Annotated in this window: 91 protein-coding genes (2 of these 91 running past the window's edge); 53 read left to right on the top strand and 38 right to left on the bottom strand. The window is 69.5% G+C overall.

The genetic code is table 11. The features are described 5' to 3' along the window. From GF068_RS07235 to GF068_RS07225, 3 genes are all read left to right on the top strand, one after another. On the top strand, positions 1-610 hold the 3' end of the coding sequence (locus tag GF068_RS07235) for a MopE-related protein (protein WP_153818602.1). 935 nt of this gene lie to the left of the window's left edge; only the last 610 of its 1545 coding nucleotides appear in the window; its start codon lies off the left edge, out of view; it ends in the stop codon at positions 608-610. Positions 611-894: 284 nt separating this feature from the next. After that, on the top strand, positions 895-2700 hold the full coding sequence (locus tag GF068_RS07230; protein WP_153818601.1) for an HTH domain-containing protein: 1806 nt from the start codon (positions 895-897) through the stop codon (positions 2698-2700). Between the two features lie 174 nt (positions 2701-2874). Beyond that, positions 2875-3768, top strand: a complete 894-nt coding sequence (locus GF068_RS07225) for a LolA family protein (RefSeq protein WP_153818600.1) — start codon at positions 2875-2877, stop codon at positions 3766-3768. Here the strand turns inward: GF068_RS07225 and GF068_RS07220 are convergent, their stop codons facing one another. Genes GF068_RS07220 through GF068_RS07210 form a run of 3 tightly spaced genes read right to left on the bottom strand, consistent with a single transcriptional unit; the run spans position 3769 to position 6981 of the window. Further along, complete coding sequence (locus GF068_RS07220; RefSeq protein WP_338046264.1) at positions 3769-4521, bottom strand: glycerophosphodiester phosphodiesterase; 753 nt, start codon at positions 4519-4521, stop codon at positions 3769-3771. Next, positions 4518-5495 carry a hypothetical protein gene (locus GF068_RS07215; RefSeq protein WP_338046263.1) on the bottom strand — a complete coding sequence of 326 codons (978 nt, stop codon included), beginning with the start codon at positions 5493-5495 and terminating at the stop codon, positions 4518-4520. The genes GF068_RS07220 and GF068_RS07215 overlap by 4 nt, the downstream gene beginning before the upstream one ends. Positions 5496-5547: 52 nt before the next feature. Continuing rightward, positions 5548-6981, bottom strand: a complete 1434-nt coding sequence (locus GF068_RS07210) for a serine/threonine-protein kinase (RefSeq protein WP_153818599.1) — start codon at positions 6979-6981, stop codon at positions 5548-5550. 203 nt (positions 6982-7184) lie between these two features. Here GF068_RS07210 and GF068_RS07205 point away from each other — a divergent pair, with 203 nt between their 5' ends. After that, entirely contained in the window at positions 7185-7586 is a 402-nt protein-coding gene (locus GF068_RS07205; RefSeq protein WP_153818598.1) for a hypothetical protein, read from the top strand. Between the two features lie 90 nt (positions 7587-7676). Here the strand turns inward: GF068_RS07205 and GF068_RS07200 are convergent, their stop codons facing one another. Both GF068_RS07200 and GF068_RS07195 read right to left on the bottom strand, forming a co-directional pair. Continuing rightward, positions 7677-8126, bottom strand: coding sequence for a PaaI family thioesterase (locus tag GF068_RS07200; protein ID WP_153818597.1), 450 nt, complete (start codon positions 8124-8126; stop codon positions 7677-7679). 76 nt (positions 8127-8202) lie between these two features. After that, complete coding sequence (locus tag GF068_RS07195; RefSeq protein WP_240806722.1) at positions 8203-9024, bottom strand: homocysteine S-methyltransferase family protein; 822 nt, start codon at positions 9022-9024, stop codon at positions 8203-8205. 39 nt (positions 9025-9063) lie between these two features. Here GF068_RS07195 and GF068_RS07190 point away from each other — a divergent pair, with 39 nt between their 5' ends. Next, the gene (locus tag GF068_RS07190) at positions 9064-10980 is read left to right on the top strand and encodes a tetratricopeptide repeat protein (protein ID WP_153818595.1); all 1917 of its coding nucleotides are present in this window, start codon (positions 9064-9066) and stop codon (positions 10978-10980) included. Positions 10981-10988: 8 nt separating this feature from the next. Here GF068_RS07190 and GF068_RS07185 read toward each other — a convergent pair whose 3' ends face one another. After that, the gene (locus tag GF068_RS07185; protein ID WP_240806721.1) at positions 10989-12134 is read right to left on the bottom strand and encodes an ABC transporter substrate-binding protein; all 1146 of its coding nucleotides are present in this window, start codon (positions 12132-12134) and stop codon (positions 10989-10991) included. Positions 12135-12579: 445 nt separating this feature from the next. Continuing rightward, a complete protein-coding gene (locus GF068_RS07180) occupies positions 12580-13998 on the bottom strand; it encodes a hypothetical protein (protein ID WP_153818593.1) in 1419 nt (472 codons plus the stop codon). Positions 13999-14042: 44 nt separating this feature from the next. Here GF068_RS07180 and GF068_RS07175 point away from each other — a divergent pair, with 44 nt between their 5' ends. From GF068_RS07175 to GF068_RS46915, 5 genes are all read left to right on the top strand, one after another. Continuing rightward, on the top strand, positions 14043-15791 hold the full coding sequence (locus tag GF068_RS07175) for a hypothetical protein (RefSeq protein ID WP_153818592.1): 1749 nt from the start codon (positions 14043-14045) through the stop codon (positions 15789-15791). Positions 15792-15882: 91 nt separating this feature from the next. Next, positions 15883-17010 carry a monooxygenase gene (locus tag GF068_RS07170; protein ID WP_153818591.1) on the top strand — a complete coding sequence of 376 codons (1128 nt, stop codon included), beginning with the start codon at positions 15883-15885 and terminating at the stop codon, positions 17008-17010. A 41-nt stretch (positions 17011-17051) separates the two neighbouring features. Continuing rightward, complete coding sequence (locus tag GF068_RS43410; RefSeq protein WP_170319346.1) at positions 17052-17987, top strand: hypothetical protein; 936 nt, start codon at positions 17052-17054, stop codon at positions 17985-17987. Continuing rightward, on the top strand, positions 17984-18754 hold the full coding sequence (gene modA / locus GF068_RS07165; protein ID WP_170319345.1) for a molybdate ABC transporter substrate-binding protein: 771 nt from the start codon (positions 17984-17986) through the stop codon (positions 18752-18754). The genes GF068_RS43410 and modA overlap by 4 nt, the downstream gene beginning before the upstream one ends. A gap of 157 nt (positions 18755-18911) precedes the next feature. Then, positions 18912-19802: a CPBP family glutamic-type intramembrane protease gene (locus GF068_RS46915; RefSeq protein ID WP_153818589.1), complete on the top strand. Its 891-nt coding sequence runs from the start codon at positions 18912-18914 to the stop codon at positions 19800-19802. A gap of 16 nt (positions 19803-19818) precedes the next feature. On the opposite strand, the gene GF068_RS07155 is transcribed toward GF068_RS46915, so the two are convergent. Together GF068_RS07155 and GF068_RS07150 are read right to left on the bottom strand one after the other, a co-directional pair. Beyond that, positions 19819-20340 carry a cyclic nucleotide-binding domain-containing protein gene (locus GF068_RS07155; RefSeq protein WP_153818588.1) on the bottom strand — a complete coding sequence of 174 codons (522 nt, stop codon included), beginning with the start codon at positions 20338-20340 and terminating at the stop codon, positions 19819-19821. Between the two features lie 18 nt (positions 20341-20358). Then, positions 20359-21594: a M50 family metallopeptidase gene (locus tag GF068_RS07150; protein ID WP_153818587.1), complete on the bottom strand. Its 1236-nt coding sequence runs from the start codon at positions 21592-21594 to the stop codon at positions 20359-20361. A gap of 172 nt (positions 21595-21766) precedes the next feature. Between GF068_RS07150 and GF068_RS07145 the strand changes: the two genes are divergently transcribed. Both GF068_RS07145 and GF068_RS07140 read left to right on the top strand, forming a co-directional pair. Then, positions 21767-21985: a Franean1_4349 family RiPP gene (locus tag GF068_RS07145; RefSeq protein WP_153818586.1), complete on the top strand. Its 219-nt coding sequence runs from the start codon at positions 21767-21769 to the stop codon at positions 21983-21985. 58 nt (positions 21986-22043) lie between these two features. Then, positions 22044-23897 (top strand): prenyltransferase/squalene oxidase repeat-containing protein, encoded by a 1854-nt coding sequence (locus GF068_RS07140; protein WP_153818585.1) that lies wholly within the window; start codon positions 22044-22046, stop codon positions 23895-23897. Here the strand turns inward: GF068_RS07140 and GF068_RS07135 are convergent, their stop codons facing one another. Both GF068_RS07135 and GF068_RS46910 read right to left on the bottom strand, forming a co-directional pair. Beyond that, a complete protein-coding gene (locus tag GF068_RS07135; RefSeq protein WP_153818584.1) occupies positions 23898-24935 on the bottom strand; it encodes a hypothetical protein in 1038 nt (345 codons plus the stop codon). Beyond that, positions 24932-26323, bottom strand: a complete 1392-nt coding sequence (locus GF068_RS46910; protein WP_170319344.1) for an adenylate/guanylate cyclase domain-containing protein — start codon at positions 26321-26323, stop codon at positions 24932-24934. Before GF068_RS46910 ends, GF068_RS07135 begins: the two co-directional genes overlap by 4 nt. A 464-nt stretch (positions 26324-26787) precedes the next feature. Between GF068_RS46910 and GF068_RS07125 the strand changes: the two genes are divergently transcribed. The 3 genes from GF068_RS07125 to GF068_RS43400 are packed head-to-tail and all read left to right on the top strand — an operon-like array spanning position 26788 to position 30022. Next, positions 26788-27972, top strand: coding sequence for a GNAT family N-acetyltransferase (locus tag GF068_RS07125; protein ID WP_170319343.1), 1185 nt, complete (start codon positions 26788-26790; stop codon positions 27970-27972). 26 nt (positions 27973-27998) lie between these two features. Beyond that, entirely contained in the window at positions 27999-29243 is a 1245-nt protein-coding gene (locus GF068_RS43405; protein ID WP_170319342.1) for a carboxylate--amine ligase, read from the top strand. Further along, entirely contained in the window at positions 29240-30022 is a 783-nt protein-coding gene (locus tag GF068_RS43400; RefSeq protein WP_170319341.1) for a metallophosphoesterase family protein, read from the top strand. The genes GF068_RS43405 and GF068_RS43400 overlap by 4 nt, the downstream gene beginning before the upstream one ends. On the opposite strand, the gene GF068_RS07115 is transcribed toward GF068_RS43400, so the two are convergent. The 8 genes from GF068_RS07115 to GF068_RS07080 all read right to left on the bottom strand — a co-directional run bounded on the left by GF068_RS07115 (position 29975) and on the right by GF068_RS07080 (position 37566). Continuing rightward, the gene (locus tag GF068_RS07115) at positions 29975-31405 is read right to left on the bottom strand and encodes a VanW family protein (protein WP_153818581.1); all 1431 of its coding nucleotides are present in this window, start codon (positions 31403-31405) and stop codon (positions 29975-29977) included. The two genes, GF068_RS43400 and GF068_RS07115, sit on opposite strands and share 48 nt — an antisense overlap. A 69-nt stretch (positions 31406-31474) precedes the next feature. Further along, on the bottom strand, positions 31475-32368 hold the full coding sequence (locus tag GF068_RS07110; RefSeq protein WP_153818580.1) for an SH3 domain-containing protein: 894 nt from the start codon (positions 32366-32368) through the stop codon (positions 31475-31477). Between the two features lie 70 nt (positions 32369-32438). Then, complete coding sequence (phoU, locus tag GF068_RS07105) at positions 32439-33149, bottom strand: phosphate signaling complex protein PhoU (protein ID WP_153818579.1); 711 nt, start codon at positions 33147-33149, stop codon at positions 32439-32441. A 29-nt stretch (positions 33150-33178) separates the two neighbouring features. Continuing rightward, positions 33179-33964, bottom strand: a complete 786-nt coding sequence (locus tag GF068_RS07100) for an ATP-binding cassette domain-containing protein (RefSeq protein WP_153818578.1) — start codon at positions 33962-33964, stop codon at positions 33179-33181. A gap of 21 nt (positions 33965-33985) precedes the next feature. Beyond that, complete coding sequence (locus tag GF068_RS07095) at positions 33986-35191, bottom strand: ABC transporter permease subunit (protein WP_153818577.1); 1206 nt, start codon at positions 35189-35191, stop codon at positions 33986-33988. A 99-nt stretch (positions 35192-35290) separates the two neighbouring features. Continuing rightward, complete coding sequence (locus GF068_RS07090) at positions 35291-36172, bottom strand: hypothetical protein (protein WP_153818576.1); 882 nt, start codon at positions 36170-36172, stop codon at positions 35291-35293. A gap of 147 nt (positions 36173-36319) precedes the next feature. Continuing rightward, entirely contained in the window at positions 36320-36934 is a 615-nt protein-coding gene (locus tag GF068_RS07085) for a hypothetical protein (RefSeq protein WP_153818575.1), read from the bottom strand. Beyond that, positions 36898-37566, bottom strand: a complete 669-nt coding sequence (locus GF068_RS07080; protein WP_153818574.1) for a hypothetical protein — start codon at positions 37564-37566, stop codon at positions 36898-36900. Before GF068_RS07080 ends, GF068_RS07085 begins: the two co-directional genes overlap by 37 nt. Positions 37567-38495: 929 nt before the next feature. Between GF068_RS07080 and GF068_RS07075 the strand changes: the two genes are divergently transcribed. After that, positions 38496-38849 (top strand): hypothetical protein, encoded by a 354-nt coding sequence (locus GF068_RS07075; RefSeq protein WP_153818573.1) that lies wholly within the window; start codon positions 38496-38498, stop codon positions 38847-38849. 443 nt (positions 38850-39292) lie between these two features. Here the strand turns inward: GF068_RS07075 and GF068_RS07070 are convergent, their stop codons facing one another. Genes GF068_RS07070 through GF068_RS07060 form a run of 3 tightly spaced genes read right to left on the bottom strand, consistent with a single transcriptional unit; the run spans position 39293 to position 44064 of the window. Then, positions 39293-41473 (bottom strand): alkaline phosphatase D family protein, encoded by a 2181-nt coding sequence (locus GF068_RS07070; protein WP_153819113.1) that lies wholly within the window; start codon positions 41471-41473, stop codon positions 39293-39295. A 48-nt stretch (positions 41474-41521) separates the two neighbouring features. Further along, on the bottom strand, positions 41522-43354 hold the full coding sequence (locus GF068_RS07065; protein ID WP_240806720.1) for a HAMP domain-containing sensor histidine kinase: 1833 nt from the start codon (positions 43352-43354) through the stop codon (positions 41522-41524). Beyond that, positions 43351-44064 carry a response regulator gene (locus GF068_RS07060; RefSeq protein ID WP_153818572.1) on the bottom strand — a complete coding sequence of 238 codons (714 nt, stop codon included), beginning with the start codon at positions 44062-44064 and terminating at the stop codon, positions 43351-43353. The genes GF068_RS07065 and GF068_RS07060 overlap by 4 nt, the downstream gene beginning before the upstream one ends. Positions 44065-44231: 167 nt before the next feature. Here GF068_RS07060 and ndk point away from each other — a divergent pair, with 167 nt between their 5' ends. Genes ndk through dapE form a run of 4 tightly spaced genes read left to right on the top strand, consistent with a single transcriptional unit; the run spans position 44232 to position 47427 of the window. Then, positions 44232-44660, top strand: coding sequence for a nucleoside-diphosphate kinase (gene ndk / locus GF068_RS07055; protein ID WP_153818571.1), 429 nt, complete (start codon positions 44232-44234; stop codon positions 44658-44660). Beyond that, positions 44657-45496: a hypothetical protein gene (locus GF068_RS07050; protein WP_153818570.1), complete on the top strand. Its 840-nt coding sequence runs from the start codon at positions 44657-44659 to the stop codon at positions 45494-45496. Before ndk ends, GF068_RS07050 begins: the two co-directional genes overlap by 4 nt. A gap of 21 nt (positions 45497-45517) precedes the next feature. Next, entirely contained in the window at positions 45518-46348 is an 831-nt protein-coding gene (locus GF068_RS07045; protein WP_153818569.1) for a 2,3,4,5-tetrahydropyridine-2,6-dicarboxylate N-succinyltransferase, read from the top strand. Next, on the top strand, positions 46345-47427 hold the full coding sequence (dapE, locus tag GF068_RS07040) for a succinyl-diaminopimelate desuccinylase (protein ID WP_153818568.1): 1083 nt from the start codon (positions 46345-46347) through the stop codon (positions 47425-47427). The genes GF068_RS07045 and dapE overlap by 4 nt, the downstream gene beginning before the upstream one ends. On the opposite strand, the gene GF068_RS07035 is transcribed toward dapE, so the two are convergent. From GF068_RS07035 to GF068_RS07020, 4 genes are all read right to left on the bottom strand, one after another. Beyond that, positions 47424-48005 (bottom strand): adenine phosphoribosyltransferase, encoded by a 582-nt coding sequence (locus tag GF068_RS07035; protein ID WP_153818567.1) that lies wholly within the window; start codon positions 48003-48005, stop codon positions 47424-47426. The genes dapE and GF068_RS07035 overlap by 4 nt on opposite strands. 11 nt (positions 48006-48016) lie before the next feature. Next, on the bottom strand, positions 48017-48805 hold the full coding sequence (gene surE / locus GF068_RS07030) for a 5'/3'-nucleotidase SurE (RefSeq protein WP_338046262.1): 789 nt from the start codon (positions 48803-48805) through the stop codon (positions 48017-48019). A gap of 2 nt (positions 48806-48807) precedes the next feature. Further along, on the bottom strand, positions 48808-50424 hold the full coding sequence (locus tag GF068_RS07025) for an aldehyde dehydrogenase family protein (RefSeq protein WP_153818565.1): 1617 nt from the start codon (positions 50422-50424) through the stop codon (positions 48808-48810). A 98-nt stretch (positions 50425-50522) separates the two neighbouring features. Then, entirely contained in the window at positions 50523-52412 is a 1890-nt protein-coding gene (locus tag GF068_RS07020) for a hypothetical protein (RefSeq protein ID WP_153818564.1), read from the bottom strand. A 1385-nt stretch (positions 52413-53797) separates the two neighbouring features. On the opposite strand from GF068_RS07020, the gene GF068_RS07015 reads away from it, so the two are divergent. The 8 genes from GF068_RS07015 (at position 53798) to GF068_RS06985 (ending at position 63006) form a co-directional block, all read left to right on the top strand. Further along, positions 53798-53962: a hypothetical protein gene (locus tag GF068_RS07015; protein WP_153818563.1), complete on the top strand. Its 165-nt coding sequence runs from the start codon at positions 53798-53800 to the stop codon at positions 53960-53962. 596 nt (positions 53963-54558) lie between these two features. Next, a complete protein-coding gene (locus GF068_RS07010) occupies positions 54559-55512 on the top strand; it encodes a hypothetical protein (protein WP_153818562.1) in 954 nt (317 codons plus the stop codon). A 457-nt stretch (positions 55513-55969) separates the two neighbouring features. After that, positions 55970-56140, top strand: coding sequence for a hypothetical protein (locus tag GF068_RS46905; protein WP_170319340.1), 171 nt, complete (start codon positions 55970-55972; stop codon positions 56138-56140). Then, positions 56137-56514, top strand: a complete 378-nt coding sequence (gene tnpB, locus GF068_RS46135) for an IS66 family insertion sequence element accessory protein TnpB (protein ID WP_338046261.1) — start codon at positions 56137-56139, stop codon at positions 56512-56514. The genes GF068_RS46905 and tnpB overlap by 4 nt, the downstream gene beginning before the upstream one ends. 65 nt (positions 56515-56579) lie before the next feature. Next, positions 56580-58073, top strand: a complete 1494-nt coding sequence (gene tnpC, locus GF068_RS06995) for an IS66 family transposase (RefSeq protein ID WP_153818559.1) — start codon at positions 56580-56582, stop codon at positions 58071-58073. 1626 nt (positions 58074-59699) lie between these two features. After that, positions 59700-59831: a hypothetical protein gene (locus GF068_RS46130; protein ID WP_275939114.1), complete on the top strand. Its 132-nt coding sequence runs from the start codon at positions 59700-59702 to the stop codon at positions 59829-59831. Positions 59832-61770: 1939 nt separating this feature from the next. Next, complete coding sequence (locus GF068_RS06990) at positions 61771-62022, top strand: hypothetical protein (RefSeq protein ID WP_153818558.1); 252 nt, start codon at positions 61771-61773, stop codon at positions 62020-62022. A gap of 588 nt (positions 62023-62610) precedes the next feature. Next, on the top strand, positions 62611-63006 hold the full coding sequence (locus GF068_RS06985; RefSeq protein ID WP_153818557.1) for a hypothetical protein: 396 nt from the start codon (positions 62611-62613) through the stop codon (positions 63004-63006). A 906-nt stretch (positions 63007-63912) separates the two neighbouring features. Here the strand turns inward: GF068_RS06985 and GF068_RS06980 are convergent. Next, entirely contained in the window at positions 63913-64059 is a 147-nt protein-coding gene (locus GF068_RS06980) for a hypothetical protein (RefSeq protein WP_153818556.1), read from the bottom strand. 2285 nt (positions 64060-66344) lie between these two features. On the opposite strand from GF068_RS06980, the gene GF068_RS06975 reads away from it, so the two are divergent. The 3 genes from GF068_RS06975 (at position 66345) to GF068_RS06965 (ending at position 68143) form a co-directional block, all read left to right on the top strand. Beyond that, the gene (locus GF068_RS06975; protein WP_153818555.1) at positions 66345-66500 is read left to right on the top strand and encodes a hypothetical protein; all 156 of its coding nucleotides are present in this window, start codon (positions 66345-66347) and stop codon (positions 66498-66500) included. An 807-nt stretch (positions 66501-67307) separates the two neighbouring features. Beyond that, entirely contained in the window at positions 67308-67562 is a 255-nt protein-coding gene (locus GF068_RS06970; RefSeq protein ID WP_153818554.1) for a helix-turn-helix transcriptional regulator, read from the top strand. Further along, positions 67559-68143 carry a sigma-70 RNA polymerase sigma factor region 4 domain-containing protein gene (locus tag GF068_RS06965; protein ID WP_153818553.1) on the top strand — a complete coding sequence of 195 codons (585 nt, stop codon included), beginning with the start codon at positions 67559-67561 and terminating at the stop codon, positions 68141-68143. Before GF068_RS06970 ends, GF068_RS06965 begins: the two co-directional genes overlap by 4 nt. Before the next feature lie 359 nt (positions 68144-68502). Here GF068_RS06965 and GF068_RS06960 read toward each other — a convergent pair whose 3' ends face one another. The 3 genes from GF068_RS06960 to GF068_RS06950 form a co-directional block, all read right to left on the bottom strand. Next, positions 68503-68889, bottom strand: a complete 387-nt coding sequence (locus tag GF068_RS06960) for a hypothetical protein (protein WP_153818552.1) — start codon at positions 68887-68889, stop codon at positions 68503-68505. 275 nt (positions 68890-69164) lie between these two features. After that, positions 69165-70253, bottom strand: coding sequence for an IS1 family transposase (locus GF068_RS06955; RefSeq protein WP_153818551.1), 1089 nt, complete (start codon positions 70251-70253; stop codon positions 69165-69167). Positions 70254-73184: 2931 nt separating this feature from the next. After that, entirely contained in the window at positions 73185-73949 is a 765-nt protein-coding gene (locus GF068_RS06950; protein WP_153818550.1) for a hypothetical protein, read from the bottom strand. A gap of 3009 nt (positions 73950-76958) precedes the next feature. On the opposite strand from GF068_RS06950, the gene GF068_RS06945 reads away from it, so the two are divergent. The 12 genes from GF068_RS06945 to GF068_RS06890 all read left to right on the top strand — a co-directional run bounded on the left by GF068_RS06945 (position 76959) and on the right by GF068_RS06890 (position 90455). After that, complete coding sequence (locus tag GF068_RS06945) at positions 76959-78674, top strand: radical SAM protein (RefSeq protein WP_153818549.1); 1716 nt, start codon at positions 76959-76961, stop codon at positions 78672-78674. Next, a complete protein-coding gene (locus tag GF068_RS06940; protein WP_153818548.1) occupies positions 78671-78862 on the top strand; it encodes a hypothetical protein in 192 nt (63 codons plus the stop codon). Before GF068_RS06945 ends, GF068_RS06940 begins: the two co-directional genes overlap by 4 nt. A 2547-nt stretch (positions 78863-81409) precedes the next feature. Beyond that, complete coding sequence (locus GF068_RS06935) at positions 81410-81943, top strand: hypothetical protein (protein ID WP_153818547.1); 534 nt, start codon at positions 81410-81412, stop codon at positions 81941-81943. Positions 81944-82031: 88 nt separating this feature from the next. Next, a complete protein-coding gene (locus GF068_RS06930) occupies positions 82032-82697 on the top strand; it encodes a hypothetical protein (protein ID WP_153818546.1) in 666 nt (221 codons plus the stop codon). 411 nt (positions 82698-83108) lie between these two features. After that, positions 83109-83456: a hypothetical protein gene (locus tag GF068_RS06925; RefSeq protein WP_153818545.1), complete on the top strand. Its 348-nt coding sequence runs from the start codon at positions 83109-83111 to the stop codon at positions 83454-83456. 14 nt (positions 83457-83470) lie between these two features. After that, on the top strand, positions 83471-84157 hold the full coding sequence (locus tag GF068_RS06920; RefSeq protein WP_153818544.1) for a hypothetical protein: 687 nt from the start codon (positions 83471-83473) through the stop codon (positions 84155-84157). A gap of 68 nt (positions 84158-84225) precedes the next feature. Beyond that, positions 84226-85284: an RNA polymerase sigma factor gene (locus GF068_RS06915; protein WP_153818543.1), complete on the top strand. Its 1059-nt coding sequence runs from the start codon at positions 84226-84228 to the stop codon at positions 85282-85284. A gap of 183 nt (positions 85285-85467) precedes the next feature. Next, complete coding sequence (locus GF068_RS06910) at positions 85468-86694, top strand: tetratricopeptide repeat protein (protein WP_153818542.1); 1227 nt, start codon at positions 85468-85470, stop codon at positions 86692-86694. Positions 86695-87015: 321 nt separating this feature from the next. After that, positions 87016-87891, top strand: coding sequence for a hypothetical protein (locus GF068_RS06905; protein WP_153818541.1), 876 nt, complete (start codon positions 87016-87018; stop codon positions 87889-87891). 189 nt (positions 87892-88080) lie between these two features. Beyond that, positions 88081-88521: a hypothetical protein gene (locus tag GF068_RS06900; RefSeq protein WP_153818540.1), complete on the top strand. Its 441-nt coding sequence runs from the start codon at positions 88081-88083 to the stop codon at positions 88519-88521. Positions 88522-88526: 5 nt separating this feature from the next. After that, a complete protein-coding gene (locus GF068_RS06895; RefSeq protein ID WP_153818539.1) occupies positions 88527-88928 on the top strand; it encodes a helix-turn-helix domain-containing protein in 402 nt (133 codons plus the stop codon). A gap of 204 nt (positions 88929-89132) precedes the next feature. Then, on the top strand, positions 89133-90455 hold the full coding sequence (locus GF068_RS06890; protein ID WP_153818538.1) for a tyrosine-type recombinase/integrase: 1323 nt from the start codon (positions 89133-89135) through the stop codon (positions 90453-90455). A gap of 57 nt (positions 90456-90512) precedes the next feature. On the opposite strand, the gene GF068_RS06885 is transcribed toward GF068_RS06890, so the two are convergent. Together GF068_RS06885 and GF068_RS06880 are read right to left on the bottom strand one after the other, a co-directional pair. Next, on the bottom strand, positions 90513-92315 hold the full coding sequence (locus tag GF068_RS06885; RefSeq protein ID WP_153818537.1) for a c-type cytochrome: 1803 nt from the start codon (positions 92313-92315) through the stop codon (positions 90513-90515). Positions 92316-92541: 226 nt separating this feature from the next. After that, the gene (locus GF068_RS06880; RefSeq protein ID WP_170319339.1) at positions 92542-92997 is read right to left on the bottom strand and encodes a hypothetical protein; all 456 of its coding nucleotides are present in this window, start codon (positions 92995-92997) and stop codon (positions 92542-92544) included. Between the two features lie 839 nt (positions 92998-93836). Here GF068_RS06880 and GF068_RS06875 point away from each other — a divergent pair. The 4 genes from GF068_RS06875 (at position 93837) to GF068_RS06860 (ending at position 103140) form a co-directional block, all read left to right on the top strand. Beyond that, the gene (locus tag GF068_RS06875; protein WP_153818535.1) at positions 93837-95498 is read left to right on the top strand and encodes a hypothetical protein; all 1662 of its coding nucleotides are present in this window, start codon (positions 93837-93839) and stop codon (positions 95496-95498) included. 120 nt (positions 95499-95618) lie between these two features. Continuing rightward, positions 95619-97280 (top strand): TolC family protein, encoded by a 1662-nt coding sequence (locus GF068_RS06870; RefSeq protein ID WP_153818534.1) that lies wholly within the window; start codon positions 95619-95621, stop codon positions 97278-97280. A 123-nt stretch (positions 97281-97403) separates the two neighbouring features. After that, positions 97404-99698: a sodium/proton-translocating pyrophosphatase gene (locus GF068_RS06865; RefSeq protein WP_153818533.1), complete on the top strand. Its 2295-nt coding sequence runs from the start codon at positions 97404-97406 to the stop codon at positions 99696-99698. Positions 99699-99810: 112 nt separating this feature from the next. Then, positions 99811-103140: a DEAD/DEAH box helicase gene (locus tag GF068_RS06860; RefSeq protein ID WP_153818532.1), complete on the top strand. Its 3330-nt coding sequence runs from the start codon at positions 99811-99813 to the stop codon at positions 103138-103140. A 53-nt stretch (positions 103141-103193) separates the two neighbouring features. On the opposite strand, the gene GF068_RS06855 is transcribed toward GF068_RS06860, so the two are convergent. The 3 genes from GF068_RS06855 to GF068_RS06845 are packed head-to-tail and all read right to left on the bottom strand — an operon-like array spanning position 103194 to position 105050. Beyond that, positions 103194-103844 carry an ExbD/TolR family protein gene (locus tag GF068_RS06855; protein WP_153818531.1) on the bottom strand — a complete coding sequence of 217 codons (651 nt, stop codon included), beginning with the start codon at positions 103842-103844 and terminating at the stop codon, positions 103194-103196. Then, the gene (locus GF068_RS06850; protein ID WP_153818530.1) at positions 103841-104404 is read right to left on the bottom strand and encodes a biopolymer transporter ExbD; all 564 of its coding nucleotides are present in this window, start codon (positions 104402-104404) and stop codon (positions 103841-103843) included. Before GF068_RS06850 ends, GF068_RS06855 begins: the two co-directional genes overlap by 4 nt. 19 nt (positions 104405-104423) lie before the next feature. Next, positions 104424-105050: a MotA/TolQ/ExbB proton channel family protein gene (locus GF068_RS06845; protein WP_240806719.1), complete on the bottom strand. Its 627-nt coding sequence runs from the start codon at positions 105048-105050 to the stop codon at positions 104424-104426. 818 nt (positions 105051-105868) lie between these two features. Here GF068_RS06845 and GF068_RS06840 point away from each other — a divergent pair. From GF068_RS06840 to GF068_RS06825, 4 genes are all read left to right on the top strand, one after another. Continuing rightward, positions 105869-106531 (top strand): MotA/TolQ/ExbB proton channel family protein, encoded by a 663-nt coding sequence (locus GF068_RS06840; protein WP_153818528.1) that lies wholly within the window; start codon positions 105869-105871, stop codon positions 106529-106531. Between the two features lie 241 nt (positions 106532-106772). Then, positions 106773-107330 (top strand): biopolymer transporter ExbD, encoded by a 558-nt coding sequence (locus GF068_RS06835; RefSeq protein ID WP_153818527.1) that lies wholly within the window; start codon positions 106773-106775, stop codon positions 107328-107330. Between the two features lie 16 nt (positions 107331-107346). Continuing rightward, positions 107347-107937: an ExbD/TolR family protein gene (locus GF068_RS06830; protein WP_240806718.1), complete on the top strand. Its 591-nt coding sequence runs from the start codon at positions 107347-107349 to the stop codon at positions 107935-107937. A 132-nt stretch (positions 107938-108069) separates the two neighbouring features. Continuing rightward, entirely contained in the window at positions 108070-108978 is a 909-nt protein-coding gene (locus tag GF068_RS06825) for a hypothetical protein (RefSeq protein WP_240806717.1), read from the top strand. Positions 108979-108988: 10 nt separating this feature from the next. Here GF068_RS06825 and GF068_RS06820 read toward each other — a convergent pair whose 3' ends face one another. The 3 genes from GF068_RS06820 to GF068_RS06810 are packed head-to-tail and all read right to left on the bottom strand — an operon-like array spanning position 108989 to position 112241. Further along, entirely contained in the window at positions 108989-110248 is a 1260-nt protein-coding gene (locus GF068_RS06820) for a DUF4147 domain-containing protein (protein WP_153818525.1), read from the bottom strand. After that, the gene (locus GF068_RS06815) at positions 110245-110907 is read right to left on the bottom strand and encodes a hypothetical protein (RefSeq protein ID WP_153818524.1); all 663 of its coding nucleotides are present in this window, start codon (positions 110905-110907) and stop codon (positions 110245-110247) included. Before GF068_RS06815 ends, GF068_RS06820 begins: the two co-directional genes overlap by 4 nt. Beyond that, a complete protein-coding gene (locus tag GF068_RS06810; RefSeq protein ID WP_338046260.1) occupies positions 110904-112241 on the bottom strand; it encodes an HD domain-containing protein in 1338 nt (445 codons plus the stop codon). Before GF068_RS06810 ends, GF068_RS06815 begins: the two co-directional genes overlap by 4 nt. A 316-nt stretch (positions 112242-112557) precedes the next feature. Here GF068_RS06810 and GF068_RS06805 point away from each other — a divergent pair, with 316 nt between their 5' ends. Both GF068_RS06805 and GF068_RS06800 read left to right on the top strand, forming a co-directional pair. After that, entirely contained in the window at positions 112558-114765 is a 2208-nt protein-coding gene (locus tag GF068_RS06805; protein WP_240806716.1) for a hypothetical protein, read from the top strand. Positions 114766-114915: 150 nt separating this feature from the next. Next, a protein-coding gene (locus tag GF068_RS06800; protein ID WP_153818522.1) for a cation:proton antiporter crosses the window boundary here: on the top strand, positions 114916-115343 show its start. The gene runs 880 nt beyond the window's last position; only the first 428 of its 1308 coding nucleotides appear in the window; it begins with the start codon at positions 114916-114918; its stop codon lies off the right edge, out of view.

Raw genomic sequence — 115343 nt, 5'->3', positions numbered from 1 at the left:
CGGCACGCAGTCGCCGACGCCCCCCGGCTTCCCCACCAACAAATCGGGCTGCCCCGTCCCCTTCGCGTCCACCGCGTTCAACCCGGTCAACCTCAAGATCCAGGTGCGAACGCCGACGAACGCGAGCAGCTTCGCCTTTGATCACGCGTACTGGTCGTCCGAGTACCCGGAGTACGCTTGTTCTCCGTTCAACGACCTCTGGGTCGTCCTCTTGAAGACGGGCGCGTCGGGGATCGCGAACAACCGGAACGTGGTGTTCGACGGGCAGGGGACGCCGGGCTCGGTGAACCTGAATTTCTTCGATCGTTGCGTGGCGGGGCCGACGGGTTGCTTCGGCACGCCGGGCTTCAACTTCTGCTCGGGCGGCAAGGCCGAGCTCGCGGGCACGGGGTACGACGCCGTGGACATGCCGTGCAACAACACGGCGAGCTCGATCGGCGGGAGCACGGGCTGGCTCACGACGGAGGCGCCGATCGTGCCCGGCGAGATCGCGACGGTGGAGTTCATCGTCTGGGACTCGTCGGACGGCATCTTCGATTCGGCCTCGATCCTGGACTATTTCCGCTGGTCGCCGGGCAAGCTCGCGACCCCGACGACGTACAGGCCGTAGCAGCCGAGCGGCGCACGCTCGTTCGGTAGAAATCCGTTCTGGGTGTCGTGTGTGTGGTTTTCGTGTGTCGCGGGACGGTTCGTCGGGCTGCCGCGGTTGACTCGACGATCGTCCCGTGTTATGCGGCTGTTCAGTAGCGTGTCCGGCCGAGTGGGAGCGAATGTGCGCTTCCCGGTCGTGGCGGGCAGAGGCCCAGCGCGTGGCGTCGAACCAACGACGGCACGGGCGACGCGCACCAAGAGGAGCGCCCAAGTGAGGGGAGCGCCCGAAGGGCTGGACAAAAGATGACGTTTACCGATGCAGCGGCCGAGGTGCTTCGCCTCGTCGGCAGGCCGCTCCACTACAAAGAGATCACCGATATCGCGATAGAGAAGAACTTGCTCAGCCACGTCGGGAAGAGCCCCGAGGTCACGATGGGCGCCCGGCTCGCCGCGATGCTCAAGAAGGACTCGTCCGACACGGCGCTCATCCGCGTCAAGCCCGGCGTTTTTGCGCTGCGGGAGTGGGATGAGAAGACGCTCCGCGCGGGTCTCGATGGCAAGAAGGGCAGGCGCGGCGGCAAGCAAGAGGCCCCCGCCAAGGCCGCCCGGCACGAGGCCGAAGAGGTGATCGCCCCGGAGGTCGTCGAGGAAGAAGAAGCCGTCGCCGAGGAGGCCGAGGCGCCGGAGGTCGAGGCGGAAGCGGCGCCGGAAGAGTTCGCAGCCGCCCCCGCTCCCGCCCTCGAAGAGGCCGCCGCTGCCGAGGAAGAGGCCGACGAAGACGACGAGACGCTCGTGTCTCCGGCTCCTGCCGCGAAGTTGCCCCCGCCCATGCCCCGCCCGTCGGCGCCGACGTATACGCGCGCGGTGGAGGACGAGGAGATCGACGCGGGGCCCGCTGGCCCCGACGACGTGATGCGCGCGGAGGCCGCCGCCGGCGCCGCCGAGATGTTCGACGAGGAAGAGGACGACGATCAGCCGATCCTCGGCGGAGGCGACGAGCGCGCCGGTGGCGCGGGCGAGGCCGGCGGAGAAGGCCGTCGTCGCCGTCGTCGCCGTCGCCGCGGGCGCAGCACGAACGGCGAGGCTCAGGCCCTGCCCACGAGCGGCGGCGGCTTGCCGTCGTACACGGCGACGCCCGCTTTCGAGGTGCGCCGCGACGGCCGCGACCGCGACGTGGGGCGCGACCGCGACGTGGGGCGTGACCGCGACATGGGCCGCGATCGCGAGATTGTGCGCGACGTGGCTCCGACCGAGGCCGTCTACCGCGGGCCGCAGGTCATCGAGTTGACCCCGGGCGACGGTCATCCGGCCCTCGACGACCTCGCCGGCCGCGAGCTCGCCGACGCCGTGGCTGCGATCCTGTCGACGTTCGATCGCAACGCGGGCGCCGTGTCGCTGCGGCAAATCGCCGAGACGGCGCAGCGTCGCGGCCGGCTCTCGGGCGACGCGCAGCTCGTGCAGTCGCAGGTGGCCGCCGCTGTGCGCGCTGACAATGCTCGCCGCATCGCCGCGGGTCAGCGCCCGCGCTTCCGGTTTGCCGGTGGCCGCGTGGCCCTGACGGACTGGCTGCTCGGCGGAGACCTGGCGCGCCTCGAGCAGGAGGCCCTCGCCGCGGTGGAGCGCTACCGCGACGGCGCCCGCCGCGCCTTCGCGCGCAAGCTCGGCGAGCTGCCGGGTCACGCCTTCATCGAGGTCTGCGTGCTCGCCTTGGAGCGGATGGGCGTCGGCCAGCTCCGTGCTGTGCGTCGTGCCGGTGCGCCTGGCGGAGAGTCGCACTTCTCGGGTGTGCTCAAGATGGGCAACGACGAGATTCGCGTGGCGATCGTGATTCGCCGTGACGGCCGCGAGGTTGGTCGCGAGCGCGTGACGGAGCTGCGTGGCTCGCTCCACCACTACGGGCCGGCGACGGTCGGGTGGATCTTCACGGCTGGGCAGACGTTGTCCGGCGCGCGGGAAGAAGCGTCCGTTCCGGGCACCGCGCCGATCGCGCTGTACGATGGGCTCGCCGTGGCGCGGCTGTGCGAGGACAACGACGTGGCGGTGATCCGAGCGCGGCTTCCGATCGCGATCCCGGACGTCGACCTGCTCGACGCGCTGCGCGCCTCCTGAAACCCGTCTTCCGACTGGATGAACTGCGCATCGCGCAGTTCATCCACCCTCGGTCCAGGCCGTGCCTGGTCCGGGTCCAGGGGCGGACAGCCCCTGGTCGGGGTCCGGGGTGGAAACCCCGGCTGCCCTCCCCACGTTGACGACCTCGAACTTTCCTGCGACGGTCCAGCCCGCATGCGCGCTCCCGTCGCACGAATCTCCCTGCTCTCGACCCTCCTCTTTGCCGCGGCGTGTGGTGGCGCGAAGCCGCCGCCGTCGGTCTTTCCCACGGGAGACGACGCCCTCGCTCGGATGAAAGACACCTACGCCTGCGTCAATGGCGTGCAGGGTCAGGCCAAGATCGACCGCTTCGCCCCCGAGGGGCGCGTACGTGGCGAGGTGCACCTCTTCGCCGTGAACCCGGATCGTGTCCGCTTCGACGTGGTCAGCCCCTTCGGGGCCATGCTTTACACCCTCACGGCCGACGGTGAGCGCTTCCAGATGCTCGACGTCAAGGAGAAGCAGTTCCTCTTTGGCCCTGCGAGCCCTTGCAACCTCGCGCGCATGACCCGTGTCCCCATCCCTGGGCATGCGCTCGTCTCGCTTCTCCGCGGCGAGGCGCCCGTCCTGCTCCACAAGCCTGGCGATACGACGATCACCTGGGACAGCGAGAGCGGGTTTTACCGTGTCCTCGTGCCGAGCACGCGTGACGCGAGGCAGGAGATCCACCTCGGCGTTCGGCCCGAGGACTGGGACAAACCTTGGTCCCAGCAGCGCGTGCGTGTCCTCTCCGTGCTCGTCTCCCAGCGCGGCGCCGACCTCTACCAGGCCGAGCTTTCCAACCACGAGCCTGCTCGCACTGCGCCTCCGCGGGAAGATCCCGACGGCCTCGAGGAGCCCATCTTGCCCATCGGGGGCGCTTGTGATGCCGAGCTCCCGCGCTCCATCCGCATGCGCGTGCCACACACCGAAGAGGACGTGATCTTCCAGTACAAGGAAGCCAAGTGGAACCCGCCCCTCGTGCCCGGCGCCTTCGAGCAGACCGAGCCTGGCGGCGTCCGCAAGCTCTACGTCACCTGCGAGAAGTGACTACCCGAGCGCCGCTCGTACGAGCCCCGGCACGTCCGTGATGAGGCCGTCCACGCCGAGGGCCGCGAGATCCAGCGCCTCCCGCGTGTCGTTCACCGTCCACACGTTCACCACGAGCCCGCTCCTCGCCAGCCGTCGCACCGTGCTGCCCTGCGTGAGGATCCGCTCGACGTGCGCCGCTTGCCCGAGGCCGCGGGCGAGCTCGAGCGCGGCCGTCGACCAGCGCGTGCGATGTACCAGGAGCGCCCGCGGGATCCGCGGCGCGAGCGCGCCGAACGCCGCGACCATCCGCGGATCGAACGACGATACGATCACCGGCACGCGTGGATCAAACGCCTGGAGCTTCCGCGCCGTCGCGCGCACCACCGCCGCTCGATCCGGCACGTCGTGCTTCATCTCCACGTTGACCCGCAGCCCGCGCGCCTGTGCCAGCGCGAGCACCTCCGTCAGACGCGGCGCTCGCTCCCCGCTCCCCACGTCGATCCGCCGGATCTCCTCGTACGGTAGCTCCGCTGCGGCTCGTGTGTCCGCGCCGCCCGTCACGCGATCGAACGTCGGATCGTGCAGCACCACGAGCTCGCCGTCTCGGTCGACCCGCACGTCGAGCTCGATGCCCTCTGCGCCCTCCTCGGCTGCGAGTTCGAATGCGGCGAGCGTGTTCTCGGGCCGGGCTCCGCGCACGCCGCGGTGCCCGTACACGAAGGGCGGACGCCCCTCTGCGCGCCGGAACGCCGCGGCGCCCTGCCACCTCACGTATCGAGCTCCCGCGTGATCGAGAGCGCCACCGCGCGCGCCCGGGTGATCTCTGCGAGCGGGAACGACGCCGCCCCCACGACCGGGTGCCCGCCGCCGTCGTATCGCCGGCAGATCGCCGCGATGTCGTGGCGGCGCTCCTTGCCACACCAGGGGTTGTAACCCACCGAGATCTTGATGTGTTGCTTCTGGCGCGTGACCGTCACGGAGTACATCGCCTCGGGGAAGAGGGCGTACGTGACGAACTTTGCCGCCGCGTCGATCGGCGCGTCGCTGAGGTCCACGAGCACCACGTTGCCCATCCGCGTGCCGGCCTGCTTCACCCGCTTGATGAACGTCTCGCGCGCGGCGGCGAGTGGCCGGTAGAGCTCCGTGATGTCCGCCCCGCGCGCCACCTCGTCGAGTGGACGCTCGAGCAGCCGAGGGACCATGTCCTTCAGGAAGGGCCCGTCGCCGTGGTGCTCGACCACCGACGCGAGCTTGAGCACGGGCTCCTCGCGGTCGACGGCGGCCTCGGCCGTGGGGAAACGTGCCGCGTCGATCACGTCCGCCCAGGCGACGAGCGGCGCGAGCGCCTCGCTCTCGACGCCGAAGCGCGCGCTCGCCACGTCGGCGATGAGCTTCGTGCACGAGCCGTACGTGGGCTCGTAAAACACCTGGTGGGCCTTGTCGCTCGACGCGAGCGCCGCGCGTGCTTCCTCGGCCGAGCCGAACGCCGTCACGTGGTGATCGAAATACCAGGAGAGGCGCGTGCTCTTCGTGTAGCGGAAATCCAGGATCGCGTTCTCGTCCCCGTCGAGCCAGCCCTCCGGGATCGTCTGCATGCCGGGGCCGTAGCCGCACGACCGGTACCGGAACGAGAGCGGCTCGTGGGGGGCGAGGGTGCGCACGAGGTGCGTGAACACGGCGGCGCTCGCCATCCCGTCGAAGCAGTGACCGTGGGTGGCGACGACGATATCGCGGGGCTTGCTCACGCGGGACAGCGGTAGCACGCCGCGGCCCCGAACGTGCGGTTTTCATGACGATTTACGTGCCGAGCGTCCTCGGCGTCACGTCCTCGGCGTCGGGCCTCACCACCCAGAGCACCGCGCCGGGCCGGAGCCCCGCGGCCTCCAGGGACAAACGTTCTTCGCCCTCGCGGGGATCGTCCTCGATGAACCGCTTCGTCCGTGGCTCGAAGAGGGCCCATTCCTTGCCGTACGTCATCGGAGGCAGCTTCGCGCCGCCGCGGCGTAATGCCTTCCAGATACGCGCGATCAGGCTCGAGAGGTGCACGTGCACGTCGAGGGAGAACGTCCAGAGCTCGCTCTGCTCCCCCAGGAAGCGGCGCGGATCCACCGTGACGTGCCGGCTCCCCACCCGCGCGGGCAGCTTCGGCACCGCCGAGCGCTGGGCCGACCGTGGCCCCTCCGCGCCGACCCTCTCCGTGAACGAAGACGCGAGCGCCGTCGGTTCGTCTCCGCGGAGGGGCCGCTCGGACGGCGGGGGCACGAACGACCGCGGCGTGACCATCGACGACGGCGGGCTCGGCGGGAAGCTCGAGCCCAGGGCCGCGCGCGCCCTCTCCCCCGTCGCGAGCATCTCCTCGCGGATCGCCTCGCCCGCGGGGACGAACCTCGTGAGCTCCGCGAGCATATCCTCGGCGCTCGAGAAGCGGGATTCGAGGGGGATCACGAGCGCGCGCTCGACGATCGCCGCCACGTCCGCGGGCACCCACGGCGCGATTTCCACGAGTGGCCTCGCGGGCGTGACGCAGATGGCCACGAGGAGCTGCCCGATCGACGACAGGTGCTGATGCGGCGCCCGCCCGGCGAGGGCCGCATAAAGCACGCAGCCGAGCGACCAGAGATCCGTCCGATGATCCACGTCGCGGCTGTTTTGCACCTGCTCGGGCGACATGTAGAGCGGCGAGCCGAGCAGGTTGCCCGTGGCCGTGAGCGCCGTCGTCTGCGCGAGGCCGAGGGGCTCGTTGCGGATCTTCGCGATGCCGAAATCGAGGATCTTCACGGTCAACGCGCCGTCCGGGCCGCGGGCGAGGAAGAGGTTCGCCGGCTTGATGTCGCGGTGGACGATACCCGCCGCGTGGACCTCGGCGAGGCCTCGCAGGGCCTGGGCCGTGATGGCGAGGGCGCCGCGGAGCGAGAGCGCGCCGACGCGGTCGATGAGGCGCTGCAGGTCCTCGCCTTCGAGCAGCTCGGTGGTGATGTAGGGGTATCCCGACGGCGCGTCGGTCCCGGCGTCGAGCATCCGGACGATGTGGGGGCTCTGGATCCGCGAGACCCCCTGCGCCTCCCGGCGGAAGCGGCGCAGCCCCTCGCCCTCGGCCATGTGGTGATGGAGCACCTTCACGGCGACACGCGCCCCGGTCCCGGTGTGCGTCGCCTCGTAGACGGCGCCCATCCCCCCGCGCCCGAGCAGGGAAACGAGCTTGTACTTCTGGCCCAGGGTCTCGCCGATCAAGCGCGGCCAGGGTAAACCACCGCATGAAGCTTGGCAAATGTTCAGTGGTCCACGGATCCCTCAGGGGGGCCGCGGCGCGCTGTCGCTCCCCGGAGCGGCGACACGCTTCTCCTGCGAGGGTGCGCGAAATGCTCTTGATCTCGGCATCCTCCTCGCATGTCCCGGGCGGCGCGCCGCGGATCGGCGCGTTTGGAGGTGAGAGCATGCTCAGGAAATCAGGCGCCCTCGTCGTTTTTGGCCTCGCGCTCGGGCTGTGTGCGCCCTCGGTCTTCGCCCAGGAGCAGCAGCAGCACGCCGGCCAGCAGCAGCAGCAACACCAGGACAAGATGACGCCCAAGCCGCTCGACCTCGGCGGCCGGTCCATGGAGGAGCTGTTCAAGGAGGGGCAGGAGGTCGATGTCCCGCTCGCCAGCGTGCCCGGCTTGGCGCAGCAGACCCTTCAGCAATGGTCCAAGGGGGGCAAGCTCGAGAAAATCGAGAAGCACACCCTCAAGGACGGCCGCGTCTTCTATCAGGGCCACATCGACAAGGCAGGGCAGATGCTCGAGGTCATCGTGACCCCGGAGGGCCAGACCGTGCGCGCGGGCGAGGAGACCGCCGATTGACGAGCCGCGCCACGTGACACGTTCGTCCCACTCCCACCTCGATCGAGCCCCTGAAGCCAAACCAAAATGAGCTCCGCCGGCGGGGCTCCGTCATCGCCCTGCCGCCGCGTCGCCGCGCAGGACCATGCACGTGCTGGCCAGCCGGCATACCAGGGCCGTCTGCTCGTCGACGATGTCGCATTCGAGGTAACCGAGCGTTCGCGAGCGCTTCACCATTTTCGCCTCGGCGCGCAGGCGGGCCGTCCATACCGGCTTGAAATAGTTCGCCTTGAGCTCGATCGTGGTGAAGCTCTCGCCCGCGGCGAGCGTGCTCGCCATCGCGAACCCCATGGCGGCGTCGCCGAGGTCGACCAGCACGCCGCCGTGCATCGTGCCCATCGGGTTCGCGTGGCGGCTCGGATCGCCCACCAGCGTGAAGACCGCCGAGCCCTCGCCGACGTCGACGAGTTCGAAGCCGATCAGCTTGGCGATCGGCGGCGGCTCTCCGCCCTTCAGGAGCGAACGCATCTTCTTCATCCAGGGGGTCTCTTCGGTCGTCATGGTTCGTCTTTCTCCGAGGCTCTTTGCTTGGCCATGATGACAATCATGTCAAACGGATGAGCAGGAACCGGGCGGATCAGGGGCGGACCCCGCGCGCCCGCGCCGCGATCGCGCGGACGTGACGGGGCCCCGTCCCGCAGCAGCTCCCCACGATCGTGGCTCCCGCTCGGATCCACGCCTCCGCGAGGTCCGCGTAGACATCGGCCCCGCGCGTGGCGTCCCCCCAGCCAATACCCTCCTCCATCGCGCCGGCATTGGCGTACGCGCCGAACGGGATCCCCACCCGCGCGAGTTTTTCCACGTACGAAAGCGTCCGCGTCGCGGGCGTGCAATTGACGAGCACGGCGCTCGCGCCCCGCGCCGCGGCCTCCCGCGCGCCGGCCTCGACCTCCTCGGGCGTCAGCAAATTCGCCTCCGGCCCCGCGGTGAACGCCACCCATACGGGCAAACCCGTCCGGAGGCCCTCCTCCAGCGCCACGAGCGCCTCGCCGACGTGCGGGAACGCCTCGCAGAGGATCAGATCCACCCCCGCGTCCGCGAGCACCTCGCAGAGCTCGTGGTGCTCCGGGCGAGGGTTCGTCGGTGATCGCTCCGGCCTGTAACAATCCTCGAGCGGCGCCACGCTCCCCGCGACGTGATGCCCCCTCGGCGCGGCCTCCCGCGCGAGCGCGACCGCCCTCCGCGCGAGCACCTCCCAGCGATCGCCCGCGCTCCGCCGCTTCGTCCGAAACGTGTTCGCCGTGTGCACCGTCGCGCCCGCCGCCGCGTAGTCCCGGTGGATCGTCGAGACGACCTCGGGCGCGTGATCCAGCGCGTAGGCGCTCCAGAGCGGCGCGGGCGTCGGCACCCCACGCGCGTCGAGCTCGGTCCCCAGCGGGCCGTCGAGGATCGTCACCATGGCGGAGGACATCTCGCCTTAGAATGCGCCCACGTCACGATGAGCGCACCTGCCCCGAAGAACCTCCCCCGCCACGCGAGCCATCGCTACCACACGGTGCTCGTCGCCGTCGGCGCGTTCCTCTTCCTGATCGGCGCCGCCAGCCTCGCCCAGGTCTTCCTGCTCGGCGTGGAGAGCCCTTTCCTCCTGGGCATCGGCCCCGTCTTCGCCTGGCTCGGCGCGCTGCTCGGCGTCCTCGCGGGCGTGGGCCTTCGGATCGGCGCGCGTATCCCGATCGTCAACACCTCCTTCGACCTCATCAACCGCGGCCGCCTCGCCGAGGCCGAGGGTTACCTCGACATCGCCGAGCAGGGCCGGCCGCACCCGCTCGTCGTGAGTGTCGCCGCCGTGCAGCGGGGCCTCATCGCGATGCGCCGCGGCGACCTCCCGGCCGCGATCGCCCACATCGATCGCGCCATCGCGACCCCGCTCGGCCTCTTCTATCGTGCGCAGACCAGGATGCAGATCGTGAACGCGCGCGCCATCCGCGCGTTCCTGCGCGCGGCGAGCGGCGAGCGGGAGGGCGCGCGCGCCGACATCGAGGCCGTGCGCGAGAGCCCCGACGCCCTGCCGCAGTCCCTCGGGCGTATCGCCCTCGCCGAGAGCATCCTGCTCGAACGATCGGGTGATCGCGAGGCGCTCCGCGAGCACCTCGTCACGCACCACGAGTTGCTCTTCGACAGCACCGATCGCCGCGAGCGCGCGATCGTCCGCGCCTTCCAGCGGATGCTCGAGGCCACCGCCACGAGCGTGTATCGCAAGGGCGCGAAGCGCGACGAGGGCAGCGAAGAGCCGCCGCTCGCCGACTGGATCGCGGCCGTCGTCCCCGAGGCGGCGCCCTTCGTCGAGGCGAGCGGCGCGCGGCCCGACAGGACCGCCGAGCTGCCCGAGCCCGAGGCCACCGACGACGCGAAGAAGGCCGTCTCCGCCGCGCGCAAGGCGGCCGAGAAGGCCGCGCCCGTGAAACAAGCGCCCAAGCCCGGCCGGGTCGTCCTGCTCTGGGCCGTGCTCATCATCTTTTCCCTCGTCCTCTGGCAGGCGCTCGCGTCCGCGCCCGCCTCGGGCCGCGGCGCTCCTCCTTCGGGCCTCAGCGAAGCGGCGCCCACGCTCATGTCCGCGTTCCCGGCGCTCTTCCTCGTCGTCCTCGTTGGCCTCTTCGCGAGGAACCTCCTCGAGAACCGCCGCCACACGAAGGCGCTCCTGCGCGGGCTCAACCTCGTCGGCCAGGGCAAGTTCGACGAGGGCGCCGAGGTCCTCGAGGGCCTCACGAAGATCCGGCTCGACCTCAACGCGGCCCAGGCGCACCTCGCGCTCGCGACGCTCGCCGAGCAGAGGACCGACCTCACGAAGGCCCTCGAGCACTGCGATCGTGGCCTCGCGCGCCTCTCGAGGTACGCCATGCGTATCTCGGCCTCCGACATCCTCCTGCCGGACCTCGTCAGCGAGCGCGCCTTCTTGCTCGCGGCCATGGATCGCCACGCCGAGGCCTCTGCCGAGCTCGCCTCGCTCCCGCCGGCCTACCCTTACAAGAGCCGCGCCCTCTTCCGCGTCCGCTTGCTCTCGCTCGTGCGACAGGGCGACCTCCAGGGCGCCGCCGACCTCGTCGCGCGGGCTGGCCTCGACCTGCCGCTCTCCTCGCGCGACGAGATGCTCGTGGACACCGTGCGCGCCGCGACGAGCCCCGAGACCGCCGGCGCCGGGGAGATCCCGCGGCTCAAGCGCGAGCTCCGCACCTACGCGCCGCTGCGCCGCTGGATGGAGACCTTCGCGCCGGGCGCGCTCACCGCGCTCGAACGGACGAGCGAAGAGACACCCCTCGAAGCCGTGAAGGACGAAGACACACGCGCCGAAGAGGAGGCCCTCGCCGAGGAGGAGGCCGTGCGGGCCGGCGCGCGTGGAGTCGTGCTGGCGAGCTAGGGAAACCTCTACTTCGTGCTCACCGTATCGAAATACGTGAACTTCTTCCCCTTGATCTGCACGATCACGATCGGCTTGTCCGCGTTCCTGTCGGCGTTGATCGTGATCGCGCCCGTCGCGCCCTGGAAGTCCTTCGTCTCCGCGATCGCGTCGCGGATCGCCTCCGGCGTGTCGCCCTTCGCGCGGCCCATCGCGTCGAAGAGCAGCATCGCCGCGTCGTAGCCTTGCGCCGCGAGCGCGGACGGCTCGCGCTTGAACTTCTCCACGTACTTCTTCACGAACGCCTGCGAGAGCGGCGCGGGCATGTCCGGGGAGAAGTGGTTCGTGAAGTACGCGCCCTCCATCTCCTCGCCCGCGTCGTGCACGAGCGAGTCCGCGTGCCAGCCGTCGCCGCCGACGAACATGCTCCCGGCGAGGCCTGCGGCCTTTGCTTGCCGCGCGATCGGCACCATCGCGTTGTAGTAGACCGGCGCGTAGATCGCCTCGGGCTCGGCGCTCTTGATCTCGTTCAGGTACGTCGTGAAGTTCGTCTCGCTCTTGAGGAAGCTCTTCTCGGCGACGACGTTCAGGCCGAGCTTCTTCGCCTCGCTCTTGAACTCGTTCGCGAGGCCGGACGAGTAGAGGTCGTCCGAGGCGTAGAGCACGGCGACCTTGTTTTTTCCGAGCTTCTCCTTGATGAAGCGCGCGCCCATCTGGCCTTGCACGTCGTCGGTGAAGCAGACGCGGAAGACGAAGGGGCCGACCTTGGTCACGTCCGGGTTCGTCGACGAGGGCGTGATCATCGGGACCTTGTTCTTGTTCGCGACGATGCCGCCGGCCTTCGAGCGTGACGACGCGACCTCGCCGAGCAGCGCGACGACCTTGTCCCGGTTGATGAGCTGCAGGACCTTGTTCGTGGCCTCCTGCGGGTTCGACTTGTCGTCCTCGAAGATCACGCGGACCTTCTTGCCCTTCACGCCGCCCTTCGCGTTGATCTCCTCGACGGCGAGCTCGGTGCCTTCCTGCGTGTCCTTGCCGAACTGCGTCTCGGCGCCGGAGAGGCTGAGGTAAGCGCCCACCTTCCACTCGTTCGCGGCGGCCGGGCTCGCGCCGTCCTTCTTCCCGCACCCCGCGCCGAGCGCCGACAGCAAACAAAGGCCGGCCACGGTCCCCATCCAACGACGTCGTCCGAGCATTTTCCTTGGCTTCTCCTGTGGCCGAGCATGCCACAGCCCAGCCGACGCGGAAACTTTCGGCCCTCCCCGGCGAAGAGCGGGGAGAGGCTGGCGAAGAGCGGGGAGACCCTTGCGAAGAGCGGGGAGGGGCTGGTGAAGAGCGGGGAGGGACCCGTGAAGAGGGCGGAGGGACCCGTGAAGAGGGCGGAGGGACCCGTGAAGAGGGCGGAGGGACCCGTGAAGAGGGCGGAGGGACCCGTGAAGAGGGCGGAGGGACCCGTGAAGAGCGGGGAGGCACCCGTGAAGAGCGCGGAGGGACCCGTGAAGAGCGCGGAGGCACCCGTGAAGAGCGGGGAGGGACCCGTGAAGAGCGCGGAGGCACCCGTGAAGAGCGCGGAGGGACCCGTGAAGAGGGCGGAGGGACCCGTGAAGAGCGACCGTGCGGTCAGAGACACCGCCGGAACGGCATCCCGTCCACGTTCGGCGACACCCCTCCGGCCGCGGTGCACGTCGTTCCATTCGGGCAGACCCCGTCGGCCGTGCAATCGCGGCTGCATTTCCCCTCGAAGCAATAACCGAACACGCATTGCGTGTCGTTCGCGCAGGCCGCGCCCACCTCGCCCGCGCCCGTGGGCAAACAGAGCCCGGCGCGCGCGCCCTGGATGTTCCCGACGGCCGAACACGCGAAGCCGAAGGGACAGGCGCCCTGGTAGCGGCACGAATTCACGCACGCGTCACCCGCCTGGCCCTGGAACGTGACGGGCGAGCCGCAGTTCACCGCGGGCGGCGGCGGGATGGTGAACGCCTGGAAGTTCATGTGTTGCCCGTCATTGCACAGGTTGATGGTCTTGCCGAACGCATCACAATGCCACTCCGTGGGCGTGCTCCCGCCGGGCATTGGGCCGTAGATGTCGGGCGGCCGCGCGCACAGGCCGCTCGAGCAGGTCCAGGGCGCGAGGAGCGAGGCGCGCTGCGGGCAATCGGCGCTCGTCGTGCACGCGAGCGTGCAGGCCCCGACGAGCAGCGAATTCGTGTCACACGCGGCCGGCACGATACACGCCGACGTGTTGCCCGATTCGCAATACGCCTCGGCCTTCACGCAGACCTTCGTGGGCGGGCTGCCGACGGGCATGCATCCATACCCGTTCGGGCAATCCGAGCCCGTCGCGCAGGCCACCGTGCAATACCCCGGCCCTTCGAGGCAGCCGAAATTGCAGGCCGCCGCGTTCGCGCACGCCTTCCCGACGTCGCTCGTCGTGCAATATTTCTCGTCGCCCACCGCGCTGCAGCGCATCCCGCTCGGGCAGCCGCCGTCCGAGATGCAGGCGCGCGTGCAGCGCTGCGGCCCGTTTTTCCACATCGGCTCGCACGTGAGCCCCGCCCCGCATTCCCCGTCGGCCCCACAAAGATCGAGCTCGTCCTTCGTCCCGCCGCCGCCGCCCCCGGAGCCACTCGAGGCGCTGCTGCTGCTCGACGAGGCGCTGCTGCTGCTCGACGAGGCGCTCGCGCTCGACGAGCTGCTCGCGCTCGTGGCGCCGCCCATTCCTCCGGCGCCGCCCATTCCTCCGGCGCCGCCCACGCCGCCGGCGCCGCCCATGCCTCCGCCGCCGCCCATGCCGCCCTGGCCCTCGTCGGGCAAGCATTGCCCGGCATGACACCGGAATCCGGGCTGGCAGTCGCGCTCCGTGTCGGCGCACTCGCGCTTGCACTCGCCGTCGACACACGCGCCCTCGATGCAGTCGCTGTTGAGCTCGCACGGCGTCGCGCTCGCGCAGCCCGACTCGGTGGTCGCGAAGGCCAGGATCGAGCCGGCCAGCGTGAGGATGGATAACAAGGCATACGAGGTGGTGCGGGCTCGAGGCATGATGCGCGACGTTATCACCCCGCGCCCGTGCTACAAAGCACGGCATGCCGCACCTCCGAGGGTTCACCCGCGCCGCGTTCGCCGTGGCGATCACGCCCCTCGTGATCGCGGCCCCCGCGGCCGCCGGCTTCGAGGATCTCGCGGGCACGAAGCCCGGAGAGCTCGGCCAGGGCAGCCAGTTCGAGGGGGCCGACGGCTGCTCGTTATGCCACGGCGGCGGCCACGCGGGCGATCGCACCTACCTCCCGCACGACGGATGGGCCGGCACCATGATGGGCAACGCCGCGCGCGACCCCGTCTTTCGCGCCGCGCTGGCGATCGCGAACCAGGACGCGCCGGGCGTGGGCACGTTTTGCTTGCGTTGCCATTCTCCCATCGCATTCGTCCGCGGGCACGCGACGCCGCCCGACGGCAGCGCCTTCGACGCGATCGACATGCAAGGCGTCGGCTGCGACACCTGCCACCGCGCCGTCCCCTCGGGCCCGCCCGAGGCGCCGTATCACCTCGGCGACGCGCAGCTCGTCTACGACGACAACCTCGACAAACGGGGCCCGTACGCCGACAGCGTGGCGCACGTCCACGGCGCGGCAGAGGACGGGGCGCTCGCGAGCTCCTCGTTTTGCGGCCAATGCCACCAGGTGACGAACCCCGGCAGGCGCCTGCGTGACGCGAACGGCGTCGAGACCACGCTCGCCTTCCCGCTCGACACCACCTATGAAGAATGGGCGCAGAGCGCGTTCGCCCGGGCGGGCGGAGAGAGCTGCGTCGATTGCCATACCCGCCGCAAATCGGGCCCCGCCCCCATTGCGACCGTGCCCGGCGCGCCGCTGCGCCCGGACCCGCGTGATCACGTCTTCGCTGGCGGCAACCTCTTCGGCATCCGGGCCGTCATGGCCAAGGACCCGGCGCGCGCCGCGGCGTTCTCGGACGCCTTCGCGCTCGCCCTCGCGCGCACGGAGGAGACGCTCGCCGCCGCGGCGAAGGTCGAGATCGAGCGCGCGCCCGCGTCCGCCGCGCCCGGCGAGCCCTTCGAGATCACGGTGCGCGTGGAGAACCTGAGCGGCCACAAATTCCCGACGGGGTATGCCGAGGGGCGCCGCGCGTGGATCGCGCTCGCGCTCGTCGGGGAGGCGGGCGAGGAGACCTTTTTACTCGGCGGCTACGACGCGGCGAAAGGCGAGATCGAGGCGTCCCCGCCGACGCACGTGTATCGCGCGCAGCACGGCCGCTGGAATGGATCCGCGGCCGAGCCGGGGGAGGACCTCGCGCGGCACGACATGATCCTCTCGGATACACGTATCCCGCCGAAGGCTTTTGTCCCGACGCCCACGACCACGCCGACGGGCGAGATCGATTATGCCGACGGCGCGGGAGGTGTGCGCTCCTGGGACGAGGCGACGTTCGCGGTGACGGCGCCGGCCGGGGTGAAGGGCGAGCGGGTCGTCTCCGCGCGGGTGCTGTACCAGCCGATCACGCGAAAATACGTCGAACACCTGGCCGAGGCGAACGTCACGGATTCGAGCGGAGAGGAGCTGCTCGCCATCTACGAATCCGTCGGCGCGTCGCCGCCGTTCGTCGTGGCGAAGGCGGAGGTCGTGATCGATTTCGGCGGCGGCGGCGGGAGCGGCAGCGGCAGCAGCGGCGGCGGCGGCGGGAGCAGCGGCGGGAGCGGGGACGGATGTGGATGCCGTCTGCCCGGACAACCCGCGTCCTCGGGCCTCCCTCTGGCGCTCGGGCTCTCCTGGCTCCTCCTCCGGGGTCGTGGCCGAAGGAAAAGCCCGCGGCCCGTCTGAGACGTCTCCCATTTCAATCAACCGGGACGCACGGTCCATTTGTGCAAAAATCATTGGATCGTCGAGGGGAGCGGCGGGATCCTGCTCGGTCATGCGTACTCGAAATACGATTCCCCTCGCCGTCCTCGTCGTCCTCACGTCCGGATGCGGGCAAGACCTCGGGCAAGACCTCGGACGAGGGCTCGGGCAAGAGCTCGCCTGCGGCGCGGGCGAGGTCCCCTTCCGCGGCGCGTGTGTCGATCCTTTGCGCCGTTACGAGCCCGAAGCGCAGCTCGACCTCGACAATGTCGTCGCGTATGGCGAGCCGCCCGAGGCCCTGAGGCTCCCGCCTCCGCCGAAGAGCGGCTTCCGCATCGTCGCCCCGCCGCGCACGCTCGCGCCCGGCGAGGAGGTCTCCTTTTGCCTCTCGTGGCCCATCCCCGAGATCACGCACCGGGTCGTGCACGGAGGCCGCCTCTACACGACGCCGGGCCTGCACCATTCCAACATGGTCGCCAAGCCCATCGAGGCCGAGCTCGGCCCGAACCCGTACCCCGACTGCCACCCCGGCGCCGAGGATCCCTTCTCGAACATCGGCGCCGGCGTCCCGGACGTGCTCTTCGCCAATTCGACGCAGGTGGTCGGCGAGGAGACCATCCAGTTCCCCGAAGGAATGGGCTACGTGCTCGACACCTCGCGCGAGATCTCCACGAGTATCCATTTCCTGAACACGACGAGCGCGCCGCAACGCGTCGAGCTCGCCTACGATTTCTTCACGATGCCCGCCGCCGAGCTCACGGAGGAGGTCGCGCCGTTCGTCGCGCAGATCCGGCATTTCTCGGTCCCGCCACACACGACCGAGACCGTCGCCACGAGCTGCGCCGTCTTCGGCGGCCACATCGTCTCGCTCATGCCCCACACGCACGACCTCGCGCAGCGCTTCACGGTGGACCTCGTCTCGGCGGACGGAGAGGCGCGGCGCGTCTACGACGACGGCGCCTTCGACCTCGAGAGCGACATCCAGACCTACGATCCGCCCCTCGATCTCGAGGGCGTCTCGGCGATCCGCCACGCGTGCCTCTTCAACAACACCCGCGACGTCGAGGTCCACTACGGCATCGGGCTCAACGAAATGTGTGTCCTGTTCGGGTACATTTATCCGCCCGTGAAGCAGTTCGCCGGCGTCGTCCCCGAGGACGGCAAGCCCTGCTCGTCCTTGCAGCTCGGCCTCTTCCGTTGACCCCGGAGGGAAAACGCGTCCATCATCCACGCGGGACCGACATGAAACAAGCGACCGCGTGGTTCGTCCTCGCTTTGATCCTGGCTTATGGCTGCGTCGAGCCGCCTCAGGGCGGCCTCGTGCCGGCGCCCCCCGGCCAGGGGGGCTCGGCCGGGGAGGGCGGAGGGCCGCCGGATGATTATTTCACGGCGAAGGAGCTCTTCGACCTCAACGTCTACCCCGTCTTCGTCAGCAAATGCACGCCCTGCCACACGCAGGGCGCGAACGCCGCGCCGATCTGGCTCGGCGCGGAGGAGAGCTCGTCGTACGCGAAGATCGAAGGGTACCCGAAGCCCCTCATCGCCCACCCCGACAACAGCCTGCTCCGCCTGAAGGGCGAGCACACCGGGCCGGCCCTCGCGATCGAGGACGATTTCGTCGTCGCGGAATGGTTGATGAAGGAGGTCGACGAGCGCGGGCTCTTCGGCGACCCCACGTTCGAGCCGGACCCCGGCGCGGGCGGCGCGGGCGGAGAGGGCGGCGAAGGCGGCGCGGGCGGGGAGGGCGGCGGCCCCGTGAACGACACGACGTTGCTCCAGGCGCTCGAGGAGTTCGGCGCGTGTATGCAGTGGAAGGACTGGGAGTCGACCGGAATGGTCGACCTGCCCAACCAGCTCACCGCGGCCGGGGCCTGCAAGTCGTGCCATTTCGCGGGGATGGGCGGCAATTGGCTCTCGGGAGACCCGGTCGAGACGTTCGAGAAAAACCGGCTCTTTCCCTACGTCCTGAAAATTGCCGTCGGCACGGTGAACGAGGTCGGCGCGTTCTCGGATCTCGTGCCGGCGCGGCGCCACATCGACAAGGGGATCGAGAGCCAGATGTGCGACGCGGAGCCGTGCCATCCGGCGTTTTTGCTGTCGCCGGAGATGGAGACGGCGGTGGAGAATTTCTTCCTGATCTCGTACGCGCGGTGGAAGCAGGGGCTCTGCGAGCCTTGACCCGGAGGGCGCTCGTCCTCGTTTTCGTCGCGCTCGCCCTCGTGGGCTGCAAGCGAGAGCCCGCGGGCGAGGCCCCGGAGGTCACGGTCGCCGCGGCGACGAGCCTACGCAAGGTGTTTCCCGCCCTGATCGAGGGCTTCGGCGAGGCGCAGCCGGGCGCGCGTGTGCGCGCGACGTACGGGGCCTCGGGCGAGCTCGCGCGGCAGGTCGAGGGCGGGGCGGGGGTGGATCTCGTGGTCTTCGCGGCGAGAGATCCGATCGACCGGCTCGCGGCCGGCGGGCACGTGGAGCCAAACCGAGCGCGCGTCGTGGCGACGAACGAGCTCGTGCTCGTCGGGCCCAGGGGCGGCCCGAAGCTCACGTTCGCGACGCTCGCGACGGCGCTGCCGCCGGGCGAGGAGCTCGCGATCGGGGAGCCGGGCGCGGTGCCGGCAGGTCGGTACGCGCGCGAGGCGCTCTCGAGGCTCGGCGCGTGGGAGGCGCTCGAGGGGCGCGTGGTGCTCGGCGGCAACGTCGCGGCCGTGCTCGCCTACGTGGAGCGAGGCGAGGTCGCGGCGGCGATCGTTTATCGTACCGAGGTCCCCGGCGCGAAGGGGATCGAGGTGCTCGATGGCGCGACGGGAGAATGGGCGCCCCGGCCCGAGGTCTGGGCGGCCGTCACGACGAAGGCCCGCGCGCGGGCAGGCTCCGAGGCGCTGCTCGATTTCATCACGAGCCCCGCCGGGCAGCGGATCCTCGCCGCGTACGGGTTTGGCCCGATTCGCTAGGTCCTCCCGGGCCCCGCTCCGGGGTCCGGATGCGCCGGACAAACACGCGACGTCGGGGAGGTGTCGGGCCGCCGACGCTCGGGGCCACGAGGGAACGCCGCGCGGCGAGCGCCTTGTCCCTACCCGTGCGGCTCGTCCCCGTATAAGCTCGCCGTTGGTGCAGGAGGCGACGGACAAGGTACGACGCGCGCGCAGAGGGCTCGCGATCTTCATCGGCGTCGTGATCCTGGCGAGCGCGCCGTTCCACACGCAGATCGCGCTCTACGGCCTCGACGCGAGCTACTTCCTCCCATTGGTATGGGTCCCGTGCTTCGCCTCCGTCGTGGCGCGGCTCGCCCTGCGCGAGGGGTTTGGCGACGTATCGTTCCGGTTCGATCGTCGCGCCGCGTGGGCCATGGTCCCGGCGTTGATCTATCCGGTGGTGGTCGCGCTGCCGGCGTACGGGCTCGCGTGGGGCACGGGCATCGCCGCGTTCGAGCCTGCGTCCATGCACCCGCTCGGGTTTGCCATCCCCGGAAGCACGCCCGGCGAGCGTTTCCTCGCGGGTGGCATCATCGCGCTGACGGTCGGGCCGCTCGCGATGGCGGTGCTCGCGGTGGGCGAGGAGATCGGCTGGCGTGGTTATCTCTTGCCGCGCCTCATCGACGCGCGCATCCCGCACCCGGCGCTCGTGAGCGGGGTCGTGTGGGGCGGCTGGCACGCGCCGATGATCCTGAGCGGGCACTACAACCCGAGCCCGTCGCCGATGCTCTCGCTCCTGCTCTTCGTCGTGTGCTTGACCGGGCAGAGTTATTTCGCCGCGAGGCTCCGGCTCGACACGGGGAGCGTCTGGCCGCCCGTGGTGATGCACGGGGGGTGGAATGCCATCGCGGTCTCGTTTTTCGGCGCGTCGACCACGGGCAAACACGCGCCGCTCTGGGCGAGCGAAGGCGGCGTGCTGGTCGCGGGATCGACGGTGCTCATCACGTACGTCCTGCTCCGCTGGCGGCGCGGGCAGGAGAGCGCCCCGAGCAGCCGCTCGTCGGCCCTCGGGACCGTACGAACCTGAGCGTGCTCTCGGAAGATCAGCCCGTGTCGAGCGACGTCGCGTCGATGCCCCAGAGGATCGCGTCGATGAGCCGCTGGTTCGTGGTGCGCAGGCGCTTGGCGACCTCCTTGAGGAGGGCGAGCAGGAACTTCGAATAGACGCGCGGGTTCGCCTCGAGCTCGCGGTAGAGCGTGTCGCGATCGATCGTGTAGAAGAGGCACTGCGTCTCGGTCTGCACGTTCGCCGAGGCGGACTGATCGTCGATGACGTCGAGCTCGCCGAAGAAGTCGCCCGCGTGAAGGCGGCAGATGACGGTCTCGACGTCGCCCTTGAGCCTTCGTGAGACGACGACGCTGCCCTCGGCGATGATGTAGAGCACGTCGCCCGCGTCGCCCTCCCAGAGCACGACCTCCTGCGCGGGGAAGGGCAGGAGCTGCACGTGCGCGGCGAACTCCTCGATCTCGTCGGGCGACCAGGCGGCGAACAAACTGACGCGCCGGAGCATGCGGGCGCAGTCCTTGATCTGGTCGTTGCGGAGCGGTCGCGGCTTGAACTTCATCGGGTTCTGGCCTCGGGATCAGCGCATCAGGCGGAGCGTGGCGAGCGTGGCGAGCGTGGTCAAGACGACGGAGACACTGACGAACGAAGCGATTCCATACAGGAAGTAGGTGCGCTCGTCGCTCGTCAAGGGCCGCGTTTTTTTGCCACGCACGAGATCGCGGAGCGTGTCGCGCAGGACACGGCGGCTGTGCTCGCGCAGCGCGGGCATGCGGAGCCAGTCGCTCAGGATGTGGTAGCCGTCGGACTCGATGAAGAGGCACGGGTAGAGGCTGCCGAGCGCGAGCGCGAGGATCGTGATCGCGACGAACCAGAAGAACGACGAGGGGATGCCAGGAGGCAGGATCCACGCGAGGATCGCGCCCGCGCTGCCGAGGAGCAGCCCGGAGAGCGGACCCGCGAAGCTCACGGCCATGCGCGCCTTGCGGGTCGACATCCACATGTCCGTCACGTCGGCGTACACGCTCGGCATGAGCCGGTTCATGAACGTGAAGCCGAACGCCTTCACCTCGCGGCCGAAGTGCTTGCAGGCGAGCGCGTGCGAGAGCTCGTGCACGACGACGGTCATGACGTGCAAGAGCAAGAAGACGGGCACGAGCAGCGCGTGCCCCGCGTGCAGGACCTCGGCGCCCGAGCCGCGCCCCGCCTGCTGCACGATCGCCACGCCGCCGATGACGAGCAGGATCGCGTAACACGCGAACGCGGGACGCGTGAAGAGGACGCGCATCCGACCGTAAAGGACGCCGAGCTTTTGATCGACGTTCGGCAGCCGCAGGTCGACCCCGCGTAGCCTCGCGAGGTACTGCGAGCGCATTGAGACCGGCTCGTCCGCGAGCGAGCGCCGCACGAGATCGGTCTGCGGGATGACGATGAGCTTGTTCTCGCGGGCGCGCGCCAGAAACCGCTGGATCACCCGGAAGTCGAACGACCCGAACTTCAGGAAGTACGCCGTCGCGACGTCGCGCAGCGTGTGCAGGCCGTCCATCTTCTGCCAGAGGAAATACTCCTCCTCGTTCAGGAAGAGGTATTTGTCGGCCTCGAGCTGCCGGATCACGTAAAAGAGCTTGCGATCCTTGCGCGACTGGGCCTGGATCTCGTAGCTCTCCTCCGGGATGCGCCGCGGCTTCACGGTGAGCGCGACCTGGTTCGCGACATAACGGCGCGTGACGAATCCGCCGCTCGATCCAGGGAGATTCGGGCCGCCGGGCCGGGACCGGATCAGGAGCTCGAGCTCGGGCTTCGACTTTTCGCTCATGAGCTCCTGCACAACGGCCCGTCAGCGCCAGACTACCATGGTGGCCCTGGCGAGCAAAGAGCCGCACCTGTGGCTCCTTGACAACGAGGCTGATCCCGCTGTATCCGATGGTACATTCGATCTCCAGCGTCCAGCATTGGCTCGGGCCGCGGAGCATACGTGAGGTGTTGTCATGTCGAAGAAGAGCGTCGAAGAGCTCATTGGTCGCGCGCTGACGGACGTGGAGTTCCGAAAGAAGCTGCTCGCGGCACCCGAAGCCACGCTGACGGCCGAGGGATACGAGGCCGGGCCCGAGGTGATCGAGGCTATCAAGAGCGCCAATCCCGATGAGGTGAACGCGATGGCGCAAGGCCTCGAGAGCCAGATGGCCCAGCGCAAGGCCGCGAGCTGAACCCGCCCCGCGTGGACTGCGCGGGCAGCACGCCCGCGCAAACCCCGCTCGCTGAGTCGTGAACACGCTCCGCCCCGTCTGGGATGGTTTGCCCCGCGCCGAGGTGCGGCGAGCCCAAGCGTCTCTGCAAACGCTCGGGCTCGAAGAGGACGCGCTCCGCGGCGCGGCGAACCTCCTCGGGCGTCTCGCGGATGCTCGTCGCCCCGGCGCGCACGAGCCCATCGTTCGTACCTTCCTCCTGCTCGCCGCGGCCATCCACGCCGCCGCGCGTCTCCCCGCGCCTCTCGAGCCCATGCCGGCCGAGGACGAAGAGGCGCCGTTTTCCCCCGCAGCATGGCTCCTGCTCGCCTCGCGCGAGCGCGGCAGCCTCTCGATCGACCCCGAGGCGCGCGAGGCGATCGACGCGGTGATCGTCGCCGTCGGGGATGCGCTCGACGAGCTCGGTGAGGCGGCCACGATCCCCGCGTCGTCCCCGCTCGCGACGTACGGTTTGTCGCTCCTCCTGCCCGCCCTGGTCGGTCGTCCGGACGATCCCGGGCTCGCTCGGGCCGCAGATGCGCTCGGATGCCTCGTTCGCCTCGCGCTCGAAGCCCGCGCGTTCTCCGGCGTCGGCGCGAGCGCGCCGAGGCCCCAGCTCCTCGGCACGATCGCGCGCGGCGCGGGGCTCGGGCGCGAGCTCGATCTCGCGCTCGCCCACGCCGCCAAACCCGCGCCCGATCGGCTGCCGCTGCTCCGGCTCGTCGGAGATCCGAAGCTCTCCGCGCGCCTCGACGCGACGTGCGCAGGCTGGGCCAGCGAGGTGCACGAAGCCCTCGACGGAGAGGACACGCGCGAGCTCGTGGAGGCCACGACCACGCAGACCTCACGCGCCACGCGGTCCGCCCGCCTGTTCGGCTTCACGCCCCGAGGCCCCACGCCCGAGGAGGAGCTCGATCGGGCGATCGAGCTCGCCCGGCAGGGCCTCGCGGCCGACCCGGAGCTCCGCGAGTCGTGGGAGTTCCAGCGCTGGGGAGGGCCGTTCGACAAGGCGTACGTGGCCCGCCTGTTCCCGGTCGGGATCTGCTTGCTCCCGCTCGCCGGGGTCGGCGAGGACATCTCGCCGCGCGTCGAGGCGCTCGTCGCGCGGCGCTCGGTGGATGGATTCCGCTACTTCGAGGGCTTCGCGGGCATCCCGCCGGACGCGGACGATCTCGGCCTCGCGCTGCAGCTCCTCGCGCGCTCGGCAGGCCGCGCCGCGGCCGTCGAGGCGCTCGCCTGGCCGATCGAGGTGCTCGTGCGCAACACGGGCGAGGACGGGGCGATGGCCGTGTGGCTGGAGCAGCACCTCCGCGAGCCCACGCCGGACGGCGCGCCGCGATGGCTCGGATCGCGGTGCGTCGCGGTGGCGGCGAACGCCCTGATCGGGCTCGCAGAGGCGGGCGTCGTGCTGCCGGAGGGCTACTTCGATCGCACGCTCGGCTGGATCACGCGGGTCTGGGAGGCGGAGGGGGGGAGGGCCGTGCACTTCTACCCGACCCCGTTCGCGCGGTATCTGCTGGCGCGCCTCGCGGACGTGGCCGAACGTTTGCCCGGGGATCCGGCGCCGCGTGTTCGTCTGCGCGCGCTCGTGAGCGACATCGAGCAGCGGATCGTGAGCTCTCAGCGGGCCGACGGCAGCCTGGGAGGCGGCGTGATGGCGACGGCGTGTCACCTCGGCGTGCTCGCGTGTGGGCGCCTCGAGCCTTTTGATCCCTGGCCTGCCGTGACGTTCCTCGTGTCCCGGCAGGACTACGACGGGCTCTTCCCGCGGGAGCCGTTTTACCGCACGCCGGGGAAGGACTTCGCGTTCGCGGCGCACGGGGCGCGCTCGATCACGGCCGCGCTTTGCCTCGAGGCGTTCGTCCGGACGAGGGCGCGCCTCGCGCGGGGTTGATCAGCGGGAGCGCCCGCCGAGCGCGCGCTTCAAGGACATCGCGAGGATCTCGCGATCGAGCGCGCCGAGCCAGGCGAGGCGATCGGCGGTGTACGCCTCGAACCCGGGCAGCCCGAGAGCCCGGGCGCTCTCGGCGGCGCGGCCTTGCTCCGCGATCGCCCGCTCGAGGGTGCGGCGGAGGAGCATGCCTTCGTAGAGCGTCCCCCGGAGCCGCTCGGCGAGGGCCTCGTGCGCCTCGGCGCGCGCGTGTTCGTCGGAGAGGGCGGCGATGCGATCGAGGTCGGCGCGCGTGAGCCCCGCGGTGGCGAGCAGGTAGGTGCGGTGACCCGCGCGGAGATCACGCGGCCACCCGAGCACGTCGTTCGCGAGGCCGTAGGCGACGCCGAGGTGATCGATCAGGGTCGTGATCGAAGGTTCGAGGTGGAGCGCGTCCGCGAGGGCGGCCACGGCGAGCAGGGGCGCCCGCGCGAAGGCGACCTTGCCGGCGTGTTCTTCGAAGAGGGCCTCGGGGTAGGGATCGTCGCTGCGGACCACCCGTTGCTCGGCGAGCGTGAGGCGCGAGAAGGCCAAGAAGGCACGATCGAAGGCCTGGAAGAAGGCGGGCGCGCGGGGGCCGAGCGCCTCGGTGTAGGCGAGGACCATCCCGGCGACGCAGGCGTTGCCGAGGAGCAAGAGCTCGTGATCGGCGCGCGCAGGGTCGTCGAGCAGGTCGTCCTGGATGCGCACGTAGAAGTAGCCCTGCATCGTGCCCGCGAGGATCGGCGCGATCGAGGCCTGCGCCCGTGCAGGGAGCGCGCCCTCGGCGGTGAGGCGATCGGCGAGCCAGAGCGGCATGTAGAGCAGCGGCGGCGCGAGCGGGCCGGAGAAGTAGGCGCGGTGGGACGGCGTGCCCTCCCCGACGGAGCGGAGGAAACGCGCGCCGATCTCGTCGAGCGGGGCGGGGAGCGCCTCGAAGCGCCGCTCGCAGAGATCCCAGGCCGCGTCGATCATCGCCTGTTTCGCGAGGTAACTCGGGAAGGCGGCGTCGAGGAGGGTCACGGGTAGGTGGTCGAGGGCGGCAGGAGGGAGATCCGCGTCGGCTCGGGCACGACGTCGGAGGGCAGGACGGCGAAGACCTCGACGGGCTCGGGCTTGCCGCGGATGCGGAGCGGGCCGAGCTGGCGCGTCCGGAAGACGTTCTGGATGGCCTGGTGGACGGACGCGGAGACGAGGACCTGCGTGCGCGTCTCCTTGTTGAGCGCCTCGAGCCGCGCGGCGAGATTCACGGTGTCGCCGATGACGGTGTACTCGTGGCGCTGCGAGGAGCCGATGTTGCCGGCGACGACGGGGCCGGCGTTGATGCCGACGCCGATGTCGAGGCGGAGCATGCCTTTCGCCTCGAGCTCGCGGTTCATGACCTGCAGGGCGTCGAGCATCTCGAGCGCGGTGCGGACGGCGCTCTCCTCGGGGTGGTCGATCGGGTAGGGGACGCCGAAGAGGGCCATGAGGCCGTCGCCGAGGAACTTGTCGAGGGTGCCGCCGTTCTTGAAGACGATGTCGACCATCGTCGAGAAGTAGCGGTTCAGGAGCTCCACGATCTCCTCGGGCTGCATCATCGTGGAGAGCTGGGTGAAGTTGCGGATGTCGGCGAAGAGCACCGTGGCCGTCATCCGCTGTCCGCCGATGGCGAGGCTCTCGGGGTTGTTCAGCACGAGGTCGACGACGTCTTTCGAGAAGTACTTCGCGAGCCGGTCCTTGTCCTGCTCGACCCGCTCGCGCGCGAGCGAATCCGTCGCCGCCTGGAGGATGAGCTTGCGCGAGTTGCCTGCGATGACGGCCGCGAAGATCCCGTTCGTGGCGCTGAACAGGAGGGCCATGACGCACTCGTCCAGGTTCAGGCCCGGGCCGAGGTAGACGGCCTTGTCCACCCAGGTGACGTCGAGCTCGAGGCGCACGTAGACGAGCATCGCGGCGGCGTAGAGCACGCCGAGGAACGACGAGTAGAGGCCCGCGAAGACGCTGTAGCGCAGGCCCGCCATCACGTTGAAGGCGGCGAGGACGAGCCACCCCGTGGGCGCCCGGTAGACCTCGTAGACGCCGGAATGGTTCTGCAGGCTGCCGATCATGCCCAGGCAAACCGCCGAGATGTCGACGGTAATGCTGAGGTATGTGAGCCACTGGTAATAACGATCACGCCGCCTGAGCAGGAGCCAGACGATGACCGAGTAGACGAACCAGGCGCCCAATACGAGCCGGAAGGTGCGAAGCGCCTCGGGGGCCTGCGCGTCCGACGACACGAACATCATGCCCAGGGAGAATGCGGAGAAGACGGCCCTCACGTAGTTGACGAGCCGCTCGCCACGCATCTCCTGATTCTGGAGGATGATCCGGATGTCGTCGGGGAGCCGATCGCGCGAGAATATTCGCTTCTTCAGGTTGTCGAGCACGGCTCTCTCGGACCAGGTACGGGGGGGCTCGATGGGACAAGGAAGTGCCGCCCGCGTCAAGGGGCGAGTGCACGCGCCGCGACGCTTCGGGAAAACCCGAGAGCTCACGAGGAAGCCGCCCGCGCAGCCGCGGATGTGCTCACGGCGCACGGCAGCGTGCAGTTTGTCGGGCCCTCGTCGGCGAGGACGGACGGGCCGCTGCCGCGCCCAAAGACGGGCTTGCCCGGCGCTGGCCAGGCGCGGACGGAGGCGAGCGTCCCGCGAGCACCGCGGGCCGCCCACGACACGCGCGGGCGAGGCGGAGCGGGCGAGCGGCGTCGGTCCGGGCGGAAGGCGCGGTGGGGCGCAGTCCGTGCCTACACCCGGTCCGAGCGGCGCGCGTGGGGCGCGCGCGAGATCTCCATACGACGAAGCGCGCGGTTTTTCGGGGGATGCTCGAAATGGCCGCGCGGCCTGGGGGATCCATGGAACTCTGCTGCACCGTCGTCTCCGATATCGCCGACCTCGAGGCCATGCGGGGTGAATGGGAGGCGCTGCTCGAGCGCAGCGACGGCGACGAGCCCATGCTCTCGCCGCTCTGGATCCTCGCCTGGTGGCGCGTGTTCGGGGGGACGGACGGCCGGTGCCTCCGTGCATTACGGATCACCGGGGAGGGGCGGCTCGTGGGCCTCTTGCCGCTCGTGGCGAGGCGCGTCTGGCACCGCGGCGTTCCGTTCCGGCGGCTCGAGGTATTGCCCTCGGGCGAGGACGAGGCGGACGAGATCGTGTCCGAATACATCGGGCTCGTGGCCGAGCGGGGCGCGGAGGAGGTGGTCGCGGAGGCGGCCGCGCGGGCGCTCGAAGGGGGCCTCGCGGGGGCCTGGGACGAGGTCGTGCTGCCGGCGATGGATGGCAGCAAGCGCGCGCCGTTCGCGCTGGCGGACGCCCTCGGGCGGCGGGGATGGATGGTGACCCTGACGGAGCGCGGGCGGAGCCCGTACGTGACGCTCCCGCGGTCGTTCGAGGCATACCTCGCGGCGTTGCCTTCGTCGCGGCGGTATCTGGTGCGGCGCTCGATCCGGGATCTCGAGGGCTTCGCCCGGGGCGATCTCGTGTTTTCGGTCGCGCGGACGCCGGAGGAGCTCGCGTCGGCGCGCGACACGCTCGTTTCATTACACGAGGCGCGCTGGCAGAAGGACGAGCGGACGGGCGTGTTCGTGTCCTCGAAATTCAGGGCGTTCCACGACGCCGTGATGCCCGCGCTCCTCGAGCGTGGCGCGCTCGAGCTCTCGGTGCTGCGGGCGGGCGGCGAGCCCATCGCGGCCCTTTACAATCTCGTCTGGAACGACAAGGTTTATTTCTATCAGAGCGGCAGGCGGGCCGATTTGCCGGCGAAGCTCCGGCCGGGGATCGTCGCGCACGCGATGGCCATTCGAATGGCCATCGAGTCCGGCCGGCGCGAATACGATTTCCTGGGAGGGGACGTGCGTTACAAGCTGGATCTCGCGCTCGCTTCGCGGCCGATCGTGGAGATCCGCGCGGCGCGGCGGACGCTGCGGGAGACCTTGCGTGACCACGCCGAGCGGGCCGCGCGGGAAATCGCGCGCCTGCGCGGCGAGCCGGCCTCGCAGCGGCGGCCGGCGGAGGCGTTCGCCGAAGAAGAGCCTTGATCGACTGCACCAGGGGAGGGAGACCCATGCCCGAGGAATCACTCGTGCCGGCCGTCCTTTGTGGCGACCTGAACATGGTCCGGTGTTTCGCCGGGGACGCGCCGGCGCGGGCGGGTTTGTCCGTCCCGAAGATCCCGTTCGTCGTGGCCTCGACGCGGGCGGGCGATCCGACGTTCGGATCGCGGCACGTGGAGCGGACGGCCGTGATCTCGGATCCGGCGACGAACCCGGACCGGACGGCCGAGGATCTCGTGGTCCTGGCCGAGCGGACGGGCGGGCGGCCCGCGCTGTTTTACGGGACGGACGCCATGCTCCTCTGCGTGTCGCGCCACCGGGGCGTCCTCTCGCGGCATTACCGATTTCTCATGCCCCCGGCCGAGCGCATCGAGGAGCTCGTCGACAAGGCGCGGTTCGCCGCGCTCGCGCGCCGCCTCGGCCTGCCCGTGCCCGCGACGGTGACGAGCGAGGAGGCCGGCTCGCGGGCGGAGGTGCTCGCGCGTGTGCCCTTGCCTTGCGCGATCAAGCCCGTCAACCATACCGGCTTTCGCGCGTCCGCGGCGGTGAAGGAGGAGGGCGGTTTGCCCCGGAAGGCGCTCTTCGCGTGGACGCCGGAGGAGCTCGACAAACGCCTCGCGCAGATGCGCAGATCGGGGTGCGCGTTCGTGGTGCAGCGATACGTGCGCGGCGGCGACGACCATATCACGAGCTTCCACGCCTGGATGAATGGGCGCGGCGAGCCGGTCGCGTTTCACGTGGGCAAGAAGATACGGACGTACCCGTCGGGCTCGGGGGAGAGCACGTTCATCGAGATCGTCGCGGATCCCGAGGTGACGCGGGTGGGGCTCGAGGTCGTGCGGGCGCTCGGGCTCGTGGGTATGGTCAAGCTCGATTTCAAGCGCGACGCCGGCAGCGGCGAGCTCTTCCTCCTGGAGGCGAACCCGCGCTTCAACCTCTGGAACCGGCTCGGCGCGGCGTCGGGCTCGAACCTGCCGCTCGTCGCGTATGCCGAGCTCGCGGGGCTTTTGCCGCCGCGCACGGGGCCGGCGCGTCCGGGGCTCTGCTGGGCGTCGGTGGAGGGGGATCTGCGCGCGTTTTTCCTCGATTACGGGCCCTCCGGGGCGATCACGCTCCGCGATTTCGTGGCCTCGTACCGCAGGCCGAAGGTGTTCGACGTGTTCGCGTGGGACGACCCGTGGCCGCTGGTGCTCACGCTCGCGAGGCGCGTGGGGCAGCGGGCCTCGCGCGCCGTGGGCAAGGCAGGTCGGCCGTGAGATACGCCGTCGTGTCGGACGTGCATTCGAATGTCGAGGCCCTCTCCGCGGTGCTCGCGGCGATCGACGCGGAGAGGGTCGACGCGATCGTGTGCCTCGGCGACGTCGTGGGGTACGGGGCGAACCCGAACGAGTGCGCGCGTTTGCTCGCGGCGGCGGGGGCGAAATGCGTCGTGGGCAACCACGATCGCGCAGCGCTCGGGCTAAGGGACACGGCGCATTTCGGGCGGAAGGCGCGCGAGGCGATGCGATGGACGCGCCGCATGCTGAGCGACACGAGCCACGATTGGCTCGCGTCGTTGCCGCTCGTCCGGAAGGTCTCCTCCGAGGTCTTGCTCTTCCACGCGGCGCTGCACCCGACGCCGAACGACGAGCTGCACCTGTCGAGTTTGTCGCGGCTGGAGAAGAGCCTGCGCGCGCTGCGCGAGGGCGGGTATGGCGCGCGGATCGGCCTCTTCGGGCACACGCACCACGCGGGGGCGTGGCGGGCGCGGGGCGGCGCGTTCGGGCCGGCGCCGGGCGAGATCGTGAAGCTCGACGACGGGGCGCATTACCTCATCAACCCGGGCAGCGTGGGGCAATCACGCGACGGGGATCCGCGGGCGTCGTTCGCCGTGCTCGACATGGACGAGGGGATCGCGCGGTTCCGGCGCGTGCCGTACGACACGACGCTGGCGATGGCGAAGATCGCGGCGCTCGAGGCGAGAGGGCGGCGGGGGCTCTCGGCGTGGTTATCCGCTCGATTGCCGCTCGGCCTGTTCGCCGGGCAGCGGCGGTAGGGTCGCGGGATCGAGGCCGGGCGGGACGATCAGGATCTCGAACGTCGGCGGATAGACGTCGGTCTTCTCCTCGACCCGCGCGCGGCCGTCCTCGGACTTCATCACGCGGGTCTTGCGGATCTGGTAGCCCTTGATGCCCTTTTGCTTCAGGACCACGCGCCCCTCGGTCAAGGCCGGGTTCTCCTCGATCTTGCGCTTGTAGGGGGAGACGCCGATCGTCGAGCTCGACCATTCCACCGCGTCGGGCGCGCCGCTGCCGCGGATCTCGACCGTGAGCGTGCCTTTGTCCGTGACGGCGCGGACGACGACGGGGAACGAATACGGGTTCTTGAGCCTGAGGTCGACGTGTGGATACACGACCGTGGCGTCGAGGCCCATCGGGATGTAGCCGCTCGGCCGGGAATGGTTGCTCCGCTCGGCGATCTCGAATCCGCCGAGGTACGCCGCCGCGTGTAACGTGCTCGCGACCTGGCAGGTGCCGCCGCCGATGCCCTCGCGCATCTCGCCCTTCCAGATCTCCGGCGCCGTCGTGAATCCGTTATCCTTCGTGCGAGGGCCGACCTCGACGTTGAAACTCTTCATCTCGCCGGGGAGGAGCACGACGCCGTCGATCCCGGCCGCGGCGCGGGCCACGTTTTGCGCGCGGTTCGCCTGCCCGCCGAGGTATCCGAAGCGGGTCTCGTATTTCGTGACGACACGCGAGACGTCGATCGAGGCGACGACCTCGCTCGACGCGTCGGGCAGGATCTCGAAGGTCGGGACGGAGACGCGGGATTCGCCGCTCTGGGCGGCCCGCTCGATCGCCGAGGCCGCGGCATAAAGGTCGAGGTATTTCCCGGAGACGTGCGCCGTGGGTTTTCCGGTGGCGAAATCGAGGCGGGCGCCGCGGGGCGGGGTGTCGGTCTCGTCCTTGCGGCGCTCGAGCGCGGCGGCGAGGGGCTCGATCGGCAAGGTGACGAAGACGGGGACCGTGACGCCGCCGCCACGCGCGGAGAGGGCGTCGGCGAGGCGCGCCTCGAGGTCTCCCTCGCGGCCCACGGACGCGAGGCGCGTGGCGAGCCGCTGCTCGTCGACGGCCGCGCCGAGCTCGGCGAGCGACGTCTCGAGGGCCACGTCCTCGCCGATCGTGAGCGTGACGCGCCTCTCGAGCAGGGCGCGCGCGTGCCGCGCGGCGACCTCGCGTGGCGTCCCCGGGCCTGCCTCGACGCCGCCGATACGTACACCTCGCGCGACCGTGCCTTCGGCGGGCAGGAGGTGCTTGCAGGCGGCGGAGGCCGAGAGCGCGGCGGCGGCGACGACGACGGACGCGAGCGCGCCGCGGAGCAGGAAATGGCGGCGGGGGCGTCGCGTGGGGGACGAGGGGAGCGCGCTTGTGTTCGACATCGGCCCGAGAACGCCTCGGGGCCGAGCTTATCGTTCCGGGGGGCGTGATTTCCAGATCGGCGTGGAAAATCAGAGCCCGAGCGCGCCGCGGTAGACCCAGCCGGTCTTCGAGCCGGTCTCGATCTTGTACCACTCGTTGCGGCGGCCCACGATCTTGACCTTCGTCCCGCGCACGAGCCGCGCCACGACCGTGCCGTCCTTGGGCACCTTGCGCACGAGCGCCGTGTCCCAAGTCACGACGCCCGTGCCGCCGGCCTCAGCCTCGCTCGTGGTGCTGCCTGCGGCGTCCTCGCCCTCGCCGGAGCCTGCGGCGGCCTCCTCGGGCGCCTTTCCGGGCGGGTAAAACGTGAGGCCGTATTGCACCGTGTAATGGCGGTACTTGTTCGGGACCTCCTCGAGCGGCAGGTTCGCGAAGGCGCGTTTTCCGCACTGGAGGATGCCGGTGACGGTCGAGGTGGGGATCGTCGTCTTGTCTTTCCTGTTCTTGACGACGTGGACCTCTTTGTCCTTGAAATCGATCTCGATCGTGAGCGTGAGCTTGCCGGCGAGGCCGAGGGCGGAGGGGCACTCGGCGAGGCTCTGGAGCTTGGGGACCGCGACGGGGTCGAGCAGAAGGGCGCCACAATCGGAGACCTTCTTGTTTTTCTTGTCCCAGCAGCGGCTAATCTTGCCGGGGCCGACGACGACGGTCTGCTTGTTCGGCGGGGGCGCGGCGGCGGGCTCGGCCGTGGGGGCGGCCGTGGGCGCGGCGGGCGCGGCGGTGGGGGCGGCGGACGCCGTGGCTTCGGCCTGGGGCTTCAGGTCGCCGGGCACGTTGGGGCCGACGTTCACGCCCGCGAGCTTGGGCCAGGCGACGCCCAGCACGAAGCCGACCGCGGCGACGATCCCGACCCGGGACCACGCGGGCCGCTCGTCGGCCGGCGAGGGCCTCTCGATCGTGACGGGTCGCGCTGACTTCGCCATGGGCCGTGCCCTAGCACAAGTCCCCGGGCTCCCAGCAAGTTTTGAGGGAGGCACGGGGCCCGGAACGCCGTCAGCCGGACTTCACTTCCGCCCCGTCGTTCGGGGGCGGCGCGCCCGTCTCGTACCTTCGATTCCGGTGCCGGATGTCCTTGCCCGTGACCAGGAAAACCACCGTCTCGGCGATGTTCATCGCGTGATCGCCGATTCGTTCGAGGTACTTCGCGATCGATTGCACCCGCGTCGCCCGGTAAATGGTCGTCGGGTCGCTCGTCATCAGCTCGAGCAGGCGCTTCCAGATCTCGCTGTAGTGCTCGTCGATCGCCTCGTCGCGCCCGAGCAGCTCCATCGCGCCGTCGACGTCGCGCTCCACGAGGGCGTCGAGCGCCTCGCGCACCACGAGCGTCGCCTCGTCGGCGAGGGAGACGAGGTCGAAGGTCGCGGGCAGCGGCGGCTCTTCGTTCAGCTCGGCGACGCGGTCGCAGATGTTCACGCCGAGGTCGCCGATGCGCTCGAGGTCCGTGACGATCTTCAGCGCCTTCGTGACGAAGCGCAGGTCCGAGGCCACGGGCTGGCGCATCGCGAGGATGCGCATGCAGAGGTCGTCGATCTCGACCTCCAGCCGGTTGATGCGCCGGTCCATCTTCATCGTCGAGCGCGCGAGCGCCGTGTCCCGCGTGGCGAGCGCCTGCATCGCCTTGCCGATCATCTCCTCGACGAGGCTGCCCATGAGGAGCAGCCGATCGCGGAGCGTGCGCAGCTCGTTCTCGTAGACGCGGCTCATGGGCTGACTCTACGACACATCCTTGGAGCTCAACCGAATTTCCCGGACACGTAGTCCTCGGTCCGCCGCTCGCGTGGGTTCGTGAAGATGCGATCGGTGCGGTCGAACTCGACCAGCTCTCCCTCGTCGATGAACGCCGTGTAGTCACTCACCCGCGCGGCCTGCTTCATGTTGTGGGTCACGATGACGACGGCAAGGTGGTCCCGCAGCTCGTGGATCACGTCCTCGATGCGGCTCGTCGCGATGGGGTCGAGCGCGCTCGTCGGCTCGTCGAGCAAGAGGACCTCGGGCCCGAGCGCGAGCGCGCGCGCGATGCAGAGGCGCTGCTGCTGGCCCCGCGAGAGGCTCGTCCCGGGCCGGGCGAGGTCGCCCTTCACCTCGTCCCAGAGCGCCGCGCGCCGCAGCGAGCGCTCGACGAGCTCGTCCGCGCCCTCCACGGGCAGCCCGTTCAGGCGCAGGCCGGCGAGCACGTTGTCCCGCACCGACATGTGCGGGAACGGGTTCGGCTTCTTGAAGATCATGCCGACCCGGCGGCGGACCTCGGCCACGTTCGTGCCGGGCGCGTAGATGTTGGCGCCGTCGAGCAAGACGCGGCCCGAGACGCGGTGGCCCGGCGTGATCTCGTGCATGCGGTCGAGGCAGCGCAGCAGCGGGGATTTGCCGCAGCCGGAGGGGCCCATCAGCGCGGTCACGTTCCTGTCCGCGATCCGCAGCGTGATCCCGCGGATCACCTCCTCGCGGTCGGTCCACGCGTGCAGGTCCTCCGCTTTCATCTTCACGGGAGGCGCGGCGTCGTCTGCGTGGAGCGAGGTCATGGTCGTCCGTGGGGCCGGCGCTCAGGGCGCGCCGAGGAGCTGCCAGGGTAGCGCCGAGAGCGGCAGCGCGCCGATGAGCGCGAGCGGCGCGGTCTCGAAGGCCGCGCGGGCGAGCGAGCGGAGCGCGCCCCGCGAGATCGCCGGCATGGCCGCGGGTAACACGACCTCGCGCAGCGTGCGCAGGCGATCGGCGCCGAGCGCGAGGCAAGCGTCGCGCAGGGATCCGGGCACGGCGCGCAGGGCCTCGCGGAAGGTGGTGGTCATCCGCGGCAGGAGCAGGAGCGCGAGCATCGACGCGCCGGCGAGCGTGCTCTCGCCGAAGCCGAGCACGCGCACGAAGATCGAGAAGCCGAGCAGGCCGTAGACGATCGGCGGGGCCGCGGCGAGGCGCCGGGTGATGCCCTCGACGAGCGAGACGAGCCGGCCACGAGGCGCGTACTCTTCGAGCCACGCCGCGGCGCCGAGGGAGGCGGGCACGGCCATCAAGAGGGCGAGGGCGACGAGCGTCGCGGCGCCTTCGATGGTGGCGGCGAGGGAAGCGCGGGTGAGGTGGTTCGACGCGTCGATCGCCCAGACGTCCCAGCGCGCGGGGGGAGGCCCGCCCGTGACGATCGCGAGGATGGCGAGCTCGGCGATCGCGCGGGCGAGGGCGAGCGAGAGCGCGGCGCCGATGCCGCCGGACGCCGCGCGCAGGACGACGCGGGTGACGGTCGCGATCTTGCCGACGCCGAGCGCGTACGCGCCCTCGCGCAGGCTGGCGGGGACGGCGGAGATCGCGGCGGCGGAGCGCGCGGCGAAGAACGGCAAGATCATCAAGCCGAGGGCGACACCCGAGAGCAGCGGGCCCGGCGCGGCGAGCGCGGGTGAGAGCAGGGTGATCGCGAGGTATCCGAGCACGACCGTGGGCAGGCTCGCGAGGGCCTCGAGCGCCGGATCGAGGACACGGCGCACGCGCGGGCCTGCGAACTCGCTGCGGTAGACGGCGACGAGCAAGCCGAGCGGGAGCGCGACGAGCGTGGCGACGAGCGCCGCGACGAGCGCGCCCGCGAGCAGCGGCGGGAGCGCAACCGCGGCGGCGTGCGCGCCGGGCGTCTGGAGAAACGCGATTACCTCCACGACGAGCAGGCCGGTGATCGCCAGCGTGGCGAGGACCCGCGCGACGGCGCAGAGGAAGAGCAGCTTCGGGACGACGGCGTCCGCGAGCGTACGCGTGACGCGGGTACCCACGAGATCGTCGTACCCGTGCTGTGTGACAGGAGCGTGACAGAGGGGTGGAGCGGGGAGAAAAAAGAGCGGGCGGGTGTGGGATCGACGCGGACGGGTCGGTTACTTCCCTTCGATCTTCGCGCGGAGCGCGTCGGCCTTCGCTTGCGCCTCAGCCATCTGCTTTTCGAGCGCCGCGAGCTCCTCCTTGTCGGCGTTGGTCGCGGCTTCGGCGGCCTTCGCCTCCTCGGCTTCCAGGTCTGCGAGCAGCTTTTGCTTCGCCGCGAGCTCCTTCTGGAGCGCGACGATGCTCGCCTTCACCGAGGTGATCGTCACCTCCTCGTCGTCTTGTTCTGCGCGCGCCTCGCGGCGGAAGAACCTGTCGGCGAAGTTCGTGGGGAGGTGCGAATGCTCGTGCGGGAGCTTGGCGAGCGCGCCGTGGGTCTCTTTGCGGGTCCCGTTCAGCTTGTCGATGAACTTCTTTCGTTCGCCGAAATCGCGGAACTGATCACGCGCCTTCTCCGCGGCTGCTTTGGCGTTCACGGCGCCGTCGGCCCGCTCGAGGAGCTCGCCGAGCTCGGGCGCGAATGCCTTGAGCGCCGCGTGCTCGCTCGCGGCGAGGGAGGGCAGCCATTTCTTCATCGCTTCGAGCTGCCCTCCGAGGACGGGCCGCTTGAAGTCGCTCGGCGTCTTGTTTCCGAGGAAATGCTTGTAGAGCGCGTGATTGCGGTCGCCGTCGGTGATCGTCAGGATCGTGTTGACGATGGCGGTCACGAGGCTATCGAGCAGATCGTCGATGTGATCGATGAGCGCTTGCCCGTCGGTGATGGCGTCCCGGAGCAAAAGCTCCTTGTCGTGCACCGTGGTCCATTCGGCGCGCAGGGCGTCGAAGGCGGCGATGTGGGGCGTGCCGAGCGGGTGCGCCTTGACGCGGCTGCGCGTGTAGGTGATCTCGGGGAGCACCGAGCTGAGCGACGTGCGGGGCTGGAGGGTGCGTACGGCCATGAACCTGAAGAGCTCCTGTGGATGTGCGGCCCATCATTGGGCCGTCGACACTGGCGCACCTTACGGGTTTCCGTCACCGCCTGGCAAGCGGCTTCCGGTGGCCGAGCACGTTTCTGGTGAAGGTCACGGGCGCGTGGACCTCGGGGCTCACGCGGAGACGGGGGTCGACGTCGGGGGCGTGATGGTCGGGGAGCTCGGCGCGTCGCTCTCCGATGGCGCGCGCCTCTCCGAGCCGGGGGAGGGGAAGGGGATGACGTTTACTTCGAGCTCGTCGGCGTTCACGGTCTGCTCGGCGTGGCGTAATTGCCGCAGGAGGGCCGCGTTGACGTAGCTTTGCACGGTCATGAGCGCGCCGAGGGTGCCGCCGAGGCCGCGGTCCGGATGGTCGGGCAGGTTCGGGAAGCGGGAGAGGATGCTCTCCGCGCCCGCCTCCGCATAACGTTCGAGCTCGCTCTCGCGGTGCTCCACGGCCACGGCGATACGCGTGAGAGCGTCCGCGATTCGACGATGTCGGTGATCGAGCTCCGCGAAGAGCCGCGCCCGGTCCTCCTCGATGGCGACGAGCTGCGCGCGCGCCGTCTCATGGGCGCGTTGCTCTGCCAGGTAACGCGAGGCGAGCTCGCGCTCGCGGTCGAGGATGCGGGAGTTGTCGTCGAGGAGCGCGCGGATCTTTGCGTCCGCGCGCCGCTGTAAAAAGACCGGCACGGCGAGGGCCAAGCTGGCCATCACGAGCGCGAAGATCCACGTGAGAATCGATTCCATAAATCCCCTCCGAGAACAGCGATACAGGCCAGATGAAGGGCGACGAGCCCGCGCAGCACCCACAGGAGGTAACCCGCCCGGGCTTCGGCGGAAGCGAAGAAAGGGATCGCAGGGAAAGCACACATGGGGATCGCGACGATCGCGACCGAATGCCACGGGCGCGGCGGCTCACGAAGGCGCGCCCATGACGCGAAAGCAGCGAGCTCACCAGCAAGCGCGGCGAGGTGGAGCGCTCCGGCGTAGTGGAACCACGTGGCACCGCGGAGCGCAGGGTAGATCGCCGTCGGAAGCGCCCACGCGGCGAACCATGCGAGTGCCACGGGCCACGGCCGGGAGCCTTTGAAGGTCCATCGAACCCATGCGAGGATCCCGGCTGGCCATGCGAAGAAAAACGCCGAGTTCAGCGCCAGGAATGTGCGGTCTTTGAGACCAGACAGCGGCTCCGGGCCGGGAAGCGGGAGCGCGTCAAGAGTCCATTCGTACAGCCAGTCCAGCACCAACCAACCGCACCATACGCACGCGAGAACGAACGCAGCTTGACGGTCCGCGGAGCGTCGACGGGCGTAGGCGTAGGCCAGACATAGCAGACAAGCCGCGCCGTGCAGAACAAGCGCGACCTGATCGAGACTCATTCGCCGGACTGCGTCTTCCCGCCGTGGGGCGGGTGGCGAAGGTCGGTCGTCGTTCGGCCTCCGTGCGGCGGCGTCCACATATCCGCCGGCAACTTCTCCCGCGTTCGCAGCGCGGCCAGGTCGACGTCATGGGCCATAGGCAGCCCAGCAAAAGACGACGCGACGATTTGAAGGAGATCGAGCCCGGTGATCGGGGCCAGCCCGGCGCTCCTCCGCGCCTCGTTCTCGCGTTCAGCGAGGCGGTCGTAACATTCGAGGAGCTCGGTCGAGAGAGGAAAGGATTTGCCTGACATCATAGGCCCATACTACGCAAAGCGTAGCGAGACGTCTACGACGATACCACGAACCACACGCAAAAAGTCGAGGCCGACCCGAGCGTCTTCGTGCGGCTTGGGAAGGAGCGCACGCTCAGCATCGCGCCTCTGCGGACGACCCTACCGGAGACAAACCGAGGTGTCAAGCGCGGAGACAAACGTTCTGTTCCGGGACCAACCGGGGCAAAGGGCCGTCGTGCACGGCCTTGCACATGCGTCCCTCGCCGCCGGGCGGCCTCGAATCGCGCTGCACACGTCTGTGCTCGTCTTCAGCGCACATCTTCCTTCTTCTCAGGAGGTGGGCCGTAGTACCATGGGGGACAAGGAGCAACACCATGCGAGTGCTCGTCCGCCGTGTCTCTCTCGTCGCCGTGTTCTTTGCGCTTGGTACCCTCGGCGGATGTTCAGACTTCGACGACATGCCTCCGTGCGAACAGAAGGCGGTCGCTTGCCAGAACAGTTGCTTCAAGGCCGGGGCCGGCTCCGCGTGCATGAGTTGCTGCAACGACGCCCACGGCGCGTGCACGAGGGGCGAAACTCACAGCTTCTTCTGGTGTCCCGGGAAGGAATAGCAGGGGCAACCAACCACTCTACGTTTGAGGTCTGGAGGTTTTCATGAAGAAGCTGTTGCTCGCGCTCGTCGTGTTGGCCTCCCTCGGAAGCTCGCGCCCGGGCTGCGGCCCGTACAAGCCGGAGCGCGACCGAGATGAGAATGCGGAGAAGAAGCCGCACAAGGTTCCGGAGATCTGCAACAGATTGTCAATTGATTGCTATCGTAACTGCTTCCGGCGCGAGGCGAGCTATAGCTGCGCCCAATGCTGCGCCACGAATTTTACCCTCTGCGACTTCAACGAAAAATACGACTTCGCCCCCTGTGAGCTGATCGACCCGGCCCCGGCCTCGCCTGCCGACGCCGGCCCCAGCGACGCCGGCTCCGACGCTGCGCCCCCGTCCAATCCGACGAAGTGAGAGCACGCGGACCACGTCGCGCCGCATTTCCCCCGGTGATCGCTGAACACACGGCCTCGATCCTCGACGATTCGTGTTTCGCATTGGGAGAAGACCCCTCCCCGAACGCAGACCTCCGGCGCGAAGCCGCACACGGGCCGTCGCCTCTGCGCGAGGCGTGTCGAGCCGCGAGACAGGACGCTCACGCGCTCGACGGTGAATGTTCGGCCGGCTCGTCGCGCCGCGGGGGAGGGGGACGGCGCGCGTCGAGCCGCCAAACACGCGGCGTCGACCCTCGACGCGCCGTGCTCCGCCGCGTGACCAGGCCGCGCCCAGGCGAGGGGCACGGGGCAGGCGCCGCGATACGCGCCGTCGCTCCTCGACGGCGTGTGTCGAGCCGCCGAACACGCGACGTCGACGTCCGAGGGTGCGTGTTCGGCCCCCTCGACGCCACTCTCAGGCCTTCACGCCCACACGAGCATCTCCGGATCCCACCGCTTCCACGCCCCATCGATCTCCTTGAACAGCTCGCTCCCACCCGCGACCGTCTTGAAGCGCGTCGCCTGCATCTTGGCCATGAAATCGGCCGTCTTTCCCGCGTAACTCGTGGTCACCTCCGTGCCGGAGATCGAATACATCGTGACGACCATCTCCGCGCCGCTCACCTCGGCGATCGTGTAGCCGTGCGTGCTGCTCTCGGCGTGGGCGAGGTGGGGGTTTATCTTCGTCGTCGTATCGAGCAAGAGCTCGTCGATCTGCAACGCGAGGACGGCGGCGGCGGGGATCTGGCTCAGGACGGGGTCGGATTTCACCTGCGAGGCGAGCTCGTCGCGGAAGGGCGTCGAGGAGACGGCGCCGGTCATGAATTCGACGATCTTCTTCGTGGGATCCTGCGCGGCCCACGGCGTGCCGGCCATGAACGCGTGAAGGTCACCCGTCAATGCCACGACGTTGCCGAGGACGCCGATCTTCGCGAGCAGCTCGCTCCGTTTGTCGGGGAAACCGTCCCAGCCCTCGACGCCCATGTAGAAGCGGCGCTGCATATTGGCCGGGATGCCCGCGACCTGGCGCAGGTCGACCTGGACGGGCACGAGGTTGAACTCGTTCGCCCATATCTTCCACGTCTTCCCGGAGCCCGTGAGCGTCTCCAGGAACCACGCCTCCTGCGCGTCACCCATGACGTTTTGTGTCGCGCCATCGGCGGCGTAGCGGAGCGCGCTCATGACGTCGAACGCGTCCTTGTGCACGAAATACCGCGCGCCGATCTGGGCGTAGAAGCCCACCTTGTTGAGGTCGAAAGAGGAGATGCCCCGCGGACGGCCCGCGGGATCCACGGGCAGGAGGGGCGGCTCGGGCGGCGTCGGGCCGGCGTTGACCTGCGCGACGACGGCGTTGATGTAATCGACGCTCACGTTGCCCGTGATCCGCGCAGGGTCATACCCCGAGGCCGCCGCGACCTGCGAGAGCACGGCCTTGTATTGGCCGCCGGCGTGCGTGTCGATGTCGACGTACGGCGTGGCGACCGCGGGGCCGGGTAGGCCAAAGGGGGAGGCGGTGAGCGTGGCCTCGTCGAAGAGGACCGCGCCGGGGAAGGCGTCCTCGGGGATCAGGTGATCGGGCCGGTAGCTCCGGAGGTCCGTCACGACGAGGTGGACGTGCGATCCGTACGTGAAATCGCGATAGATGCGGATGTCGCCCGGGTAGGGGGCGGCGGGGTCGTACTGGAACGCGGGGTCGTCCGGGTCATCGACGGGCTGGTATTCGAACCACGCCTGGTTCGCGGCCTTGCGGCGCGAGACGTCGAGCTCGCTCGCGCGGCCGCTCAGGTAATTGCCGTTCGCGCCCCAGCAGTCGTTGGAGAACTCGTGATCGTCCCAGGTCGGGATCATCGGGACCTGCTCGTGAATGGCCTGGAGCGCCGGATCCGAGCGATACGTGCGGTAGAGATCGCGGTAATTGTCGAGCGATCGAGCCGCGTAGAACGCCTCGTCGCCATTCGCGGAGAGCGCGATCGCCGCGCCGGGATCACGGAAGACGACCTTGCGGGCGTCGTCCGGCGTCTGGAAGGAGGGGTCGCCCGTGGTCTCGTAGATGTAATCGCCGAGGTGCACCACGAAATCGATCTCCTCGGTCGCGAGCGCGAGGAACGTGTTGTAATAACGGCCGACGAAGTCCTGGCAGGTGACGAACGCGAAGCGCACCGGGACGTCGGCGTCCTCCGCGGGCGCCGTCTTCGTGCGGCCGACGCGAGATACGTAAGAAATGCCGTCGCGCTCGTAGATGAATCGATAGTGATACGTCGTGGCCGGCTCGCCGACGATACGCGCCTTGACGCAGTTGTCGTAGGCGGCGAGGGCGCGGAGCCGGATGGGCTCGCCCACGGGAAGCGTGAATGCAGCGTCGCGCGCGACCTCGAGCTCGACGTCGAGGTCCCAGCCCGCCTTTTCGGCGTCGGCGACGCGGGTCCAGACGACGACGCTCCCGGGGCGCGGATCACCCGATGCGACGGATTGCGGGAAATACGCTCTCCCGTCGACGAGCTCCCGAGGGCCCGGGGTGGTCGAGGTGTCGTCGCCGCATCCAGGTACGAAGGCGGCGCCGAGGGTGACGACGGTCGCGCGAAGGAAGCTTCTACGGCTCAGCATCATCGAAATGTGCCAGAGCCGGGGGCCGCCGCGAAAGCGAGAACGATTCTAGCCGCGGTCGCGCGAGGCTCTCTCGCCCGTGGGCGGGAGCCGCACCGTGAACGTCGAGCCTTTGCCGAGCGTGCTCTCGACGTCGATCGTGCCGTTCATGAGCTCCACGAGGTGCTTGACGATGCTGAGGCCGAGGCCCGTGCCGCCGAGGTCCCGCGAGCGGCCCGCGTCGACACGATAAAAGCGCTCGAAGATGCGGCCGAGGTGCTGCGGCGAGATGCCAGGGCCGTCGTCGATCACGCGGATCTCCACGCCGCCGCCGGCCCGCGCCTGCGCAGAGACCGTGACGTGCGCGCCCTCGCCGGCGTATTTCGTGGCGTTGTCGAGCAGGTTCATGAGGACCTGCTCCATGGCGCGGCGATCGACGCGCGCAGGCAGCGGGCCCTCGGCGCGCTCGATGCGGAGCTCGACCCTGCGGCGCTTCGCGGCCTCGTCGAGCAGGCGCGCGACATGGCCGACGACGGGGATCACGTCCTGCTCGACGAGGACCAGGCGGTAGTTCTTGCTCTCGATCTTCGAGAGATCGAGCAGGTCGTCGACGAGCTGCCGGAGGCGCTTGGCGTGACGATCGATGACGTCGACGAACTCGGCGGCCTCCTCGGGCTCGCCGAGCGCGCCGGCGAGCAGCGTCTCGGCCGCGGTGCTGATGGCCGTGACCGGGGTGCGGAGCTCGTGCGAGACGTTCGCCACGAAGTCGGTGCGGATCGTCTCGAGGCGCCGCAGATCCGTGACGTCGTGGAAGACGGCGATGAGGCCACGATCGTTCGCGCCGCGATCGCGGTCCTTTCGGCTCGGGAGCTTGGAGACACGCACGAGGAGCTTGCGCGGCATGAGGCCCGAGAGCTCGACCTCGCGCACGATGGCCTCGCTGCTCGTGTCCGCGCGATCGAGCGCCTCCTGGAGCGAGGCGTTGCGGATGACCTCGATGACGCTCTTGCCGAGCGAGCCTTCGCCGACGAGGGTCATGCCGCGCAGGGCGCGGTTCGCGAGGACGATACGCGCGTCGCCGTCGGTGACGAGCACGCCTTCGTTCATGCCGTCGAGGATCGAGGCGAGCAGGTCGCGCTCGTCGCGCAGCTCCTCGATGGCCGAGAGCAGCTCGCTCGAGAGGCGGTTCAGCGCGCGGCCGAGCTGCGCGGTCTCGTCGGTCCCCTGCGCGGGCGCGTGGACCGCGAGGTTGCCGCCGGCCATCGCGAGCGCGGCCTCGGTCAAGCTGCGGACGGGGCGCGTGAGCAGGTGCGTGCCAAACGCGGCCATCGCGACGGCGGCGGCGATCGCGACGGCGACACCCACGAGCAGGAAGAGGCGCGCGCGTCCGAGGGCGTCGTCGATGCCGGTGAGCGGCAAGGCGATACGCACGACGGCGACGCCGTGCTCCGGCGTCGCGTGGCGGCGCGCCGCGTAGATCATGCGCTGATCGAGGGTGTCGCTGTAGCGGGACGAGCTGCCCGCGCCGGTCGCGAGCGCGGCGATCACCTCTTCGCGGGATCCGTGGTTCTCGACGCGCGCGAGCTCCTCGGCCGCGAGCTCGGAGTCACCGAGGACCACGCCGCCCGGGGCGATGAGCGTGACGCGCCCGCCCGAGAGCGCGCCGAGCTCGTCCGCGAGCTCGTCGAGCGTGTCGCCCACGGCGCACGGCGAAGCCTCGCAGCGGCGGCGTACGATGTCCTCGGCGAGGCGGAGCTCGCCCGTGAGCTGCACCATCGTGCGCTCGATCATGAGCGCCTCGAGCGAGCGGGATCCGAGCCGCTCGATCGCGAAGCCCGCGATCAGCATGAGCACGACCGACGCGGCGATGAGCTTCGCGCGGATGCCGAGGCGGCCGATCATCCGTCCTGGGGCGGGGAGAGCTCGCCGGGCTCGGCGCGGAAGCGGTAGCCGACGCCGCGTACGGTCTCGATGTAGTCACCGGCGACGCCGAGCTTTTCGCGCACGCGTTTGACGTGGGTGTCGACGTTGCGGGTCGTGACGTCGACGTGCGAGCCCCAGACCTCGTCGAGCAGGACGTCGCGGGTCATGACGCGCCCGCGGCGGTCGAAGAGCACGACGAGCAGCTTGAACTCGAGCGCGGTGAAGGTGATCTCCTCGCCGTTCACCCAGGCGCGGTGCGCGGCGCGATCGACGCGCAGGACGCCGAAGTCGAGCTTCGCGCCTTCGGCGGGCGTGCCCTCGGTGCGGCGCAGGATCGCTCTCGCTCGCAGGATGAGCTCGCGCACGGAAAAGGGTTTGACCACGTAGTCGTCGGCGCCGAGCTCGAAGCCAACGACGCGATCCACCTCTTCGCCTCGGGCCGTGACCATGATGACGGGGATACTCGCCGTCTCCGGGTTCTGCTTGAGGCGCTTGCAGACCTCGGTGCCCGGCATGTCGGGCAGCATGAGGTCGAGGATGACGAGGTCGAACGGCTCTTCTTTCACCGCGCGGAGCGCGGTCTCGCCGTTCATCGCGGAGACGACGTCGAACCCCGCACTCTTGAAGTTGTAGGACAGGACGCGCTGGAGATCGCGCTCGTCCTCGACGATGAGAACGTTCGTCGGCATGCGTGGGCCCACCTCTAGCAGCCTTGTGTGACAGGCGCGTGGCGTGCGGTAAAGCACGGGGGCGAGCCGAGCCGTGTGTCGGTCTGCCTCCCTCGATCCGACAATCGCGAGGCGCGGCGCGAGCTTTCCTTGCGCGCACGCCCTCTTTCTTCTAGTAGGGGCGCCTCATGGCTCTGGAGCGCACCCTTTCCATCATCAAGCCCGACGCGGTCGAGAAGAACCACACGGGCGCGATCATCGCCCGCCTCGAGCAGGAGGGCTTCATCATCCGCGCGATGAAGCGGATTCACCTCACCCGCGCCGAGGCCGAAGGCTTCTACGCGGAGCACAAAGGCCGCGGCTTCTTCGACGAGCTCACGACGTTCATGTCGCGCAGCTCGATCGTCGTCATGGCCCTCGAGCGCGAGGACGCGATCGCCAAGTACCGCGAGGTCATCGGCGCGACGAACCCCGCGAACGCGGCCGAAGGCACGATCCGCAAGCTGTACGCCGCGAGCGTCGGCGAGAACGCGGTGCACGGCTCGGACAAGCCCGAGTCCGCGGCGCGCGAGATCGCCTATTTCTTCGCCGGGTACGAAGTCTCGCCCCGCGCGTGACCCCTCCGGTTTGCCCGGAGAGTCCGTTATCCATCGCGCGCGGCGCGGTCCGTGAGGGCCTCGCCGCGCTCGAAGGTTTCTCCGATCTGCTCGGATCCCGCCGCATCGGGCCTCGCGCCCTCGCCCAGGCGAAGGCCGAGATGGTCCCGGCGTGCGAGGCGCTGCGCGAGGCCTTCGCCGGCCTCGAACAAGCGTTCGTCGCGTCGCTCTCTGCCGACGAGGAGGCCCTGGATCAGGCCCGCGCCCTCGCCGCGCACGCAGGCGCGTGTGTCGCCGCCCTCGCCGCGGCGCTCGCCGACGGGGGGCCGCTCTCCGACGCGCGGCGACGCCTCGCGCTCGAGGCCGCCGTTCGCAAGCACGGCGCGGAGCTGCGGGACGCGTTCGCCCTCGGGGAGTTCTTCGCGGCCGCCGTCTCGCCCACGCCGACGGAGCTCGATCTCGTGGACGTCCTGGAGCAGCGGTTCGGCGGCAATCGCGCCGCCGAGGAGGGCGCGCTGCGGATCGTGGTGGAGGCGCCGCGGCCCTCGTGGCTCGTGGCCGATCGGCACGTGCTCGGGGGGCTCGTGGAGCTCGCCGCGCCGATCGCGTCGCGCCGCGGGGCCGTGGCGGCGCGGCTCGGCGTCGCGCGTTCGGCCGGGGGCGGTCTCGTGGTTCGGCTGAGCCCGTCTTCGCGGAACGGCGCGCCGGCGCGGCTCGTCCTGAACGTGACGGCGCGGGGCGAGGTGCCGAACGCCCTCGACATCGCGCGCGTGGCCGCGCGCCGCGCCAAGCTCGGCCTCGTGATCGACGCTGCCGCAGGGACGGTGACGATCGAGAGCGAGCGCGAGGTGAGCTGATTCCGTGCTATTTGGCCCGGAATGACGAACCTCGCCGACTCCCTCGCGCCGCTCGTCTCGGCCGCCTTCGCCGACCGCTCGTTGCTGAAAGATCCCGCGCACGAGCGCGCCGTCCTCGAGACGATCGACGCGCTCGATCGTGGCGCGCTTCGCGTCGCCGAGCCCGTCTCCGAGGGCAAGTGGGTGACACATGCGTGGGTGAAGCAGGCCATCCTGCTCTACTTCGCCGTCCAGAAGATGTCGGTCATGGAGGCGGGGCCGCTCGAGTTCCACGACAAGATCCCGCTCAAGCGTGGCCTCGAGGCCGCGGGCGTGCGGGTCGTGCCGCCGGGCGCGGTGCGGTACGGCGCGTTCCTCGAGCCGGGCGCGATCCTCATGCCGGGTTACGTGAACATCGGCGCGCGCGTGGGCGCAGGGACGATGGTCGATACGTGGGCGACCGTGGGATCGTGCGCGCAGATCGGCCGCGACTGCCACCTCGCGGGCGGCGTCGGGATCGGCGGCGTGCTCGAGCCGCCGAGCGCGCAGCCCGTCATCATCGAGGACGGCGTGTTCGTCGGCTCGCGCGTGATCGTGGTCGAGGGCGTGATCGTGGAGCGCGAGGCCGTGCTCGGCGCGGGCGTCGTGCTCACGGCGTCGACCGCGATCCTCGACGTCACCGGATCCGAGGTCGTCGAGCACCGCGGCCGCGTGCCCGCGCGCAGCGTCGTCATCCCGGGCATGCGGCCGAAGAGGTTCCCCGCGGGCGAGTTCGGCGTGCCTTGCGCGCTCATCATCGGCAAGAGAAGCGAGTCCACCGATCGCAAGGTCTCGCTCAACGCCGCGCTCCGGGACTTCGCGGTGCCGGTATGAGCGAGCTCGAAGCGCGGCTCGTCGAGACGCTCCTCTGGCTCTGCAACATCCCCTCGCCGACGGGCGAGGAGCGCTCGATCGCCGACGCGGTCCTGGAGCGCGTCTCCCGCGCGCCGCTCGCGGCGCCGCCGCGCCGGCATGGCGACTCCATCGTCGTGCCCGTCACGCGTGGCACGGGTGGCCCGCGTGTCGCGCTCGTGGGTCACCTCGACGTCGTGCGCACGACACACGAGGGGCCGCCACGCGTGGAGGGCGACAAGCTCTACGGCCCCGGCGCCTCCGACATGAAGTCGGGCCTCGCGCTCATGCTCGATCTGCTGGAGCACGGGGCGCGCGAGATCGCGGGCTGCGATCTCACGTTGATCTTCTACGCACGCGAGGAGGGGCCGTACGCGGACAACGAGCTCGGCCGGGTCCTCGCGGACGATCCCGAGGCGACGGCCGTGGACCTCGCCGTCTGCATGGAGCCCTCCGACAACAAGCTCAGCCTCGGCGCGTCGGGCTCGATCCACGCGCGGCTCACGTTCGAGGGGCGCACGGCGCACAGCGCGCGGCCGTGGCAAGGCGAAAACGCCATCCACAAGGCCGGGCCGTTCCTCGCGGAGCTCGGCGCGCGTGAGCCGCGCACCGTGGTCCTCGACGGGCTGACGTACCGCACGGTCACGTCCGTGACCCTCGCGGAGGGCGGCCGCGGGCGGAACGTCATCCCCGACGTGTTCACGCTCAACCTGAACCACCGCTTCTCGCCCGACACCTCGATCGCCGAGGCGCAAGGCGACATCGAGGCGCTCGTTGCCAACCGCGCGCGGATCGAGTGGACCGATCTCTCCCCGTCGGCGCCGCCGCACGCGTCGCACCCGCTCGTGGTCGCGCTGCGCGAGGCGGGCGTGGCCGGCGTGGAGGCGAAGCAGGCGTGGACCGATGTCGCGCGTTTCGCCGCGCTCTCCGTGCCCGCGGTGAACTGGGGCCCGGGGGTGAACGCGCAGGCGCATCAGCGGAACGAGTGGACGTCGATCGCGCTGCTCGTCGCGGGGCGCGCCATCCTCGGGCGGTTCTTCGAGGCGATCGGGCGGCGCTAGCCGCCGACGTGCACGAGCGAGTACACGGCCGGCCGTGTGCCGTCGTCGTCGCCGTCGAGCCGGGATCGCCCCGCGAGGAAGTCGAGCTCCACCACGAACGCGAAGGCCGCGACGACGCCGCCTTGCCTGCGCGCGAGCTCCGCGGCCGCGCTCGCCGTGCCGCCCGTGGCGAGCACGTCGTCGACGATGAGCACACGCGCGCCTCGTGGGATCGAGTCGACGTGCATCTCGAGCTCGGCCTCGCCGTACTCGAGCGCGTACGTCAGCCGATCCGTCTTCCACGGCAGCTTGCCGAGCTTGCGCACGGGCACGAAGCCCGCGTTGAGCCGCGTCGCCACCGCGCCGCCGAAGATGAACCCGCGCGACTCGATGCCCACCACGAGGTCGATTCGCTCGCCGACGAACCGCTCCGCGAGCAGATCGATCGTGATGTGCAGCGCGCGGGGATCCGCGAGCAGCGGCGTGATGTCCTTGAACAGGATGCCCGGCTTGGGGAAGTCCGGCACGTCGCGGAGCCGTGATTCGAGGTACACGAGCGCGTGCGCCCCGGGGAGCTTGTCGGGATCGAACGAGGTCATCGTGATGGAATCTAGCCTTCGCGTTCGCCCAAGGAAACGGCCGCGCACGCCGCCACGCAGAGGTCGCGGTGCTCGGGCGACGAGAGGTCGAGCGTGAGGGGTGTGACGCCGACGGCGCCCTCGTCGAAGGCCTCGGTGTCCGAGCCGTGCACGTGATCGTGCCGCACGCCGCCGCCGCCGATCCAGAGGTACTCCTGGCCGCGTGGATCTTCCCGGAAGATCACGCTCTCCGTGTAGAGGCGCGCGCCGATCTTCGTGGGCCGCACGGGCCAGGCGTCGCCCGGCGGGACGTTCACGTTGAAGAGCGGCGCGCGCGCCCCCGGCGAGCGCCGGAAGGCCTCGAGCGTCTCCATCGCGATACGCGCGCCGATCGCAGCCGCGGCGCGTCGATCGGCCTTCGCGTCGGCCGACACCGCGACCGCCGGCACCCCGCGCATCGCGCCCTCACGCGCGGCGGCGACCGTGCCCGAGTAGAACACGTCCACGCCGAGGTTCAGCCCGTGGTTCATCCCGGACACCACGAGGTCGGGCTTGCGCGGGAGGACCCGGCCGTTCGAGTGCATCGCGACGTAGACACAGTCGGCCGGCGTCCCGTCGATGGCGAACACGTCCTCGGAGACCGTTCGAAGCCGTAAGATCCGGTGCAGGCTGAGCGAGTGGCTCGTCGCGCTCTGGTTCACCTCGGGCGCGCACACGACCACGCGGCCGTACCGGGCGAGCTCCTGCGCGAGCGCGCGCAGGCCCTCGGAGGCGTATCCATCGTCGTTCGAGAGCAGGATGAGCGGGCGCGTGTCCTCCACGGTCAACCTCCGAGCAGGCGCTTCGGCAGCGCGGCGACGAGTTCGAAGACCGCGGCGATACGGCCGAACAGGCCCGCCCCGCCCCGGGCGCGCGCCATCGCGAAGGCGATCTTGCGGAGCACGGGCGTGTACGGGTACCACCAGAGCTCCCGCGCGGCGCGGCTCCGGTCCTCGAGCACGAACTGCGGACGCGTCAGCTCGGCGAGGGCGTGCGGGCTGTTCGTGATGCCGTAGCCGCTCTCGCCCGTGCCCGTCCAGGGCGCCGCGGCCACGGCCGCCGTGAACCCGTGGTTGTTGATCGTCACCACGCCCGTCTTGAGCCTACGCGCGAGCTCGTGCGCCGCGCCCACGCGCCGCGTCCACAGGCTCGTCGTCAGCCCGAACGTCGACGCGTTCACCCGCGTGATCGCGTCCTCCACCCCGTCCACGATCACGATCGGCAGGAGGGGCCCGAACGTCTCCTCGCGCAGGAGCGGCGTGTCCTCGTGATCGAGCTTCACGACCGTCGGCGCGAACGCGAGCGACCCTTCCTCGGGCGCGCCTCCCGCGAGCACCTCCGCGCCGCTCGCCACGGCCTCCGCGAGGTGACGCCGCACGATGTCGCATTGCCGCGAGGTCGTGAGCACGGCCGTGTCGCGGCCCGGCTCGAGCTTCTTCGTCAGCTCCACGATCTTCGGCACGAGCTTCTCGGCGATCGACCGATCCACGTACACGCGCTCGATCGACGCGCAGTTCTGCCCCGCGTTCGTGAACGCGCCCCACACGATGCCGTTCGCCGTGCGCTCGACGGGCGCGTCGGCCATCACGATGGCCGCGTCCTTGCCGCCGAGCTCGAGCGAGCACGGGATCAGCCGCTCGGCGCAGCGCACCGCCACGCGCCTGCCCGTCGCCACGCTGCCCGTGAAGACCACGACGTCTGCCTCGTCGACGATCGCCGCGCCCACATCGCCGCCGCCTTGCACGAGCGCGAGCAGCCCGTCCGGCAGGAGCCCTTCGAAGAGCGACGCCACGAGCGCGCCCGCCCGCGGCGTGACCTCGCTCGGCTTGAAGAGCACGGCGTTGCCGGCGAGCAGCGCCGGGACGATGGTCCGGAGCGGGATCGCCACGGGGTAGTTCCACGGCGTGATCAGCCCGACGAGCCCTCGCGGCGCCTTGTGGATCCGCCCGAGCTTGCCCGGGTAGGCGAGGGGATCGAGCTCGATCGTCGTGCCTTCGAGCAGCTCCTCGATCGAATCGGTCCAGTAGTCGACGAGGTCGGCGTTCGGCAGCACCTCGGCGAGCGCGGCCTCCTCGATGGGCTTGCCGCACTCGTGGTGCAGGAGGTCCGCGATCTCCTCGGCGCGCGCGAGCAGCCGCTGCTTCACGGGCGCGATCACGCTCGCCCGCTCCCGCGCCGTCTTCTTCGACCAGGCCTCCTGCGCCGCGCGCGCCTTGCGAGCGAGCTCGGGGATCTCGCTCGGCGGCGTCGCCGTCACGGGCGACAACGCGGACCCATCGAGCGGGCTTTGCGCGGGGAAGGGGCCGTCTTGCGCGGGCTCTGCGCTCGTCTCGTTCGTCTCGTTCGTCCCGGGGGCGGCCGCCTGCGCCTCCGACGGCTGCTCGTCTTGCTGCACGTCCATGCGGCGCGGAGCCTATCACGCGTGCCCCTGAAACGAAGAAGCCCCGAGGTGTGGACCTCGAGGCTTCTCCGCGTCACGCCGCGTCGCGCGGCGGGCCTTCAGGGCACGTTGATGGTCATGTCGTTTGCCTTCTGGCAGTTGATCATCCTCGACTCGCCCGGCGTGAGCCACTTGGCCTTCACCGGGTTCGTCTCGCCGGGCTCGGCGAGACGCAGGAACTTCGGACCACAATCGACCTCGACCGCCTCGCCCGTGCTCCCGACCAGCTTGCCGGTCAGGAAGACGAGCGCCTCCTTGTTCGAGGTCACGGTCAGGATGCCGCGCGTCGGCGGCAGCGTCGCCGGATCCTTCGCCGGCGGCGCCTCCGCGGTCGGCGCGGCGCTGGCCTCGGGCCCGGCCGACGCGCTGCCTGCAGGGGCGGCCGACGCGCTGCCCGGGGGCGCGGCCGCGGTGTCCGTCGCGGTCGGCGCGGCTGCTGCGGTGTCCGTGGGGGTCGGCGCGGCCTGGACCGTCTCCGTGGGCGTGGGCGTGGGCGGAGGCGTCACGGCGCCGCCCGGGTTTCCGGGCAACGTCGTGCCGGGCAAGCCGGGGATCCAGCCCTTCTGCATCGCCACGAACGCGCCCGCGCCGATGAGCAAGAGCGCCGCGGCCACGAGGAGCCAGCCCGGCAAGCCCTTCTTCGGCTCCGGCTTCGTCTCCTCGGGCTCGGGCACGGGCTTCGCCACGACCGGCTTCTTCTCCGGCTTGGCGATCGGCTTCGCCTCGTCCACCGGCTTCTTCGTCGGCAGCGGCGGCTTCGCGGTCGGCTTCTTCTCGGGCTCCGGCTTCGGCTCGAGCTCTGCGGCGCCGAGCTCGATGGAGGCCTCGGGCTCGGGCTCGGGCTTCTTCTCGGGCTCCGGCTTGCGCACGGACTCCGGCTTCTTCTCGGGCGCTGCGGCCTCGATCTCGATGGCGGCTTCGGGCTCGGGCTTCTTCTCGGCCTCGGGCTCGATCGTGATCTCGGGCTTCTTCTCGGGCGCTGCGGCCTCGATCTCGAGCTCGATGGCGGCTTCGGGCTCGGGCTTCGTCTCGAGGGTGGGCTTCTCGGGCTCCGGCTTGCGTACGGACTCCGGCTTCTTCTCGGGCTCGGCCGTCTTGGCGAGGGCAGCGGCGAGGGCGGCGCTCGGCTTGGAGGTCGAGGCGGGCTCGAAGAGCTTCGTCGGCTCGGCGTCGTCGATGTCGGCGTCGGCGTCGATCGCCGAGGGCAAACCCGTGCTCGTGGTCTCCGGCTTCTTCTCGGTGCCGAGGAGCGCCTCGACCTGCTCGGGCGCGAGTGCGTTCATCGGCGCGGTGATCGCGTCCGTGTCCTGGAGCGGCGCCGGGCGGGAATCGCCCACCTCTTCGCCGTCGCCCACGCCGGGGATCGTCCTCTTGAGCTCGTCGACCGGCTTCGCGGCGGGCTTCGTCACGATCGGCGTCGCGGTGAGCTTGGGCATCGCCGCCGCGGGTTTGGCGGCGGTCGCGGCCGGCGTCACCGCGGGCTTCGCGGCCGTGGTGACGGGCGTGATGGGCTTCGGGCCCGGGATGGCCGGTGGTTTGGCGGCGATGGGCGCGGGTTTGGCGGCCGTGGTGACGGGCGTGATGGGCTTCGGGCCCGGCACGACGGCCGGTTTCGCGGCCGTGGTGATGGGCTTGGCGGCTGCGGCCGGGGGCGTCTTCGGGGTGCCTTCCTTGAGCCCGGGCAGCGGGGCTGCGATGGCCACGGCCTTCGGGGGCGGCGCGTCCTTCGTGGGACCGTCGTCCCAGAGGTCTTCGCCGAGATCGGGCTTCTTCGTGACGATCGGCGTCGCGGCCTCGCTGATCGCGGGGATCGCGGGCCCGACCACGTCGTCCCCGGGCTTCGCGATGAGCGAACCGAGCCCGACACGCTCGGGCCTGGGCGCCGCAGCGTTCTTCTGGACCTTCTCGAGGAGCGCTTCGAGCGCCGCGATTCGTTGTTCGACGTTCACAGCCTCGGGAGGATACCCGACCGCGTGGCGGATGACGAGGATCCGACAGCTTGCGCAAGAAACTTGCGTTGGGGGGTCACCGCTTTGGCGGGCAAGGTCGTGGATGGTCTTGCCCTCTCCCGTTGGAAGAACTGCGCGATGCGCAGTTCTTCCACCCTCGGTCCAGGCCGTGCCTGGTCCGGGGGTGAAGGGGGGCGGAGGAACACCCTAGCAGGCGACCCCCGGATTTCCGCGGATTTTCAGGGGTCGCCCTTCGCCGGTCCCCCCTTCAAGCGCACCGAAACACCCCCTTTCGAGGGGGGTCTGAACGATTCCGGAACGATTCCGGAACGGATGAACGAACCCCCGGAACAACCTCGAACGTCGTCAGGATGGCACCCCATGCGAGGGTGCGCGGCGCTCGACGTGGGCCTCGTGCTCGCCGGACGCCGGCCCCAGCTCGTCGGCCTCGTGCATCGAGGGGCGCGGCGCTCGACGTCGGCCTCGTGCTCGTCGGCCTCGTGCATCCAGGCGGAGCGGCGCTCGACGTCGGCCTCGTGCTCGTCGGCCTTGGGCTCGACATGGGCCTCGTGCTCGTCGGCCTCGTGCATCGAGGGGCGCGGCATTCGACGCGGGCCTCGCGCTCGCCGGACGCCGGCCCCAGCTCGTCGGCCTCGTGCATCGAGGGGCGCGGCGCTCGACGTGGGCCTCGTGCTCGTCGGCCTTGGGCTCGACGTGGACCTCGTGCTCGTCGGCCTCGTGCATCGAGGGGGCGCGGCGCTCGACGTCGGCCTCGTGCTCGTCGGCCTCGTGCATCGAGGGGCGCGGCGCTCGATGTGGGCCTTGTGCTCGTCGGCCTCGTGCATCGAGGGGGCGCAGCGCTCGACGTCGGCCTCGTGCTCGTTGGACGCTGGCCCCAGCTCGCCGGCCTCGGGCTCGACGCGGGCCTCGTGCTCGTCGGCCTCGTGCATCGAGGAGCGCGGAGCTCGACGTGGGCCTTGTGCTCGTCGGCCTCGTGCATCGAGGCGGCGCGGCATTCGACGCGGGCCTCGCGCTCGCCGGACGCCGGCCCCAGCTCGTCGGCCTCGTGCATCGAGGGGCGCGGCGCTCGACGTGGGCCTCGTGCTCGTCGGCCTCGTGCATCGAGGGGCGCGGCGCTCGACGCGGGCCTCGTGCTCGTCGGACGCCGGCCCCAGCTCGTTGGCCTCGTGCATCGAGGGGCGCGGCGCTCGACGTGGGCCTCGTGCTCGTCGGCCTCGTGCATCGAGGGGCGCGGCGCTCGACGCGGGCCTCGTGCTCGTCGGCCTCGTGCATCGAGGCGGCGCGGCATTCGACGCGGGCCTCGCGCTCGCCGGACGCCGGCCCCAGCTCGTTGGCCTCGTGCATCGAGGGGCGCGGCGCTCGACGTGGGCCTCGTGCTCGTCGGCCTCGTGCATCGAGGCGGCGCGGCGCTCGACGCCGGCCTCGTGCTCGTCGCCCTGGACGCCGGCCCCAGCTCGTCGGCCTCGTGCATCGAGGCGGCGCGGCGAGCGGCGAGCGTCGGAATCTTCCCCGAGGTCTCGCGGCCGTGACCGCGCTCGACCGCGTACGTCTGCGGGCTCGACGTCGGGGGGCGGGTTTGGCGCGACCGACCCCGAGGCCATCGAGGGGCGGCGCTCGATGCCGGTCCCAGCTCGTCAGCCTCGTGTAGCGAGGGGGTGCGGCGAGCGGCGAGCGTCGAAATCTCCCCCGAGGTCTCGCGGCCGTGACCGCGCCCGACCGCGCACATTCGCGGGCCCGACGTGGGAGGCGGGCGCGTCGCCACCGACCCCGAGGCCATCGAGGGGCGGCGCTCGACGTGCGCCTCGTGCTCGCCGACCTCGGGCATCGAGGCGGCGCAGCGCTCGACCGCGAAGATTCGCAGGCCCGACGTGGGGGGCGGGGTCCCTGGGGGCATTGAGGCGGCGCGGCGAGGTCGGTCGCTATGGAGATCTTCCCGGAGGTCTCGGCGCCTCGACCGAGCACACCAGGGTTGATCACTGGCCTGCGGTAGCGCCGCATCGCACGACGTGGTACGAATTACTGTCGTCGGCTCTGGCTCGGCAAGCTGGCTCGTGCCGAACAAGTACTGCAGATAAGATGCAGTGCACGAGCAGTCGTCGCGATCTCTGCGAAGTACGATCCCAACATGAGCAAGCTACATCGGCAATCATCACCATGGCTGCCCGGCCCGCATATTGTACCCGAATTCCGCGTGGTTATCTCTGACAGCGGGCGCCGCGTGCGAATTCCGTTAGACGGGCCATGCGTGTGCGGATCTACTCGACGTCTTCGCTACTGCTGTGATTATGGTGAGAGCCCGGCACCACTTGCAGCTGCAAAGACAACCCCAAAGCTGCCGCAAACGGGGTACTCACACCCCAAATGCTATGCACTGGCGCTGGAGGATTGCGATCGGAAGATCAGTCGGGAGCACTATTTTTCCAAAGGACTTGTGAGAGCCTATGCGCTTTCTCGTTCGGCATCCGATACCATTCGAGTTATGCGGCCAAACAAGCCCGATATGGAACTACCATCCGAGCAGGCACTTCAGTCGAATATACTATGTCGTCGGCACAATTCTGCTCTCAGTGTTCTTGATGCCAGCGCGGAGCGCCTATTTCGTGCGATTCACGAAGGCACCAAGGTGGTCCCGGCATACAACTGTCGTGTCATTGCTGGCAAAAACCTGGAGCTTTGGATTCTTAAGGTTCTGTGCGGCTCCTTCGCTGCTGATGGCATAAAAGTTCCGGTTGATTGGCTTCGGCTGCTTTTTGGTTATACGGATCTTGCTGCACCCTCCGGACTTTATATGCAAGTCCCAGTCAACAAAACTATCGAATCGGCCTGGTCCGTCAGCCTTGGCGCATACCAAGACGATCGCGGCACGTCGGGAGCCGAAGTGTCACTTTGTGGGGTACGCTTCATTCTGGACCTTCGAGGGGAGCGGCGAGCGCACCGTAAAAGCGATATCGGTTCGATGAAATTGTATCGTCCCAGGGGCATCTGGTTTGATCATTCGGGGGCAACAACCTTCTATTTGTGGCTTGATTGGGGCGTCGCTCCTGCGGCTTACGAGTCTGTCGTGCTCGACGTCCTGTGATGCACGCTGATGACTGGACACTCGGGTAGGCCGACGCGCCCGGACCGCGCTCGACCGCGTAAATGCGCCTGCCTTGCATGGGGGCGGGTGCCTCGCGACCGACCCCGAGGCCATCGAGGGGCGCGGCGCTCGACGCCGGTCTCGTGCTCGTCGGCCTCGTGCATCGAGGGTAGGTCCTCGCCCACCCCCGTCCTGACGCCCCGTGTCCCTCGTGCCCAGGCTCCCCGCCGGAAGGAGCCTCAACATGGGTACGGAACAACAAGCGGCAGCCATTCGTGCGGAGGTCTCGCGCATCGAGGGCCGACGGGGTCGCGGCAAGGCATACCCCCTTTCGCTTCGACGGAAGGCGGTTTCGTATTACAGCGCGAGACGCGAGCAGGGCGCATCGCAGCGTGACATCGGTCTCGAACTCGGGATCTGCTTTCAAACATTGCATCGCTGGGCGACGCAGCTCGACGTGACGCGGCACGTCCCCACCCTGGCGCCCAGCTTCGAGCGGGTCGAGGTCATCGATTTGCCTGCATCTGCTCTCCAACGCGGCCCGCTCGTCGTCCGAGGGCCGGGTGGGCTCTTGATCGAGGGGCTCGATATGGATTCGCTCGTCGAGCTCGTCCGGAGGCTTTCGTGATCGGCTCGACCCGGCAGGTGCGCGTATACGCGTACCGAAAGCCCGCCGATATGAGGAAGTCGTTCAATACCCTGGCGGCGCTCGTCGTCGCGGGGCTCGGCCGCGACATCATGTCTGGCGACATCTTCCTCTTCGTCGGGCGCACGCGAAAGCTCGCCAAGATGATCTACTGGGACGGGACGGGGCTCTGCCTCTTCTCGAAGCGCCTCGCGAAGGGCTGCTTCGCGGCGCCTTGGGCGCAGCCTGGTGACCGCCCGCTCGTGCTCACCACCAGCGAGCTCGCGATTCTGCTCGAGGGGAGCGAGCTCGCGCTGCGCGTCCCCCTCTCGCCGCCGCCCTACGCCCCCACCGAGCGCGTCCTGCGCTGGGGCTGATAGCTTTTTTTGCACCGCATCGGTACATCCGCAGGGGCTGACGACATTATACAGTCGAGGCCCCCGTGAATTTCGAGACCGAGAACGACCCTGAAATCCTCCGGCAGGCAGCCCTGCTCCTGGAGCGCGAGAACCAGCGGCTCGCGAAGGAGATCATCAAGCTCACCGCGGAGCTCATCGCGCTGAAGGGCGGTGACTCCGAGCAGATGAAGCTGCGCATCGCGGCGCTCGAACAGCAGATCGCCCAGAAGAATCGCCTGCTCTTCGGCGAAAGGTCGGAGCGACGCGCGAATGGCGAAGGCGACGCACCGCCCGAACCGCCCGAGCCGCCGAAGCCGCCGAAGAAGGGCCACGGTCCGAAGGCGCAGCTTTCACTGCAAATCGAGGAGGTCGTCCACAAGCTGGACGACGCCGACAAGGTCTGCAAATCGTGCGGCGGAGCGCTCGTGGAGTGGGAGGGGCAATTCGAGACGTCGGAGGAGATCGACCCTGTGCCGCGCCGCTTCGTGTTGAAGAAGCACAAGCGACAGAAGTATCGCTGCGGCTGCGGCGGGTGCATCGAGACGGCGCCCGGCCCCGAGAAGCTCTTCGAGGGAGCACGTTACTCGATTGAATTCGCTGCCGAGGTGGGTGTGGACAAGTACGGCGAGCACGCTCCGTTGGAGCGCCAGGTGCGCAAGATGCGGCGCGAGGGTTTGCTCGTGGAATCGCAGACGCTGTGGGATCAGCTCGAGCGGGCCGCGAGGCTGCTCGCGCCGGGGTACGAAGCGCTTTTCCAATACGTGCTCAGCCGCGGCGTCATCGACGCGGACGAGACGCGGTGGCCGCTCCTCGGCAAGAATGAGCCTTCGCGCTGGCACGCGTGGTCCGTGGTGGCGCCCGACGCGGTGGCCTATCGGATTCTGGAGGGTCGCTCGAACGAGGACGGGAGGAAGGTGCTCGGCGGCTACAAGGGCGTCGTGATGTGCGACGGCTACGCCGTGTACAAATCGCTCTCGAAGACAGAGGGCTTCTCGCTCGCGCACTGCTGGGCACACACGAGGCGCGAATTCATCAAGAACGAGTCTTCATATCCCGCGGAGACGAAGCGAGTGCTCGACTTGATCCGCGGCCTGTATGCCGTCGAGGCGAAGTGCAGGCCCGGCCCCGAGGGAGATGCCGAGCGGCTCGCGCTACGACATGCGGAATCGAGGCCGCTGCTGCAACTCATACAGCATTGGGCGGAGACGACGCCGGTCGTGCCCAGGAGCAGCCTGGACGACGCGATCAAGTACATGGCCGGGCACTGGAGCGGACTCACGCGATTCCTTTCCGACCCGCGAATTCCCTTGGACAACAACCACACCGAGAGAGCCGAGCGCGGCGTCGTGGTCGGACGCAAGAATCACTATGGGTCTCGATCACGGCGAGGGACCGAGGTCGCGGCGCTCTTCTATTCTTTCGTGGAGAGCGCGAAGCTCTGCGGGCTCGATCCGAAGGTTTACCTGAGCACGGCCATCAGGTCGGCGGTGCGCGGTGAGCGAATTCCGCTACCGCACGAGATAGCTGCTCGGGGATAAATCCCGAGTCGACGTCGCGTCCCCCGACCCGATCGTCCGCGCTCCAGCACCGGCGCGAAGAGAGCGGGCGTGTATCCAAACAATGTGTGGTTCTGACGAACGTTGCCTCGTCCGAGCGGCTACGCGGACGTCTGCACGGCACTTGCTACCGAAGCCTGATGCCGCGCCGTGGCGGCCGAACGCGCGTGCTCGCGGCGCCTGCCACGGGGGCGGGTCGGCGTCGAGACGGTGGTGAGCGAGGTGTTACCATCGAGGGGGCGCGGCGAGCGGCGAGCGTCGAAATCTCCCCCGAGGTCTCGCGGCCATGACCGCGCTCGACGTCGAATTTTGGCCACCCCCGCATGCGGGGGGGGGCGAGCGGCCATAATTCGGCCAAAAAGCTTGTCGCGACACACACGCGCTCTTGCACGTGCGCGCCGCCCGTGGGCGGGTGCGTCGGGACATACCCCCGAGGACGCCGGCCCCAGCTCGCCGGCCTCGGGCATCGAGGCGGACGGCGCGACGCTCGACGCCGGCCTCGTGCTCGTCGCCCTGGACGCCGGCCCCAGCTCGTCGGCCTCGGGCTCGACGTGGGCCTCGTGCTCGTCGGCCTCGGGCATCGAGACGGCGCGCGTCGAAATCTCCCCCGAGGTCTCGCGGCCATGACCGCGCTCGACCGCGTAAATCCGCGGGCTCGACGCGGGGGGCGGGTGCGCCTCGTGCTCGTCGGCCTCGTGCATCGAGGGGACGCGGCGAGCGGCGCGCGTCGAAATCTCCCCCGAGGTCTCGCGGCCGTGACCGCGCTCGACCGCGTAAATCCGCGGGCCCGACGTGGGGGGCGGGTGCGCCGCGTGCTCGTCGGCCTCGTGCATCGAGGCGGCGCGGCGAGCGGCGAGCGGCGAAATCTCCCCCGAGGTCTCGCGGCCGTGACCGCGCTCGACCGCATAAATCCGTGGGCCCGACGTGGGGGGCGGGTGCGTCGCGACCGACCCCGAGGCCATCGAGGGGCGGCGCTCGACGCCGGCCTCGTGCTCGTCGCCCTGGACGCCGGCCCCAGCTCGTCGGCCTCGGGCTCGACGTGCGCCTCGTGCTCGTCGGCCTCGGGCATCGCGGCGGACGGCGCGGCGAGCGTCGAAAGCTCCCCCGAGGTCTCGCGGCCGTGACCGCGCTCGACCGCGTAAATCCGCGGGCCCGACGTGGGGGGCGGGTGCGCCGCGTGCTCGTCGGCCTCGTGCATCGAGGCGGCGCGGCGAGCGGCGAGCGTCGAAATCTCCCCCGAGGTCTCGCGGCCGTGACCGCGCTCGACCGCGTAGATCCGCGGGCTCGACGTGGGGGGCGGGTGCGTCGCGACCGACCCCGAGGCCATCGAGGGGCGGCGCTCGACGCCGGCCTCGTGCTCGTCGGCCTCGTGCATCGAGGCGGCGCGGCGAGCGGCGAGCGTCGAAATCTCCCCCGAGGTCTCGCGGCCGTGACCGCGCTCGACCGCGTAAATCCGCGGGCCCGACGTGGGGGGGCGGGTGCGCCTCGTGCTCGTCGGCCTCGGGCATCGAGGCGAGCGGCGAGCGGCGAGCGGCGAAATCTTCCCCGAGGTCTCGCGGCCATGACCGTGCTCGACCGCGTAAATGCGCGGGCTCGACGTGGGGGCGGGTGCGTCGCGACCGACCCCGAGGCCATCGAGGCGGCGCGGCGAGCTCGCCGGCCTTGGGCTCGTCGGCCGCGGGCATCGAGGCGGACGGCGCGACGAGCGGCGAAATCTTCCCCGAGGTCTCGCCGCCGTGACCGCGCTCGACCGTATAAATGCGCGGGCTCGACGCGGAGGGCGGGTGCATCGAGGGGCGCGGCGCTCGACGTGCGCCTCGGGCTCGTCGGCCTCGGGCATCGAGGCGGCGCGCGGCGAAATCTCCCTTGAGGTCTCGCGGCCGTGACCGCGCTCGACCGCGTAAATCCGCGGGCCCGACGTGGGGGCGGGTGCGTCCCGACCGACCTTGAGGCCATCGAGGGGCCCGGCGCTCGACGTGCGCCTCGTGCTCGCCGGACGCCGGCCCCAGCTCGTCGGCCTCGGGCGGGGATCTCGGACCAGAACACCGTCTCGGACACGACAACGTCCTCGACATTGAATCGCACCCACGCCACAAAATCGGCAACCGGGATACCATCCACATGCAATTTCAACCGAAGACTTACCAACGAACGCTCGTCATCCTGTGTCCTCGGCTGCTCCTAGCGTCGAGCTGTGCGGGCTCGTCGACAGGGGGGGCCGCAGACGGGGGCGGAGGAGCCGATGGGGGCACCAGCGCCCAAGGCGGCGCGGCTGGCTCTTGCAGCTATGCCTGGGGACCGGTGCCGGCGGAGTTCGACGCCTACAAGTCGGGAGCGCAGTCAGCGCCCTCGTGCGGCGTGCAGGCGTGGGACGCACTTCCGTGCGGCGCCTGCATCGGCGACGAGGTCTGCGTGGCGGGACACACGCGCGATTGTTGCGGGATGCCGCCGGCCCCCGGAGGTCCGACGTCGCCGCTCGACCAATGGCTGTGTAGCTGTGAAAGCGACGAATGGGCCTGCTGGGTGCTCTTTCCCGCCGCCAGCGCCTGTGACTGCTCATCGCCCGACGGGGGCTGAGCGACGCCAATTGATCCCCGACGCGTCGGATCGACGGCGCTCGACGCCGGCCTCGGACTCGTCGGCCTGGACGCCAGCCCCAGCTCGCTGGCCTCGTGCATCGAGGCGGCGCGGTGCTCGACGTCCGCCTCGTGCTCGTCGGCCCGTGCATCGAGGGGCACGCGCTCGACGCCAACCTCGTGCTCGTCGGCCTCGTGCATCGAGGCGGCGCGGCGCTCGACGCTTCCGCCAGACGTCGCATTCTGACCACCCCTCGTTTGACGGCGCGAAAATCTTCCCAGGGATTTCAAGCCTTTGACCGCGCTCGACGTCGAATTTTGGCCACCCCCGCATGCGGGGGGGTCGAGCGGCCATAATTCGGCCAAAAAGCTTGTCGCGACACACGCTTGCACGTGTGCTGTTCTGCGCCGGCATCGACTGCGGGCGGGTGCGTCGGGACGTACCCCCGAGGACGCCGGCCCCAGCTCGTCGGCCTCGGGCATCGAGGCGGCGCGGCGCTCGACGCCGGCCTCGTGCTCGTCGCCCTGGACGCCGGCCCCAGCTCGTCGGCCTCGGGCTCGACGTGCGCCTCGTGCTCGTCGGCCTCGTGCATCGAGGCGGCGCGGCGAGCGTCGAGCGTCGAAATCTCCCCCGAGGTCTCGCCGCCGTGACCGCGCTCGACCGCGCAAATCCGCGGGCTCGACGTGGGGGGCGGGTGCGTCGCGACCGACCCCGAGGCCATCGAGGGGCGGCGCTCGACGCCGGCCTCGTGCTCGTCGGCCTCGTGCATCGAGGCGGCGCGGCGAGCGTCGAGCGTCGAAATCTCCCCCCGAGGTCTCGCGGCCGTGACCGCGCTCGACCGCATAAATCCGCGGGCCCGACGTGGGGGGCGGGTGCGCCTCGTGCTCGTCGGCCTCGTGCATCGAAGCGGCGCTCGACGCCGGCCTCGTGCTCGTCGCCCTGGACGCCGGCCCCAGCTCGTCGGCCTCGGGCTCGACGTGCGCCTCGTGCTCGTCGGCCTCGTGCATCGCGGCGGACGGCGCGGCGAGCGGCGCGCGTCGAAATCTCCCCCGAGGTCTCGCGGCCGTGACCGCGCTCGACCGCGTAGATCCGCGGGCCCGACGTGGGGGGCGGGTGCGTCGCGACCGACCCCGGGGCCATCGAGGGGCGGCGCTCGACGCCGGCCTCGTGCTCGTCGGCCCCGTGCATCGAGGCGGCGCGGCGAGCGTCGCGCGTCGAACTCTCCCCCGAGGGCGCGAAGATCCGCGGGCTCGACGTGGGGGGCGGGTGCGCCTCGTGCTCGTCGGCCTCGGGCATCGAGGCGGCGCGGCGAGCGTCGCGCGTCGAAATCTCCCCCGAGGTCTCGCGGCCGTGACCGCGCTCGACGTGGAATTTCCGCCACCCCCGCATGCGGGGGGGTCGAGGTGGCGGAAACTAAGGATGCGCCGCGCGTGCGTTCGACGTACCGGACGCACGACGAGCGCGGCGAGCACGCTTCGATCGAGGGCACGCGGGGCGCGCGTTTACCCGTGAAATAGGCCTCCTCGTGAAGGGGTCCGTTTCCGCCGGCCGTCTGTCTGAGGGACGATTTCACCGGCCGGCGCTCGACGCTCGGACGCGCTACCCTCTTGAATTGCCGCTCCAATCGTACGCCGTACCTCGTGCTCGTCGCATGCACGGTGTCGACGTCGCGCCACGCGAGGCGGACGCGTCCATCGCTGCATGATGCCGGATGCTGCGGTCATTCGGCCATTTTGCGATCGGCTCCGACGCGGCACGCTCGACGCGCTCGACGGTCGCCAGCTCGTGGCGCTGGACGAGCTCGACACGCTCAACGGCGGGACGTGGGGGAGCCCGCGGAGCGCGGAGGGGTTGCATTTCCGCCGGCCCCCCTCGCGCCCAAATCTTCGGGTGCTTTCGACAGCTTGGACCGCGCTCGACATCGAGTTTCCGCCGCGCCCGGATGCAGGGTGGCGGAAACGCAGGCGGTCCGACGTGCACGCTCGACGTGGGCGGGCGAGGGTTTGCAGGGACGCCCCCGCCGGGCTCGACGCTCGACACGCCCGACGGCGCGGGCGAGCTTCGCGGCGAAATCTTCCCCGAGGCCGATGCGCCCGGACCGCGCTCGACCGCGTGTTTCGGCAGGCCCGCGGGCCTCACGCTCGACGCTCGCGACGTGGAAGGCCTGCTCGCGCTCGACGGCGGGGGCGAACTCCGCGACGAAATCTCCCCCGAGGCAGGCGCGCCCGGACCGCGCTCGACCGCGTGTTTTGGCAGGCCCCCGGGTCCTGCGCTCGATGCGCGCGCCCTCGATGGTCGTGCCATTTCCGTCGGCCCCCGATCCGAGGTCTCTAGGTGATTCTGCGGGCTTGCGGCCTGCTCGACATGGGTTTCCGCCGCGCTCACTTGGGGGTCGTGGCAGCAACGCCAGGCTCGCGGCGAGGGTTTGCACGGACGCACCCGCGAGGCTCAATGCGCTCGATGTCGAGCGACCGGACCGCGACGAACTGCGAGGCGCGTGGAAATCCTCGGGGATGCCGACGTGGCAGGACTGCGCTCGACCACGTATTTCGGCGGCCCCTCGCGCCTTGCGCTCGACGGCCGCGACGTGGAGGGCCTGCTCGCGCTCGGCTCTTGCGGCACGGGCCACGCGCTCGCCGAGTCCACCTCCGCTTCCCCTGCGAATGTTACCGCGCGAGAGGTGCAGCGGGGCGCCTCGCACGTCCTGACGGTCGCCGACGCCGATCTCGCCGTCGGCGATGAGCATAACGGCCACCCCGAGCCGCGTCGCGGCCTATCTCTCGAAATCTCTCCGGCAAGCTCTGATCGGGCAGCCCGCTCGTCCGCGCCGCTGCCGCGCTGGCGTCGCGGACGTCAGGGCGCTACTCTCCCTACGATCCCTTCGAGAGGAGTCCCTCGTGGCAGTCCCGGGTAAAGGAAGCCGGCGGATCCGCGTCGGAGAACGCGAGTATGCTTGGCGTATCCGGCGAAAACCGACATACAGCCAAGGAGCGTTTCAAACACCGATGCGCTTGGCCATCCAGGCGTGTGACGCCGGCGAAACAGGCGTCCTCCTGGTCAACCTCGTCGTCAGCCGTCCCGACAATTGGATCTCCCCGCATCAGACGTCTGTAACACCTGCGATCGTCAGGAATATCGTGATTCAGGCGTTAACCGCGGGTTGGGACCCTTCGAGTTCCGCCGGCTTTGCCCTCGATTACGCCATCATTCGCGACAAACCATAAAACGCGCCAGGAACACCGCCTCATTTCGTTAGCTCGGCCGCGCGCTCCGCGAGAATCTTCTCCGGATCGTTCGTGCTCGTCGCGCTCGGGCATCGAGGTGGCGCGGCGCTCGACGTGGGCGCCTTGTGCTCGCCGGACGACGGCCCCAGCTCGTCGGGCTCAGGCATCGAGGCGGCGCAGCGAGCGGCGCGCGTCGAAATCTCCCCCGAGGTATCGCGGCCATGACCGCGCTCGACGTCGAATTTTGGCCACCCCCGCATGCGGGGGGGGTCGAGCGGCCATAATTCGGCCAAAAAGCTTGTCGCGACACACGCACGCACGCGCGCTCTCTTGCTCGTGTGCATCGACCGCGGGCGGGTGCGTCGGGACGCACCCCCCGAGGACGCCCGCCCCAGCTCGCCGGCCTCGGGCATCGAGGGGCGCGACGCTCGACGCCGGCCTCGTGCTCGTCGCCCTGGACGCCGGCCCCAGCTCGTCGGCCTCGTGCTCGACGTGGGCCTCGTGCTCGCCGGCCCCAGCTCGTCGGCCTCGGGCTCGACGTGGGCCTCGTGCTCGTCGGCCTCGTGCATCGAGGCGACGCGGCGAGCGGCGAGCGTCGAGCGTCGAAATCTCCCCCGAGGTCTCGCGGCCATGACCGCGCTCGACCGCGTAGATCCGCGGGCTCGACGTGGGGGGCGGGTGCGTCGCGACCGACCCCGGGGCCATCGAGCGGCGCGGCGCTCGACGCCGGACTCGTGCTCGTCGCTCTGCTCGCCGGCCTCGTGCATCGAGGCGGACGGCGCGGCGAGCGGCGAAATCTTCCCCGAGGTCTCGCGGCCATGACCGCGCTCGACGTCGAATTTTGGCCACCCCCGCATGCGGGGGGGGTCGAGCGGCCATAATTCGGCCAAAAAGCTTGTCGCGACACACGCTTGCACGCGTGCTCTTGTGCGGGTGCATCGACCGCGGGCCGGTGCGTCGGGACGTACCCCCGAGGACGCCGGCCCCTGCTCGCCGGCCTCGGGCATCGAGGGGCGCGGCGCTCGACGCCGGCCTCGTGCTCGTCGCCCTGGACGCCGGCCCCAGCTCGTCGGCCTCGGGCTCGACGTGGGCCTCGTGCTCGCCGGCCTCGTGCATCGAGGTGGCGCGCGTCGAAATCTCCCCCGAGGTCTCGCGACCGTGACCGCGCTCGACCGCGTAGATCCGCGGGCTCGACGTGGGGGGCGGGTGCGTCGCGACCGACCCCGGGGCCATCGAGCGGCGCGGCGCTCGACGCCGGCCTCGTGCTCGTCGCCCTGGACGCCGGCCCCAGCTCGCCGGCCTCGGGCTCGACGTGGGCCTCGTGCTCGTCGGCCTCGTGCATCGAGGCGGCGCGCGTCGAAATCTCCCCCGAGGTCTCGCGGCCATGACCGCGCTCGACCGCGTAAATCCGCGGGCTCGACGTGGGGGGCGGGTGCGTCTCGTGCTCGTCGGCCTCGTGCATCGAGGAGGCGCGGCGAGCGTCGCGCGTCGAAATCTCCCCCGAGGTCTCGCGGCCATGACCGCGCTCGACCGCGTAAATCCGCGGGCTCGACGCGGGGGGCGGGTGCGCCTCGTGCTCGTCGGCCTCGTGCATCGAGGGGGCGCGGCGAGCGTCGCGCGTCGAAATCTCCCCCGAGGTCTCGCGGCCATGACCGCGCTCGACGTCGAATTTTGGCCACCCCCGCATGCGGGGGGGGTCGAGCGGCCATAATTCGGCCAGAAAGCTTGTCGAGACACACGCTTGCACGCGTGCTCTTGTGCGTGCGCGCCGACCGTGTGCGGGTGCGTCGGGACGTACCCCCCGAGGACGCCGACCCCAGCTCGTCGGCCTCGGGCTCGTCGCCCTGGACGCCGGCCCCAGCTCGTCGGCCTCGTGCATCGAGGGGGCGCGGCGAGCGTCGAGCGTCGAAATCTCCCCCGAGGTCTCGCGGCCATGACCGCGCTCGACCGCGTAAATCCGCGGGCTCGACGCGGGGGGCGGGTGCGCCTCGTGCTCGTCGGCCTCGTGCATCGAGGCGGCGCGGCGCGCGTCGAGCGTCGAAATCTCCCCCGAGGTCTCGCGGCCATGACCGCGCTCGACCGCGTAGATCCGCGGGCTCGACATGGGGGGCGGGTGCGTCCCGACCGACCCCGGGGCCATCGAGGGGCGCGGCGCTCGACGCCGATCTCGTGCTCGTCGGCCTCGTGCATCAAGGCGGCGAGCGGCGAGCGGCGAGCGTCGAAATCTCCCCCGAGGTCTCGCGGCCGTGACCGCGCTCGACCGCGTAGATCCGCGGGCTCGACGTGGGGGGCGGGTGCATCGAGGGCGCGGCGCTCGACGTGCGCCTCGTGCTCGTCGCCCTGCTCGCCGGCCTCGTGCATCGAGGCGGCGCGGCGAGCGGCGAGCGTCGAAATCTCCCCCGAGGTCTCGCGGCCGTGACCGCGCTCGACCGCGTAGATCCGCGGGCTCGACGTGGGGGGCGGGTGCGTCGCGACCGACCCCGGGGCCATCGAGGGCGCGGCGCTCGACGTGCGCCTCGTTCTCGCCGGCCCCAGCTCGTCGGCCTCGTGCATCGACGCGGCCGGCGCGGCGAGCGTCGAAATCTCCCCCGAGGTCTCGCGGCCGTGACCGCGCTCGACCGCGAAGATCCGCGGGCCCGACGTGGGGGGCGGGTGCGCCTCGTGCTCGCCGGCCTCGTGCATCGAGGCGGCGCGCGGCGAGCGGCGCGCGTCGAAATCTCCCCCGAGGTCTCGCGGCCATGACCGCGCTCGACCGCGAAGATCCGCGGGCCCGACGTGGGGGGCGGGTGCGCCTCGTGCTCGCCGGCCTCGTGCATCGAGGCGGCGCGCGGCGAGCGGCGCGCGTCGAAATCTCCCCCGAGGTCTCGCGGCCATGACCGCGCTCGACATCGAATTTCCGCCACCCCCGCATGCGGGGGGGTGCCGGTCAAGTTTGCCCCGAAGCGGTCAAGTTTGAGATTCTGACGTAGCAGGGGGAAGGACGGGAGCGTAGGGTCCGGGCAAACAGCGCGGCCCCGCAGACGGTACGAACGCCTACGGGGCCGCTAGGCACAGCCCCGAGACCCGAGGTCGTACCCATGCTTACTCTCGTTCGTCCTGCGCCCGCAGGGCAAGAAAGCCGCGGTCCATGCAAAAAGCGATACCGACCGCGCATCCCCCTCCTATCCCCTGACGAACGGGCGCGCGTCCGCGCCGCCCTCCGGAACCTCCGCGCCGCATACGGGGGATGGGATGTCCTCGCCGCGGTCATGGGCGTCGCACGCGGCACGGTCAAGGACGTCGCGATCGGCCGCGATAACGTGTCCCCCGGCATCGTGATCCGTGCCGCCCGTGCAGCGGGCCGGACCGTGGACGCCTTGCTCGCCCCGCTCGGCGCGGCTGACGTCTGCCCGCATTGCGGCGCCCGGAGGCCGTCATGAGCCTCCCCGACATTGACCCGCCGAGCGTTCCGGCCGTGCTCTCCGACGAGCAGAACGCCCGCGTCCGTGCCCGATTGGAGCGCTTTGCCCGGGGGACGAGCGTCCGCCTTGCCGCGCGAGCCCTCGGATACTCGCGCCGGTACATGCAAGCGGTCATCGCGGGCGAGATCCGCGCCTCGGTTCACTTTGCCGCGCAGGTCGCCCGCGTCACTCGCATTGACCTGGACGCTTTGATCGGGAGGCCGTCATGATGTACCGGCCTCACCCGGACGGCGGGGATCCCTATGTCGACGTGTCGGCCGAGGAGATCAACGCACGCCGTGCATTCATCCGCGAGGCCGCGCTCCGGTACGGTGTACGCATTGGCGATGCCGAGGACATCGTGCAGGACGTCATGATCGCGGCGTATGAGTCGGCCCGCGACTGCAAGATCCGCGGTTCCGCTCGCGTCCCGCCCGAGAAGACCTTGGAGGTCTTCCTCCGTGCGGTCACATGGTTCCGGGCATCGAACTATCGCAGGCGACACCGGAACCGGTACGAATACACCGGCGACGTTGACAAACTCGTCGGTAGCATTGACCCGCGCGAGGCGGCCGAAGCGCGGGATCTGCTCCGCGCCGTCGCTCGTATGCGACCGAAGGCCGCGAACGCCCTGCTCCTCGCCTTGCTCGGCTTCACGGTCGTTGAGGCCGCGAAGGAGAGCGGGCGCAACCCGTCCACGCATCACCGGCACGTCCAGGAGCTCCGCCGTCTCCTTCGGACGCTCGGCGCAGAGCCGGCTCCAAAGCAGGCGCCTCGCCCCGGTTGGAAGCAACGCAAGCGCGGTCGCTAGGCCCTCCCGCGGCGCTTCCTGCGCCCGTCCCGCCCCGATCCCTACCCGAGACATCCTGAGAGCCTACCGCGGTCGTAGAGGCCCGGGAAGGCCGCTCCTCGCAACAATCTTGACCGCGGACAAGGAGCGCCGGATCCTCGCAGCACACTATGACGATCGTGATCTGTGGAGTAGTCCCCGATGGCGTCGTGCTCGGTGCTGACAGTCGAATGTCAACGGAGAGCACCGACGGATCATGCACATTCACGAGCACAACAAAGGTTTTTGCGATTGGGTCCGATGAGCGCGTAGCGCTTGCTACTTGGGGGCTAGCCTCGTTTCATGACGGGCCTTCTTACGCACGAATCATCGCAAACTTTTCAGCGGAGGTCGATGCTGCGCAATACCGTAGCGTCCGCGACCTTGCTAGCGCTTGGGCGCGCACGTTTGACCTGCACTACGAACAGCGTGTTAGGCGAGGTATGCTCGCGCGAAGTGACTACGACGAAGATGCCCGCGAACTTCTGTCTAACAGGGTTTTCGTCGGATTCTACATCGGCGGTCAACTTGACGGCGATCCTGATCCGTGTGCGTACACGATTCTTTGCGGCGCGGACGAATGCAGCGGTCCGCTTGAGCCTTGCCAAATAGATGCATTCGGCGGCGCCTCCGGTTTCGTCGATCGCATCATAGGCATTGATCCGACGATAGCCGAGCGGCTTGAAGAAGAAGGCCTGTGCGAGGCGAGCGACGAACGAGTGAAGCACGCGGTATACGGCCGCCCGCTGCCATTCAAATGGCCTGTCGATCTCGATCGCGCATCGAGTATCGTTTCGCTGCTGCTTGACACAACGATCCGACTAGCCCATCTGTCCGATGTTTTCACAATCGGAGCGCCCACACAAATCGCCGTCGTAGCCCGCGGCGGAAAGGTTCGATGGGTGAGCAATGGATGTGCGGACGATGGGCGGGACCGCTAAAGCGTTTGCGGCAGAGTTGATTCTCATTCACAAGATTCGGACGGAAGGACGCTCTCAGCGCGTCACTTCTCCGGCGGCTTCCACCCGAACAGATCCATCTGAACCCATCGGCGCTTCGGAGCCGGGGCCGCCCTCACAGCAGGCGCCTCCGGAGGCCGGGGCGGCGTAGGCGCGCCCGCGCTCGCCCCTGCCTTGCCCGTGCTCGGGACGGCGCGGAGCCATCCGCGGCCCCCGGGCAGCTCCTTCGCCGTGCCGGTCTCGGGGAGGCGCAAGGGCCGCACCTTCGGCTTCTCCTGTACCGGCGCGCCTAGGGCCTCACGGAGCAGCTCGTCGACCGTCCAGACGTGATCGGTGAGACCTGCCTCCATGGCCGGGGTGACCCGGAGCGTCTCGTGTACCCGGCAGAAGTTGTAAAAGGCGACGTGCAGCGAGACAGCCGCCTTGTGATGCGGGAGGCTCTTGCTGTACCCATTGCATAGGCGCGTGAAGCGCCGGATATGCATACGAACCGTGAGGTTCGCGCGTTCAATGTGCGATGTTGAGGCCCTGTCGATGTCAGGAGCCCCGAACACGCCGCGCTTATGCATGACCGGGTCGCGCGGCGGTTCATAACGCACCGAGTCATCCTTGAACCTGCGCCCATTGAACTCCTTTAGGAGCACGACGTAGTCGACCGCCGCGCCGGCCTGCCCATCGATCGCGAAGCTCTCCCCGACCGCGGTAGGGTAGGCCGTGAAGCCATCCGAGGTGATCGCAGGCACGACCGCGAGACGTGACCGGAGATCGGCGACGAACGCCCGCGTGTTCTGCTCGTCCCGCTTCCCGACACGGTAGGCGATCAGGAGCTTCTGCGTCCTCGCCATTGCCAGGAAGGCGTACGCGTCTCCCCAATGCGGGGGATCGGCAGGCCCGACGCGCCGCTGCTTCTTCTGAATGAAGCTCCAAAGCTCGTCTAGCTCTACCTCCCTAATGCATAGGGAGTGAACGCGCCGATCGTGAATGCGGTCGCATCCCTCGCCGCTCTGTAGAAGGAGGGAGAGGATCGTCGGCTTCGACACGCCGGTCATCCGCGCCGTTGCATTGACGCTCGCCCCTTCGACTAGATGACACACGACCGCGACCCGCCGCTCCCAGGCGAGCACGTTTCCCATGGGCAGACCTTGCCTTCCCCGATCGGCCGACCCATGCTCCGCGCGCGTCGTGCGCTGCTACGGGTCTCCCGTCCGGCGTTCCGCAAGCTCTGCCGGTCGCGCTATCGGCCGGCAGAGCCCTTTCATCTGTTCAGGCAAGGACCCTACATGGGATCGCGGAAGACGAGGAGCGGAATCTGCTCCTGCAACGGACATTACTAGACCGACCCGTGAGGCGGTAGGGGAGGTCACGGAAGGGAGCGGGAAGGTTTGCCTAGACGAACCGGGGGTCGGTCAAATTTGACCGGCACCTGCGGGGGGGTCGAAGTGGCGGAAATGAAGGTTGCACCGTGCGTGCGCTCGACGTTTGCGCGCGTGGGTTTGCACGGACGCACCCCGGGCGGCGCGCTCGACGGCGCAGGGCGAGTCTCCGCGGCGAAATCTCCCCCGAGGCCGACGCGGCGGGACCGCGCTCGACCGCGTGTTTCGGCGACCCCTCGCGCCTCGCGCTCGACGGTCGCGATCAGGAAGGGCCACTCGCGCTCGACGGCGCGGGGCGAGCTCCGCGGCGAAATCTCCCCCGAGGCCGACGCGCCCGGACCGCGCTCGACCGCGTGTTTCTGTCGGCCCGCGGTGCTGGGCTCGATGCGCTCGTGGTCGAAGGTCGTGCCCATTTCCGCCGGCCCCCCCGATCCGAGGTCTCTTCGTGATTCTGTGGGCTTGCGGTCCGCTCGACACGGGTTTCCGCCGCGCTCGCTCGGGGGGTCGTGGCGGAAATGCCAGGGTCGCGGCGAGGGTTTGCACGGACGCACCCGCGAGGCTCGACGCGCTCAATGTCGAGCGGCCGGCCCGCGACGAGCTGCGGGACGGGGCGAAATCTCCCCCGAGGCCGGCGCGTCGGGACCGCGCTCGACCGTGTGTTTCTGCGGCCCCTCGCGCCTCGCGCTCGACGGTCGCGACGTGGAAGGCCTGCTCGCGCTCGACGGCGCGGGGCGAGCTCCGCGGCGAAATCTCCCCCGAGGCCGGCGCGTCGGGACCGCGCTCGACATCGAATTTCCGCCACCCCCGCATGCGGGGGGGTCGAAGTGGCGGAAACTAAGGATGCGCCGCGCGTGCGTTCGACGTACCGGACGCACGACGAGCGCGGCGGGCACGCTTCGGTCGAGGGCACGCGGGGCGCGCGTTTACCCGTGAAATAGGCCTCCCCGTGAAGGGGACCGTTTCCGCCGGCCGTCTGTCTGGGGGACGATTCCACCGGCCGGCGCTCGACGCTCGGGCGCGCTCCCCCTTGATTTGCCGCTCCAATCGCACCCCGTACCTCGTGCTCGTCGCCTGCGCCGTGTCGACGTCGCGCCACGCGAGGCGGACGCGTCCATCGCTGCATGATGCCGGATGCTGCGGTCATTCGGCCATTTCGCGATCGGCTCCGACTCGCCACGCTCGCCGCGCTCGACGGTCGCCAGCTCGCGGCGGTCGATGCGCCCGACACGCTTGACGTTGGGACGTGGGGGAGCCCTCGGGGCGCGGAGGGGTGGCATTTCCGCCGGCCCCCCTCCCGCCGAAATCTTCGCGTGCTTTCGATAGCTTGGACCGCGCTCGATGCCGCGTTTCCGCCGCGCTCGGATGTAGAGTGGCGGAAACGCAGGCGGCCCGACGCGCACGCTCGACGTGGACGGGCGAGGGTTTGCACGGACGCCCCCGCCGGGCTCGACGCTCGACACGCTCGATGGCGCGGGCGAGCCCCGCGGCGAAATCTCCCCCGAGGCGGACGCGCCCGGGCCGCGCTCGACCGCGTAAATCCGCGGGCTCGACGTGGGGGGCGGGTGCATCGAGAGGCGCGGCGCTCGACGCCGGCCTCGTGCTCGCCGGACACCGGTCCCAGCTCGTCGGCCTCGGGCTCGACGCCGGCCTCGTGCTTGTCGGCCTCGGGCATCGAGGCGGCGCGGCGAGCGGCGAGCGTCGAAATCTCTCCCGAGGTCTCGCGGCCGTGACCGCGCTCGACCGTGTAGATCCGCGGGCTCGACGTGGGGGGGCGGATGCGTCGCGACCGACACCGGGGCATCGAGGCGGCGCGGCGCTCGACGTCGGCCTCGTGCTCGTCGGCCTCGGGCATCGAGGCGGACGGCGCGGCGAGCGTCGAAATCTCCCCCGAGGCTGACGCGGCGGGACCGCGCGGTGCTGCGATGGCAGCCGAACGAGCCGTGGTGGCGGTTGCGCATTTCCGTTGAGGCCGTCCTTAGCGCCGTCGGTTCCTGACCTACTGCTCAATCGCAAAGGCACCAATACGGAACAATGCCCTCTTCTCGTCCGCCCCAGCCGACGATACACGCATCCGCCCAATACGGCCGTACGTTGTAACCAGCGCGAAATCCCTCTCCATGAGCGTTTGCGGAGCACACGTAGAACTTTTCCCCGTTCACGTAAGTGCCCGAGGAGATTGCAGAGAGCCCTGCGTCATTGCAGGTATTATCGCAGGAGGGGACGCTCGCCCTTATCCATTCGAGGGCGTGGGCAGCGCTCGCTCCGGCGATCATGGCAGCGAGAACCAAGGAAACGATTGCAGTTTTGACCATGAGATTCCTCCCTTCACGATGTTCATGCGGCTGAACTCAAACGCGTCGATATAGACCCATAGAGCCGTCGGCTCACTCGTGCCAAGAGGCGGCCGGTTGATGGCGTCGATCACAATGCAGATGTCGATGCGTCGAATGCGATACCGGGGCGCTCGCCGCCCCCTCGTGCTCGGGGCAGGGGGTGCGTCCGGACTGACCCCTGCGAGAGACATGGAGGCGGGCGGTGCTCGTAGCCCCTTCGTGGGGTCGTCGCTCCTGTCCATGGCACCCGCGATGCAAGGCATCACCCTGGCAGTGGTGAGCACGTTCCGCATGGTCGCCCTTCCTCAGCATCCCGGCAGCTGATTGGCGATTTGTATTGCCATCCACCAACGCCCGATCAATACACGGCCTTCTTCAGAGATCCTGGAATGCGACGATTTTCCGAAAGTCGGGCCTGGACATGGCCCGGTAGAAACTCGATCGGAATGAGCGGACGGACGGCAAGTAGCCTCACGAATTCCTGATTTTCTGCCTGCACAGTAAAGGTGAAGTTCGTGAGGAGGCCTGTGGCCTGCCCCTCTTGGTCCATCTCAATGGTATACTCGTACGGGGCACCACCACCAGGCACCTGCGGCGGTTTCGGCAGGTCCGCTTTGAAATCGAGCCTCGCCCCCTTCTCTGTCGTGTAGTTGAAGAACAGCGAAGTCAACTGGGACTGGCTCTCGATACCCCAGGCATCCACGCGCTTTCCGGGTTTATCGATCGTCTTCCGTACGACCATGACCTTGCCGCCGAAGGCCGTGAACGTGAGTGCGGCAAGGACGGGAAAGTATAGCACCCCTTGACGTATGCCCCAGCCGCCGATTGAATCGACGGAGTTCGGCGCAGCGGCATACGATGCGCTCATGGTGCCCTCGGGATAGCTTTCAAGAATGTCCTTCGTGGCGTCCGTAGAATGACGCGGCGGTAAGTCGAAGCTCTCGCCTTCGATGCCATAGATTCCTTCCACGATGGTAGGCTTCTGGTAGCTGACTGTGACAGAGCGATTGGTCGTGTTGCAGATGTACAACTTTCTTTCCTTGTCTTCGGGAACGTATTCGACAAGGTCGACGGGGCCCGAGTTACCGGTTTGGTCGCCTTCCTGCCCAAGCTGCTTGATCACCTGGGGGAGGAGCTCACCTGCTATCCTTGCGACCGGGACGGCGACCGAGAGAAGACCTCCGAGAATACCCATTGCACCCCTCCTGGCAAACCACGAATCAGGCGAGCTGCCGTGTGCTGCTCGCCTTGTCTTCCTATGAGACATCCCGTTTTGACGTCAACCTGATTACGTGAGCGGCCCACGCCGCTAGGCCACTGAGGTGGCCCGGACCTCCGCTCGACCCCGACGATGCGGGTTGCCGAACGGATACCCCCTTCGAGCATGGCATTATGGCCGTCCCTGGTTTACCAGAGAAAAAATCTTTCAAGAGCGTTGAGGCCATGACCGCGCTCGACATCGAATTTCCGCCACCCCCGCATGCGGGGGGGTCGAGGTGGCGGAAACTAAGGATGCGCCGCGCGTGCGTTCGGCGTACCGGACGCACGACGAGCGCGGCGGGCACGCTTCGGTCGAGGGCACGCGGGGCGCGCGTTTACCCGTGAAATAGGCCTCCCCGTGAAGGGGACCGTTTCCGCCGGCCGTCTGTCTGGGGGACGATTCCACCGGCCGGCGCTCGACGCTCGGGCGCGCTCCCCCTTGATTTGCCGCTCCAATCGCACCCCGTACCTCGTGCTCGTCGCCTGCGCCGTGTCGACGTCGCGCCACGCGAGGCGGACGCGTCCATCGCTGCATGATGCCGGATGCTGCGGTCATTCGGCCATTTCGCGATCGGCTCCGACTCGCCACGCTCGCCGCGCTCGACGGTCGCCAGCTCGCGGCGGTCGATGCGCCCGACACGCTTGACGTTGGGACGTGGGGGAGCCCTCGGGGCGCGGAGGGGTGGCATTTCCGCCGGCCCCCCTCCCGCCGAAATCTTCGCGTGCTTTCGATAGCTTGGACCGCGCTCGATGCCGCGTTTCCGCCGCGCTCGGATGTAGAGTGGCGGAAACGCAGGCGGCCCGACGCGCACGCTCGACGTGGACGGGCGAGGGTTTGCACGGACGCCCCCGCCGGGCTCGACGCTCGACACGCTCGATGGCGCGGGCGAGCCCCGCGGCGAAATCTCCCCCGAGGCGGACGCGCCCGGGCCGCGCTCGACCGCGTGTTTCTGCGACCCCTCGCGCCTCGCGCTCGACGGTCGCGACGTGGAAGGCCTGCTCGCGCTCGACGGCGCGGGGCGAGGTCCGCGGCGAAATCTCCCCCGAGGCCTACGCGCCCGGACCGCGCTCGACATCGAATTTCCGCCACCCCCGCATGCGGGGGGGTCGAAGTGGCGGAAACTAAGGATGCGCCGTGCGTGCGTTCGACGCACCGGACGCACGACGAGCGCGGCGAGCACGCTGCGATCGAGGGCACGCGGGGCGCGTGTTTACCCGTGAGTTGGGCTTCCCCGTGAAGGGGACCGTTTCCGCCGGCCGTCTGTCGGGGCCACGGTTCCATCGTCCGGCGCTCGACGGCAGTGCACGCTACGCCCTTGAAATACCGCTCCAATCGTACGCCGTACCTCGTGCTCGTCGCATGCGCCGTGTCGACGTCGCGCCACGCGAGGCGGACGCGTCTATCGCTGCATGAAGCAGGATGTTGCGGTCATTCGGCCATATTGCGATCGGCTCCGACGCGGCACGCTCGATGCGCTCGACGGTCGCCAGTTCGCGGCGCTCGATGCGCCCGACACGCTCGACGTTGGGACGCAGGGGAGCCCTCGGGGCGCGGAGGGGTGGCATTTCCGCCGCCCCCTCCCGCCGAAAATCTTCGCGTGCTTTCGATAGGTTGGACCGAGCCCGATGCCGCGTTTCCGCCGCGCTCGGATGTAGGGTGGCGGAAACGCAGGCGGCCCGACGCGCACGCTCGACGTGGACGCGCGACGGTTTGCACAGACGCACCCGCCGGGCTCGACGCTCGACACGCTCGACGGCGCGGGCGAGCTCCGCGGCGAAATCGCCCCCGAGGCCGGCGCGCCCGGACCGCGCTCGACCGCGTGTTTCTGCGGCCCCTCGCGCCTCGCGCTCGACGGCCACGACGTGGAAGGTCTGCTCGCGCTCGACGCCGCGGGGGGCGGCGAGCGGCGAAATCTCCCCCGAGGCCGACGCGCCCGGACCGCGCTCGACCGCGTGTTTCTGCGGCCCCTCGCGCCTCGCGCTCGACGGCCACGACGTGGAAGGCCTGCTCGCGCTCGACGCCGCGGGGGGCGGCGAGCGGCGAAATCTCCCCCGAGGCCGACGCGCCCGGACCGCGCTCGACCGCGTGTTTCTGCGGTCCAGCGCGCCTCGCGCTCGACGGTCGCGACGTGGAAGGCCTGCTCGCGCTCGACGGGCGCGGGCGATCTCCGCGGCGAAATCTTCCCCGAGGCCGGGGCGTCCGGACCGCGCTCGACCGCGTGTTTCTGCGGCCCCTCGCGCCTCGCGCTCGACGGCCACGACGTGGAAGGCCTGCTCGCGCTCGACGCCGCGGGGGGCGGCGAGCGGCGAAATCTCCCCCGAGGCCGACGCGCCCGGACCGCGCTCGACCGCGTGTTTCTGCGGTCCAGCGCGCCTCGCGCTCGACGGTCGCGACGTGGAAGGCCTGCTCGCGCTCGACGGGCGCGGGCGATCTCCGCGGCGAAATCTTCCCCGAGGCCGGGGCGTCCGGACCGCGCTCGACGCTGCATTTCGGCTGCCTCTCGCGTCCTGCGCTTGACGGCGCACACCGTGAAGGGCGCCTCGCGCCGACGCCGCGAGCGGCGGGGCGACGAAATCTTGCCCGAGGGCGGCGCGGCGGGACTGCAGACGAGCGGCTATTTCGCGGACTGTCAGCGGCAAGGCCGCGAGGTGGCGGAATGAAGAGTGCCGCTCGACGGGCTCGACACCCCTAAGGCCGAGCGCGCGGGCCAGGCGCTGCTCTGCCTCGGGGGTCGACGGCGACGACTCCGTCGCGTTGCGTTTCGGAGACCGCGCAGCATCGATATATGCGGCGGCGTGAATTTGCCTTGACGCTCATGTGGAGGCGTGATTGAGTTGGTGGATGCTTGATCCACGGAGCACCCCGCTGGACGTGGTCGACGAGCTCCTCACGAAGACCGTTGAGCGTTTCGGTGTTTCGTTTTGCGTCGTTGGAAGTATGGCTGCCGCGCTGTCGGGGCTTCCCGTGACGCCGCGTGACATCGACCTTTACCTCCCGAATACCATTGATGTTCGCGATTTTTCGAACGATGTTCTCGAACCACTCGGCTATAGCGAGCTGTCCGACGAGGTGTGGCGTCGCGAGGGCCAGTCACTCGCGTTGAGCTCCCCCGTTCTCGCGAAGCAGCGCAATCCTATCTTCGGTCATTTCGAGGCAGAGCTGGGCTGGCACTTCTCTGACGTGCACTGGCGGACTGTGGAGCTTCCTTCCGGGCATAGGACGCAGGTGCCGGGCCCCTGCCTGTCCATGTTGCTCAAACTCAAGTCGATCGGAGATAAGATCTGGCTCGTCGCGAACCTCGACTCTGCACCCGATTTGCAGTCCTTCTGGCGTGAGATGCTGACCCGGGACATTGGGCTCCTCGAGCTGGAACTCATGCATGCCCGCGAGGCCTACCAGGTGGAGCCCGTTGTTGCTTTGCTGCGCGAAAGGGAGCGTCCGGCAGAGGTGGCGCTCGCGCTCCGACGAGCGGGGAGGTTCGCTCGCGAGGTGCTTTGCGAAAGCGATGCACGCACGGTCCTCGATGACTGGCTGCGGTTGCTGCACTTCTTCACGGTTTTATGGGATCTGCCGCAGAATAACGAGGACATGCCCAACGGTTATGCGGAGCGCCTGGAGCTCGTGCGAGCGCGGGGCGACGTGCAGCTCCTCGTAGATCGCCAGAGCGGCGTGGTCATCGAACGAACGGATGGCCCGCGGGGGGACGTCCCCGCGGCGCCGACTTTTCTCCATGTGCAGCTCAACGCGAGCTGCAACATGAAATGTGCCCATTGTCCTTATCCGATGACCGGGGAGTCGCTCGATCTCGACGTGTTACAAGCGAGGCTCTCCGAGGCAGCGCAGGTCGGCATCGTCCAGGTGAACTTCGGCGAGGGGGCCGAAGCGCTGCTCTACGACAGGCTTTCGTCGGCGTTACGGATGACGCGTGCTCACGGAATGATCCCCAACCTGTCGACGAACCTGTCCCTCGAGCCATCCGATGAGCTGTGGAGCACTATCCTGGAGTGCTGTGGCGCGGTCGCCGTTTCAATCGATGAGTACCACTTCAAGTCACTCGCTCGAGACGGCATACCTTCGGCCATTGCCCGACGCATCAAACGCCTGGTCACGGGCGGAGTATCGGTCACCATCAATACGGTTTACGAGACCGGGAAGCTTGAGGACATCGCGCACATCGTGGATCAGGTGGCCGATCTCGGCGCCGCCACATTGTGCTTGATTCGCAGGATGCATGATGACGGACCGATGTATCGTCCCACCCCCATCGGCGATCTCCGCGTGCTTCATGGAATGATCTCGCGTGCGGTGAAGCGGCAGCTGGTCGTGACCTTCCATGCCACCGACCCAATCGCATGGATTCTCCCGCTCGGAGACCGCCGTGGCCCTCTTGCGGAGCCGTACTGGGCGGAGGCTCGCGATACCATTTTCCTCGATCCCCTCGGTGGTCTTCGCCCATCGGCATTGTCGCAAGCCGAAGAGCGAATCTTGGGCTCGATTCCCCAGGCTTGGTGCAGCCCTGTTTTTTACGAATTCAGGGCTCGCACCCGTACGTCGATCAACCGTTTCTTGAGTGGAGGTCCCCCATGAGCGATCGCATCGTCAGTTCTGGTTTCACCCACGCTTCGTGCAAACTCGCCCTTCGAGCTGCAATTCAGGTGCTGGAGCAGCGTCTGAAGGACGATGACGCGGATCAGATGACGGCGAAGGAGATCAAGCTGCTCCAGGAGGTAGTTGACAAGGTGAAGTCGGAAAAGCAAGCCAAGCCGGCCATGTGATTTCGCGCAAGGTGGCCGGCGCCAGCTCGTCGGCCGCCCGCGGCGTCGAGTGCGGCCCCACCTTGCCGGGGTCGCACTCGACGTCGAAGATGCTTCGGGTCGATAGGGGCCGGTGCGTCGTGATACCCCCCTTCGTGCTCGTCGCTCGCGAGCTGGGCCTCACGCTCGGCCCGTCGAGCGGCCGGACCTCGTGCTCGCCGCCCTCGACTTGACGCGTGCCCCCAGCTCGCCGGCCGGTCGAGCGGGCGAATCTTCCCGAGGGGCCCGCGCCGTGGATTGCGCTCAACGGCGAAAACGTGGCAGCCGGACATGAGGGGCGTGTGTCGTGACCGACCCCGACGAGCATCGAGGCCCACGGCATCGAGGCGGGCGGCGCTCGCCGCGCCCTCGTGCTCGCGGGCCCGCAGCTCCGGCCCTCGGCCGGACCGGTGTCGAGCGGCGGAAATCTTCCCGAAAGCTCGCTGCCCTCGACCGCGCTCGACATCGAATTTCCGCCACCCCCGCATGCGGGGGGGGGCGAAGTGGCGGAAACTAAGGATGCGCCGCGCGTGCGTTCGACGTACCGGACGCACGACGAGCGCGGCGAGCACGCTTCGATCGAGGGCACGCGGGGCGCGCGTTTACCCGTGAATTGGGCTTCCCCGTGAAGGGGTCCGTTTCCGCCGGCCGTCTGTCGGGGCCACGATTCCACCGGCCCGCGCTCGACGCTCGGGCGCGCTCCCCCCTTGAATTGCCGCTCCAATCGCACCCCGTACCTCGTGCTCGTCGCCTGCGCCGTGTCGACGTCGCGCCACGCGAGGCGGACGCGTCCATCGCAGCATGATGCCGGATGCGGCGGTCATTTGGCCATTTTGCGATCGGCTCCGACTCGCCACGCTCGCCGCGCTCGACGGTCGCCAGCTCGCGGCGCTCGATGCGCCCGACACGCTCGACGTTGGGACGCGGGGGAGCCCTCGGGGCGCGGAGGGGTTGCATTTCCGCCGGCCCCCCTCGTGTCCAAATCTTCGCGTGCTTTCGATAGCTTGGACCGCGCTCGATGCCGCATTTCCGCCGCGCCCGGATGTAGGGTGGCGGAAACGCAGGCGGCCCGACGTGCACGCTCGACGTGGACGGGCGAGGGTTTGCACGGACGCACCCGCCGGGCTCGACGCTCGACACGCTCGACGGCGCGGGCGAGCTCCGCGGTGAAATCGCCCCCGAGGCCGACGCGCCCGGACTGCGCTCGACCGCGTGTTTCTGCGGCCCATCGCGCCTCGCGCTCGACGGCCACGACGTGGAAGGCTTGCTCGCGCTCGACGCCGGGGCGATCTCCGCGGCGAAACCTTCCCCGAGGCCGACGCGGCGGGACCGCGCTCGACCGCGTGTTTCTGCGGCCCCTGGCGCCTCGCGCTCGACGGTCGCGACGTGGCAGGCCTGCTCGCGCTCGACGGCGGGGGCGATCTCCGCGGCGAAATCTTCCCCGAGGCCGACGCCCCCGGACCGCGCTCGACCGCGTGTTTCGGCGCCCCGTCGCGCCTCGCGCTCGATGCTCGCGACGCGGAAGGCCTGCTCGCGCTCGACGCCGCGGGGCGATCTTCGCCGCGAAATCTCCCCCGAGGCCGGCGCGCCCAGACCGCGCTCGACAACGAATTTCCGCCACCCCCGCATGCGGGGGGGTCGAGGTGGCGGAAACTAAGGATGCGCCGCGCGTGCGTTGGACGTACCGGACGCACGACGAGCGCGGCGAGCATGCTTCGGTCGAGGGCACGCGGGGCGCGCGTTTACCCGTGAAATAAGCCTCCCCGTGAAGGGGACCGTTTCCGCCGGCCGCCTGTCTGGGGGACGATTCCACCGGCCGGCGCTCGACGCTCGGGCGCGCTCCCCCCTTGAATTGCCGCTCCAATCGCGCCCCGTACCTCGTGCTCGTCGCCTGCGCCGTGTCGACGTCGCGCCACGCGAGGCGGACGCGTCCATCGCAGCATGATGCCGGATGCTGCGGTCATTTGGCCATTTCGCGATCGACTCCGACGCGGCACGCTCGCCGCTCTCGACGGTCGCCAGCTCGCGGCGCTCGATGCGCCCGACACGCTCGACGTTGGGACGTAGGGGAGCCCTCGGGGCGCGGAGGGGCGGCATTTCCGCCGGCCCCCCTCCTGCCGAAATCTTCGCGTGCTTTCGATAGCTTGGACCGCGCTCGATGCCGCGTTTCCGCCGCGCTCGGATGTAGGGTGGCGGAAACGCAGGCGGCCCGACGCGCACGCTCGACGTGGACGCGCGAGGGTTTGCACAAACGCACCCGCCGGGCTCGACGCTCGACACGCTCGACGGCGCGAGCGAGCTCCGCGGCGAAATCTCCCCCGAGGCGGACGCGGCGGGACCGCGCTCGACCGCGTGTTTCGGCGGCCTCTCGCACCTAGCGCTCGACGGTCGCGACGTGGAAGGCTTGCTCGCGCTCGACGGCGCGGGGCGATCTGCGCTGCGAAATCTCCCCCGGGGCCGGCGCGGCGGGACCGCGCTCGACCGCGTGTTTCTGCGGCCCCTCGCGCCTCGCGCTCGACGGTCGCGATCATGAAGGGCTGCTCGCGCTCGACGGCGCGGAGGGCGGCGAGCGGCGAAATCTTCCCCGAGGCCGGCGCGGCGGGACCGCGCTCGACCGCATGTTTCGGCGGGCCCGCGGGCCTCGCGCTCGACGGTCGCGATCATGAAGGGCCGCTCGCGCTCGACGCCGCGGGGGCGGCGAGCGGCGAAATCTTCCCCGAGGCCGACGCGGCGGGACCGCGCTCGACCGCGTGTTTCTGCGGCCCCTCGCGCCTCGCGCTCGACGCCCGCGACGCGGAAGGCCTGCTCGCGCTCGACGGGCGCGGGCGATCTCCGCGGCGAAATCTTCCCCGAGGCCGGGGCGTCCGGACCGCGCTCGACCGCGTGTTTCTGCGGTCCCGCGCCTTGCGCTCGACGGTCGCGATCATGAAGGGCCGCTCGCGCTCGACGGCGCGGAGGGCGGCGAGCGGCGAAATCTTCCCCGAGGCCGGCACGGCGGGACCGCGCTCGACCGAAATTTTTTCCTCACCGCTCCGCGTCCTCGAGCTCGCCAGCCACGGATAAAGACCACGGGCCGCAGCAATGCAGCCACAAACGGACCATAGTCGTCCCATTTCGGCCCATGGGTGGAGCAGTCCGCGCAAAGAGGCCTATGCTGATCGTCACCTGCACCCCCGTCCCTGGTTTCAAAGTGTACCGCTGCGGTTTTCGTGAGGAAATCCGCGACGGTCGCACCGTTCGTGTCGGCCTTTCCTGGCCTGCTGGCGAAACGCGCCTTCCGGACGATGCCCTTACCCCCGAGCAAATCGACGCCCTGAAGCGTGATCCGGGCAAGCGGATCTCGTTGACTCACGTTCCCGACGCGCTGCCTGTTGACCGTCCGCCGGTGCGTACGGTCGAGCCGACCCCGCTCGACGCGTCCAGCTCCCCGCCAAGCGCCGCGCTGGCCCCTCCGCGCCCCACGGTCGAGCCGACGCCGCCCGACGACGCGTCCAGCGCCCTGCCAAGCGCCACGCCGGCCCCTCCGCGCCCCGCGGTCGAGGCGACGCCGCTTGACGCGTCCAGCCGTCCGCCAAGCGCCGCGCCGGCCCCTCCGCGCCCCGCGGTCGAGGCGACGCAGCTCGACGCGTCCAGCCCCCCGCCAAGCGCCGCGCCGGGCCATTCGCGCCCCACGGTCGAGCCGACGCCGCTCGACGCGTCCAGCCCCCCGCCAAGCGCCACGCCGGGCCATTCGCGCCCCACGGTCGCGCCCACCGCGCGCCGCGATCGGCGACCGACTGCGCCGCGTGCCACGGCGCGCGGTCCGCCCGCCTCGTGAGGTTCCGCGCCCCGACCGATTCGACGGCGTGCCATCGGCGCGCCGTAACGGGAGAGGTGCGTCCTCACGTTCGCAATTGCGTCTGATCTTTCAGGTAGGACAGTATCCCACAAATCGACGCTCCCCTCGCTAACCATGCCGCCCCGACCGAGCTTGTAGCGAGTGGAGACAGCAAACCTCGCCGCTCACGGCGCGCGCGCATGAAAGCTCGCCGCGAGGGGGACGTTTGCCGTCTCTCCCATCCCGGCCGAACGGTGGTCCTCCTGGGCGAAAAGGCGCCTCGTTCGGCTCGGGTGGGTTTTGTCGCCGGCCCGAGGTGGTTGCGCCGCAAATGGTCACACCTCTGCTTGCGCGCGGGGGTGCGGCGCCACCACCGCGGGCCGGCGACATCACACGACCGATGGAGGGAGCATGGATGCCGCGCTCGATGACGATCAAGAGGACGTCCCGACGCCGCGTATGTGGCCGCAGACGACCCCGGAGGCCGAAGGGGATCCCGCGAGCGTTCCCGCCGTGCTGACGGACGAGCAGCGCGATCGGACGCTCGCTTATCTGGACGCCTATCTCCGCCAGCACACGCCGAAAGAGGCGGCCGATGCGCTCGGCTTCCCGACGAACTACATCGAGGGCGCCTGCCACCGGAGGATCAAGCCGTCCGTCGAGTTCGCCGCACGCGTGGCCCAATGCAGCGGCGTCGATCTCGCGGCGATCCTCGTGGGCGGTGCGGCCATCCCGTCGGCCGAGACTCGAAGCGAATAGGCAGGTTCGCGATCATGGCATGCCGGTTTGTGCATTGCAGCGACGGTCGCATTTACCTGCCGCATGTCCCTGGCAAAAGAGAAAGGCGTTTCTTCCACGGCGTCGAGCTACATTGGGAAGAGCTGGCGCGGTTGTCTTCGCCTACGATCTTGCGGCTCTTGGTGTGGGGCCTGCTGGCCTTCGGCCACGACGGGATCATCTACATCTGGGAAACCGAGGTGCACGGCACCGAAGGGCGCAGATACTTTCTGGGGTACGAGGCGACGCCCGAGGAGGCCGCTGAGCATAAGCGGGACGCGGCCGAAGCTGGCTTCTCTTACGAGCGATTCACCTTGGGCCGACGACATCCCGCCAGCCTGCAAACCACGAACGGCGCGGAACGCGAACCCTCCTCCCGAAGGGACACGAAAGGCGGGCGCATGGGTCGGTATCTCTCGCATTGGGAACGCTCCCGCCTTTGGGAAATCGTCTACAAGCTTCTCTGCGATCATCACGGCGACGCAGCCGCGCTCGCCACGGTCCTGGGAATCCCGGAGGCCGAACTACGCGTCTTCCTCTTCCACTACCCGGGGAAGCGCACCCGATGGGCGCTGGTCGTTCGCGTCGCCCGTGCTCTCGACGTTCACCCGCGAGCCCTGCTCCGTCGGAGCACCGACCCTCGTCGGTGTCCGCTGTGCCGCACGTTGACGCGCCGCGCCTGACGCAAGGGGCACTCCTGTAGGCGCCCAAACGCGCGCACCCGTGCGCACCTGATCGCTCGATCAGGCATTTGAAAGAATCAACCATCCGCACAAAAAAATCGACAGGTCTGTCGTTACCTTCGCCCCCCTTGTGGACTTGTAGAAGCGTGACCAGTCTCGCGCACGTCTACACCGGTTCCCCGTCCAGCTCCCCTCCACGCCTCGCCGCGCTCGCCGCGCTCCGTCCTGTCATCTTCGCATGGACGGGCCGCTGGGTGAGTTCCCTCGCCGATCGCGACGATATCACGCAGGACGTCCTATGTAGGGCCGCGACATCCCGCACGGGCGCGGACATCCCGGACGACGAGCTGCGCCCGTGGTTGTTCGTCATCACGATGCGGATGGCCTGCAAGTACCGGCGTGACAAGCAGCGCTGCGCGTCGGCCGGGGAGGTCTCCCCCGATGAGATCGTGTCCCCTAACGTCTCGCCCGAGGTCGAGGTCGAGCGCGCGGAGTTCCTTCGGTTCCTCCGGGACGAGCTCGCCAAATTGACGCCGCGGCAACGCGCCGTTTTCATCGGGTACGAGATCGAAGAAAAGACATTCGAGACCATCGCTCGATCGCTTGGCATTTCGACGGCATCCGCGAAAAATGCCGCCTTCCAGGCGCGGATGCGGCTCTACGTGGCGCTGTGCGAGCGCGAACGCGACAGGCGCGGCATCCTTCCGCTCCTGCTTTTCTTCCTGTCTGGCCGTTGGTGGCGCGGCTCGCCGGGCGGGGAATCGCCCGAGGGGGCGTCCGCGCCGCCTGGACGTCGCCGGTCTCGACGGTGGGCGGACATGCTCGGGCCCCTATGGCCACCCTTGGTGGGCGTGCTCGTCGGGGGAGCGGCCGTTGCGGCGTGGCTCCTCCCGTCAGAAGATGCGCCGCGCGTTCGTCACCTTCACCTCGCGCCCTACGTGCTGGTCATCTTCGACCACGTACAAGAGCGCGTCGCCTCCATCGAACCACCTCCGCCGGTTGTCGCTCCGTCCGCAGCGCCCGCTTCATCCCCCCGCGCGACTGGCGTCCCGAAGATTCCTCCCACGACCAGACGCAAGCTCGATGTCGTCCTCCGGCAAAACACCCACGACCCAAAGGACGATTGATTCTGCGCGGTTTGCGGGCGTTTTGTTCCGGCGTTCGTACCTTACAAACCCCCTTGCCCGTGGCACGAGGTTTGTCTAGAATCCGATTCCATGGCGTCAGTACGTCTCGCGGCTGTGGTTCTCGCCTGTAGCTTCGGGCTCGCACGCTCCGCGCATGCGCAAGATGCGGCCCCGGGGGCGACCGTGGATCCCGAGACGATCAGGGCCGCCGCGGAGGAGGCACGCTTCAGGGAGCATGTACGCCGCGGGGACCGCGCGAAAGCCACGGGTAGACTCGCCGACGCGCTGGACGCCTATTCGGACGCGCTCGCGATCCGGCCGGACCCTCTCATCGCCGGACGTCTCGGCGTGGTGCTCGTCGCGCTCAATAGTCCAGCGGAAGCGGCGGATCTGCTTCATGACGCAGTCAATCGCGATTGGAAGGCGGACGCCGTCGAGCGGGGGCAATTCTCCGACGCTTACAGCGTCGCGAGGGCGGCCGTCTGCATGATCGACGTTCAGATATCCCACATACCCGAAACGACGACGCTCGACGGGAAGCGGATCAACGGAAGGCGCCGATCGGCATTCTTCACGTTCGTAATGCCAGGCGAGCACGAGATACGCGCGACCCTCACGGGGTATCGGGACGGGCGCGCGGTGTTCACGGCGTGCAAGGGCGGGAGCATGGACGTCCCTGTCACCCTGACGCCGCTCCCCTCGGATCCTCCCATCGAGCCCACCCCAGCACCCAAGCCTCCCCCGGAGCCAGCGGGGATCCCGCGGCCCCCCGGTTTTCCCGAGGTGCGCACGGCGCCGTTTGGGGATCGGCGTCTCGGCATTGCTGGGGCGGTGGCGGTCGTGGACGGGAGGCCACTGCCAAAGCAGGAGGATCCGTATGCGTACGACGATTCTCCGGAGGGTGGCGGGAAGAAATCGGGGGTGAGGGGTTCGATCGGCGCGGGGCCGGTGATGGTGCTGGGGGTGGCGTCGTGGGTTCCTGCTGTGGGCGCGGTGCTCTCTGGACGCATTCGACTACACAGCTACTTCTCGGTTGATGTCCAGGCGCGTAGCGCTTGGTCGACAGCAAACATCGGCGGAGAGCCGATCCATGCAATGACCGCTGGTGCATTGGCTGGGCTATGCGGCCATTGGCGATGGGCCTGGGCATGCGCCGCCGGGCACATTGGGGTTATGGCGATTGAGTCTCAGCGCGACCCATTCCGCGAAGCGTCCCAAGTATTATTCCGTCCAGGCGTTGGCGGACTCGTCGGAATCGACATTCCTCTTCTTGGTCCGCTAGCCTTGCGGGTAGCGGGCGATGGGTTTGCGTTGTCAAAGGCTACTCGGATCATCGTTGGGCAAAAGGTACTTGTGGAGCAACCTGCGGTGATGCTGGCGGGGGCCGTCTCGGCTGTGTGGAATCTGTAGAATAGGGGCCATGTCATGCGCTGGAACGCAAGTCTGTTCTTGATGACGTCTATATCGTTGGCGCTCGCCGCTGGGGCGATCTTTGTCGAGGGATGCGCCGTGACAGATAATGTATTCGTGGAATGTATTCCGGATCCACTGTTTCCTACCAAAGCGTGCCCGGACGCTGGTCCAGACGTTGACGCTGGCCCGGATGCCGATCCACAAGCGGCATGCAAAGCGAATGGCGGCGAATGCGTCAAGATCCCCGACGACTCTGAGACCCCAGCAGCATTCTGGAGCCTGGTCCCGTGGGCCACGTGGATCGGACCGGCCGAAGACATGCCAACGGGGTGCCCCTTCCTTGGGGGCGAGCAATTCAAGCTCTACGCCGGCCTCACGGCGCCCCCCATGGAGTGCGACCCCTGCGAATGCAAGGACGCGACGGGGCAATGCAGCGGCGTCCCGGGGGAGATCACGATCGGGGCTGGTATGTGCGGCGCGGTGGGGGTGCCGTCGCTCCCTTTTGACGGCGCGGGGGGGTGGGATGGGACCTGCACGGATGCGAACGCGCTACCCGCTGGGGCGGAGTGTCCCCCGGGGAGCGGCGTCCCGTGTGCACAGTCGATCGCGTTCTCGGCGCTTCCGCCTCCGGTCAACGAGAAGTGCGACGTCAAGCCGTCGCCCATCATCAAGGCGGGCGGATCGAGGATCTGGCAATGGGAGACTGGCGCGCTCGCCTGTCGGTCGAGCCTCGACACGTCGCTTTGTGGCTCGGGGGATCAGCTCTGCGTCCCCAAGGTGCTCTACCCCTACCGTCAATGCATCTGGCAGAAAGGGAAGCATACGAAATGTCCCAAGCCCTACAATTGGGAGCTTCCCCGGACCATGTACCCGTTTCAGCCCAAGGAATCGCGCGATTGCACGGCATGCACGTGCGGCGCACCGCAGGGTGGATACTGCGCTGCGACGCTGCGCCTATTCGATGATGCGTCGTGTTCCTCGCAATTCCTGGAACAGCCCATTTATTCGGTCATGGGTGACTGCAACCCGATCATTCCCCTTGGCCGCGCCGTCGGGGCAAAGGCCGTCACGGATCACGCCTACATCGCGGGCACGTGCGAGGCCGGCGGGGGGGAGCCCATCGGCGAGGCGGTCGAGGATGACGAGAACGCCGTGACCATTTGTTGTCGAGAATCGTACATCTTCGACGAGTGACCGCTCGTAAGCGCTTGACTTCGCTGGGGCTTGCCAACAGACGAGCACGATAGGACAATTGATGTCCTATCGTCACCACACTGGAATCGTGCAGGGACCCCCAGATAGGACGTTTAACGTCCTACGCATGTCGTGTTTCTGCCCTGTTTTCCCTTGCCCCGACGCCCGACCGTTCGGGACGATGGGCGCATGGCTCCGCGGTCCCTGCAATCGAATTGGGGCGTAACGGTAGAGGCCCGGTTTGGGCTGCGTCCCCGCCACCCTTCCGCGCACGACGACGACAACGAAACCCCCGAGGAAGACGGCGGGGAAGAAAGCACCCGACAGAAGCAACCGGCCGTCATGCGGTTGGACGCGGCCGCGCTGGTCCTGGGAATCTCGACGGATGACCCGACGTGGCGGCGCCGCGTAACGCGCCGCATTCGCGCCGCCGAGCGTGCGATCGGACGGGAGATCCTGATCCCCCAAGTCGGGCGGACAGGTTGCTTGGTCCGAACCGACGGTTTGCTTGAACTCGCGCCATTCACGGCTGCGGTCATTCACCGTCAAGAGAAGCTGGAAGCGAGGGTGGACGCCCTGGAACGGCAGGTAGCCGAACTCCGACGCGAGCCCACGGGCGCGACGAGGTAGCGCCTATGGCCTCCCACGAATTGCCCCCCGAGGTGATCACGGCGCTCGCCACGTTGCTCCGCTATGCCGGGAGCATCATGCGTGAGGCCAACGAGGCGAGCCCCAGCGGCAACGGCGGGGGCTTCTACGACGCGAAAACGGCGCCCATGGGTCCCACGGCATTTCTACGGCTCGCGCGGGAAGGGGCATTCAAGGCGACCAAGGTCGGGCGCAAGGTGCTGGCTCGTAAAGACGAGGTCGACGCCTGGATCGAATCTCGCGCGACCATCGCGCCGCATCGCTCGACGCGCGAGGCGGCTGCTTCGGACGGGTATGGAGACGCGCTCGCATTACACGAGGCGATCCGGGCCGCCGGTCACCATGTTCCGCTGCGCCGCTCGCGACGCGCGGGAAAGGCGCGCCGATGAGGCGCCCGGCCCCTTCCTTGACGTGGGGGCGTTCCTCTGGTAGGGGGTGTGACAAGGCGGGCCCCCATGCATGGAGCAAACATGCACGGGAGCCCTGAGCCAAACCCCGACAACAGCGAGGTTTGACCTATGAATAGGGTAGCATCCGTCTATTTTGCGTCCAACTTCTGCGCGCCCCAGGCGCCCTGGATCGGAGGGTGATCCATGGGACGAGCGCGCAAGGGCACGTGGAAGCGATCGGGCGATCACTTCCTGGTCTACGTCACCCTTCCACAGTCGGCCGTGCCGGGTGTGAAGGAACGGCGCCTGCCTGGGATCGTGGTCCCGAAGGGGATCAACGGTCGGGCCCCCACCGACGCCGACCTTGACAAACTGGCCAAGCTCTACACCGACCGTCCAGACCTCGCGCTGGCTCGCTTGGCGGAAGAGGGACGCTTGCCTGGCTGGGTGCCGATCGAGCTTGTGCCCCGCGATGCCCTGCTCCGCGGAGCGACGGCGAACCCCAGCGCGGCGAGCGCGGCCGGCTCGCTTCTCGAAACGGTCGCGAGCTACGCCGATCGCTGGCTCGCGTGGCGCGACAAGCAAGGGAACGGATCGATCTCCTGCTACACGTCGGGCCTGAAGGTGCACGCGCTCCGCGTGAAGGTGGACGACGGGACGATCGGAGAGAAGCCGATCGCCGCGCTCACGCGTGATGACGTCAAGCGCGTCGCCGCCTACTTCCGGAACGAAGCAGCGGCCGATCGGCTCGCGGCGAACACCGCGTCTCGCTACTTCTCCTACTTCCGCACGATGCTCGCCACGGCATCGGACGCGGATGGAGACCCGGATCTCTACGTTCGGCCGGACAATCCCGCGCTAGGCGTGAAGGGTCCCCCCACGCCGAAGAAGCAGACGCGCGCTTGCTTCTACCCCGAGGAGTTCCTCCGGTTCGTGGCGTGCGAGGCGATCTCCATCCGCACGCGTCGTCTCGTCGCGCTCGCGGTGTACCTCATGTGCAGGTTGAGCGAGCTCGCCCGTCTGCGATGCGAGGACATCGATCTCGCACACGAGCGGATCACGATCTCTCGCTCGTACGATCGGAAGCGCAAGCGAGAGAAGGCCCCCAAGAACGGGCGCGGGCGATCGTTCACGCTCGAAACAAACGTGCTCCCGCTCTTGCAGGTGATGATCGACGATGCGGGAGGGCGTGGCCTCATCTGTCCGATCAACGTCTACAAGGTGTCGGACGCGTTCAGTAAGTACCTCGACCGCGCGGGGCTGACGCGCCCGGACCTACGCCAGCGAACGAGGATGCACATCCCGTTGACCATGCACGGCTTGCGAGCGACGGGCGCGACGTGGGCGGCGCGGTCGGGACGTTACGGGGCGATCGAGCTGCGCCGGATCCTCGGGCACCAGAAGCAGGAGACGACGGACGTCTACTTCGATGAGGCCCAGCTCATGGGGCGGAACGTGGGCGAGGTGTTCCCCCCGCTGCCCGCTTCACTCCTGAATCGTTCCGGAAAGCGTGCGAACGGGGGGTAACGTCGCGGATTTGTTGGGGAGCGATTCCTGGGGCGGACAGCCCCCCTTCCTCTCCTCTCACAGCGTCTCGAGATACGTGACCAGGTCATCCACCTGTGCAGTCGTCAGGTGCGACGTCACGCCGTGTTTGTCGCCGCCGCCGCAGGCCGGGTTGAAGCGGTCGCGCAGCGTCGGGGCGCAGCCGTCGTGCATGAAGGGGGCGCGGTCGCCGATGCCCATCAGCGTCGGCACCTGGAAGGCCTTGCCGGTGCCCACGTCGGCCCAGTCGTTGTTCGTCAGCTTCTCGCCGCTGTGGCAGCTCGCGCAGCCGACCTTTGCGTCGAAGTAGAGCTCCTTGCCGCGCTCCACGGCCGACGTGTCGGCGACCTCGGCCTTCGGCAGCACCGGTTGTGCGTCGATCCAGCGGCCGACGAGGCGGGATTGGCGCGGGCCGAGGGGCGCGCCGCCCATGCGGTTCACGAAGACCTCGCTCATGATGTGGCCGAGGTCTTCCATGTCGCCGTCCCAGTGCAGCGGCGCCGTGGCCAGGATGCCGCCGCGGATCGACTGCGTGCGGCGCGGGCCGATCGGGTTGAAGTTCCACGTCCGGGCGTCATCCATCGCCTCCGGGTGGCAGGAGGCGCAGGCGAGCGAGTTGAAGCCCGTCGCGCTCTTGTGGAACACGTCGTGGCCCGTGTCGCGGCGGGTCTCGCCGGGCAGCGTGATCGTCTTTTGCTTGTCGACCAGGTAGATCGCGGCGGGCTCGCGGAGCTGCACGGCGAGCTGCCCGCCGCTGAAGTATTGCGCGGCGATGGGCTGACCGGGCACGGCTTCGCCGAACGAGGGATCACACTCCGGGCCTTTGCTGGCTGCGATCGAGCTGCGGGTCGTGCGCAGGATCGTGTTGTTGCCGGCGGCCACGATCGTCACCTCGTTCTGGTTCGGTGAGATCGCGATGTCCACGGGCAGGGCTGCGCCCGAGAGGGCCGAGCCGGGCAGCGTCGGGATCACGATGGGCACCGTCTCTTCGCCGGGCTCCACCTCCGTCACCGTCGTTTGCACGATGCTCCCGTCGCAGCCGCCGCCGCTGCCGTAGCCGCCGGGCTGCTCGATCACCACCGGGGAGGCCGTCCCGCGCTGGTGGACCATGATGGCGCCGCCGCTCGGCCGCGACACCATGCGCCAGGCCACGGCGGGCTCGAAGTTCGACTCGATGCCGAAGTTCGGGTCGAAGCCCTCCAGCTTCCGCGGGGCTTCGCGTTGCCAGATCTTGCCGTCGACGCCGACGACGAGGACCTCGGCCGAGCGGAAGCGGCTCACGAGCAGCTTGTCGCCGTGCACGACCACGTCGCGCAGGTCGCGCTCCAGCTTCAGCACCCGCGTCGCGGCGCCGCCGCCGGCGGGCAGGGTCACGAGCTCGCCCGTGTGGCAGGCGACGTGGAGCCGGTCGTTGGTTTCTTCGTAGGTGATGCCGCGCGGGGCTGCGCAGACTTGCCGGCGCTCGATCAGCTTGCCGCCGGCCACGTCGATCGACGCGACGGCGCCGCCGGAGCGCAGGGCCACGTGGGCGCGGCCGGACTTGTCGATGGCCACGCGGCCGGGCTCGTCGCCTTCCTCGAGGGCCACCTGGCTCTTCAGGGAGCCGGCTTCGAGGTCGACGATCCAGACCATGTCGCGGTCCGGGTCGGCGGCGACGGCGGTCTTGCCGTCACCTGCGATGGCGAGGGTGCCACCTGAGATGGCAGGTGGCGTGACGGCGGCGACGGTGATGTCCTGGTTGGGAACGAAGGAATGGTCGATGCCGGAGCAGCCGGCGGCGATGCCGGCGCCGGCGAGGGAGACGAGGAGCAGGGCGAGCGGGCGTCGAAGATGAGTTCGCATGGGGCCTCCGCGCTCGGGCGTGGCAAATAAGAAGCCAACCCGTGTCGAATTCTCGCCGCTTCCGGGGTTCGAGCCAACCATGCGTTTGCGAAACGAAATCCCGATGTGTGTTCGGGCCCTGGGATCTGGGGGCGCGGGTCGCTCCCGTGAAGGACGTTTCGCGCTGGGGTAGAAAGCGTGTGCCAGCCGGCGCCGGCATGACGCGGATGTCATGGGGGGGGGTGGGCTAGATCAGTTCGAAGAGCTGGTCGAAGGAGTCGCCTTCCATGTCGACGTGGATTCGCTGGTCGGTGGCCGTGATGGCTTCCAGTCGGACCGAGAAGAGGAATTTGCTCGCGCTCAGGGTCTCGGCGCCGCGGAAGCGGAGCTCGGCGCCGCCTTCGACGAGGCGGGCTTCGCCGGCGACGCGGGGGGCGATCTTCAGGTCGAAGCGCTTGAGGGGGATCTTCAGCGCTGGGCCTTGGTTTTCGAACGTCGTCTTCTCGCCTTCGCGCTGAAAGACGGCGTTGCCGCGGGCTTCGAGGTGCTTTCGGACCTCGTTTTTCAATCGATCACCTGCGACGCTCTCGACGATCGCGAGCAGCGGCACCTCGCCTCCGTCCCGCACGGCGGGGACGAGGGTCTCGAGCAGCTTCACGACGGGCGCGCGTAGCTCGGGCCGCCGGTGGGTCATGACGGGCATCGTTCCTCCAAGGCTCTTGCTTCTCGATGTCGCCTGGTGAGCAAAAGCGCAAATGGAAATGCGCGTTGTGTCGGCAGTGGAAAAAGGGCCTGGGAGGGCCCCAAAGAGAGGTCGGCGCGGCGTGCTCGTGTTTTGGGGAGGCCCCAAAGAGAGGTCGGCGCGGTCCGGGTGGACTTTGGGGAGGCCCCAAAGAGAGGTCGGCGCGGTCCGGGTGGACTTTGGGGAGGCCCCAAAGAGAGGTCGGCGCAGTCCGGGTGGACCTTTGGGGAGGCCCCAAGGAGAGGTCGGCGCAGTCCGGGTGGACCTTGGGGAGGCCCCATGGTGGGGTCGGCGCAGTCCGGGTGGACCTTGGGGAGGCCCCATGGTGGGGTCGGCGCAGTCCGGGTGGTCTTTGGGGAGGCCCCAAAGCGAAGGGCAGGCGGCCGGAGCGGTCTTTGGGGAGGCCCCAAGGCGAAGGGCGGGCGGCCGGAGCGGTCTTTGGGACGCGGGAGGTGGGATTCCGCGCATTTTTCGCACGGTCCCCCGGGGGCGCCGGGCGCGCGTGGTCGCGCGAATTCAGCGAGTGCCGGTAGAACGCGCCGCCGGGGTGGGCTCGGCTTCGAAAATAATTGTGGAGGTTGGTGAGTTGCGGCCCCCTATCGTCGCGCCGTTCCCATTAATTATCTTGATGACGTACGGGCTGGCTGTCATTCAATTGCCCGTGACCGTCACCGATTGACGCGCGAGCGGCCCTCGGGCCCTCGCCGCGCGCACCGGCATCCTTCGTTTGGCCCTCGTCCTCGCGACGACCGTGTCGGTCCGGTCTGGCCATTCGCACACCTCCTTTGAAAGGCGCACAGATGCACCGTTATCATTCCAATTCTTGTATTTCGCTGCTCGCCCTCGTCCTCGCGGCCTCCACGGCCTCCTGCGTCGCCTCCGAGGACGTCGTCCTGGAGGACGAAATGGAGGCAGAAGCTGGCGACGACGAATCCGTGGCCGATACGGAGGACGTCGAGGCGGAGGACGTCGAGGCGGAGGACGTCGAGGCGAGCGACGAGGAGGTCGCCGAGGAGGAGGTCCTCGAGGAGGGCGAGACCGACGAGGCCGAGAGCGCCCTCTCGTCGGCGCGCGCCGAGACGGTGCGCCTCTTCGCCACGCAAGGGTCGGGCGTGCAGCGCGTCAATTTCGCGATCCCCCTGGCCCCCGGCGAGCTCTCCCAGGAGTCCATGATCCGCGTGATCCACGCGGGCAAAGAGCTCGCCGCCGCGCGCCGTGGCCTCGCCCGTCACGCCGACGGCAGCCTGCGCAGCGTGCAGATCCAGGTCGACGTGGCCGTCTCCGGCCCGACGGACCTCGAGGTCGTCGTGGGCGAGAGCCCGCGGGGCGGCTCGCTCTCGATGATCCCCGTGCCGCAGACCCTGGTGGATACGAACGGGACGCAGGGCCCGCGCGTGTATGCGGTGCTCTCGCCGCAGAGGCTCGCGAAGAGCGGGCTCATGGGCAAGATCGCCCCGGCGTCGGAGACCGCGGGCTCGCCCTACGACGGCTGGGCGAAGGTCTGTGATTACGACAAGCACGACGTCGACGCGTTCGCCCCGAAGAAGAGCGACCCGGCGGTGTGGCTCTACGATCGCGGCACGACGTTTTATCGTGGATATGCCCGGCGGGGGGACGTCGACACGCTCCGCACGGCGTACACCGAGACCGCGCTCTACCGCGCAGGTATCTCGGGCAGCGGGAAGAGCACGCGTATCGGTATCCCCAAGAAGGCCAACGATCCGAAGTACCATTACACCCAGAACCTCGCGATCCATTACCTCCTGACCGGCGATGACCGGTTCCGCGAGGCCGCGGAGGACGTGGCCGAGCGAATGACGGCGATATGGAACCCCCGGTACAAGGGCAAGGACACGGGCCTCTGGACCGAGCGGCACGCGGGCTTCTTTTTGCTCGACCTGACGTACGCGGCGATGGTCTCCGACGATCGGAGCGACCATTTCCAGGCGCTCGCCGACGACGCGGTCGACGCATACCTCGCGGTCCAGGCGACCTATCCGGCGGGATACAGCGACCAGAATGCCCGCTGCTTCGCGCACCACGCCGGGGCGCACGGCGAGGGATACGGATACTGGGGTTGCAGCCCCTGGATGAGCGCCATCCTCGTCGACGGGCTCGATCTTTATGCGAACGAGCGCGGCGGCCAGCGCGGAAGCCAGGTGCGCTCGTCGATCGTGAAGCTCGGCCGCGCCATCCTGCGCGACGGCCTCGACGCCTCGGGCAAGCCCTTCTACTTCATGGGCGAAGGCAACAACCAGGGCGAGGAGGACCCGGACAACGAGCACTGGGGCGAGGCCGCCTACGTGATGGCCGTGGCCTACCACCACGGGCGCGACGCCGCGCTGGCGAGCGCCGTGAAGTCGCTCGTCGGCAAGCTGCAGAAGCACGGCCGCGCCCCGCACATGCGGAGCTTCAACTGGCAGTGCCGCAGCGCCGTGGCCACGCCGGCCTACATGCAGTGACGAGGCGCGACCCGGGGGTCACGAATCGCCGCGCCCCCGAGCATGACGCTGCGCATTGTTAAGACGTGTGAGGAGGCTTGACGGGAGCGGCGGGCGCCCATAAGTGACCGGCGGGTCAACATGGTGTCCTCTCCCTCCCGCTCCGCCTCCTCGCCCACGCCCCGCCGCGCACGACGCGCCCTCGCGGCGTGGACGCTCCTGCTCCTCGCCGGCGCGCCCGTCGCGGCGTCTGCGCAACCTGCGCAACCTGCGCAACCCGCGCAACCTGCGCAACCCGCGCAACCCGCGGCGCCCGTCGCCCCGGCGCCGCCGCCTCCCGCGGTTGATCGCCTCGCCGAGGCCCTCGCGCCCCAGGCCGGAGGCCTGACCCCGGACGAAGCGGCGCGCATCGCGCTTCGCACCCGCCCGTCGCTGCGCGCGAAGCAAGCGGAGCTGCGCGCCGCCGCCGCGCGTGTTGATCAGGCGCTCCTGAACTACCTGCCGCGCGTGACCGTGAACGCGGGCTACACGCGCCTGTCGCGCGTGCAGAACGTCCTCGGTCAGCCGGGCACCGCCTACGTCGGCACGAACCTCGACCCGGCGAACCCGCAGGTGATCCCCGTGCAACAAGGGCCGCTCGTGTCGAGGCCTTGCCCGCCGCCCCTGTCGGGCAACTGCGTCACGGACATCGCGGGCACGCCGATCACGGCGGTGGAGACGCCGGCGTTCACGTTCCCCGTGCTGCTGAACTCGTACTCGCTGACGGCGACGCTCGCGCTGCCGATCTCGGACTACGTGCTGCGCATCTCGCAGGGCTACGCGGCGGCCTCACACGCCGAGAGCGCGAAGCGGCTGGAGGTCGAGGCCGAGGGGCTGCAGATCGCGGCGGACGCGAAGGTCGCCTACTACAACTGGGTCCGCGCCAAGGGCAGCGCCGTGGTCGCGGCGGAGGCCGTCGCGCAGGCCGAGGCGCACCTGAAGGACGCGCAGCTCACGTTCAACGCGGGCCTCGCGTCGAAGGCCGACGTGCTGCGCCTCGAAGCGCAGGTCGCGTCCGCGCAGCAGCTCCAGGCCGACGCGGACGCGCTCACGTCCCTCGCCGAGGAGCAGCTCCGCATCTCGCTCGCGCTGCCGCCGGGCAAGCCGCTCGTGATCGGCGTGGACGTGCTGCACACGTCGGTGGATCCGAGCACGGCGCAGCTCACGGCGCTGCAGGACGAGGCGCTCGCGCGCAGGCTGGAGATCCGCGCGCTCGACGAGACGGAGTACTCGCTGAAGAAGCAGGTGTCGCTCGCCCGCGCCAACTACCTGCCGCGTATCGACGGCTTCGCCGAGGGGCAGTACCAGAACCCGAACCAGCGCGTCTTCCCGCAGACCGACGAGTTCCGGTTCACGTGGCACGCAGGCGTCCGGCTCTCGTGGACGATCAACGACACGTTGACCGCGATCCCGCAGGTGACCGAGGCGAAGTCACGCGTCGAGCAGATCGCCGCGCAGAAGGAGCAGCTCGTGCAAGGGCTGAAGCTCGAGGTGGCGTCGGCGTTCGCGGAGCTGAAGCGCGCCGAGGCGAACATCGACGCGGCCGACCGCGGGCTCGCCGCGGCAGAAGAAGGGCTGCGCGTGCAGAACGAGCTGTTCCGCGCAGGACGCGCGACGGGCGTGGCCCTCGTCGACGCCGAGGCCGAGGTGACACGCGCGCGCCTGCGCCGCGTGGACGCGCGCGTCGGGATCCTCGTGGCCCGCACGCGGCTCGAGCACGCGACGGGGCGCGACGTCGAGAAGAACGCGGCGGCGCCGCGGTAGCCCCTCTCCGACAAGCTTGCTCTGCCGCGCACATCGCGGTAGTGGACCTCCGCGCGGCCTGCCTTTCACGCAGAGAGGGTTCGTGTCGACGAACCCACGGGCGAACGGCCGTCACGTCCTTTCATGACCGAGCTCGCGCTCATCCTCGGCATCAGCCTGCTCGGCATCGGGTTCGCGGGGTACCTCGCGCGCTGGGTGCTCGGTTGCCCCACGGGGGAGGGGGACATGCCGCGCGTCGCCGCGCGCATCCGGGCCGCCGCGGACTACTTCACGAAGCGGCTGCGCAGCACCATCCTGGCCGTCTCGGCCGTGCCCGGCGGCGGGATCTTCCTCGCCTACGGCCTCGCCCGGCAGAAGCCCGAGGCGCAAGCCTTCCCGCCGCTCGAGCTCGGCGCATGGCTCACGCTCTCCTTCGCCCTCGGCGTCGGCTCGGCCGTCGCCGCCGCCCACGTGGCCGCCTGGACCGCCGCCCGCGCCAACGTGCGCGCCGCCAGCGGCGCCCGGCGCTCGCTCGATCACGCGCTGCAGATCGCCATCCGCGGCGGCGCCGTGTCGGGCCTCTTCGCCGTCTCGCTCGGGCTCGTCGGGCTCGTCGGCCTCTTCGCGCTGGTCTTCGCCACGAAGGGCGGCTTCTCGGCCGAGCCCGGCGCCGCGCTGAAGCTCGCCCCCTCGATCCCGCTCGTGATCGCCGGTTACCCGCTCGGCGGCGCGTTCGCCGCGCTCGTCGCCGAGCTCGGCGGCGGCGCCTTCGCGAAGAGCGCGGACATGGGCGCCGACCTCGCGGGCCGGGAGCTCGGCCTGCCCGAGGACGATGTCCGCAACCCCGCCACGATCGCCGATCTCGCGGGCGACTGCGCAGGCGAGGCGGCCGGGAAGGCCGCGTCCACGTTCGCCTCGACGGTCGCCGAGAACCTCGGCGCGATGCTGCTCGCGGCCGCGGTCTTCCGCCAGAACGAGGGCATCCCGAGCGTGCTGTCGATCATGCTCTTCCCGGTCGTGATGCGCGCCTTCGGCGTGCTGGCCGCGATGTTCGGGGTGATGGTCGTGCGCACGGACGACCGCGAAGACCCGATGAACGCGCTCGCCCGCGGCCTGTACGTGACGGCGCTGCTCGGCCTGGTGGGCGCGGCGGGCGCGGCGAAGTGGCTGCTCGGGCGGCACTGGCTCTGGTTCTTCGGCGCGGCCACCGTGGGCATCGCCGCGGGGCTCCTCCTGCTCTTCGTGGCGCAGTACTACACCGAGCACCGCTACCGGCCCGTCCGCGAGATCGCGGAGGCCGCGCGTGTCGGCTCGCCGCTCGTGCTCCTGCGCGGGGCCGCCGTGGGGCTCGAGGGCGCGCTCGCTCCGCTCGTGGTCCTCGGCGTGGCCGTGGCCTCGGCGCACGTGCTCGGCGCGCGCACCGGGCTCGACGGCGGCGGCGCGCTCGGCATCGCCGTCGCGACCATGGGCCTGCTCGGCATGGCCGCGTATGCGCTCGCGATGTCCGGGTTCGGACCGATCATCGACAGCGCGGGCGGGATCGTGGAGATGACCATCGCCCGCGAGCGGCCCGACGTCCGCGGGCGGACGGTGGTGCTCGACGCGGTCGGCAACACGGCCAAGTCCTTCGCCCGCGCGCACGCGGGCGCGGCGGCGCTGCTCGCGACCTCGATGCTCGTGTCGGTCTGGCTGGACGAGGCGCGGCGGCGCGTCGCGGCGGGCAAACCGGCGGCGGCGGCGGCGGGCAGCGCCCTCTCGGTCGGCCGGCCGGAGGTCTACCTGGGCGCGGCGATCGGGGTCGTCCTGGTCGTATGGTTCGCGTCGCGGGTCCTCGGCAGCGTGTCACGCGCGGCCAGGCGCGTGCTCGACGAGGCGCGCCGGCAGATCAACGCGCCGTCGTCGCTCGGGGCGAGCAGCGGGGCGTGGACGCCGCCGCATCCGCGGGCCTCGCGGTCGAGCGCCGCGCCGAACAACCCACGCGCGGGGCACGCGGCGCCCGACCTGGACGCTTGCGTGGAGCTCGGCAGCCGCGCCGCGCTCGGGTCGGCGATCACGCCGGCCCTGGTCGCCGCCTCGGTGCCGATCGCGGTGGGACTGGGCTTGCGCTTCGCCGGAACGGAAGATAATCCTCTAGCCGTTGCCGACGCGGTCGCCGCCTTGATCCTGGCCGCGACGATCGCAGGCGTCCTGGGCGCGCTCCTGCTCGGCAATGCAGGGGGTGCCTGGGACAACGCGAAGAAGTACATCGTGACCGGGGCTCACGGCGGGCGGTACCTCGTCGACGAGACCGGCGCGCGGGTCGACAACCCGACCTACATCGCGGCGGCCATCGGCGACACGGTAGGCGATCCCCTGAAGGACGCCGCCGGGCCCGCGATCCACGTCCTCGTGAAAATGCTCCCCGTGGTCACGATCGTGTTCTTGCCGTTCTTCGTTTAGATCCGCGCCCTCCGGCGCGAACCCGCGAACCCTCTGATCGACGCGCCCGCTCGCCGGGACGAACCCCACCATCATCAACGTGCCGCCTCCGATCACCGACGCACTCTCCACCTTGAGCGACCGCGGGCTGCGCCGTTTGCTCGGCGCCCGCACGTTCCTCCGAGGCCTCGAATACTTCCGCCGCCGCGTCGTCGAGGACATCGACGTCCAGGAGATGAGCGCGAGCGGGGTCGTCCGCGCGAGCGACTCGGAGCCCTACCCGGTGAAGGTCGAGCTCACGCCGGACGGCATCAAGTCCTACTGCTCGTGCCCGACGTTCTCGAAGGGGGGCCAGCACTGCAAGCACGTCGCGGCGCTGCTGATCACGCTGCGAGATCAGGCCCGCGGCTCGCAGCCCCGCCCCGGACCCATGCCCGCCCCGATGCTGCCGCAGACGGCGCACGCCGGCGGCGACGCCCTCAAGCGCGTGCGCCGACGGGATCGGCCGCGTGGCACGCAGCCGCCGCTCGGAATGACCGGCCCGGGCGCCCCGATGGCGCACATGGGCGGAAGCGAGAGGACCTCGATGGCCGCGATGGGACCGCCCGGCTCGTCCGTGATCACCGCGCCGCAGCAGGACGCGACCGCCAAGCAAACCGGCATCGGCGCATGGCTGCCGCCCGAGGGGCTCGGCGGCTCGCGCCGCGTGGAGTTCCGCCTGCACGTCCGCCAGGGCGCGCTCACCGTCACGGTGCTCGACGCGGACGCGCGCGTGCCCATCCTGCCCTCGACGGCCCTCGCCTGGCAGGCGCTTTATCCGACGCCCGATCGTGACGCTTTGCGCCTGCTCGCCCGCCTGGAGAGCGGCAACCCGCGCCACCCCGCGGTCGACGTGCGCGGCGAGGACGTCGCCGAGCTCCTGCCTTCGCTCGAAGGCCAGCGTGTCCTGCTCGAGCCCGCGCTCATGCAGCTCCGCTTCACCGAGGAGCCGCTGCGCCCGCGCTTCGACCTGGAGACGGTCGGCGGCGACACGATCATCGTGAAGGCGAGCTTCGAGCGCCCGAGCGACAAGCGCCGCTTCTCGCTCTTGCAAGGCGGCTGGTTCGAGGGCTGGCCGGGCTGGCACGTCGACACGCAGGAGGGCATCGCGCGGCGGATCGACAAGCGCGTCTCGCCCGCCGCGATGCGCCGGCTCTTGCGCTCACCGACGATCGCCGAGCCGATGCGCGACCTCGTGCGCCTGATCATGCAGGGCCTGCCCAAGGTCGCGCTGGAGGTCGGCGCGGAGCTGCCGGATCTCGCGCAGATCGCCGACGTCGTCGACCTCCCGCCCACCTTCCGCATGCGCGCGGGTGGCTCGCTCGTCGAGGCGCACGTGCAGCTCTACGCCGCGTATGGCGAGGAGGAGGTCCAGGTCCGCGCCGACGGCATCTCGCCGCCCGTGCTCGTGCAGCCGCCCGAGGAGGGCATGAAGCGCGCGCGGTGCGTGCGCGTCGACATCGCGGCGCAGCAGGAGGCGGCGGTGCACCTGCTCGGCCTCGGCCTCAAGCCCGACGAGACGGGCCAGGAGTTCGTGGCGACGGGCGACGCGGCCATCCGCTTCTGGAGCGAGGGCCTGGCGGAGCTGCCCGACACCTGGGATCTCTTCGTCCCCGAGGACCTCGTCGACACGCAGGTCCGCCACAAGCCGCTCGGCGTCTTCGCGAAGGTCACGAGCGGCATGGACTGGCTCAACGTGAAGCTCTCGTTCGAGAGCGAGGGCATCGCCGTCGATCGCGACGAGCTTCGCCGCTGCCTCACCGAGGGCAAGAAGTACGTGCGCCTCGAGGACGGCTCGTTCGCGCCGCTCGATCCGGACACGATCCGGGCGATGCTCGACCGCGAGATCGAGCTCATGACGGCGGCCGGTCGCACGGGGAAACTCCCGCTCGCGCACGCGGGCCGCATCCAGGAGCTGCTCTCGCAGGTGAGCGGCGCGAGCGTGGGCCAGGGCGCGCGCGAGCTCTTCCAGAAGCTCTCGAGCATCGACGAGATCGAGAGCACGAAGAAGCCGCGCGCGTTGAAGGCGACCTTGCGCCCTTACCAGGAGGCGGGTCTGTCGTGGCTCAAGTTCATCCACGACATCGGCTCCGGCGGCGTGCTCGCGGACGACATGGGCCTCGGCAAGACGGTGCAGACGATCGCGCTGCTCCTCAGCGTCAAGCAGGAGGAGAAGCACGTCAAAGCGCTGATCGTGGCGCCGACGAGCGTCGTGACGAACTGGGAGCGCGAGCTCGCCCGGTTCGCGCCGACGCTCCGGGTGGCGCTCTGGCACGGCGCGGATCGCAAGGACCAGATCGAGGAGGTCCACGAGGCCGAGGTCATCATCACGAGCTACGCGTTGCTCCGTCGCGACGAGGAGTTCCTGGCGAAGCTCGACCTCACCTACGCGATCCTCGACGAGGCGCAGCACATCAAGAACCCGCTCTCCGCGACGGCCGCGGCCGCGAAGCGCCTGAAGGCGCGCAGGCGGCTCGCGCTCACGGGCACGCCGATCGAGAACCGGCTCTCCGAGATCTGGTCGATCTTCGACTTCGTCTCCCCGGGCCTGCTCGGCGCGCTCGACAAGTTCGAGGCGCGGCTGGCGCGCCCGATCGAGGCCGGCGACTACAAGGCCGCGCAGCGCCTGCGCTCGATCATCCACCCCTTCATCCTGCGTCGCACGAAGCAGGAGGTCGCGAAGGATCTGCCCGAGAAGATCGAGACCGATCAGATCTGCGATCTCACGGGGGATCAGCGCTCGATCTACATGCAGGTCGCGCGTGAGGTGCGGGCGCAGGTGCTCGGCGAGGTGGAGCGCGTGGGCATCGCCAAGAGCCAGCTCCAGATCCTCGCGGGCCTCACGCGGCTGCGCCAGGCGGCCTGTGATCCGCGGCTGCTCGGCCTGCCGCGCGAGTTCTCGGACGAGGACTCGGGCAAGCTCGTGGCGCTGCGCGAGCTCGTCTCGAACGCGGTGGAGGGTGGCCACAAGGTGCTCGTCTTCAGCCAGTTCGTGATGATGCTGAAGATCATCGAGCGGGCGATGAAGGAGGACGGCGTGCCTTACGAGTACCTCGACGGCGCGACGAAGGACCGCATGGAGCGCGTCGAGCGCTTCCAGAACGATCCGACGGTGCCGGTCTTCCTGATCAGCCTGAAGGCCGGCGGCACGGGCCTGAACCTGACGGCGGCGGACACGGTCATCCACTTCGATCCGTGGTGGAACCCGGCCGTGGAGCAGCAGGCGACGGATCGCGCGCACCGCATCGGTCAAACGCGCGTCGTGACGGCGTATCGTCTCGTCGCGGAGGGGACGATCGAGGAGAAGATCCTGCTGCTCAAGCAGAAGAAGCGCGAGCTCGTGGCCTCGGTCCTCAGCGAGGACACGGGCGGCGCCAAGAAGCTCACGAAGGCCGACGTGGAGGAGCTGTTCGCGGTGGATTGAAGACAGCGGGCCTGACGTAGGGGATGGCCCATCGAGGCCATCCCCTTTTCAAATCACTTCTTCCCGCTCAGCGCCATCAGGTGGTACTTGCCGAACTCGCTCTGGCCGAGGGTGTAGAGCACCTCGATGAGCGTGCGGTAGGGCGTGGTCCGGTCCGCGACGATGCGCGCTTCGGAGGTGGACGGGTCGAGGCCTTTGGCGGCGCGGACGGCCTTGTCGACCTCGCGCGCGTGCTGGAGCGCGTTCGCGAGCGGCACGATGTAGAGGTCGTTCGGGCCGCTGCGTTTGTGCTTGGCGTCGATGCCCGACTGGGCCATCTGCTCGCGGCTCGGCAAGCTCACGACGGCCGTCGACTCGTCGCCGACGAGGATCTGCGTCTTCGAGACCACGACGAGCACGCCCTCGTCGCTCGGCTCGCCGACCATCACGGACTGCGGCAGGCGCAGGTCGTCCGACTGCGGGATCGCGCCGGCCGACGAGGCGAGGCTCTTCAGCAAGAAGACCAGGATGATGGTCATCAGGTCGAGCATCGCCGTGATGTTGAGGAAGTCGATCTCCGGCTCGCGCGCGTTCTTGCGTTTCGCCTTCCGGAGGGCGGCCTTGTACTTGACGAGGCTGCCTTTCTGGGCTTGCGCGGGCCTCGGACGGGGCGCCGGGCGGGGATCGTTGGGCCCGCCGTGATCGAAGGTCTCTTCGGTGCTCATCGCGCCACCCCGAAGTGCACTTGCGGGAAGAGGTCCTCCTCGCCGTCTCGCCGGAGCGCGTCCATCGTGTCGAAGATCGTCCCGTATTCGATGCCCGGGTTCGCGGTGATGGTCACCTGCGTCTCCTCCTTGAACTCGGGGGCCGCGTTCTTGAGCTTCTTCGCGCAGCTCTTGACGCCGTCGAAGTCGTAGACGCCGCTCTCGTGTTTCGGCACCGTGATGCCGGGCCCGACGCCCTGACAGCCCGGGGCGATGTTGCCGCTCGAGGTCTTGAGCGAGATCCCCTGCGTCGTGATGAACGCCGACAGGTTCAGCGCCTTGCTCGCCACGTCGCTCCGACCCTTGCCGCCGATCGCGGGCGGGTTCGACTCGACCGAGACGATGAAGGTGACCGAGACGCTGGCGAGCACGAACATCATCACGTTCGTGATGATGTCGAGGAAGGGCACGATGTTGAGCTCACCCGCCTCTTCGCCCGGGTCCGGATCTTTCGGCTGGGAGAGCCGCCGGATCCGCGATTTCTGGGAGGCGCTGAGCGGAGCGTCGTTGGTCTCGGCCATGGGGGTTGGGTACGACGCTCTAGAAGTTCGGCTTGGCGATCGTCAGCAGGTTGAAGACGCGCTCGGTGGTCGACTCCAGGTCGTGCTGGATGTTCTTCGACCGGGTGTGAAGCATGACGTGCGCGATCATGCAGAGCACGGCGATGCCGAGGCCGAACGCCGTGTTGTACATGGCCTCCGCGATGCCGTTCGAGAGCATCTGCTGCTTGACGGCGGCGGAGAGGCCGGGGGCCGAGATCGAGGCGAAGGTCTTGATCAGACCGCTGACGGTGCCGATGAGGCCGATCAGCGTGGCGATGTTCGCGAGGGACCAGAGCAGCGCGACGCGCTTCTCGACGGCGGGCTTGAGCTCGGAGAGCTTCTCGCTGAGGGCGGCGTCGATCTCGTCGGCGCCCTTGCTCGCCTGCGTGAGGCCGGCCTTGACGAGCTGCAGGATCGGGTAATCGCCGGCGTCGCAGAGCTTGATGGCGCGGTCGATGTTGCCGGCGACGACGAGCTTCTTGATCTGGGCGAAGAACTCCTTGGAGTTGACGCGGTAGCGATCGAGCTGGAAGTACGAGCGCTCGATGATGACCGTCACCACGATCGCCGAGACGACGAGGTTCATCACGAGGAAGGTGGGGTTCTCCTTGATGGCCCCCCACATCCCGACCTCTCCTCCTTCGGACGCCAACATGAACAGGTGACGCATCCTCGCAGTCCCTTTCTCCCTACCTAGTCAGAGCGCCACGATCCGTGGTTATGCCCCGCGCGCAAAGTCGTGATGGGGCGGGACTATAGCCGTCGCTCGATCGTCGAGGCAAGCGAGCCGAGGCCCTGCCGCCGGGTGACGTGGGCTGGTTGGCCTCCGTCCGATGATGCTGGATCCTTCCAAGTTCGTGGAGAACGTGCGGTGTTTGGCGCGAGGTCCGCGCGATCTCGACCAAATGTTGCTTGACGAGAGAGGGTCTGAATCGCGAAGATGCCGGGCGCCTGGGTGATGAAGCTTCTTCTGGGGCAGATTCGCGCTGGGTCGACGGAGACGATGATCCACGGAGACCGGCCATTTGCCCCGTTCGGATACGGGCGGGTAGACTGGCTCCGGATCACGCGAGCGCGTGCGATCCCCAGGACGACCTGGGAGAGCACGGGGTCTCGTGAGCCATCCGGGATCGAGCCTGAAAAGCTCAAAGACACGCGAGACGGAACGAAGCCAAACACCCTACTTGCGTTGGGGCGCGCGGCTCGGCTAGCGTCCTTGGTCGCTTGGATGCCTTGGCCGAAGCCGTACCCTCCCCAGCGATGCAACGAAGCGGAAATCACGCGGAGAGCAACGAGCGGGGCGCGGGGCGCGAGGCCGCGACGGCCAGCGCGATCGCACGAAGACCGTCGCAGTAACTGCCACTTTCGATCCGGAATGGCTTTCATGTAGAGTGCGACACCTCGGCCCGAGCGGACGCGAGGCAAGCTGGAGGACCTGACAAAATGCACGGAGCGTACGAGCACTTCAAAGAAGGTGGATGGGGCATGTGGCCCATCCTGTTCTGGAATATCATCACGATCGGCATCATCGTGGAGCGTTCCATCTTCCTCTTCGGCGCGTCGATCAACAAGGACGTGTTCCTTGCCACGATGCAGAAGTGCATCCTCGCCGGTGACGTGGCGAAGGCCGTGAAGATGTGCTCCGCCGCCAACGCGCCGCTCGCCCGCATCGTGCAGGCTGGCCTCGTGAAGGTGAACCGCCCCGACGAGGAGGTTCAGGCTGCGATGGACGAGGCTGCGCTCCGCGAGCTGCCGCGCCTCGCCAAGAACACGCCGTATCTCGCGCTCCTCGCGAACCTCGCGATGCTCTCGGGCCTCCTCGGCACCGTGACGGGCCTCATCATGGCGTTCGGATCCGTCGGTGGTGAGTCGGTCGATCCGAGCCAGAAGGCGCGCGTCCTCGCGGCCGGCATCTCGGAGGCCATGAACTGCACCGCGTTCGGCCTCGCCGTCGCGATCATCGGCCTCATCGGCTTCGCCATCCTCAACGGCAAGACGCAGCAGATCGAGGACGACATCAACGAGGCGTCGGTGATGGTGCTGAACCTCGTCGTGACGAACCGCCAGAAGGTGAACCTCGCGGCCGTGGGCCAGGCGGCTGCCTGAACCACGAGGTTCGGGGCTCAGGGCGCCGAAGGCGGTCCGAGCCCCGAGCGTCGGAGGAGGGCGGCGCTCACGCCCGCGTCGCCCCGTCGTGATCTCGGGAGAAACTTTCACCCAGATCCGTTGTCGTACAAAGGGCAAGGCCCTGCCCCACGAGGGCAGGTTCCGTTTGCGTGAACGGGGACGCTACGAGGCGTCCCCATCGCGGTAGGCTCGCGAGGGCGAGCATTGCAGGAGGCACACCATGGGTGGCGTCGACGTAGGCAGCGAGGGCGGCAAGAAGAAGGCGACGAATGCGGACATCAACATGGTCCCGTTTATCGACCTGTTGATGTGCACGATCGCGTTTCTCCTGATCACCGCCGTCTGGGTCACGAACTCGCGCATGAACGCGGACGCGCAGGTCCCCGGGCCGCCGAACCCCGACAAGGAGCTCACGCCGCAGACGCCTGAGAAGGTGCTGAACCTCCACATCGGTGAGACCGACTTCGCGCTCGTGTGGAAGCAGGGCGCGACCGTCGTGAGCGAGGTGCGTGTCCCCAAGCCGCCGCCGAGCGACAGCCCCATCCTCCGGTACCCGGACCTCGCGAAGAAGCTCGAGGCCGAGTGGAATACGAACGGCAACCATCGCGATCCGAGCGACAAGAAGCTCGATCAGGCGATCATGCACACCGACAACCGCGCTCCCTTCAAGGAGATCGTCGCGGTGCTCGACGCGCTCTACGCGACGAAGCGCAAAATCAAGCTCCCCGAAGGTGAGAAGGAGCTGCCGGTCTTCAACATGACGTTCTCTGTCCGCTGATCAAGGGAGACGAGAGATGGGTGGCCACGCCAAACCGCCTTCGAAGCACCACAACCCGCACGCCCACGTCATTCACGTGCCTGGGCGTCGGCTCATGCACCACATCCCGCTGAAGTTCGTCTGGAACAAGGTCGCGGGGCACGGCAGGAGGAGCGGCAACGCTGCGCTGAACCTGGTGAGCTTCATCGACTTCTTGATCACGACCGTCATCTTCCTCCTGATGTCCTTCTCGGCGTCCGGTGAGATCGCGGTCGACAAGAACGTCAAGCTCCCCAAGGCCGAGAACGTCGAAGACATCATCGACGCGCCGATGGTCGCCGTGAACGGCAACCAGATCCTCGTCGACGGCACGCTCGCCGGCTCGACGCGCGCGATCGAGGAGCTCGGCCGCATGCAGAAGATCGACGAGCTCTTCACGCTCCTGAAGAACAAGCGCGAGCTCTGGAAGCAGGTCCAGCCGAACAAGCCGTTCCCCGGCGTCTGCATCCTCCAGGTCGATCAGAACGTGCCCGCGATCGTCGTGAAGAGCGTCTTCCAGACCGCTGCTTTCGCCGGTTATCCGAACGTCAGCTTCATGGTCTCCAAGCTTCCCAAGTCGGGAGGCTGAAAGCCATCCATGCCGCCCAGCGCGGATGAACGACCCCGCGGCCTGCCCTCGCTAGCTCGGTCCAAGGACGACCGCGGGGCAGGCCGCATTCGTTGGCCCGCTCCCAAAGTCTGGGGCTGGATCGGCCTCATCATGGCCGTCACGGTCATCATCCAGTGGAAATGGAGCCAGGGCCGCGTCGAGAGCGATCGCAGCGGCGTCCTCGCCAAACAGCGCGCCGTCATCGTCGAGCTCGGCCCCCGCTGGTTCCCCCTGCGGGACCGGATCGAGACCTGGACGGTCGAGCTCGCAAAAGACCCGTTCACCGACGTGGTCGAGACCGAGATCCTCAAGAGCTGGAGCTTCCGGGACAAACCCGGCATCTACCTCCGCCTCGACGCCGAGCAGGCGACGAGCGCCGAGGTCCTCCGCAAAGCGGCGAACGACTCGCTGCGTGATGGGTTCACCGCCTGTCTATTCACGGTGGAGAACAAGAACCAGCTCTCCGGCAAGGAGTGCAAGCTCACCCGAGACTGCGCCGTCGGAGAGATCTGCAACGAGCTCGATCGCTGCGCGCCGCCCGCGCAACCCTACAACCTGCGCGTCGCCTATCGTTCGATGCGGATCCTCTCCGAGGACTGGGTGCGCGAGGTGCAGGAGGCGTCGGGGGAGCTCCGGCTGCGGGCCCTCACGTCCTTCTTCGAAGACACCGTGCGGGACGACATCCCCGTCGCGGTCGACCTGCTCACCCGCGCGCAGTACTTCGTCGTCGTCCTCGACGAGGCCCCGCCGAACCTCGAAATTCCCGCGGGCATGTCGAAGTCCGAGGCCCTGCGCGGCGTGCCCCACGCGTCGCGCGTCGGCATCTGGCGGCTCTCGGACAACAAGCTGGTCCTCCGCATCCGCCGCACGCCCGACGTCGAGCTGAAGATGGCGGGCGCGCAGCTCGACGAGCGCGTCGTCAACGCCCAGAAGCGTCAGGCGTTGAGCTGCGCGCTCGCGAACGCCGTGCGCGACGCGATGGGCGACGCCGAAGCGGGAGTCATCGCTCCCGCACCCTGACGCGTCCCTCTCAGGATTCCGAAAAAACCCGCGCCAGGATGTGCAGATCCGTGAGGTTCTGCCCCGTCGGCCCCGTGATGATCGCCGTGCCGATCGCCTCGTGGATCGCGGCGTCGTCGTAGCCGGCGAGCGCTGCGTCGATACGGCCTGCGTCGAGCTCGCCCGCAGCGCGTAGGCTCGTGACCGCGCCCGCGGCGGCGGAGCTCCCGTCGGTCCCGTCCGAGGCGCCGCAGAGGAGCGCGACGCCCGGAGGAAGCCGTTTCATGGCGGCCAGCGCGACCCAGCCAGCGCGCCCGCCCCGGCCACGCCGAGGCGGTAAGGCGAGCGTGGGCTCGCAAGCGACGACGATCGCGCTCCCAGGAGCGAGCGCCGCAGCCTGCGCGAGGCGTTTTTCCACCACGGCATGCGCGTCGCCGCCCTCGGGAGGCTCGATCCGGACGGAGAAGCCATGCGCGGAGAGACCTGTCGCGGCGGCGCGGGCGAGGTCTTCGGGGCCGGCGAGCAGGCGCGCCTCGGTGCGCACCGGAAACGGTCGCGGCGTATCGTCGAGGTGGGGCGCGAGGCGCGCGGCGAGCTCCGCCGGGGCATGGCGCGCGAGCACGAGGCGCGCCTCGGCGGCGGTCGTAGGGTCGGCGACCGTGGGGCCGGAGCCGATGTCGTGGACCGCGCCGCCGACGACGTCGGAAAGGGCGAGCGTCTGCACGAGGGCAGGCGCGGCCGCGAGGGCGAGCCGTCCGCCCTTGATACGCGTGAGGTGGCGGCGGACGAGGTTCACGTCGTGGATGGGCGCGCCACCTTCGAGGAGGGCGCGGACGACGCGGCGTTCGTCCTCGAGGTCGAGCCCGGGCGGAGGCAACACGAGTAATGCGGAGCTGCCTCCCGAGATCAACACGAGGAGCCGATCGTCCGGGCCGAGGCCATGGACATGCGCGATCGCCGCGTGAGCCGCCGCGATGCTGCGTTCGTCGGGGACAGGATGCGCGGCGTGGAGGACGACGGGCGGGCTTCGGAGATCGAGCGCGGTCCAGTCGATCGGCGCGCCGTCGACCGTCACGACGAGCGTCGCCTCGATCCGATCTCCCCAGCGCGAGAGGGCACCTCGCGCCATCGCCGCCGCGGCTTTGCCCGCAGCGAAGAGCCGGACGCGTGCGCCGTCGGGCGGGCGCGCGGGCAGGGCCTCCGCGACGAGGCGCGCCGGATCGAGCACGGCGAGGCTCTGCCGGAACACCACGGCGAGGACGCGCCGGAGGGCCGCCTCGTCGGCGCTCATCGCGCGAGTCGATCGGCCGCGTCCACGAGGTGCACGGGCACGATGTGACGCCAGCCGAGCGTGACCGAGAGCAGCGCGCCCTGATCGAGCAAGTTGAAGGGCTGCGCGCCGGAGAACCCTGCCGGCCGGACCCGGAGCGCGCCGCGCACGCCGAGGACCGGGCCGGTCGCGCGGGCGAAAAATGGCAAGCCGATGCCGATCGAGAACTCGAACCCGGGCTCGGCGCCGAGCGCGCCTCCGCGGGGAGCCTCCCAGAATGCGCCGACGCCGAGGGCGAACGAGTCGAGGCCGAGGTCGACGCGCGCGGGGCCGCGCTCGAGGTTCGTGGCGAAGCGGCCGAGGAAGAGCGGCTCGATCAGCACGCCGGCCGCGATCGATCGCGTGATCGTCGGGCCATCCGCGCCGAGCGCGTCGGCGTAGTGCACGTACAGGCCCGCGGAGGACAGGTACAGGAGGGACGCGTGCGCGGCGAGCGCGGGGCCTCCGCGCGCGAACGCGGCGCCGGCGCCGAGGCGGAGATCGAGGTCCCCGTCGAGGCGCCCGTAGACGCCGTCGGGCTCGTCGTCCTCGGCGGCCCACGCGCGAGCCGCCGAGCCTGCGAGCACGAGCAGCACGGCGAGGCCCACGCCGCGCGCCTTTTTGACGCGCGCGCGGGTCAACGTACGAACGCCTCCCGCATCGCGTCGCGCAGCTCCGGGGCGAAGATCAGCCGGCAGCGGGTGAGCGTTTCGTTGCGCAGACGGTCGAGCAAGAACGAGACCTCCGAGGGGGGACGTGGCCTTCCCTTGGGGAAGACCACGTGCAACGAGTCGTCCTCGGCATACGGCGTGTCCGTCGCGACGTCGAGGCCCACGTAGAGGTCTGGATCGAGGCCCCGCTCCGAGGCGATCACGCGCGCGGTCTCGAGCACCTTCTTCCGCGCCTCCTCGTCGAGCGCGCCGAACGCGTGGCTCGTCGATCCCTCGTCCTCCGCGTGCGCCTCGGGCGAGAGCTCGATCGTCTTGAAGAGCGCGCGCGCGCGGAGACGCTTGCAGAGGTCGCCGAGCGCCGGGTCCTTCGCGTCCTCCCAGGCGTGGATGGCGCCGAGCAGCACCTGGTCGTCGAGCTCGAGGTACTGATCGAGCGAGGGCACGTCGCCCGCCGCGACCGCGGCGATCGCCGCCGGCAAGATGGGCAGGCGCGTGCCGTCCACGACGAGCGCGAGCGCGCGCCGGAGGATCGCGCCGATCATCCACTCGGCCGCGCGTGTCGCTTTGTGGAAGTAGACCTGCTGGAACATGAAGTAACGCGCGAGCAGGAACGACTCGATCGCGACGATGCCCTTCTGTCCGTCGATGGCGAGCGAGGGCGCGTGGTGGCCGGGCGGTCCGCTCGGCTCGCTGAAGCGCAGGCTGCGGAGCAACCACGGCAGATCGTAGTCGCCGTACCGCACGCCCGTCGCGTGCGCGTCGCGCAGGAGGTAGTCGCAGCGGTCGACGTCGAAGGTGCCGCTCACGGCGCGCGCCAGGTACGGCAGCTCGTGCTTGCCCGCGACGAGATCGGCGACGCGGCGCGGGAGGCTCGGGTCGTCCTCGGCGAGGATCTGGTGCAGCTCGCACGTCGGATCGAGCAGGATCCGCTCGGTCCAGGTCTCGTGCTCCACGGCGCCCGGCATCGCCGCCTCGAAGAGGTGCGAGAGCGGTCCGTGGCCGACGTCGTGGAGCAGGGCGGCCGCGATGGCGTCGCGCGCGCGTTCGCTCGTCACGCGTTGCCAGAATGGCAGCTCGCGGTCGATCTGCCGCAGGCGCGCGAGCAGGAGCTTCATCACGTGCGCCGCGCCGATCGCGTGGGCGAAGCGCGTGTGCTCGGCGCCCGGGTACGCGAGCGAGGTGAGCCCGAGCTGGCGGATCCTCCGCAGGCGTTGCATCTCTCTCGCGCCGAGGAGCCGCGGGACGATCGAGTCCTCTTCACTTTCGAACGCGACGAGCCCATGCACCGGGTCACGCAGGATCACGCTTGTCCTCCAGGTATCCATCGTAGTCCCGCGTCACGCGTCCGGCATCTCCTCGCGCGCGTCGGGAGTTCCCTGATGGGGTCGTTGGCGCTCGAAAACTGGCGCGGGAAAACCGGTGGTGCAATCGAGCCGTGGTAGCGGAAGCGCCCATGCGTGTGGCCCAGGGCGTTCGCGTGATGCGCACGAAATGGGCGCGAAGAGCCGCAGAAAATGCGCGGATTGGGGATGTCCGTGCACGCTTCGTCGTGTAGTGTCGTTCGTTGGTCGTGAAGCCAGTCGACCTGTCCCGAAACCCTCCTCCCATGTCGGTGATCTCATGACCTCCATCGGCGGACGACACGGCGAAGCCGCTCTGGAAACTGCGCACGGTGCCTCGAAGGGACAACGCGCTTCGCGCGCCCAGGACCCCGAGCCCGCGTCCGACGAGACCGGAAGCGGATCGCCCCGCCGGCTCGATCACATCCTGCGCGCGCTCCCGGACAGCGAGCTCGCGGCGCTCATCCGGCGCCTCGGCATCCGCATCGATACGCAGAAGCGCATCGACGCTCCATCGCAGGTCGCCCGCGCGCTCGTCGGCATCCCCGACGTGCGTGATCCGTCGCGGCTGCAGGCGTCGAGCCGCGAGCTGCTCCACCGCATCGCCGAGGCCGGCGGCGCGCTCGTCGTGCCCACGTTGCCCGCGGGGCTCGAGCCGCTCGTCGCGCGCGGCGTCGTGTACGCCCGCAAGATCGACGAGGGCATCGAGCTCGTCCTGCCGACCGCGTTCCTCGTGCAGCTCAAGTCCTGGGAGAGCGAGGATCCGCGCGCCCTCCGCGCGCTCCTCTCGCAGGCGTCGTTCGAAACGGTCAGCGCCGTGGCCGCGCACTACCTCGGTCGCCCTGCGACGCCGCCGATCGCGCTCTCGCTCGAGGCCGCGTGGGAGACGCTCTGCGACACGGCTCGCTTGCACTCCGAGGTCGAGCGCCTCGCCCCGGTCGAGCGTCGCTTGCTCGAGGCGATCGAGGCCGTCGGCGGCGAGGTCGACACGCAGGAGCTGCTCGACCTCGAGCGTGAGCCCATGCGCCTGCGCGGCGCCACCGGCATCACCGCCAGCCGAAGGGGCGCGGGCTTCGCCCTCGAGCGTCGGGCCTTCTTGGTCCCGATCCACCCGAACCGGCACGTCATCCCGACCGAGATCGCGGCCATCGTGGGCGCCGAGCGCCGCAAGGCCCGCGAGGCGCGCCGCGCGCAGATCCGATCGTTCGTCCTCGAAGAAGATCACGCCCCGCGCCGCGCGCGCTTCGCCCCCGAGCCCGGCATGCTCGCGCTCGGCCTGGCCTACGCCGTGCGTGAGCCGGGCAGCGACGTTCGTCCCGGCGTGGGCACGCCTCGTTCGCTCCTCGTTCGTCTCGCCCAGCGCTTCGGCCGCGACGTGGAGATGGTCGCGCTCTCGGCGGCGCTCTCGCGCGCCATCGGCCTGTGGGAGCCCTCGGCGGCCTCGGCGGCCACGCCTCCGGGCTCGCTCGCGGTGCACGAGCTCGGCCGCGTCCTCTTCGAGACCTGGCGCCGCGGCGGCGCCTGGGACGAAGCTCGACCCGAGCGCGAGGTCTTGCGCGCCTCCTCCGAGGGCCGCGAGTCGAGCCCGATCGGCGCGCTCCGCGAGATGGTCATCGACGCGCTGCAAGAGCTCGGCGAAGGCCGCTGGGTGCCCTGGGCCTCGCTTCGCGGTTACCTCGCCGCAGACGATCGTATCGGCGGCGTCGAGCGCCTCCTGCGTCGCTGGGGTGATCGGACCTCGAACGAGGCCCCGGAGGTCCTCGAGATCACGCGCCGCATCGCGCTCGAGTCCTTGCCGGCCCTCGGCATCATCGACCTCGGCGGCGACGATCTCGACGACGGCCCTGCCTTGCGCCTCACGCCGCGCGGCCGCGCCCTCCTTTCGGGTACGACGCCGAGCTTCGATCCGGCCCCGAGCCATTTCGTCGAGACGCAGATCCTCCAGATCGCCCCCTCGGCGCGTATCGCGAACGTGCTCGCCCTCGTCCCGTTCGCGGAGATCGCGCGCGTCGGTGACAAGGTCGATCTGCTCCTCGCGCCTTCGTCGATCGCGCGCGCCCTCTCCGCGGGGCTCGAGAGCGACGCGCTCCGCGCCCGGATCGAGGCCGTCGCCAAGCTGCCCGAGAGCATCTCGCAGATGCTCATCCAGGCGAGCGTGGTGATCGGACGCGCGAGTTTCGTCCCCGCCTCGGGCTTCTTGTGGGTCGAGGATCCGGAGATCCGTGAGCTCTTGCGCACGCGCCGCCCCGCCTCCGAGCTCTTCGTCGACCCGTCCCCGCCCTCGGGCCTGCTCCTCGCGCCGGACGTCGATCTCGAGCGCCTCGTGCGCCGCTGTCGAGCGCTCGGCGTCGAGGTCGAGTGCGACGGCAACCTCCTGCGCGCCCGCTCCGTCACCCCCATGCCTTCGAGCCAGGAGGCGCCGCCGCGCACGGCTTCCACGACCCGCGGCCGCTCTCGGACGCCGGCCCCGCGCACGACGCGCTCCTGATGGCGTTCTCCGCGGACCTTGCCGAACGGCGAGGTCGCGGAAAAACGCGCGGGTCGTGAGGCTCGGCCCCCGACCCCGCGCGCCGCCAGTGTGCTTTTGTGCGCTTTCTCCGGGCAAAGCGGCCGATCTTGGCCGATACTCGGGCCTGCCATGCCCTCCGATCGGCTCCGAATCGTCATCGGCCTTGCGAGCGCGCTCGGGCTGGCCGTGCTCCTCGCGCATCCGAGGGTGAAGTCGCTCGAGCAGCGCTTGGGCGTCACCGTGCTCATCTCCGCGGGCGTGCCGTTCATCGCGATGGGCGCGATCTTCTCGCACGACGGCGTTGGCATCCTGACGCCGCAGGTCCTGCTCGACCTTCAGCCGGCGTTCGAGTTCGGCCTCGGCTGGGTCGGGTTCGTCGTCGGCTTGCACTTCGACGTGCGCAAGCTCGACGCGCTGCCAGCGTCGCTCGGCCCCGTCATCGTGCTCGAGTCGGTCGTCCCGATGCTCACGACCGCCGGGCTCTGCGCGATGGCGCTGCTCGGCATGGGCGTGCCGTGGGACGGAAATGCGTTCGCGCGGGACGCGCTCGTGCTCGC

This window comes from Polyangium spumosum, assembly GCF_009649845.1.
Classification (GTDB): domain Bacteria; phylum Myxococcota_A; class Polyangia; order Polyangiales; family Polyangiaceae; genus Polyangium; species Polyangium spumosum.
Note: the sequence above shows the minus strand (reverse complement) of the source record. Positions and strands in the feature narration are given on the sequence as shown.

What these genes read in the sequence shown, in the direction of transcription:
- GF068_RS06905 (WP_153818541.1), top strand. Translation starts at nt 87,016, where the DNA reads ATGCCAACGGGGTGCCCCTTCCTTGGGGGCGAGCAATTCAAGCTCTAC.
- GF068_RS06875 (WP_153818535.1), top strand. Translation starts at nt 93,837, where the DNA reads ATGCACCGTTATCATTCCAATTCTTGTATTTCGCTGCTCGCCCTCGTC.
- GF068_RS07225 (WP_153818600.1), top strand. Translation starts at nt 2,875, where the DNA reads ATGCGCGCTCCCGTCGCACGAATCTCCCTGCTCTCGACCCTCCTCTTT.
- GF068_RS06850 (WP_153818530.1), bottom strand. Translation starts at nt 104,404, where the DNA reads ATGGCCGAGACCAACGACGCTCCGCTCAGCGCCTCCCAGAAATCGCGG.
- GF068_RS07090 (WP_153818576.1), bottom strand. Translation starts at nt 36,172, where the DNA reads ATGGCCGTACGCACCCTCCAGCCCCGCACGTCGCTCAGCTCGGTGCTC.
- GF068_RS06925 (WP_153818545.1), top strand. Translation starts at nt 83,109, where the DNA reads ATGGATGCCGCGCTCGATGACGATCAAGAGGACGTCCCGACGCCGCGT.
- GF068_RS06970 (WP_153818554.1), top strand. Translation starts at nt 67,308, where the DNA reads ATGAGCCTCCCCGACATTGACCCGCCGAGCGTTCCGGCCGTGCTCTCC.
- GF068_RS07085 (WP_153818575.1), bottom strand. Translation starts at nt 36,934, where the DNA reads ATGGAATCGATTCTCACGTGGATCTTCGCGCTCGTGATGGCCAGCTTG.
- GF068_RS06805 (WP_240806716.1), top strand. Translation starts at nt 112,558, where the DNA reads ATGACCTCCATCGGCGGACGACACGGCGAAGCCGCTCTGGAAACTGCG.
- dapE (WP_153818568.1), top strand. Translation starts at nt 46,345, where the DNA reads ATGAGCGAGCTCGAAGCGCGGCTCGTCGAGACGCTCCTCTGGCTCTGC.
- GF068_RS06940 (WP_153818548.1), top strand. Translation starts at nt 78,671, where the DNA reads ATGAGCGATCGCATCGTCAGTTCTGGTTTCACCCACGCTTCGTGCAAA.
- ndk (WP_153818571.1), top strand. Translation starts at nt 44,232, where the DNA reads ATGGCTCTGGAGCGCACCCTTTCCATCATCAAGCCCGACGCGGTCGAG.
- GF068_RS07205 (WP_153818598.1), top strand. Translation starts at nt 7,185, where the DNA reads ATGCTCAGGAAATCAGGCGCCCTCGTCGTTTTTGGCCTCGCGCTCGGG.
- GF068_RS07060 (WP_153818572.1), bottom strand. Translation starts at nt 44,064, where the DNA reads ATGCCGACGAACGTTCTCATCGTCGAGGACGAGCGCGATCTCCAGCGC.
- GF068_RS06920 (WP_153818544.1), top strand. Translation starts at nt 83,471, where the DNA reads ATGGCATGCCGGTTTGTGCATTGCAGCGACGGTCGCATTTACCTGCCG.
- GF068_RS06830 (WP_240806718.1), top strand. Translation starts at nt 107,347, where the DNA reads ATGGGTGGCCACGCCAAACCGCCTTCGAAGCACCACAACCCGCACGCC.
- GF068_RS07200 (WP_153818597.1), bottom strand. Translation starts at nt 8,126, where the DNA reads ATGACGACCGAAGAGACCCCCTGGATGAAGAAGATGCGTTCGCTCCTG.
- GF068_RS07070 (WP_153819113.1), bottom strand. Translation starts at nt 41,473, where the DNA reads ATGCTGAGCCGTAGAAGCTTCCTTCGCGCGACCGTCGTCACCCTCGGC.
- GF068_RS06840 (WP_153818528.1), top strand. Translation starts at nt 105,869, where the DNA reads ATGCACGGAGCGTACGAGCACTTCAAAGAAGGTGGATGGGGCATGTGG.
- GF068_RS06885 (WP_153818537.1), bottom strand. Translation starts at nt 92,315, where the DNA reads ATGCGAACTCATCTTCGACGCCCGCTCGCCCTGCTCCTCGTCTCCCTC.
- GF068_RS07180 (WP_153818593.1), bottom strand. Translation starts at nt 13,998, where the DNA reads ATGCCTCGAGCCCGCACCACCTCGTATGCCTTGTTATCCATCCTCACG.
- GF068_RS07175 (WP_153818592.1), top strand. Translation starts at nt 14,043, where the DNA reads ATGCCGCACCTCCGAGGGTTCACCCGCGCCGCGTTCGCCGTGGCGATC.
- GF068_RS07115 (WP_153818581.1), bottom strand. Translation starts at nt 31,405, where the DNA reads ATGTCGAACACAAGCGCGCTCCCCTCGTCCCCCACGCGACGCCCCCGC.
- GF068_RS06855 (WP_153818531.1), bottom strand. Translation starts at nt 103,844, where the DNA reads ATGAGCACCGAAGAGACCTTCGATCACGGCGGGCCCAACGATCCCCGC.
- phoU (WP_153818579.1), bottom strand. Translation starts at nt 33,149, where the DNA reads ATGAGCCGCGTCTACGAGAACGAGCTGCGCACGCTCCGCGATCGGCTG.
- GF068_RS07025 (WP_153818565.1), bottom strand. Translation starts at nt 50,424, where the DNA reads ATGGACGTGCAGCAAGACGAGCAGCCGTCGGAGGCGCAGGCGGCCGCC.
- GF068_RS06820 (WP_153818525.1), bottom strand. Translation starts at nt 110,248, where the DNA reads ATGAGCGCCGACGAGGCGGCCCTCCGGCGCGTCCTCGCCGTGGTGTTC.
- GF068_RS06895 (WP_153818539.1), top strand. Translation starts at nt 88,527, where the DNA reads ATGGCCTCCCACGAATTGCCCCCCGAGGTGATCACGGCGCTCGCCACG.
- GF068_RS06900 (WP_153818540.1), top strand. Translation starts at nt 88,081, where the DNA reads ATGGCTCCGCGGTCCCTGCAATCGAATTGGGGCGTAACGGTAGAGGCC.
- GF068_RS06935 (WP_153818547.1), top strand. Translation starts at nt 81,410, where the DNA reads ATGAAGGGCTGCTCGCGCTCGACGGCGCGGAGGGCGGCGAGCGGCGAA.
- GF068_RS07035 (WP_153818567.1), bottom strand. Translation starts at nt 48,005, where the DNA reads ATGACCTCGTTCGATCCCGACAAGCTCCCCGGGGCGCACGCGCTCGTG.
- GF068_RS06870 (WP_153818534.1), top strand. Translation starts at nt 95,619, where the DNA reads ATGGTGTCCTCTCCCTCCCGCTCCGCCTCCTCGCCCACGCCCCGCCGC.
- GF068_RS06845 (WP_240806719.1), bottom strand. Translation starts at nt 105,050, where the DNA reads ATGTGGGGGGCCATCAAGGAGAACCCCACCTTCCTCGTGATGAACCTC.
- GF068_RS06890 (WP_153818538.1), top strand. Translation starts at nt 89,133, where the DNA reads ATGGGACGAGCGCGCAAGGGCACGTGGAAGCGATCGGGCGATCACTTC.
- GF068_RS43410 (WP_170319346.1), top strand. Translation starts at nt 17,052, where the DNA reads ATGAAACAAGCGACCGCGTGGTTCGTCCTCGCTTTGATCCTGGCTTAT.
- GF068_RS07080 (WP_153818574.1), bottom strand. Translation starts at nt 37,566, where the DNA reads ATGAGTCTCGATCAGGTCGCGCTTGTTCTGCACGGCGCGGCTTGTCTG.
- GF068_RS06835 (WP_153818527.1), top strand. Translation starts at nt 106,773, where the DNA reads ATGGGTGGCGTCGACGTAGGCAGCGAGGGCGGCAAGAAGAAGGCGACG.
- GF068_RS07010 (WP_153818562.1), top strand. Translation starts at nt 54,559, where the DNA reads ATGAGCAAGCTACATCGGCAATCATCACCATGGCTGCCCGGCCCGCAT.
- GF068_RS07125 (WP_170319343.1), top strand. Translation starts at nt 26,788, where the DNA reads ATGGAACTCTGCTGCACCGTCGTCTCCGATATCGCCGACCTCGAGGCC.
- GF068_RS07075 (WP_153818573.1), top strand. Translation starts at nt 38,496, where the DNA reads ATGAAGAAGCTGTTGCTCGCGCTCGTCGTGTTGGCCTCCCTCGGAAGC.
- GF068_RS07170 (WP_153818591.1), top strand. Translation starts at nt 15,883, where the DNA reads ATGCGTACTCGAAATACGATTCCCCTCGCCGTCCTCGTCGTCCTCACG.
- GF068_RS06825 (WP_240806717.1), top strand. Translation starts at nt 108,070, where the DNA reads ATGGCCGTCACGGTCATCATCCAGTGGAAATGGAGCCAGGGCCGCGTC.
- GF068_RS06965 (WP_153818553.1), top strand. Translation starts at nt 67,559, where the DNA reads ATGATGTACCGGCCTCACCCGGACGGCGGGGATCCCTATGTCGACGTG.
- GF068_RS06880 (WP_170319339.1), bottom strand. Translation starts at nt 92,997, where the DNA reads ATGCCCGTCATGACCCACCGGCGGCCCGAGCTACGCGCGCCCGTCGTG.
- GF068_RS07110 (WP_153818580.1), bottom strand. Translation starts at nt 32,368, where the DNA reads ATGGCGAAGTCAGCGCGACCCGTCACGATCGAGAGGCCCTCGCCGGCC.
- GF068_RS07230 (WP_153818601.1), top strand. Translation starts at nt 895, where the DNA reads ATGACGTTTACCGATGCAGCGGCCGAGGTGCTTCGCCTCGTCGGCAGG.
- GF068_RS06985 (WP_153818557.1), top strand. Translation starts at nt 62,611, where the DNA reads ATGCAGGGTGGCGGAAACGCAGGCGGTCCGACGTGCACGCTCGACGTG.
- GF068_RS07190 (WP_153818595.1), top strand. Translation starts at nt 9,064, where the DNA reads ATGAGCGCACCTGCCCCGAAGAACCTCCCCCGCCACGCGAGCCATCGC.
- GF068_RS07100 (WP_153818578.1), bottom strand. Translation starts at nt 33,964, where the DNA reads ATGACCTCGCTCCACGCAGACGACGCCGCGCCTCCCGTGAAGATGAAA.
- GF068_RS07150 (WP_153818587.1), bottom strand. Translation starts at nt 21,594, where the DNA reads ATGAGCGAAAAGTCGAAGCCCGAGCTCGAGCTCCTGATCCGGTCCCGG.
- GF068_RS06980 (WP_153818556.1), bottom strand. Translation starts at nt 64,059, where the DNA reads ATGCCTGAGCCCGACGAGCTGGGGCCGTCGTCCGGCGAGCACAAGGCG.
- GF068_RS07145 (WP_153818586.1), top strand. Translation starts at nt 21,767, where the DNA reads ATGTCGAAGAAGAGCGTCGAAGAGCTCATTGGTCGCGCGCTGACGGAC.
- GF068_RS06930 (WP_153818546.1), top strand. Translation starts at nt 82,032, where the DNA reads ATGCTGATCGTCACCTGCACCCCCGTCCCTGGTTTCAAAGTGTACCGC.
- GF068_RS07155 (WP_153818588.1), bottom strand. Translation starts at nt 20,340, where the DNA reads ATGAAGTTCAAGCCGCGACCGCTCCGCAACGACCAGATCAAGGACTGC.
- GF068_RS06955 (WP_153818551.1), bottom strand. Translation starts at nt 70,253, where the DNA reads ATGGGAAACGTGCTCGCCTGGGAGCGGCGGGTCGCGGTCGTGTGTCAT.
- GF068_RS43405 (WP_170319342.1), top strand. Translation starts at nt 27,999, where the DNA reads ATGCCCGAGGAATCACTCGTGCCGGCCGTCCTTTGTGGCGACCTGAAC.
- GF068_RS07195 (WP_240806722.1), bottom strand. Translation starts at nt 9,024, where the DNA reads ATGGTGACGATCCTCGACGGCCCGCTGGGGACCGAGCTCGACGCGCGT.
- GF068_RS07065 (WP_240806720.1), bottom strand. Translation starts at nt 43,354, where the DNA reads ATGATCGGCCGCCTCGGCATCCGCGCGAAGCTCATCGCCGCGTCGGTC.
- GF068_RS07045 (WP_153818569.1), top strand. Translation starts at nt 45,518, where the DNA reads ATGACGAACCTCGCCGACTCCCTCGCGCCGCTCGTCTCGGCCGCCTTC.
- GF068_RS07185 (WP_240806721.1), bottom strand. Translation starts at nt 12,134, where the DNA reads ATGGGGACCGTGGCCGGCCTTTGTTTGCTGTCGGCGCTCGGCGCGGGG.
- GF068_RS06865 (WP_153818533.1), top strand. Translation starts at nt 97,404, where the DNA reads ATGACCGAGCTCGCGCTCATCCTCGGCATCAGCCTGCTCGGCATCGGG.